At 72.2% G+C, this 103,215-nt stretch carries 76 protein-coding genes; 30 read left to right on the top strand and 46 right to left on the bottom strand.

Features of this window, described 5'->3' with window-relative positions; genetic code table 11:
- Positions 1-544: 544 nt before the first annotated feature.
- The 8 genes from ABTW95_RS26145 to glf form a co-directional block, all read right to left on the bottom strand.
- Entirely contained in the window at positions 545-904 is a 360-nt protein-coding gene (locus ABTW95_RS26145) for a hypothetical protein (protein WP_396446002.1), read from the bottom strand.
- Positions 905-936: 32 nt separating this feature from the next.
- Positions 937-7,305 carry an RHS repeat domain-containing protein gene (locus ABTW95_RS26140; protein WP_500227662.1) on the bottom strand — a complete coding sequence of 2,123 codons (6,369 nt, stop codon included), beginning with the start codon at positions 7,303-7,305 and terminating at the stop codon, positions 937-939.
- 112 nt (positions 7,306-7,417) lie between these two features.
- Positions 7,418-11,554: a LamG domain-containing protein gene (locus ABTW95_RS26135; RefSeq protein WP_500227660.1), complete on the bottom strand. Its 4,137-nt coding sequence runs from the start codon at positions 11,552-11,554 to the stop codon at positions 7,418-7,420.
- 422 nt (positions 11,555-11,976) lie between these two features.
- Positions 11,977-14,007: a hypothetical protein gene (locus ABTW95_RS26130; protein ID WP_396445999.1), complete on the bottom strand. Its 2,031-nt coding sequence runs from the start codon at positions 14,005-14,007 to the stop codon at positions 11,977-11,979.
- A 264-nt stretch (positions 14,008-14,271) separates the two neighbouring features.
- Positions 14,272-15,072: an ABC transporter ATP-binding protein gene (locus ABTW95_RS26125; protein ID WP_500227659.1), complete on the bottom strand. Its 801-nt coding sequence runs from the start codon at positions 15,070-15,072 to the stop codon at positions 14,272-14,274.
- 4 nt (positions 15,073-15,076) lie between these two features.
- Positions 15,077-15,952 (bottom strand): ABC transporter permease, encoded by an 876-nt coding sequence (locus ABTW95_RS26120; RefSeq protein ID WP_500227658.1) that lies wholly within the window; start codon positions 15,950-15,952, stop codon positions 15,077-15,079.
- Positions 15,949-17,940 carry a glycosyltransferase gene (locus ABTW95_RS26115; protein WP_500227657.1) on the bottom strand — a complete coding sequence of 664 codons (1,992 nt, stop codon included), beginning with the start codon at positions 17,938-17,940 and terminating at the stop codon, positions 15,949-15,951. The genes ABTW95_RS26120 and ABTW95_RS26115 overlap by 4 nt, the downstream gene beginning before the upstream one ends.
- Positions 17,937-19,115 (bottom strand): UDP-galactopyranose mutase, encoded by a 1,179-nt coding sequence (glf, locus tag ABTW95_RS26110; protein ID WP_500227656.1) that lies wholly within the window; start codon positions 19,113-19,115, stop codon positions 17,937-17,939. The genes ABTW95_RS26115 and glf overlap by 4 nt, the downstream gene beginning before the upstream one ends.
- Before the next feature lie 138 nt (positions 19,116-19,253).
- Between glf and ABTW95_RS26105 the strand changes: the two genes are divergently transcribed.
- From ABTW95_RS26105 to ABTW95_RS26095, 3 genes are read left to right on the top strand one after another with little or no spacing between them, the layout of a single operon-like run.
- Complete coding sequence (locus ABTW95_RS26105) at positions 19,254-20,603, top strand: hypothetical protein (RefSeq protein WP_500227655.1); 1,350 nt, start codon at positions 19,254-19,256, stop codon at positions 20,601-20,603.
- Positions 20,600-21,802 carry a hypothetical protein gene (locus ABTW95_RS26100; protein ID WP_500227654.1) on the top strand — a complete coding sequence of 401 codons (1,203 nt, stop codon included), beginning with the start codon at positions 20,600-20,602 and terminating at the stop codon, positions 21,800-21,802. Before ABTW95_RS26105 ends, ABTW95_RS26100 begins: the two co-directional genes overlap by 4 nt.
- The gene (locus tag ABTW95_RS26095; RefSeq protein ID WP_500227653.1) at positions 21,799-22,740 is read left to right on the top strand and encodes a glycosyltransferase; all 942 of its coding nucleotides are present in this window, start codon (positions 21,799-21,801) and stop codon (positions 22,738-22,740) included. The genes ABTW95_RS26100 and ABTW95_RS26095 overlap by 4 nt, the downstream gene beginning before the upstream one ends.
- Here ABTW95_RS26095 and ABTW95_RS26090 read toward each other — a convergent pair.
- The gene (locus ABTW95_RS26090; protein ID WP_500227652.1) at positions 22,722-24,170 is read right to left on the bottom strand and encodes a family 43 glycosylhydrolase; all 1,449 of its coding nucleotides are present in this window, start codon (positions 24,168-24,170) and stop codon (positions 22,722-22,724) included. The genes ABTW95_RS26095 and ABTW95_RS26090 overlap by 19 nt on opposite strands.
- Positions 24,171-24,299: 129 nt before the next feature.
- On the opposite strand from ABTW95_RS26090, the gene ABTW95_RS26085 reads away from it, so the two are divergent.
- From ABTW95_RS26085 to ABTW95_RS26075, 3 genes are all read left to right on the top strand, one after another.
- Positions 24,300-25,799, top strand: coding sequence for a sulfatase family protein (locus ABTW95_RS26085; protein WP_500227651.1), 1,500 nt, complete (start codon positions 24,300-24,302; stop codon positions 25,797-25,799).
- A 15-nt stretch (positions 25,800-25,814) separates the two neighbouring features.
- On the top strand, positions 25,815-26,939 hold the full coding sequence (locus ABTW95_RS26080; RefSeq protein WP_396445988.1) for an alpha/beta hydrolase: 1,125 nt from the start codon (positions 25,815-25,817) through the stop codon (positions 26,937-26,939).
- A 118-nt stretch (positions 26,940-27,057) separates the two neighbouring features.
- Positions 27,058-30,150 carry a WD40/YVTN/BNR-like repeat-containing protein gene (locus ABTW95_RS26075; protein ID WP_500227650.1) on the top strand — a complete coding sequence of 1,031 codons (3,093 nt, stop codon included), beginning with the start codon at positions 27,058-27,060 and terminating at the stop codon, positions 30,148-30,150.
- A gap of 45 nt (positions 30,151-30,195) precedes the next feature.
- Here the strand turns inward: ABTW95_RS26075 and ABTW95_RS26070 are convergent, their stop codons facing one another.
- On the bottom strand, positions 30,196-31,167 hold the full coding sequence (locus ABTW95_RS26070) for a glycosyltransferase (protein ID WP_500227649.1): 972 nt from the start codon (positions 31,165-31,167) through the stop codon (positions 30,196-30,198).
- A 161-nt stretch (positions 31,168-31,328) separates the two neighbouring features.
- Positions 31,329-32,768 (bottom strand): LCP family protein, encoded by a 1,440-nt coding sequence (locus tag ABTW95_RS26065; RefSeq protein WP_500227648.1) that lies wholly within the window; start codon positions 32,766-32,768, stop codon positions 31,329-31,331.
- Between the two features lie 115 nt (positions 32,769-32,883).
- Here ABTW95_RS26065 and ABTW95_RS26060 point away from each other — a divergent pair, with 115 nt between their 5' ends.
- The gene (locus ABTW95_RS26060) at positions 32,884-33,822 is read left to right on the top strand and encodes a DUF6177 family protein (RefSeq protein ID WP_396445984.1); all 939 of its coding nucleotides are present in this window, start codon (positions 32,884-32,886) and stop codon (positions 33,820-33,822) included.
- A 128-nt stretch (positions 33,823-33,950) separates the two neighbouring features.
- A complete protein-coding gene (locus tag ABTW95_RS26055; protein ID WP_396445983.1) occupies positions 33,951-35,378 on the top strand; it encodes a DUF1266 domain-containing protein in 1,428 nt (475 codons plus the stop codon).
- Between the two features lie 4 nt (positions 35,379-35,382).
- On the opposite strand, the gene ABTW95_RS26050 is transcribed toward ABTW95_RS26055, so the two are convergent.
- Positions 35,383-35,877, bottom strand: a complete 495-nt coding sequence (locus ABTW95_RS26050; protein WP_396445982.1) for a hypothetical protein — start codon at positions 35,875-35,877, stop codon at positions 35,383-35,385.
- Complete coding sequence (locus ABTW95_RS26045) at positions 35,874-37,562, bottom strand: CpaE/TadZ family protein (protein ID WP_500227647.1); 1,689 nt, start codon at positions 37,560-37,562, stop codon at positions 35,874-35,876. Before ABTW95_RS26045 ends, ABTW95_RS26050 begins: the two co-directional genes overlap by 4 nt.
- 219 nt (positions 37,563-37,781) lie before the next feature.
- Here ABTW95_RS26045 and ABTW95_RS26040 point away from each other — a divergent pair, with 219 nt between their 5' ends.
- Positions 37,782-38,597 carry a flagellar basal body-associated FliL family protein gene (locus tag ABTW95_RS26040; protein WP_396454087.1) on the top strand — a complete coding sequence of 272 codons (816 nt, stop codon included), beginning with the start codon at positions 37,782-37,784 and terminating at the stop codon, positions 38,595-38,597.
- Positions 38,598-38,660: 63 nt separating this feature from the next.
- Here ABTW95_RS26040 and ABTW95_RS26035 read toward each other — a convergent pair whose 3' ends face one another.
- Positions 38,661-38,957 carry a hypothetical protein gene (locus ABTW95_RS26035; protein ID WP_396445980.1) on the bottom strand — a complete coding sequence of 99 codons (297 nt, stop codon included), beginning with the start codon at positions 38,955-38,957 and terminating at the stop codon, positions 38,661-38,663.
- Positions 38,958-39,186: 229 nt separating this feature from the next.
- Here ABTW95_RS26035 and ABTW95_RS26030 point away from each other — a divergent pair, with 229 nt between their 5' ends.
- The 14 genes from ABTW95_RS26030 to ABTW95_RS25965 all read left to right on the top strand — a co-directional run bounded on the left by ABTW95_RS26030 (position 39,187) and on the right by ABTW95_RS25965 (position 61,203).
- Positions 39,187-39,591 carry a YbaB/EbfC family nucleoid-associated protein gene (locus ABTW95_RS26030; protein WP_396445979.1) on the top strand — a complete coding sequence of 135 codons (405 nt, stop codon included), beginning with the start codon at positions 39,187-39,189 and terminating at the stop codon, positions 39,589-39,591.
- Complete coding sequence (locus tag ABTW95_RS26025) at positions 39,588-39,890, top strand: WXG100 family type VII secretion target (protein ID WP_396445978.1); 303 nt, start codon at positions 39,588-39,590, stop codon at positions 39,888-39,890. Before ABTW95_RS26030 ends, ABTW95_RS26025 begins: the two co-directional genes overlap by 4 nt.
- 8 nt (positions 39,891-39,898) lie before the next feature.
- The gene (locus ABTW95_RS26020) at positions 39,899-51,742 is read left to right on the top strand and encodes a DUF8616 domain-containing protein (RefSeq protein ID WP_500227646.1); all 11,844 of its coding nucleotides are present in this window, start codon (positions 39,899-39,901) and stop codon (positions 51,740-51,742) included.
- Positions 51,743-51,775: 33 nt separating this feature from the next.
- Positions 51,776-52,630, top strand: coding sequence for a hypothetical protein (locus ABTW95_RS26015; RefSeq protein ID WP_396445975.1), 855 nt, complete (start codon positions 51,776-51,778; stop codon positions 52,628-52,630).
- 9 nt (positions 52,631-52,639) lie between these two features.
- Complete coding sequence (locus tag ABTW95_RS26010) at positions 52,640-53,056, top strand: hypothetical protein (protein WP_396445974.1); 417 nt, start codon at positions 52,640-52,642, stop codon at positions 53,054-53,056.
- The gene (locus tag ABTW95_RS26005; protein ID WP_396445973.1) at positions 53,057-54,037 is read left to right on the top strand and encodes a hypothetical protein; all 981 of its coding nucleotides are present in this window, start codon (positions 53,057-53,059) and stop codon (positions 54,035-54,037) included.
- A gap of 36 nt (positions 54,038-54,073) precedes the next feature.
- Positions 54,074-55,525: a glycohydrolase toxin TNT-related protein gene (locus ABTW95_RS26000; protein WP_500227663.1), complete on the top strand. Its 1,452-nt coding sequence runs from the start codon at positions 54,074-54,076 to the stop codon at positions 55,523-55,525.
- Positions 55,526-55,527: 2 nt separating this feature from the next.
- Positions 55,528-56,031: a hypothetical protein gene (locus ABTW95_RS25995; protein ID WP_396445971.1), complete on the top strand. Its 504-nt coding sequence runs from the start codon at positions 55,528-55,530 to the stop codon at positions 56,029-56,031.
- A gap of 32 nt (positions 56,032-56,063) precedes the next feature.
- Positions 56,064-56,552 (top strand): hypothetical protein, encoded by a 489-nt coding sequence (locus ABTW95_RS25990; protein ID WP_396445970.1) that lies wholly within the window; start codon positions 56,064-56,066, stop codon positions 56,550-56,552.
- 40 nt (positions 56,553-56,592) lie between these two features.
- Complete coding sequence (locus tag ABTW95_RS25985; RefSeq protein ID WP_500227645.1) at positions 56,593-57,405, top strand: hypothetical protein; 813 nt, start codon at positions 56,593-56,595, stop codon at positions 57,403-57,405.
- Positions 57,402-58,604, top strand: a complete 1,203-nt coding sequence (locus ABTW95_RS25980; protein WP_500227644.1) for a hypothetical protein — start codon at positions 57,402-57,404, stop codon at positions 58,602-58,604. Before ABTW95_RS25985 ends, ABTW95_RS25980 begins: the two co-directional genes overlap by 4 nt.
- A gap of 242 nt (positions 58,605-58,846) precedes the next feature.
- The gene (locus tag ABTW95_RS25975) at positions 58,847-59,383 is read left to right on the top strand and encodes a hypothetical protein (protein ID WP_500227643.1); all 537 of its coding nucleotides are present in this window, start codon (positions 58,847-58,849) and stop codon (positions 59,381-59,383) included.
- Between the two features lie 483 nt (positions 59,384-59,866).
- Positions 59,867-60,307 carry a hypothetical protein gene (locus ABTW95_RS25970; protein ID WP_500227642.1) on the top strand — a complete coding sequence of 147 codons (441 nt, stop codon included), beginning with the start codon at positions 59,867-59,869 and terminating at the stop codon, positions 60,305-60,307.
- A gap of 92 nt (positions 60,308-60,399) precedes the next feature.
- The gene (locus ABTW95_RS25965; protein ID WP_500227641.1) at positions 60,400-61,203 is read left to right on the top strand and encodes a hypothetical protein; all 804 of its coding nucleotides are present in this window, start codon (positions 60,400-60,402) and stop codon (positions 61,201-61,203) included.
- Here ABTW95_RS25965 and ABTW95_RS25960 read toward each other — a convergent pair.
- The 8 genes from ABTW95_RS25960 to eccD form a co-directional block, all read right to left on the bottom strand.
- Positions 61,200-61,922: a sulfotransferase family protein gene (locus tag ABTW95_RS25960; protein WP_500227640.1), complete on the bottom strand. Its 723-nt coding sequence runs from the start codon at positions 61,920-61,922 to the stop codon at positions 61,200-61,202. The two genes, ABTW95_RS25965 and ABTW95_RS25960, sit on opposite strands and share 4 nt — an antisense overlap.
- A gap of 7 nt (positions 61,923-61,929) precedes the next feature.
- Positions 61,930-63,252: a type VII secretion-associated serine protease mycosin gene (mycP, locus tag ABTW95_RS25955; RefSeq protein WP_500227639.1), complete on the bottom strand. Its 1,323-nt coding sequence runs from the start codon at positions 63,250-63,252 to the stop codon at positions 61,930-61,932.
- A 78-nt stretch (positions 63,253-63,330) separates the two neighbouring features.
- The gene (locus ABTW95_RS25950) at positions 63,331-64,521 is read right to left on the bottom strand and encodes a magnesium and cobalt transport protein CorA (protein ID WP_500227638.1); all 1,191 of its coding nucleotides are present in this window, start codon (positions 64,519-64,521) and stop codon (positions 63,331-63,333) included.
- 24 nt (positions 64,522-64,545) lie between these two features.
- The gene (locus tag ABTW95_RS25945) at positions 64,546-65,148 is read right to left on the bottom strand and encodes a hypothetical protein (protein ID WP_396449939.1); all 603 of its coding nucleotides are present in this window, start codon (positions 65,146-65,148) and stop codon (positions 64,546-64,548) included.
- Between the two features lie 104 nt (positions 65,149-65,252).
- Positions 65,253-65,549, bottom strand: a complete 297-nt coding sequence (locus tag ABTW95_RS25940) for a WXG100 family type VII secretion target (RefSeq protein ID WP_396449940.1) — start codon at positions 65,547-65,549, stop codon at positions 65,253-65,255.
- A gap of 44 nt (positions 65,550-65,593) precedes the next feature.
- On the bottom strand, positions 65,594-65,881 hold the full coding sequence (locus ABTW95_RS25935) for a WXG100 family type VII secretion target (RefSeq protein ID WP_396449941.1): 288 nt from the start codon (positions 65,879-65,881) through the stop codon (positions 65,594-65,596).
- A 211-nt stretch (positions 65,882-66,092) separates the two neighbouring features.
- On the bottom strand, positions 66,093-67,538 hold the full coding sequence (gene eccB / locus ABTW95_RS25930) for a type VII secretion protein EccB (RefSeq protein ID WP_500227637.1): 1,446 nt from the start codon (positions 67,536-67,538) through the stop codon (positions 66,093-66,095).
- A 7-nt stretch (positions 67,539-67,545) separates the two neighbouring features.
- A complete protein-coding gene (gene eccD / locus ABTW95_RS25925) occupies positions 67,546-68,946 on the bottom strand; it encodes a type VII secretion integral membrane protein EccD (protein WP_396449943.1) in 1,401 nt (466 codons plus the stop codon).
- A 173-nt stretch (positions 68,947-69,119) separates the two neighbouring features.
- Here eccD and eccCa point away from each other — a divergent pair, with 173 nt between their 5' ends.
- Positions 69,120-73,100: a type VII secretion protein EccCa gene (gene eccCa / locus ABTW95_RS25920; RefSeq protein WP_396449944.1), complete on the top strand. Its 3,981-nt coding sequence runs from the start codon at positions 69,120-69,122 to the stop codon at positions 73,098-73,100.
- A gap of 117 nt (positions 73,101-73,217) precedes the next feature.
- Here the strand turns inward: eccCa and ABTW95_RS25915 are convergent, their stop codons facing one another.
- Positions 73,218-74,480 carry a S8 family serine peptidase gene (locus tag ABTW95_RS25915; RefSeq protein ID WP_396449945.1) on the bottom strand — a complete coding sequence of 421 codons (1,263 nt, stop codon included), beginning with the start codon at positions 74,478-74,480 and terminating at the stop codon, positions 73,218-73,220.
- 113 nt (positions 74,481-74,593) lie between these two features.
- On the opposite strand from ABTW95_RS25915, the gene ABTW95_RS25910 reads away from it, so the two are divergent.
- From ABTW95_RS25910 to ABTW95_RS25900, 3 genes are read left to right on the top strand one after another with little or no spacing between them, the layout of a single operon-like run.
- Entirely contained in the window at positions 74,594-75,217 is a 624-nt protein-coding gene (locus ABTW95_RS25910; RefSeq protein WP_500227636.1) for a DUF4352 domain-containing protein, read from the top strand.
- Entirely contained in the window at positions 75,214-75,813 is a 600-nt protein-coding gene (locus ABTW95_RS25905) for a hypothetical protein (RefSeq protein WP_500227635.1), read from the top strand. Before ABTW95_RS25910 ends, ABTW95_RS25905 begins: the two co-directional genes overlap by 4 nt.
- Positions 75,810-76,376, top strand: a complete 567-nt coding sequence (locus ABTW95_RS25900) for a hypothetical protein (RefSeq protein WP_500227634.1) — start codon at positions 75,810-75,812, stop codon at positions 76,374-76,376. Before ABTW95_RS25905 ends, ABTW95_RS25900 begins: the two co-directional genes overlap by 4 nt.
- On the opposite strand, the gene ABTW95_RS25895 is transcribed toward ABTW95_RS25900, so the two are convergent.
- The 10 genes from ABTW95_RS25895 to ABTW95_RS25850 all read right to left on the bottom strand — a co-directional run bounded on the left by ABTW95_RS25895 (position 76,264) and on the right by ABTW95_RS25850 (position 82,498).
- A complete protein-coding gene (locus ABTW95_RS25895; protein ID WP_500227633.1) occupies positions 76,264-77,565 on the bottom strand; it encodes a hypothetical protein in 1,302 nt (433 codons plus the stop codon). The two genes, ABTW95_RS25900 and ABTW95_RS25895, sit on opposite strands and share 113 nt — an antisense overlap.
- A gap of 154 nt (positions 77,566-77,719) precedes the next feature.
- Positions 77,720-78,028 carry a DUF1416 domain-containing protein gene (locus ABTW95_RS25890; protein WP_396449950.1) on the bottom strand — a complete coding sequence of 103 codons (309 nt, stop codon included), beginning with the start codon at positions 78,026-78,028 and terminating at the stop codon, positions 77,720-77,722.
- Between the two features lie 30 nt (positions 78,029-78,058).
- Positions 78,059-78,898 (bottom strand): sulfurtransferase, encoded by an 840-nt coding sequence (locus tag ABTW95_RS25885; RefSeq protein WP_396449951.1) that lies wholly within the window; start codon positions 78,896-78,898, stop codon positions 78,059-78,061.
- Positions 78,895-79,332: a DUF4395 domain-containing protein gene (locus ABTW95_RS25880; RefSeq protein ID WP_396449952.1), complete on the bottom strand. Its 438-nt coding sequence runs from the start codon at positions 79,330-79,332 to the stop codon at positions 78,895-78,897. Before ABTW95_RS25880 ends, ABTW95_RS25885 begins: the two co-directional genes overlap by 4 nt.
- Before the next feature lie 81 nt (positions 79,333-79,413).
- Complete coding sequence (locus tag ABTW95_RS25875) at positions 79,414-79,479, bottom strand: putative leader peptide (protein WP_353819285.1); 66 nt, start codon at positions 79,477-79,479, stop codon at positions 79,414-79,416.
- A gap of 116 nt (positions 79,480-79,595) precedes the next feature.
- Positions 79,596-80,021, bottom strand: coding sequence for a TlpA family protein disulfide reductase (locus ABTW95_RS25870; protein WP_500227632.1), 426 nt, complete (start codon positions 80,019-80,021; stop codon positions 79,596-79,598).
- A gap of 148 nt (positions 80,022-80,169) precedes the next feature.
- Entirely contained in the window at positions 80,170-80,889 is a 720-nt protein-coding gene (locus ABTW95_RS25865) for an anti-sigma factor family protein (protein WP_500227631.1), read from the bottom strand.
- A complete protein-coding gene (locus tag ABTW95_RS25860) occupies positions 80,886-81,401 on the bottom strand; it encodes a sigma-70 family RNA polymerase sigma factor (protein ID WP_396449955.1) in 516 nt (171 codons plus the stop codon). Before ABTW95_RS25860 ends, ABTW95_RS25865 begins: the two co-directional genes overlap by 4 nt.
- A 47-nt stretch (positions 81,402-81,448) precedes the next feature.
- Positions 81,449-82,156, bottom strand: coding sequence for an LmeA family phospholipid-binding protein (locus ABTW95_RS25855; RefSeq protein ID WP_396449956.1), 708 nt, complete (start codon positions 82,154-82,156; stop codon positions 81,449-81,451).
- A gap of 87 nt (positions 82,157-82,243) precedes the next feature.
- Complete coding sequence (locus ABTW95_RS25850) at positions 82,244-82,498, bottom strand: MoaD/ThiS family protein (RefSeq protein WP_396449957.1); 255 nt, start codon at positions 82,496-82,498, stop codon at positions 82,244-82,246.
- A gap of 191 nt (positions 82,499-82,689) precedes the next feature.
- Here ABTW95_RS25850 and ABTW95_RS25845 point away from each other — a divergent pair, with 191 nt between their 5' ends.
- Positions 82,690-83,403 carry a winged helix-turn-helix transcriptional regulator gene (locus ABTW95_RS25845; RefSeq protein ID WP_396449958.1) on the top strand — a complete coding sequence of 238 codons (714 nt, stop codon included), beginning with the start codon at positions 82,690-82,692 and terminating at the stop codon, positions 83,401-83,403.
- A gap of 30 nt (positions 83,404-83,433) precedes the next feature.
- Here the strand turns inward: ABTW95_RS25845 and ABTW95_RS25840 are convergent, their stop codons facing one another.
- The 8 genes from ABTW95_RS25840 to mshD form a co-directional block, all read right to left on the bottom strand.
- Positions 83,434-85,047, bottom strand: a complete 1,614-nt coding sequence (locus ABTW95_RS25840; RefSeq protein WP_500227630.1) for a phospholipase C — start codon at positions 85,045-85,047, stop codon at positions 83,434-83,436.
- A 10-nt stretch (positions 85,048-85,057) separates the two neighbouring features.
- Positions 85,058-86,287: an iron uptake transporter deferrochelatase/peroxidase subunit gene (efeB, locus tag ABTW95_RS25835; protein ID WP_500227629.1), complete on the bottom strand. Its 1,230-nt coding sequence runs from the start codon at positions 86,285-86,287 to the stop codon at positions 85,058-85,060.
- On the bottom strand, positions 86,284-87,393 hold the full coding sequence (locus tag ABTW95_RS25830; protein WP_500227628.1) for an EfeM/EfeO family lipoprotein: 1,110 nt from the start codon (positions 87,391-87,393) through the stop codon (positions 86,284-86,286). Before ABTW95_RS25830 ends, efeB begins: the two co-directional genes overlap by 4 nt.
- 128 nt (positions 87,394-87,521) lie before the next feature.
- Positions 87,522-88,298 (bottom strand): phosphate ABC transporter ATP-binding protein PstB, encoded by a 777-nt coding sequence (gene pstB / locus ABTW95_RS25825; protein WP_500227627.1) that lies wholly within the window; start codon positions 88,296-88,298, stop codon positions 87,522-87,524.
- A gap of 12 nt (positions 88,299-88,310) precedes the next feature.
- A complete protein-coding gene (gene pstA, locus ABTW95_RS25820; protein WP_500227626.1) occupies positions 88,311-89,177 on the bottom strand; it encodes a phosphate ABC transporter permease PstA in 867 nt (288 codons plus the stop codon).
- Positions 89,174-90,151: a phosphate ABC transporter permease subunit PstC gene (gene pstC, locus ABTW95_RS25815; RefSeq protein WP_500227625.1), complete on the bottom strand. Its 978-nt coding sequence runs from the start codon at positions 90,149-90,151 to the stop codon at positions 89,174-89,176. Before pstC ends, pstA begins: the two co-directional genes overlap by 4 nt.
- A 43-nt stretch (positions 90,152-90,194) precedes the next feature.
- A complete protein-coding gene (gene pstS, locus ABTW95_RS25810) occupies positions 90,195-91,298 on the bottom strand; it encodes a phosphate ABC transporter substrate-binding protein PstS (protein WP_500227624.1) in 1,104 nt (367 codons plus the stop codon).
- 214 nt (positions 91,299-91,512) lie between these two features.
- Entirely contained in the window at positions 91,513-92,373 is an 861-nt protein-coding gene (gene mshD / locus ABTW95_RS25805) for a mycothiol synthase (protein ID WP_500227623.1), read from the bottom strand.
- A 119-nt stretch (positions 92,374-92,492) separates the two neighbouring features.
- On the opposite strand from mshD, the gene ABTW95_RS25800 reads away from it, so the two are divergent.
- Positions 92,493-94,178: a bifunctional metallophosphatase/5'-nucleotidase gene (locus tag ABTW95_RS25800; protein ID WP_396449967.1), complete on the top strand. Its 1,686-nt coding sequence runs from the start codon at positions 92,493-92,495 to the stop codon at positions 94,176-94,178.
- Between the two features lie 472 nt (positions 94,179-94,650).
- Here the strand turns inward: ABTW95_RS25800 and ABTW95_RS25795 are convergent, their stop codons facing one another.
- From ABTW95_RS25795 to ABTW95_RS25775, 5 genes are all read right to left on the bottom strand, one after another.
- Positions 94,651-95,817, bottom strand: a complete 1,167-nt coding sequence (locus ABTW95_RS25795) for an inorganic phosphate transporter (protein WP_500227622.1) — start codon at positions 95,815-95,817, stop codon at positions 94,651-94,653.
- Positions 95,814-96,431, bottom strand: coding sequence for a DUF47 domain-containing protein (locus ABTW95_RS25790; protein ID WP_396452768.1), 618 nt, complete (start codon positions 96,429-96,431; stop codon positions 95,814-95,816). Before ABTW95_RS25790 ends, ABTW95_RS25795 begins: the two co-directional genes overlap by 4 nt.
- Before the next feature lie 352 nt (positions 96,432-96,783).
- Positions 96,784-96,975, bottom strand: a complete 192-nt coding sequence (locus tag ABTW95_RS25785) for a hypothetical protein (RefSeq protein WP_021597037.1) — start codon at positions 96,973-96,975, stop codon at positions 96,784-96,786.
- A 158-nt stretch (positions 96,976-97,133) separates the two neighbouring features.
- On the bottom strand, positions 97,134-101,093 hold the full coding sequence (locus tag ABTW95_RS25780) for an EccA family type VII secretion system protein (protein WP_500227621.1): 3,960 nt from the start codon (positions 101,091-101,093) through the stop codon (positions 97,134-97,136).
- 189 nt (positions 101,094-101,282) lie between these two features.
- The gene (locus ABTW95_RS25775; protein ID WP_396452765.1) at positions 101,283-101,816 is read right to left on the bottom strand and encodes a gamma carbonic anhydrase family protein; all 534 of its coding nucleotides are present in this window, start codon (positions 101,814-101,816) and stop codon (positions 101,283-101,285) included.
- A 345-nt stretch (positions 101,817-102,161) separates the two neighbouring features.
- Here ABTW95_RS25775 and ABTW95_RS25770 point away from each other — a divergent pair.
- The coding region (locus ABTW95_RS25770) for a hypothetical protein (protein WP_500227620.1) at positions 102,162-103,215 on the top strand (1,054 nt) is incomplete at its 3' end.

Below are 103,215 nucleotides of genomic sequence, written 5' to 3'. Positions count from 1 at the left end.
ATGGCTGGCGTAGGAACCTCCATCCTCGGGAGACCTCGACCTCTATCCCCGGACCGACGCGCCAGCCCCCACCACACCCTCGATTGCGAAGAGCCTGGTTACCCCGCATTCCACTCGCGGGCATTCGCGGTGCGCATGAGCGGAACCACTTGGTCCGACTCGGGTGGAGAGGGGCGATGATGGCCACTGGCGCCTGATTCGCGTCCGATAGCGGGGTCCTGTCGTGTGCGCCGAAGGAGTCTCGACTTGAGTAGGGATGCGTTCGCCGGTGTAGTGCAGGCATTCGCTGATGAGGTCGTCGGGGCGTTTCGCACAGCCCTTGGCCCTTGAATACTTCAACTCGCGCTGATACCCGATCCGACACTATACAGTGGGGCATCCGGGTCGGTAAGGAGGCGAAATTGCCCCCAACCTCACCCAGATCATCCAGCCCCGACACACAAAGATCACATCATGGCGAACAACAATGATTAAAGTGACGAACCGTCGCTAACACCGACCCGCCGCCACGCCCTGCGCCAGAGCTGAATGCCTACTCTCACATCTACGCAAAGGCGTCGACAGCTACGAATACGATGATGCCAATTATCAGGACGGCCTGCCCGATGAAGGATCTCAGGAGTACATTCTGCGGCACATCAGGCTCATCCATGAAGAGCGTTGAGAGCAAGATGCCGGGCCTTCCCGTGCCACATACGATCACCCACATGAGCAGTGCCGCAGTGGACCAGAGAGTCTTCTCGGCCGACCAGCCGTACCACTTGAGCTTGATCAGCAATGCCATCGGGGCCGCCACCCACATCATGACGGCGGCAGCCGTGCCGCCGTGGCCGAGCAGCTTGCGATCCCTCAGCGTGAGCGCGATGACGAGCGCGAGGGCCGAGATCGCCGCGATCAGTGCCATGCCGCCTCCAGTCCCGCGGGATCATACACCTTTCATGAAGTCGCCGCCATTCCCAATGCGGTGCCGGACCACTGGATTTTGGCTCCCCAGTATATTTGGAACGCCTTGCCTCGCCCGGCCCCTCGCGCGGCCTTCTGGAAACTGCCGACCGCACCTCCGTGATTCAGCATGGTCCGGCCGTATCCGTACGCGCGGCGGATCTTTGACGGCGACGACATGTACTTGTGCATCCTTCCGAACTTCCCGAAAGTTCGTATCATGCCAAGGCCCGTGCCGCCGGCGACCAATCCGATCGCGGTCGATCCTAGCTGTTTCGCGGCCATTCCCCAGTCACCGGTCACTGCGTACAACCCCGCCGAGGCGAGCCCGAGCCCGACCGAGACCGCCTGGCACGCCGTGCACAATGGAATGGCTCCGGCTATCGTGCTGACGACGCCGAGGACGCCGGCGGCCTTTTGGAATCCGCATTTCCAGCCATGACAGGAGTTTTGTTGTGCGCGCAGTGCGGCGGCCCTTGCCGCAAGCCGCTTGTGGATTTCCTTTTGCCAGGCGATTCGCTCAGCCATGCGTTGGGCGGAGAGCTGTTGGGCGAGTCTCGGGTGGCGTTTGAGGTAGTTCTGAGCTCGGTTATAATTCCGCCGGTCGTACCGGCCGTTCTGCCCGCTGTAAGGGTTGTTATCGGGGTCGGCCCACGCCGGTCCGTTGTAAGGTTCGCCCCTCTGGTGGCAGTTATGTGTTTCGCAGAAATTGGGCCCGTGGACGTTCTGCCAGGGGGTGGGGCAGGCGCCCACGTCGCATCTGGTCAGTCCATCGGGATCGCTGAAGGTGACCGGTGATCCCCCGGCGTAGCCGTATCCGTTCCACGATTGCGGGTCGGCGAAGTCGAAGACGGGATCGACGGTGAGGAACCGGCCGGTGTCGGGGTCGTATTCACGGGCGCCGAGGTGGGTGAGGCCCGTGGTGTCCTGGGTGCCGCCGACGAAGCCCTTGTCGTTCGGCCAGGTCGCGTTTTCGTCGAAGCCGCGGATCGCGCCGAACGGGGTGAAGCGGCGGGTCGTGCTCGCCATGGTGGCGGAGTTCACGGCGACTTGACCGGTGCCCTGGTGGTCGCTGGTCAGGTACGTGACGGGGCCGTTCGAGGCGCGCATTGCGACGGTCTTGCCGGCGAAGCTGTAGTAGCGGGTGCCGGTGGTGGTGGAGGCGCCGTTGAGGGCGCGCAGTTCGGTACCGTCCGGCAGATAGAGGGTGGCACCGGCGGGGTCCTTGCGGATCAGGCGGTTGCCGTCGGCGTCGTAGATGTAGGTTTCGTCGCTGCCGTTCTCGGTGACCTTGGTCAGTTCCCCTTCGGTGTCCCACTCGAAGGTCTGCGTCGAGGTGGTGGGGCTGCCGTCGGCGGTCTGGACGGCGGTGGTGTTGCCGATTGCGTCGTAGGCGTAGCTGTCGGTGCGCTGCCCGGCGGGTCCCGTCTGGCTGGTCTGCTGGAGGCGGTTGCCCTGCCCGGCGGGGGCGTAGGTGTAGGTGCGGGTGGTGTCGGCGGCGCCGTCGAGGCCATGGCGGGTTTCGCCGGTGCGGTTGCCGGCCTTGTCGTAGGTGAAGCTCTGCCAGTACGGCGCCGGGCCGCCGATCAGCGTGTCGGTGGGTTCGGCCGCGCAGGCGCTGGTGGTGCCCTGCGTCCATGCTTGGGTGAGGCGCTGCAGGTGGTCGTAGGTGAAGCACTGGTTGTCGACGCCGTCACGGGAATCATCAGTGATGGAGGTGATGGTGCCGGAATCGGTGTAATGGTAGGTGGCGTACCGATCGTTCCCGTTGATGCCTTCCCGCAGGGTTTTCGCGGTGGCCAGGCGCTGGGTGCCGTACTGGTAGGCGAAGGTCTCCCAGACGCGTCTGGGTTCGTCACCGAGTTCGAGGATGAGTGGCTTGCCGGTGGCGGTGTAGACGGTGTCGTTGACGTAGGTGCCCTTGGTGCTGGCCATGCGGATGGGCCGCTGCCAGGTGTCGTAGGTGTGAGCGACGGTCTCGTAGGGCAGTCCTCCGGCGACGACGGGAGTCTCGCTCTGGACGGTGCCGTCCAGGTTGTAGGCCTTCGTGTACAGGTAGGTGCCCGCCAGCACGCCCTGCTGCGCGGGGATGGTGACGCTGGCCGCCTCGACACGTCCGAGCTCGTCGTAGCCGCGCACCTGGTTGATGTACTGCGCGCCGTCGTGGTGGCGGATCGACTTGGCCAGCTCGCCCTTGCCGCCGACCGCGGTGTCGTAGGTGAACGACGTCAGCAGCGGTCCGTCGGCCGTCCCTTCGTGGGTGGCGGTCTCGCGGCCCAGCCCGTCGTAGTCGGTGAAGACCTTCTTGCCGCGGGCGTCGGTGGTGGAGGTGACCTGGTCCAGGTCGTTGTAGGTGAAGGTGGTGGTGCCCTTGTCGGGGTCGGTGGTCCTGGTCTTGCGTCCGCGGAGGTCGTAGGTGGTGGTGAAGGTGTTGCCGGACGGGTCGGTGACCGAGGCGATCTCCCCGGCCGGGGTGTAGGTGTAGGTCGCGGCGTCATAGTCGCCGGTGGGGGTGGCAGCCTTGTACTGGCGGCGTTCGATCACCTGCCCCCGGGCGTTGGTGATCTCGGCGGTGGGGGTGCCGCCGTCGGGCGGGGTGACCGAGACGCGGTTACCGCCGCCATAGGAATAGGTGGTACGCCACAGCTCCTGCTCGGGCTGCGACCCATTGCCCTTGGTGAGCTTCTCGACGGTCTTGCGGCCCAGCCCGTCGTACTCGGTGCGGGTCTGGGTCTCGACATTGCCGGGGGTGCCGACCCCGAACAGGGTGGTCTCCGGATCACCGGCCGCGGAGTAGGGGGCATAGGACTTGACGACCTGGCCGCGCTCGTCGTAGAAGGTGTCGCTGATCAGTCGGCCGTCCGGGCCCGGCGCCTGGGTCTGCCGTGGCCGCAGCCACCCGTCCAGCAGTTCGATCTTGGCGATCCGCTGCCCGCCGGTCGCGGTGACGGTCTTGGTGGTGACCGCGGCGATCTGGCCCCCGGCCACCTGGTACTCGAGCTCGTAGTTGGGGTGCGGGTTGCTGCCCTTGGATCGGTTGGGCAGCCACACCTGGGTCAGCCGGCCCAGCCCGTCATAGACCAGGTCGGTGTGCCGCCCGTTGGCGTCGGTGATGCGGGTCGGCACCCCCCAGGCCGGGTCCAGTACCTGGACGGTGGTCAGTGCCGTGGACGCGTCGCCCGGTGTGGCCGGCGGCGTGGTCGTCTGCGTGCCGGTGGTCAGGCCGCGGGTGTCGGTGTAGGCGGTCGTGGTGGCCTGCCCCAGCGCGTCCTCCACCCGCGTCTCTCGTCCGACAGAGTCGTAGGTGGTCTTGGACTTCGTCACGTACGTCGGGGTGCCGCCGTCGTACCCGGCCGCCTCTTCGAGCTTGGTGGCGCGGCCCATGGACGGGGCGTCCCCGAAGCCGCCGTTGTCGTAATAGGTGCGCAGGTCGGAGACGACCTGGGCGGGACGGTCGGGCGTCGCGGTGCAGGCGACCGAGACGGTCTCCACCCGGGACGGGAAGGCCACCATCCACTTGCCGGTGTTGTCGGCATAGGTGGTGCGGGTGCACTTGTCATCGGCCGCCGTGGCGACATCGCCCAGGTCGTTGACGGAAGTGACCCGCCCGACGCCCGCACCGGAACCGGCGTAGTCGGTGTCGGTCTTGGTCTCCGTCAAGCCGCCACCGTCCTTGGCCGTCCAGGTGCGGGACGTGTCGGTCCGGACGACGTTGGCAGTGGTGGTCCCCCACGAGCGGGTGCGTGAGGCGGTCTGCACCCGCCACGGGGTGTTGACGGTCTTGCTGTGGACGCTACCGCCGGGCGCGGTGTACTGGACGGTTTTGAGTGTGAACCCGGCCAGGGCGTCATGGTCGGTGTAGGTGCCGCCCTCGCCGTCGGAGACGGTGACGCTCTTCTCTCCACCGGACGTGGTCTTCCGGTCCCCGTCCATGCCCCGCATGTAGTAGGTGTCGGTCTGGGTGGCCGGATTATCGAAGTCGCCGGTGCGGGTGCGGACGTGGCCATAACCGCGCCACTGCGACCAGGTCTTCTCCTTCTCCTTGGTCAACCCGTCATCGTCGTCGAAATGCCAGGCCGCGCCGCCCAGGTACTCGTACCTGGTGGCCATGTCCGGCGCCAGCCCGGTGCGGTCGGTCTGGATCACGCTGGTGACCACGTACTTGTGGAACCAGTCGGTGATCGGGTCCTCGCGTCCAGGCGGCGTCCAGATCACCGGCATGCACCGGGTCGTGTTCGTCTCGGGCGTCGGCAGATCGCTCAGCGAGCAGTCGGGGTCGGAGTAGGAGATGTCGATCTGGCCGCCGGACTCGTCGTAGATGGCGCCGAGCCGGTAGCGGACGTAGGACAGGATGTCGTCGCCGGTCTTGTCCAGCCGGTTCGGCAACTGGATGTGGTTGAACGTGACCTTCGGCAGCGTCACCGGGTCGCTTCCGTCGGTCGAAGCCTGACCGGTGTGGGAGATCTCCTTCAGGACCAGGTCACGCTCGACGTCGGCCAGCTTCCACTCGTGGTCCAGCGACCACGAATCCACCGGACGGTAGCCCGAGCCATCGGGCTTGAGGATCTGCGTAGTGACGTTGGTCAGGCGCTTGCGGGACCAGAAGGTCGGCGACAGGGTGCCGTGGGTGTCCTTGCACTCCTGGCCGGAGTCGCAGTGCAGGTCCCACGGGACGTCCCACCACTTGTCGGGGTTGTCGCCGATCTTGGCCGGGTCGCAGTCGAAGGTCGCGTCCGGGATGCAGCGCTCGGAGGTGGTGAAGGTGACCTGGGCGGGCGGCTTGGCGAACAGCGCGTCCTTACGGAGCCCGTAGGAGATGGTCTTCAGATACCCGCCGCGCACGTAGGGGGTCTCGTCCTCGGCCTTGAGGTTGCGGCCGTAGTGGTTGATCTCCTGGCCGTAGGTGTAGTTGATCGCGTTGCCGGACGGGTCGACGACATAGTCCAGGTTCCAGCGGTACGCCTGCTGGCACCAGGAGGCGGCGAAGGTCGACTTGTGGCAGGGCTCCCCGGAGTCGTCGCCGAACACCGGGGACGTCCAGGTCGAGCCGGTTTCCGGTTTGCCGCTGGTCCAGCCTGGAAGGCGGTTCAATCCGAAGTAGTACTGGGTGCCGTCGCTGGTGGTGGCCCGCCAGTACTCGCCGTTGTCGTCACCGTTGCCATTGGACGAGTCGGTGAGCCTCTCGAACTTGGTGCCGTCGTCGTTCTTCGTCCGCCAAGAGCCGTCGGCGGTCTTGATCAGCTCTCCGCCCTTGCCGCCCCAGGTGACGGTGGCGTTGTCGTAGCCCCAGCACTGATCTGCCGGCGAGTTCCCCCACTCGTCCTCGGGTGCCCCGTCGTCCTCACACGCCTTGTAGCGCCGCTCGATATAGCCGGGCCACAGGGAGAACCCCTCACCGACCCACGACGGCTGACCATTGGTGTTGGCGGTCTTGCCGTCCACACTCGCCGAGGAGTAGGAGATCGCTACCTTCGGCGTCAACTCGCCGGGAACGGGCGGAACGCGCATCGGATACGACCAGGTGAAATCACCAGAGTCACCACCGGTCTTCCAGGTGGCCGACGCCTTCAGGGAGGTGGCCTTGTAGTCGCCCTGGGAACTGTCGGATTCGGCGGAGGCGACCAGCAATGTCGCATTTTGCCCGGCCGCCGCCGTCCGCGCACTGGCGGTGGCGGCCGGGGCTGCCTCCACCTCGGCGGTCAGAGTCTTGGCGGCCGCGTTGTTGTCGGTGGTCACCGGCTCGCCGGTACGGCATTCCGGCTTGTCCGGTGTGATCAGGGCGCATTGCGGCAACTGCGTGAGGCGTAGCCGCGCGCCGTAGGCGCCGCCGAACGCCTGCGCGAACTTGGAATAGTCGAGCCGTACCTTCGCCCGGCCCGGTGTGGTGGCGTCGGTGCGTGCCACCGTGAAGGCCAGGCCGTCCACCCCGAGTCGCTGGGTAGTCTGCCGGTCAAGGAGCTGCACCCGCACCCGGCCCGCTGCGGGCACCGCTCGCGCCGCGCGCAGTGGCTTGCCGGGCGGCAGCACCTGAATCGGCAGCTTGCCCGCGTGTGTCCCGTCGTTCTTGCCGCCGGAGGGGACGTCGACCTCGGCGGCGCCCGGGCTCGGCCATGCCGCTTTGGCCGCAGGCGCCGGTTGTGCCGGATCCTTCTTGCGAGGCCGGACCTTCAGGTCATGGCCCGGCACCGGCTTCTCATGGGAGGCGACCTTGGGACGGTCGGAGTTGGGCGGGTCGGCGAGCGCCGGCGACGCCGACAGCAGCCCGGCCGTCAGCACCACCGCCGTCGCGGCGGCGACCGTGGTCACCGTCCGGTGCGATCCCAGCACCAGCCTCTTGCGGCCTGCGTTCACGACGTCCTCCATCGCCACCGCCCCCGCCGGGACGGGAAGCGCACGATCAGCAGAAGAGAAATCGGCAAAGGGGTCGGTTTGGTCCGCTGCCCCACGCGCGTGGGGCAGCGGACCTGAGCGATTGCTAGGGGCCGTCCTCGGTGGGCAGTTCGATACCGCCGGCCAGCATCTGCACCTGTTCGGTGGTCAGCGCACCCTGGTAGGCCCACAGATCATCGACCGCATCGGACCAGTACTCGGTGCCGTTGCCGTCGGTCGCGCCGAACTTGGTGCGGCCCACCTGGAGACCGCCGTGGTCCTTCGCTTCGAAGGCCACGACTCCCTTTTCCTGCGACACGCCGTCGGCGGTCTGCTCCAGCTGCCCGTCGACGTACAGGCTGACCCGGTCGCGCAGCGCGTCGTAGACCACCGCCACATGCGACCAGTCCTGCGGGGTGAACCCGGAATGCGACGCCGTGAACGCCGGAGCGCCGGCGTCGTCGGAGTTGTGCATCACGACCTGCCAGCCGCCCTGCTCCTCCGGATCCTCGCCCGGCACGTAACGCAGCGCGAAGGCGTTCGTGGCGGCGCCCGGCTGGGAGAACACGGTGGCCGGCTGCGGCGGCCGCCCGGCGTTGCGGACCCAACCGGCGATCGTGAAGCTCTCGTCCGTCTCCACCACCGGGTCGGTGGTTTCGGCGAACGCCTTCTGCGCCGGATCCAGCTTCAACCCGGCGACCGACCCCCATTCCTTGAATCCCGCCGTGGGGTCGATGAACGCGCCGTTGTGCAGCACGAGCGCGGGCGCCGCACCGTTCTTGGTCTCACCTGAACCGTCCGTGTTCAAGAGCCACCGAGCCTTGAGGACGGGATGCTGGGTGACCATCGCCTCGGATTCCTGGTCACTCACGATCCGGTCGTAGACCCTGACGTCGTCGATCTGGCCCGCCCAGTGGTCGACCGGATTGCCGCCCCACTGACCACGTCCGATCTCCAGTCCGCCAGTGGCGAGCCAGCGTGAGGACACCTCTGCGCTGTCGGTGCCCCGCTCACCGTTGACGTAGATCCGCAGCCGTTTGGAGATGTCGTCGTACACGCCGACCAGGTGCGTCCACTCATCGGTTTGCGCGGGATCCTTGGAGGTGGCCTGGTACCAGCCCGGGTCATCGCTGTCCTCTGCCGTCCGGGCGAACACCCATCGGCCGGTCGCCTCGACGTACTTGAGGTAGAAGCCGCTCTTGGACGCACCGCGCACGGACACGGCGGTGAAGTTCCTCGTGGGGGACGTCGCCGTCCCGTCCGCTCTCACCCACGCGGACACCGCGAAACTGCGCAGGGTGTTGATCACAGGCCGTTCGGTCGCCGCATATTGCTGGGAGGTGTTGTCCAGCTGCAGTGCCGTATTCACCTGCCCCGGCGCTCCGAGGGCGGCTCCATTGTGGAGGGTCGCCTTCCATGGCGCGACCGGGCTGAACACCCCGGGGTTGCCCGCGGGTTCGTCCATGTTCCAGTCCGCCACCAGGCCCGCTCCCGTGGGGATTGTTCCCCCCGCAAGCTGCTGGGCCTGCGCGTCCGACAGGGCCTGGCTGAAGACCCGCACGTCATCGATCGAGCCAGGCCAGTGGTTCACGACGAAGCCGTTGTAGAGGCTCCGGCCGATCTGCAGCGTGCCGTGGGCCTCCAGCGGCGTGACCCCGTTCCTGGTCGCCCGGAGCTCGCCGTTCACGTAGAGCCGCGTCTGACCGGCGCTCTTGTCGTACACACCGATCAGGTGGCTCCACTGCCCGAGGGGCAGCGGCGCGTCGTCCGTCGCCGTCTGCCAGACGCCGCCGCCGTCGTTCGTATCGGTGGTCGGCCACTTGAGCACGGCGTGCCCGTCGGGCTCCATGCCCAGGTAGAAGCCGGCCTGGTAGGTGCCGAGCTGCGCCAGCAGGTCACCGATCTTCGTCTGGTCCGGCTTCGCCCACGCCGAGACCGTGAAGCTCTGCGTGGTGTCCACGATCGGAAGCGTGCTCTCGGCGTACCCGGCGGCGCCGTCCAGTGTCAGCGCGGTGCCGCTCTTGCCCTCTCCGCCCAGCGTCGCGCCCCCGTGCAGCCAGGCCGGCCGTCCCGGGCCGGTCGAGGTCGCCTCGGCCGACCCGGCGCCTTCGTCCATCGTGAACGCGGCCACGGGGTCGCTGCCGCCGTTGGCGAGGAACTCGTAGGAGACCGTGGAGCCGTTCTGGTTGGACGGGGCGAACGCCTGCACGGTCAGGACGTTGGGGCCCGAACGGGTCGGGGCGACCAGCACCTCCCGCGGCGCACCGTTCGTGGTGGTCACCGTCCGGGGCGGCTCGTCGTTCATCGTGATGACGTACCTGTCGGCGACGCCCTCGGAGTCGGAGATGGTGAAGGCGCCCGGCCGTCCGACGCCGCCGTGCCAGGCGTCATCGGCCGGATAGTCGGTCGACGTGATGGTCGCGTCCGCCGGGACCGCGGGGTTGTAGTAGAAGTAGCAGCCGGTCTGGGCACCGTCGTAGCTCCACGGGCCCCACTGCTCGCCGTCCCAGGCGCGCACACCCCAACCGATCTTGGTGTTCTGCGGGATGGTCGAGGGCAGCTTGATGGAGAATTTGCTGCCTGTGGTCTTGGCCGGGGTCAGCGAGGAGGTCCATTTGGGGCCCCAGTCCGACCCGTCGGCCTTGTTGGCCCAGTGCAGGGTGAACTGGCCCTGCACCTTGTTCTTGTCCTCGGCGTCGGGGTCCTTGAGGTAGGCGTAAACGGTGGAGATGTCGTTGACCGTCTTGGCCTGCCCCGACGGCAGGCACTTGGTGCCCGGGTCCGCGTACATGGTGTCGGTGTCGGGCTGCAGCGGCGGGTTGTTGTACTGCACCCGCAGATAGGCGTCATCGGCGAACCGCTTCCACCAGTCCATCGTGGACTCGCTGTAGGCCCTGAGCCCGAAGGTGATCGTGCTGTAGCCCTTGTTCACCGCGTCCTGCACATGCGACCGCAGCTTGGACCCGCCGAACTCCACCGGCGTCTTGGAGCAGTACGCCACATCGCGGGAGGTCAACTGATCCAGCCACACCGACGAGGAGTTGGTGTTGTTCCACGTCGCGTAGGACTGCAGCGCCGTGGTGCGCCACAACTGCACCGAGGTCGGGTTGTGGCAGTCATAGGCGCTGGTCTCGTACGCGGTGAACTCCACGTTCTGGATGTAGCGGCCCTTGATCGACGGCAGCGGCATCCTGAAGAACAGCCGCTTGGTCTGGTTCTTCACACAGTTGGGGTCCTTGGCCACCTCGCAGCGGCCCACTCCCTCGGTCGACTTGCCGTCGAACTTGTAGTACGACTCGCTCGGCCAGCCCGAGGACACCATTCCCCAACTGGTCGCCTTGCTGGTCGTCCATACCGGATCGATGTACACCGGGTACGTGGTGTCCGGCGCGGTCAGCAGTTCCTGGTCCGGGGTGAGCGTGAGGCTCCCCTTCTCGACCGCCACACCCAGCCGGGCCGTCTTGGCGCCCTCGGCCGGGCCACCGGCCGGATCGGTTTCCGGGGCCGCGGCACGCGCCTGGGTCTTGGTCGGCCGGGCCTGGGAGGAGTCCCACATGCGCGGGGCCGGCGCCTCGAAGACCCCCGCACCCGACCCCGCGTCAGACGCCGTCAGCACCCCGCCCTGCCCCTGCCGGACGGTGAGATCGGTGGTCGACAGCGCCAGCGCCAGCTTGGCCACCCGCGGGTCACGGGCGGCTTCGGCGGTCTTGACCACCAGGACGTGCGCGAACCCGTCCGCTCGCGCCCGCAACCGCAGATCCACATCCGGGCCGGCCACTCCCGCATACACGGCGGTGTCGCCGTCCAAGGTCGGCTCGGGTAGCGGCCGCGGCCAGGACAGCGCCAGCTTGTGACCGGCCCGGGTCATCTGCACCATCGGGCCGTCCCCGCCGGCGGAGAACCGCAGTCCCACCGTGGTGGCGGCCGGCACGATCGCGCCGCCGGAACGATGCAATGAGGTGTCGATATCGACCCACTTGCCGTCCTGGCGGGTGCGGATCGGCTGGATGTGCTGCTCGACCTCGATCCGGCCGTTGGGCAGCGCCCGCACCGTGCGGGTCTCCCCCCGCCGCGAGGTGATCTCCACCGGATCCCCGGACTCGCGCGCCGCGGCGACCGCCCGCCGCTCGGTCGCCGCCGCCTTCACGGCGGGCTTGGGCTCATCGGCGCGGGCGGTCGTTTGTGGTAAGGCCGCTACCGCCGGCACCTGCACCAATCCCGCGACCATTGCCAGCGCCGCCACCCGGGCCGTCCGCATCGGACGCCGACACGGCAGCCGACCGACGGCGGATGCACCACGACTTGCCGCACGACGCCCCATATGGACCCCAAAGGGATAAAGGGTTGTTAAAACGGCCTCAAGGTAACCCGCTGATCAACTTTGTTGAAGAGGGCAAGATCAAGCTTTTGGAGTGATCTAGATCACATCGAATCCGGTAAACCATTGCCGCCGATCCGGACGTCATCCTCTAATCACCGAACCCGCAAAGATCACCCTGGGCGACGCGGTGCCTCCCCAGCGACTTCTTCGAGCCGAATCGCCGCATCCTCTAATCGATCTGATCGGGCTTTTCAAGAGCCATTGGCGGCCGCAATTGCCCGTGTCTCCACGGCCAGATAAGTCGCCCTTGACCCGACGCGAAATCAGGTGTACGGGGGTGCTGGTCAGGGTGCGGAGGGCGGGTCGGCCTTGTGGCGGCCGTTGGGCTTCAGCGGCGGGACCAGGCGGACGGGGCGCGACGCGCCGCGCGGCAGCGCGTGGCGGGCGCGGCGCGGCGCCGGGACCTCCGGCGGGTCCGGCTCGGCGGGGGCCTCAGGGGCGTCCTCTTCCGGCTGGGCGTGCGGCTCCGGCTGTTCGCGAAGATGCTCCTCGAACTCCACCGAATGCGCGGTCGGCAGCGTGATGATGCCGGGGTTGGCGTCCACGAGCAGGGTGCGGCGGCCGGTGGCGCCGGAGTGGGTGAAGACCATCGCGGTCGGCGGGAGCTCCTGCAGCTGCGGCGGCTCGATGAGCAGTTCGCGGAACCGCTGCTTGTCGGTGCGGCGGTCGGCGACCGTCCGGCCCCACGCGGTCGCGGAGCTGATGCCCTCGACGAGGACGGAGTCGTCCGCGGCGGGGGCGGGCAGCGGCGACCAGACGGGGTCGGTGAGGCCGTCGCCGCGGGGGCGCGCGAACGCGACCGTGCTGGCGTAGGTCTCCCCGGCGACGTCGAACAGGGCCTCCCCCGCCGCGTCGGTGATCTCGGCGACGAGCAGCGGCTGCCCCGCGCCGATGTGCTCGGCGGCGACGCGGGCGTCCTCGGGGTTGCCGAGCCGCATGAACCCGACCGCGGCGTGGCCGCGGCGCCCGAGCCGCTCGCGCACGTGGTCGGGGATCGACCGGTACATCAGGACCAGGCCGGTTCCGGTCGCCTCGCAGGCGTCGATGAGGCGGTCGAGGACGTCCCCGCGCAGCTTCTCCGCGCCGCAGAGGAAGAGCGTGTGGTCCCAGCGCCCGCCGGGCGGGGCCTCGCGGATGCGGTGGGTCAGCGCCGTCGTCACGTAGGTGCCGAGGATGCGGTTGGTGAGGACGCCGGCGCGGCGGTCCATCGACACGACGTGCAGCCTGGACGGCGGCAGGCTGACCGGCTCCGTCGCGAGCTTCTCCAGCTTGCGGAGCTGCGCCTCCAGGGCCCAGGCGCGGCGGACGACGATCCGGTCGGTGGCGTCCCGTCCGAAGAGCGTGGCGATGCGTTCGAGCTGCGCGTCGTCGAGCAGGCCCTTGCGGAGGTCGTCGCGCGGGTCGCCGACCTGGGCGAGGACGCGCAGCGCCGCCGTGATCCGCGGGATCGTCGCCTCCGGCCCGAGCACCTCGATGAGCCGCTCCAGGATCGAGTTGTCGAACGACAGGTCCCGGGTGCCGCCCTCCTCCTCGCCCGCGCTGACGACGAGGGAGAGCACGTCCGCGAGAGCCTCGGGGTTCAGGCCGCGCGTGACGTCCAGCCGGGGCAGGTCGGCCGGGAGCACCCACACGAGCGGGTCGTCGCCCCGGTCGGCGGCCAGCCGCAGCAGGTCGTGCGCGACCGCGCCCTCGGACAGGTCGATGACGGTGAGCCGGGCGCCCACCGCGAGCCGGGCCGCCCCCATGGTGGTGACGGCCGCGGACCATCCCGCCAGCGTGCCGCCCACGACGTCCACCCGGTCGACTCCGGGCGGGACGGCGACCGGGTACCACTCGCGCTGGCTCTCGTACGCGGCCCGCCGGCGCTCCCAGTCGGCCCGCGCGTCGGCGTAGGCCCGTTCGGCGGCCTTGCGCTCCCGCTCGTGCGCGGCCCGGCGGCGCTCCGCCGCGTCGCGCTCCTGCGCGATCCTCGCCCGGACGCTCCGCTCGTCCCGCCACAGCCCGCCGCCCGTGATGCCGAGGATGAGCAGGAACGCGAGCAGCGCCACCCCGACGAACGCCCACGGGATGATCCCCAGCAGGCCGCAGAGCAGGAACAGGACGATGAACACGACGGTGCCGCCGACCACGATCCGCAGCGGCCGGCCGGCCATGTGCTCGGCGGGCCGCCGCGCCGGGGGCGGCAGCGGAGCCCGCTCGGGCTGCTCGGGCGGGGCCGGGGGCGGCCCCGGATCGGGGTGCACCTGCGCGTAGCGCCAGCCCACATGGACGCGGTCGGCCTGTGTGAGCCGCGCCATCGCGGACCCGCTCGCCATCTCCGTCACGTCGAGAGACCCCTGGGAGTCGCGGAATGTATGGAACGCCTCGGGGTTGCCGGGTTCTGTTTCCTACAATCGGTTACCTGCACGATCCAGGGTAAAGACCTTCTCGCCTCCCCGCGCCTCGTTCAACAGAACAGTCCCCCCAAAGACCGGCTACCGCCGACATTTCGGACACCGCGCCCACCTGCGACAAGATCAGGCGCCCGAGTCCCGCGCTCTGACCACACCCGGCCATGGCGATGGCGGCGGGCGGAGAGGTCAGCCCTTGCCGCCCGCCTGCACGGCGGCGCGGCGGCGGGCCTGGCGGTCCTGGCGCCATAGCCTGCCGGCCTCCGCAGGATCCCCGTCGAACACCACCCTGCCCTGGCGCAGGGTCACACCGCGGTCGCACAGCCGGGTGAGCATCTCGATGTCGTGCGCCACGATCACCATCGTGCGGCCTTCGCCGCGCAGTTCCCGGATGCGCTTGAGGCACTTCTCCCGGAACGGCGGGTCGCCCACCGCCAGCGCCTCGTCGACGAGGAACACGTCCGGCTCCGTGTGCGCCGCGATCGAGAACGCCAGGCGCATGAACATGCCGGAGGAGTAGAACCGCACCTGGTTGTCCAGGAACCGCTCGACACCGGAGAACTCCACGATCGCGTCGAACTTCCGCTTGATCTCCGCTTCGGACATGCCGAGGATCGCCGCGTTCAGATAGACGTTCTCGCGCCCGGTCAGGTCGGGATGCAGCCCGGCGCCGACATCGATCAGCCCGGCGATCCGGCCGCGCACGGCGACCGTGCCCTCGTCCGGGCGCATCACCCCGGAGATCAGTTTGAGCAGAGTGCTCTTGCCCGACCCGTTCAGGCCCATCAGCGCGACCGTCTCGCCCTGGTAGATCGTCAGGTTCACGTCGTCCAGCGCGTTGAACGTCTCCGACAGGGACTGCCGCCGGACAGCGCGGATCGTCATCTCACGGATCGACCTGGCGTGCCGGAGGGTGAACCGCTTGCTGACCGAGTCGATGACGATCGACTCGGGCGCCGCGGGAGGCTCGGGCGACGGGGGAATGGCCATGCCGCTACAACTCCTGGGCGAATCGCCGCTGGACGCGCGCGAACACGAGGCTGCCCGCGAGGAACACGAGCCCGGCGACCGCGAGGGCGATCGCGGCGCGGCCGTACAGGTCCGAGGGGAAGGTGAAGTCGCCGTGCGTCCCAGGGAACCAGAACGCCCGCTGGAACAGGCTCACCGCCGACACGAGCGGATTCGCCAGGTACAGGTCCAGCACCCAGGACGGCGCCTCATCGCGAACGTGCCACCACGGGTAGATCATCGGCACCGACCAGGTGATGACGATCATCATGATGTCCACGACCTGCTCCAGGTCGCGGAAGAAGACGTTGATCCCGGCGAACAGCAGCCCGATCCCGAGCCCGAGGACAACGATGATCGCGAACCCGAGCAGCGCCGCGGCCAGTCCCCCCGGCGACGGACGCCACCCGTACGTCAGCGCACCCGCCAGCATGATCCCGAAGCCGGGCAGGAAGTGCACCAGCGAGACCAGCAGCGACGCGACCGGGAACAGCTCGCGCGGCAGGAACACCTTCTTGATCAGCGGGCCGTTGCCGGTGACCGAGCGGGTGCACGAGTGGATGGTCTCGGTGAACAGGTTCACCAGCACCATGCCGGTGAACAGGTAGATCGGGAAGTGCTCGACGTGGCGGTCCATCCCGAGGAAGACGCCGACCACGAAGAAGTAGACGGAGAAGTGCACGGCCGGGCGCACATAGGACCAGCCGAGGCCGAGCAGGGAGCCCTTGTAGCGGGCCTTCAGCTCCCGCCGGACGAGCAGCCGCAGCAGGTAGCGGTCCTTGAGCACGCGCCGCAGCCCGCCGTCGGCGCCCGGTGGGACGAGCGGCGGCAACTCGCGGACCGGGACCGTGCGTTCGCTCATTCGCCCGCCGACCCCGCGGCGTCGAACGTCTTCCGCCATGCCTCCGGCGACGCCAGTTCGTCCGCCGCCGCCCGGTAGCGGACGGCGAGCGCGTCCCACTCGCGGGTGAGCCTGGCGTGCAGCAGGCCGCTGCGCTTGAGGATGGACCGGAAGCGCTTCGGGTCCCGCTGGTACCAGGTCACCTTCGTGCCGTCCGCGGACGAGACGAGTGCGCTGTCGAACTTCGACAGCATCCCCCAGTGCTGGTCGAGGTGCGGAATGGCCGCCTGCGGGTTGCGCAGGGCCTCTTCGCTGACGGGGCCGAGGTGCCGGACGGCACTGCTCAGCGCGGTCTTGATGATCTTCGACCGGCCGTTGGGGACCCCGGGGTTGCGACCGCGCTTCGGCGGCCGGGCGCGCCGCACCTCCGGGAACTCCTCGATGCGCTCGGCGGCTCGCGCATCCGCGAATTCCGCCCGAATCCGGCGGACCTCCTTCACCTTGGTGACCATGCCCGCATGCAGGTGCTCCGGTCCCGACAGCACGTCCCGCACCGCCATGATCATGAGTTCCGCGGTGGAGTACTGCATCGCGAGCGCGTGCTTCACCGAGATGATGAAGCTCTCCTTGAGCAGGTTGCCGCCGCGCTCGTACGGCGAGTGCAGCAGCGCCGTCACCAGCCGGTTGCGCCAGTGGAAGTACGCCTGCCAGTCGATGCCGTCGTCCTTGTCCTGCCACGGGACGTGCCAGGCCGCCACGCCCGGCAGCGAGACGGTGGGGAAGCCGGCGGCCCGCGCGCGGATCCCGTACTCCGCGTCGTCCCACTTGATGAACATCGGCATGGACAGCCCGATCTTGCCGATGGTCTCCACCGGGATCAGACACATCCACCAGCCGTTGTAGTCGGAGTCGACGCGCCGGTGCAGCCAGGGCGTGTCACGCAGCGCATTGCCCTTCTCCGCGAAGTCGTGCTCCGGCCAGGTGTGCGCGGCCGGGCCCCACCACCAGCGGTACCGCTCGATCGTCTCGGCGAACGCGTGCAGCTGGGACCGGGCGAACAGGTTGAACATGTGCCCGCCGACGATCGTCGGCGTCTTGGCGTGATCGGCGAACGCGACCGCGCGCAGGATGCCCTCGCTCTCGGTCACCACGTCGTCGTCGAGCAGCAGCACGTAGTCGCTGCGCCCGGCCCGGACCGTCTCGTCCATGGCCCGGGCGAAGCCGCCCGAGCCGCCGAGGTTCCCCTGGTCGATGACCCGGAGCCGGCCGCCCAGCGCGGCCTCGGCCGCCGCGAAGTCCGGATGGTCCTCGATCCGGTCGGTGCCCTGGTCGACCACGAAGACCTCGTCGATGACGTCGAGCACCTCGGGCGCCCGACCGAGCGCGACGAGCTGGTCCACGCAGAAGACGGGACGGTTGAAGGTCGTGATGCCGATGCTCGCGGTGCCCTGCCGCGGCGCCTGCTCGGCGGCGGCGCACCACTCCGCCCGCTCCAGCACCGCGCTGCGCTCCCCCGCCAGGACGTCGAACCAGTACCAGCCGCCGTCGAGGAAGGGCTTCAGCGACAGGTCGAAGCAGCGGTCCTCCCCCGTGTCGGAGTCCACCGTCAGGGACGCGACTCGGTGCACGTGCCCCTTGGCGCTGGAGCGGTAGACGACGACGGTCGCATGGCCACGGAGCCGGACCCGCAGGACGGCCTCCTCCACGTGGGTCCAGCGCCGCCAATACCCGGCGGGGAAGGCGTTGAAGTACGTCGCGAACGACACACGGCCGCCGACCGGGACCACGACGGTGCGCCGGCCTGCCTCATCGACCCGGCCGCCCGCCTCGGGGAACCCGGGTGCGGCCCGCACCGCGGTCTCCGCCGCGAGGGCCTCCGCGCCGCGGACCATGCGGCCGTCGATGTACAGCGGCAGTACGTCCAGGTCCCGGCTGACCGGCAGCACGACCCGCTGCAGGGTGCGCAGCGGGACGTCCGCCCGCGGACCGGAGGGGTTGGTCCTCGTCACTCGTCCACTCCTCCGCTGACCAGGCGGGCGCCGCCGGTGAAATGCGGCCGCAACCGGTTGTCGACCATGCTGAGCGCGGAACCGATCGCCATGTGCATGTCGAGGTACTTGTAGGTGCCGAGCCTGCCGCCGAACAGGACACCGCTCTCGCGCCGGGCGAGGCTCCGGTAGCGCAGCAGCATGGCACGATCGTCCGGCGTGCCGACGGGGTAGTACGGCTCGTCGCCGCGCGCGGCCGTCCGGGAGTACTCCCGCATGATCACGGTCTTGTCGCGGGGGTACCAGTCCCGTTCCGGGTGGAAGTGCCGGAACTCGTGGATCCTGGTGTACGGGACGTCCTCGTCGGCGTAGTTCATGACGGGCGTGCCTTGGAAGTCGCCGGTCGGCCGGACCTCCATCTCGAAGTCGAGGGTCCGCCAGCCGAGTTCACCTTCGCGGTAGCCGAAGTAGCGGTCGAGCGGGCCGGTGTAGACGACGGGGACCCGCCCGACGAGGTCGTCCCGCCGGTCGAAGAAGTCGGTGCCGAGCCGTACCTCGATGTTCGGATGGTCGGCCATGCGTTCCAGCCACGCCGTGTAGCCGTCGACAGGAAGGCCTTCGTACGTGTCGTTGAAGTACCGGTTGTCGAAGGTGTACCGCACCGGCAGCCGGGTGATGATCTCCGGGGGGAGGTCCTTCGGGTCGGTCTGCCATTGCTTCGCGGTGTATCCCCGTACGAACGCCTCGTACAGCGGGCGCCCGATGAGCGAGATCGCCTTCTCCTCCAGGTTGCGCGGGCCGCCGTCCGCCGATCCCTCCTCCGCCTGCCGGGCGATGAGGGCTCGGGCCTCGTCCGGGGACATCGCGCGGCCGAAGTATTCGCAGATCGTGCCGAGGTTGATGGGCATCGGGTAGACCCGGCCCTTGAACGTCGAGAAGACCCGGTGCTGGTAGGGCGTGAAGGCCGTGAACCTGTTGGCGTACTCCCACACCCGCTCGTTGGAGGTGTGGAACAGGTGCGCACCGTAGCGGTGGACTTCGATCCCGGTCTCCGGCTCCGGCTCGCTGTAGGCGTTGCCTCCGATGTGGTCGCGGCGTTCGAGCACGAGCACCCGCAGACCCAGTTCGGCCGCGCACCGTTCGGCGACGGTGAGGCCGAAGAACCCGGCACCCACGACGACAAGATCGATCTTCACTGGACGGCGTCCATCTCCATGCGGGGTGACCGGGAGCCACGGAGCCCTGGGCCCCGTATCGATATGCGCCTTTCGGGCGGATACCCGGCTAAGATACCGGCTGATCGATCGGCAGCGCCCAGGATCCCGAGGAACACAGTGGCGGCACCACCTACCGGCACGCCCGGGCCCGGCGGACGTCCGGTCGTATACCTGCACATCGGCGCGGCCAAGAGCGGCACGACGTTTCTACAGAATGTGCTGTGGCACAACCGCGACCGGTTGCGGGAGCATGGGGTGCTGTATCCCGGTCGCGACGACGCTGCGCACGTCAGGGCCGCGTTCGACCTCCGCGAGACGTTCTTCCGCGGCGCGTCGGACCCGCTCGTCCCCGGCGCCTGGCCGGATCTGGTCGCGCAGGCTCGTGCCTGGCCCGGCACGACGCTCATCTCGCAGGAGCTGTTCGCCCCCGCGCTGCGCCGGCATGTGGCGCGCGCACTCGACGACCTCGGCTTCGCCGATGTCCATCTGATCTTCACTGTCCGCGATCTCGCCCGGCAGATCCCCGCGCACTGGCAGGAGGACGTCAAGAACCGGTTCACGACCTCGTTCTCCGACTTCACCGCGGCACTGCGCCGCAAGGACCGCAACTCCGTCAAGGTCGCGCGGCTTTTCTGGGGGCTCCAGGACCCCATCGACGTCCTCGGACGTTGGGGCGAGCATCTGCCGGCGGAGAACGTCCACCTCGTGACGCTGCCTCGGCCTGGCGCCCCGCGCGACCTGCTGTGGAAACGGTTCTGCCATGTGGTCGGCGTGCCCCCGGAGAGCTTCGACCTGGGGGCGCCGTTCGCGAACCCGTCGCTGGGGCTGCCGGAGGCACAGCTCCTGCGCCGGCTCAACGCCTCGCTCGACCAGGCGACCTCCGACTGGCACTTCTACAACGACGAGGTCAAGCATCATCTGGCCCAGGACGTCCTCGGCGGCCGGACAGACTCCCCCCGCATCCGGCTGCCGGCCGAGGACCGCGTGTGGGCCGCCGAGCAGGCGGCGGAGACGATCCGCGCGCTCCGCGAAGCCGGCTACGACGTCACCGGCGACCTGGAGGAGCTGCGCCCGTCGCCCAGCGCGGACGGCGGGCGGCATCCCGACGACCCCGACTGGGCGGGCATCGCCGACGCCGGCGGCGACGTGGTCGAGGCGCTGCTGCGGCGGATCGCCGACTCAGAAGCGGAACTGGCTCGCCTGCCCGCGGGCGTCGGGACGCGGAAGGCGGACCAGATCGAGCTCCTCCGCGCGGACATCACGCACCTGCAGAACCGGATCGACCGGTTGCACGCGGGTACCGCCCCGCTCGTCAGACGGGCCGCCCGGGCGCTGAGCGAGCGTCATCCCGCAGCCGCCCGCCTGCGGGAGGCGTACTGGCGGCTCCAATCCGCCTCTCCGCGGGACGGCGCGCCCGGACCGCGGGACACCGCGCCGACCGCCGCTGAAGAGACGAAGACGAGGTGACCGACCGGATGGACGAGACCCGGCCCGCGAAGGCCGTGTACCTGCACGTCGGCGCGCCGACCGCGGGCGGCGCCTTCCTGCAGAAGGCGCTGTGGGCGAACCGGCGGCGCCTCGCCGGACAGGGGGTTTGCTACCCCGTCACCGGGCCGCTGGAGCAATTCGGCGCGGTGATGGACCTGCGCGAGATGACGTGGGGCGGCCATCGGGATCCCGCTTGGGAGGGCGCCTACGACCGGGTGGCGGCGCGGGTCCGTGACTGGCACGGGTCCACCGCCGTGCTGTCTCAGGAGCTTCTCGGCGGAGCCGACGAGCAGCAGATCGAACGGGCCGTCACCGCGTTCGGGGGCGCCGAGGTGCACGTGGTGTTCGCAACCCGCGACCTCGGTACACAGCTGGTCCTGGACTGGCAGGAACAGATCCGGCACACCCACACCGTCCCCTTCGAGCAGTTCGTCGCCGACCTCGTCGAACACGGCATCGACGCCGCCGAGCCGTTCGGGCAGATGTTCTGGGGCCTGCACGACCCGGTCCGGGTACTGAGCGCGTGGGAGACCGCCGTGCCCCGCGATCGCATCCACGTGATCACGCTTCCGCGGTCCGGGGACGCCCCCGAACTGCTGTGGCGCCGCTTCTGCGACCTGACCGGCATCGACACCGGGCGGTGCGCCACGGCGGGGATCCCCGACGACCGGCCGCTGTCGGTGGTCGAGGCCGAGTTGCTGCGGCGGCTGAACGACCGGCTCGGCCCGGCGCTCGGCGGCGCCTACGAGGACATCGTCCGCGGCCATCTCGTCGGGCGGGCGCTCGGCGCGGGCGCCGAACTCGTCGGCCGGACGGCCATGGCCCTGCCGCACGAGCACGCCGCCTGGGCGTCCCGGCGCGCGGCCGAGGTCGCGGACGGCATTCGGGCGGCGGGCTACCAGGTGCACGGCGACCTGGCCGAACTGGCCCCCGCGCCGCCTGACGAGCAGGCGGTCATGCCCGGGAGGCTGCCCGAGCGGGACGTGGCCACGGCGCTGGTCGCCGTCATCGCCGACCTGCTGACCCAGCTCGCCGACGTGCGCGAACGGGTGGGCCTCGCGCAGCTGCACGCCGACCTCGCCGGCGTGCAGGACGGCCTCGACCGGCTCATGGAGGCCGCGGCCGCGCCGAACCAGGCGCTGCGGCGCGCCGCCAGGCGCGCCGGCATGGGCCGGTGAGCCCGGTCGTCGCCGCGGTCGTCGTCACGTTCCGGCGGCGGGCGCTGCTGACCGAGGCGCTGCAGGCGCTGCGAGCACAGAGCCGAGGCCCGGACCGGGTCGTCGTCGTGGACAACGCCTCCGGCGACGGCACGCCGGAGCTGGTCCGCGCCCGGTTCCCCGAGGCCGAACTGCTGGAGCTCCCCGCCAACACGGGCGGCGCCGGCGGGTTCGCGGCGGGCATCGCGCACGCGCTCGACGGCAGCGCCGACCTGCTCTGGCTGCTGGACGACGACACCGTCCCCGAGCCGGGCGCCCTGGCGGCGCTGCTCACCGCCATGGAGCCGGGCGGGGGCACTGAGGCACCGGTTCTGGCCGCCAGCCGCGTCGTCTGGACGGACGGCCGCGACCATCCGATGAACACCCCGCGCCGCAAACCGCGGGCGTCCTCCGCCGAGCTGGCCCGCGCGGAGGCGGTGAACGGCTACCCGATCCGGTCCGCCTCCTTCGTGTCGGTGCTCGTGGACGCGGACCGGGTGCGGGCGCGAGGGCTGCCCATCGCGGATTACTTCCTGTGGAATGACGACTTCGAGTTCACCATGCGGATCCTGCGCGGCCGGTTCGGGCTGCTGTGCCGTGACAGCCTCGTCGTCCACAAGACCGCGACGTTCGGTTCGACGGACGCCGACCCCGGCCCGCGCTTCTACTACGAGGTGCGCAACAAGGTGTGGCTCTTCACCCGGAGTCGCGCCCTGTCCCCCGCCGAACGCCTCCTCTACGGCGGTTCCACTCTGCGGCGCTGGGTCCGCACCTTCACCGGGTCCCAGGACCGCGGGACGTTGCTCCGCTGCCTGGCACGCGGGCTCGGTGACGGCCTGCGCAAGCGGCCCCGTCCCACGGGCGAGGTGCTCCGCAGTCTCGGCGACCGGCACGGGCGGGGTCAGACGACCTCGATGTAGTCAAGTCGGCCCGCTCCCGCGACCTGGCGGACAGCGAAGCTGTTGCGGCCCGCGACAAGGTCCACCTCCACCTCGGCCGTCGCCCACTCATCCGGCCCGGTCGCATGCAGCTCCACCGGCACGGCGGCGCGCCCGTTCACCGTCAGCCGCTGCGCGGCCGCCCGCCCGGACCGGTTCGCGTACCGGATCCGCACGGTGTACCGGCCGGTCTCGGGCGCGACGACGTCCAGGGCGACCTGGCAGCCGTCCTGCCCGAGCGGCGTGAGGGCCCTCCCCCCGGAGGCGCCCGGGATGCCTACAGCGCCGGCGCAGCCGCCGAGGCGCGCGTTCTCGGCCTCATAGCGGACGGGGACACCGCGCAGGACGGGACGGGAGCCTTCCCAGCCGAGGCTCGCGACGTACATTCCCCGGGTCACCTTCGAGCCGCCATGGAACTCGAGGATCCCGTGGAAGACCAGATGGTCGCCGGCGGCATCCGTGACGACGCTCGCACCGCCCGGCCCTTTTACCTTCCCGCCGTAGGCGCCGGTGGACTGCACCGGCGCCGGCGCCTTCACGTACGGGCCGTTCAGCGACGACGCCACCGCGTACCTGGTCTGGTAGTTGGTCTGGAAGTACCACCCGGCGGAGTACATCAGGACGTACTTGCCGCCCCGGTACAGCAGGGCGGGCGACTCCACCAGGACTGGGTCGTCCGCGCCCCTGCCGATGAGCTTGCGGGGCGGCCCGGCCAGGTACAAGCCGTCCGGGCTCAGCCTCACCAGGTAGATCGCCGCCTTGCTGCGAGCGTCGGTCTTGTAGAGCAGGTAGCGGGCACCGTCGCGATCGATGAAGGACGACGCGTCGATGGCACCGCCGAGTTCCGCCGGGCACACCAGCGGGCCGCCCTCCAGGGGGACGAAGGGTCCGGCCGGTGACGTCGACGTCGCGACGCCGATGCACTGGAGCTCTCGATTCTTCACCCGCGCGGAGAAGTACAGCAGGTAGCGGCCGTTGCCGGACCGGGGAGGCACCACCTCGGGCGCCCATGTCCGACCGGCGGCGGCCCACGCCGGCAGTTGCGCGAACCCGTCACCGGGCAGCCGCTCCCAGGGACCGGTGACCGTGGGCGCGATCTCGACCGGCATGTTGACACCGGCGTTGGTGCCGTAGGCGTAGTAGGAGTCCCCGGCCTTGATGACGGCGGGGTCGGCGAAGGAGCGGCGGATCACCGGCTCGACCGGGGAGTAGCCCGGCGCGGTCACCGGGGTCGCCGCTCCCGCCGGAGTCGGCGTCACCGGGCCGCCGGACTGGCCCGCACCGCCGGCCGAACCCGCCGCCCGCAGCCCGGGGACCAGGCTGACGGCGAGCATGATCAGTAGCGCGATGCAGCCCGTGATCGCCGCACCCGCGGCCAGCGGAACCACCGGACCGGTCGGTCGAAAGCTCACGGTCCTCCTCCCGGGACATCCCGCATGATGCCAATAGTCGGCAGCCGCCGCGAACCACCAGGGTCGCGGCAAGCCGGGCGTACACCTCGGTACGCTGCAACCCGGCGTATCTGATCAAGGAGAGGCGGAGTGGTCCGAAACCGGCGGCATCGACCGCCCTTCCCCCTTCTCCTCGCCGCTCTCGCCGCGGTGCTGCTCGGCGCCTGTTCCGGGGGTACGGGCAAAGACCGCGGCGACGGGACGCCCGCGAAGAAGAAGCCGAACATCGTGTTCGTGCTCACCGACGACCTGTCGTGGGACCTGATCCCCTACATGCCACAGGTGCGGCGCATGCAGGCGGAGGGGGTGACCTTCCAGAACTTCCTCATGGCCGACTCCCTCTGCTGCACGTCCCGGGCGACGATCTTCACGGGCATGTATCCGCACAACACCAAGGTGCGCACCAACTTCCCGCCGGACGGCGGCTACGAGGTCTTCCGGCGCAACGGCGGCGAGCAGGCGACGTTCGCGCTCGCCCTGCGGAACGCCGGCTACCGCACCGCCATGCTCGGCAAGTACATGAACGGGTACAAGCCCCGGGACGGGAACGGCCGCACGCGCAACACGCCGCCGGGCTGGAGCGAGTGGTACGTCGCCGGGAACGGCTACCCGGAGTTCGGCTACGAGTTGAACGAGAACGGTCGCCCCGTCCGGTACGGGCACCGACCGCGGGACTACATGACCGACGTCCTCGCCGACAAGGGCACCGACTTCATCCAGCGCGCCGGCGGCTCCGGGCAGCCGTTCCTCCTGGAGATCGCGACCTTCGCGCCGCACGGGCCGTTCGTCCCCGCACCCCGGCACGCCAAGGTCTTCCCGGACGTGAAGGCGCCCCGGCCGGCGTCGTTCAATGAGGCCGACGTCAGCGACAAGCCGTCCTGGCTCCGGACGCATCGCAAACTGGGGCGCTACTGGCTCGACCGCATCGACGACTCCTTCCGCGACCGGGTCCGGATGGTGCAGTCGGTGGACGAGATGATCGGCCGGATCCGGTCCGCGCTGAAGACTCTCGGCCTGGACAGGGACACCTACGTGGTGTTCGGCTCCGACAACGGCTTCCACCTGGGCGAGCACCGGCTCGCCGGCGGCAAGATGACCCCGTACACCAGCGACATCCGCGTCCCGTTCGTCTTCACCGGGCCCGGGATCCGCGCGGGCGGGCGCGTGGACGCCATCACGCAGAACACCGACCTGGCCCCCACCTTCCTCGACCTGGCCCGGCTCCGGGTCCCCGGCACCGCCGACGGTCGGTCACTCGTCCCGTTCCTGCGCGGCACCGCTCCGCGGGACTGGCGTGAGATGGCGCTGATCGAGCACGTCAAGCCGCCGTTCTCCGCCGCGGACCCCGACCGCCAGGACTCCCTGCCGGGCTCGCCGGCGACGTACAACGCGCTGCGCACCGCCGACGTGTTGTACGTCGAGTACGCCGACGGCGAGCTGGAGTACTACGACCTCACGCGAGACCCGGACCATCTCGACAACCTGGCCGCGACGATGCCGGCCGAGCTGCGGCGGCGACTGTCCGCACTGCTGTACTCCCTGACCCACTGCTCGGGCGTGAGCTGCGCGTCCGCGGGCCGGAGCCGGTAGCGGGAGGGACGGCACATGCAGCTCACCAGCCCGGCGTTCGTCGGTCTCGTCTGCCTCTTGGCGGCCGCGGCCCTGGCGGGCACGCTGTGGGCGCTGCCCAAGGTGGGCGGCACCGGCCCGCGGCCCCTCGGCTTGCGGGCGGCGCTCCTCCTCGGCTGCCAGCTCGTCATCACGCTGGCCCTCCTCACCGGGATGAACGCCTACTTCGTCTTCTACAACAGCTGGAACGACCTCCTCGGCAGGCTCGGCAGTCCCGTCGGCGTGCGGAGCGCGCAACCGGGCAAGGGCGCGGCGGCGAATCGGGCGCTCACCACAAAGGTCTCGCCGCTTTCCGCGGGGCAGGGGCTTCGCACCCCGAGCCGCGACGGCCGACTCGACGAAACGACGATCCCGGGCCTGCGGACGGGCCTGCGAGCGCCTGCGTTCGTGTACCTGCCGCCGCAGTACTTCCAGCAGCGGTACGCGAACCGCCGCTTCCCGGTGGTGCTCGTCCTCGCCGGGTATCCGGGGGACCCCCGCGGCATCATCGAACGCCAGCAGATGGTGAAGTCGGCGGCCCGGGACATGCGCGCGGGGAAGATCCAGCCGACGATCTACGTGATCACTCGCACGATGGTCGCCCCTCCGCGCGACACCGAGTGCACCGACGTGCCCGGCGGGCCCCAGGCCGAGACGTACTTCGCGCAGGACGTCCCGGCGGCGCTGGAAGCGACCTACCGGCTGACACCCGACGAGCATGGCTGGGGCGTGATGGGACAGTCCGCCGGGGGCTACTGCGCGGTCAAGCTCGCCATGCTGCATTCCGACCGGTTCGCGGCGGGCGCCTCGCTCGGCGGCCACTTGCACGCGCTCAAGGACGCGACCACCGGGGACCTGTACGCGAACAACCGGAAGGTGCGCGAGCAGAACAACCTGCTGTGGCGGCTGCAGCACCTTCCGCCGCCGCCCACCTCGGTGCTCCTCGCGTCCAGCAAGGTGGAGCGGGGATACCAGCAGGCGCAGCGCTTCGTCCGGCTCGCGAAACCGCCGCTGCGCGTGGACACGCTGTTCCCCGACGAGGGCGGGCACAACTTCGGGACGTTCCGCCGGCTCACCCCGGAGATGATGCGCTGGATGGACGGGCAGCTCAGCGCACGCTAGCGGCTTGCGTCCTGTTTGCGCCGCTATCATCGCTGGCATCGCGTTGACGAGCGGGCGGACGGCCTGCGGCGAGCCGGGCGCACGACATGACTTCGACCCTCATGCTGGGAGAGCGGGTGTGACTGGAACCGGAAAGCCGGATGACGACCAGGCGGGTGAGCGTCCCGCCCCCGAGCGGCCGGACCAGGCACCGCCCCCGCCCCAGTGGCTGAACAGCGACGCGCGGGCATCCGGCCCCGTCCCGCTCCTCCCCGAGGACGAGCCGGAGCCGCAGGTGCCCGAGTCCGACGACGCGCACCGGACCGCGGTCATGGGCGCCACGCCCCCCGCCGACACCGAGGAGCCGAAGGCGGAGGCGGCGCGGCCCGCCCCTCCACCCGCCCAGGCCGCGCCGCCGGCGAGCACTCCACCGGCGGCCGCTCCGGTCACGTCCACCGACATCCCCGCGCCTCCGCCGTTCCCGTACGCGCAGGAGATCCCGGGTCGGCCCGCCGCTCCACCGGCCCAGAACCTGCCCGCGCCGCCGGCTCCGCCCGCACCCGCGCAGAGTCCCTCGGCGCCCGAGCCGTTCCCCTACGCCCAGGAGATCCCGGGACAGCCCGCCGCTCCACCGGCTCAGAACCCGCCTGCGCCGGCTCCACCCGCGCAAAGCTCCCCGGCGGCCGAGCCGTTCCCCTACGCGCAGGAGATCCCCTCCTCACCCGCGCTCCCCGCACCCCGTGCGCCGGAGCCGTTCCCCTACGCACAGCAGGTCCCGGACAGGCCCGCCGCCCCACCGTCCGCCGAGCCGTTCCCGCACGCGCAGCAGGTCCCAGGGCGGCCGGGGCCGGAGGCAGCCGGCCCGGCGCTGCCACCGCCGTTGATCGATGAACCCTGGCGGACGCCGCAGACCAGCGCCAACAGGCCCCGAAGAAGCGTCAAGAAGCCGCTGCTCATCGGCATCGCCGGGCTGGCCGCCGCCGCGCTCGTCGCGGCGGGCGGGTTCTTCCTGCTGACCGGCGGCGGTGACGGCGCCGCCGGCACCGCCGGCGGCGAGGTCGAGCTGGCGGGCGCGCTGTTCGGCGCGAACTCGGCCGGGACCACCGACGGCCGCGACCAGCGCCTCACCGCCGTGGCCGCGGCCGGCTCCACCGTGGTCGCGGCCGGCGGCGAGTCCGACGCCTCGGGGTCGCGCGGACAGTTCCTCGTCTCCACCGACGGTGGCCGCACCTTCTCGTCCGGCAGGGTGACCGGTCCCGGCGGCGGGGAGCCGCCGCCGAACGAGGTACCCCGGACGGTGGCCGGCTCCGCCAAGGGCTGGGTCGCGCTCGGCGGCCCCGACGGCAACGCCGTACTGTGGACGAGCCGGGACGGCCGGACCTGGGAGCGGCTCCCCGCCGGCGCCGCGCAGCCCTTCGGCAAGGGCACCCGCGTGAAAGAGGTCCATGCCGCGCCGGACGGCTTCATCGCCATCGGATCCACCTCGCGCAAGGGCGACTTCAGCGACGCCGAACCCGCGGTCTGGACCTCCGCGGACGGCCGGACCTGGCAGATCAGGTCGGGTGGCAGGCTCGACCTCCCGGTGCGGAAGGGCGAGGTGACGCTGGTCACCGCCGCCGCTTCGGGCGGCGTCCTGCTGTTGGAGGGCGTGCACCGCCCGGACCCGAAGAAGCCCGCGCGCTCCCGGAAGGTGTGGCGCTCCGAGGACGGCGGCGGTACCTGGACCGAGTCGATCATCCCGGTGCCCAAGGGCGGCAGCCGAGGCATGATGATCGGCGGCGGCGCGAACGGCTTCCTCGCGGTCCGCGAGGTCAAGGGCGGCGGCCAGTTCTTCTCCTCGACCGACGGCAAGAAGTGGACGAAGGTCGCCAAGCTAGACGTCTCCGGCTACAAACGGGTCGAGGCGGTGCTGAGCGACGACCAGGGCTTCGCGGCCATCGTCGTCCGCGGGCGGGACAGGCTCGTCTCACGGAGCGCGGACGGCCGCTCCTGGAAGGACGCGGGGACCGTCCCGCTACAGCGCGGCACGACCGTGCGCGGCGCGGCGCTCGCCGGCGGGCAGAGCATCATGGTCGGCACGCAGGACGGCGACGGCGACACCGACGCCCTGCTGGCCGTGCACGATGGCAGCGGCGGAGACGTCCCCATCGACCTGTCCAAGGTGGCCGGCGCGGTCCGGCCCGATCTGGCGGTCACCTCGCTGGCGGCGAGCGACGGCAAGGCGGTGGCGGTCGGCAGCGCGAACGGCGAGGCGGCCGCCTGGACCTCGGCGGACGGCAGGACATGGAACCGCGCCCAAGGCACTGGCGCCGCCCTGTCCCGGCCCGGCCCGCAGCGGCTGCTCAGCGTCACCAGCGGCCCCCAGGGCTGGCTCGCCGTCGGGTTCGACCAGGCCAAGCCGCGCCGGCCGCTCGTGGTGACGTCCGCCGACGGGACGAGCTGGCAGGCCGCCGACGAGTCGGAGGTGTTCAAGGCCGGCGAGCACGAGCTCGTTACCTACAGCGCGGCGTCGGGCCCCGCCGGGTACGTCATCGTGGGCGATGACGGTCTGTCCGCGGCCACCTGGTTCTCCCCGGACCTGAAGAACTGGACGCGCGGGACGGGCGTCGGCGGCAGCGGGTTGAAGGCGCTCCCGAACTCCAACCGGTGGCTGCGGTCCGTGGCGGGCGGGCAGTTCGGCTTCGCTGCGGCCGGGGGCCTGCGCGACCCCGCCGCCCCCAGGCAGTCGAGTTACCGGCCCGCCGTGTGGACCTCGTCCGACGGCGAGCAGTGGACGCTCAAGCAGCTTCCCCTGCCTCCCGGGGTCCAGGAGGGTGTGCTGACACAGATCAGCGCGAAGGGCGGCACGCTCGTGGCGACCGGCAACGCCCGGAAGGCGGCGGGCCGGATCGCGATCGGATACCTGTCGGGCGACGGCGGCCGCACCTGGAAGCCGGTCGATCTCCCGTCCCCGGAGGGCACGAAGAACCTTGAAGTGCTCAGCCTGACCGCGACCCCCGACGGGTTCGCGGCGGCCGGGACGAGCGGCTCGCCCGGGGCCGGCGACGTCGTGTCCTGGACGTCCGCGGACGGGGCGTCCTGGAAGGGTGCGCTGCTCGACGCCAAGGGGCTCTCCGGCGCGGGCGACCAGCAGATCACCGGCCTGGCCGCCTTCAAGAACACCGTGCTGGGCGTGGGGAGAACTTCCGGCCAGTCCGGCGAGCAGCCCGTCCTATGGAGCAGGCCCGGCTGATCGCGGCGCCGGGGACGCCGCATCGGCCTTTGGCGGCATCGGCCTCTAGCTGCCAGGTGACGTCGGCGGCTCGGGCTGCGGCGTGAGAGACGAGGGCGTCTGGTCGGGGCGGCGGGCGTGGCGGGGGATGTAGGAGAGGGCGCCTGCCGGGGCGGTGCCGCCGGCGCGGTCGCGGGAGCGGTTGCGGCGGGCGCCGTAGGGGGCGACGACGGCGCGGTAGAACGGTTTGCGGATCATCGTGGGGACGAGGCGGTAGCCGCCGCGGACCATGACGTTGCGCCAGTACTGCGGCTGGGAGATGAAGCCCTCGCGGAGCATCTCGCGCTGCAGGCGCAGCTCGGAGCGGAGCAGCTCGCGGCCGCCGCGGCGCTCGTAGGCGCCCTCGCCGACGCGGTAGTAGACGAGGGGCTCGGCGACGTTCACCATCCGGGCGCCGTTCGCGATCATGCGGACGAACAGCCAGTAGTCCTCCATGAGGGGCAGGTCGCCGTAGCCGCCCGCGGCGGCGACGGCGCTGCGCCGGTAGACGACCGTGGGGTGGTTGAACGGGTCGTGGAGGCGCGAGTAGCGGGCGATGTCGGCGGGGTCGCTCGGCGGGATGCGGCGGCCGACGACGTCGGTGATGTCGGTGCCGAACTCCAGCAGGCCGGCGCCGACGAGGTCGGCGCCGGCGCGGACGAGCGGGACCTGGGTCTGGAAGCGGTGCGGCATGGCGACGTCGTCGGCGTCCATGCGGGCGACGATGTCGTGCCGGGACGCGTGCAGGCCGGCGTCGAGGGCGGGGCCGAGGCCGCGGTTCCGCTCCAGGCGGACGAGCTCGACCTCGACGGGGCTGCCGGCGACGAGGTCGCGCAGGCAGTCCAGCAGCGCGGGCGGGAGGGGGCCGTCCTGGACGAGGACCACCTGGTCGGGGCGCAGGGTCTGCAACTGGACGGCGCTGCGGAACGCGTCGCGCACATGGTCCGCCTGGTCGCCGCCGTAAACGGTCATCAACAGGGTGAAGGGCTCGGGCTGCATGCGTCCGTTCCAGGGGGAGCGTAGGCGGCCTGCGGAGCCCTGCGCGGGGGGCGGCTCGTCGGGCCGAGGTCGGGGGGATACATCTAGGCCGTCCTACTGAGGACGCTTTGAGGCGGTTGACGGTTGGCGCGGGTCAAGATACCGGTGTCGTGGGGGCCGCATCAGGTCTGGGCGCAGATGTCACGGTCGGCCCGGATCTCGCCGGCCAGTTTGGGCATGGTCGGTTTCACCCTCCGCAGCCGGGCGCCGTCCGCGCCGATGACGAGGTACACGTGACCGGGCTTGGCGGACCGCCAGGGCCGCGGCGGATGCCCCGGCACCGCGACCGCCAGGCGCGCGGCCTGCCGTTCGGCGCCCGCGCCGTACAGGATCGCGGTGCGGTCGTACTTCTTCTTGCTCGTGCCGACCTTGACGACCTGGAAGCCCCGCTCGCCGAGCTGCTCGGCGGTGCGCCCGGCGAGGCCCTCCATGGTGGAGGCGTTGTAGACGCCGACCCTCACCTGTTCGGGCGGGACGGGCTTCACCTTGTTCTGCGCGGGCACGGGGGCGGGCGCCGGCTCTGGGAGCTTGTCGTCCTCCCGGACGGCCTTGAACAGCGGCTCGGCGAGGGCCCGGTCGAACTGGACGCGGTACTTGTCCTGCGGGTACGGCTGCACCGGGACGGTGACGAAGCGGACCTTGCCGGCGCTCATCCCGCGCAGGGACGCGGCGAGCTTCTGCATCACCGACAGCGTGAGCCTGTCGTCGGCCTTGATGGACTTGGTCGCGGCGGAGAGGAAGGCGTAGGTGCGTCCCGGGTCGGTGAGCATCCCCTTGTCGGTCGCCTTCTTGACGACCGAGGCCATGAACGCCTGCTGCCGCTTGATGCGCCCCAGGTCGGAGCCGTCGCCGAGGACGTACCGGGTGCGGACGTAGCCGAGCGCCTGGTCGCCGCGGACGGTCTGCCTGCCGGCGCGCAGGTGCAGCTCGGCCTTGGGGTCGTCGATGCGCTTCGGCACGCAGATCTCGACGCCGCCGAGCGCGTCCACGACCCGTTTGAAGCCGGCGAAGTCGACCTCGACGTAGTGGTCGATGTGGATCTTGGTGAGCCACTCGATGGTGTGCCAGGTGCAGGCCGGGCCGCCGTTGGAGAACGCCGCGTTGATCATCCCGAACTGGGCCGGGACGGTCGTGCCGTTCTTCCGCTTGCACGCCGGCATCTGCACCATCGAGTCGCGCGGGAAGCTGATACCGATGGCGCTCTCCCCGCCGGGGGAGATGTGCAGCAGGATCGTGGTGTCGGAGCGCTGCCCGGCCTCGGCGCCGTATCGGGCGTTCTCGCCGGCGCGGCTGTCGGACCCTATCAGCAGGATGTTCAGCGAGCTGTTGAGCTTGGGCGGGCGGTTCTGGCCGAGCCTGCCGTCGACGTCCTCGCGGTCGATCTGGCCGTCCAGCCGCCGCCAGAACCCGTAGGCGGTGAGGCAGCCCGCGACCAGCGCGACCGACAGGACGACCGACACGACACCGAGCACGCGCCACAGACGCCCCCGCACCGGCGGCTCCGGTGGCGGCGGGGCGTTGTCCGCGTAATAGACGCCGGAGGACGCACCAGTTCGCTGCATCCGTAACATTTCAGCACAGATTCGACACAGGCCACGCGGACCCCGGGAATCTCCCCGGCCCCCTCCCCGGCGCCCGGCCGCGGGGCCCTCCCCGGTGACTAGACTCCCGGACGAGATGAGCACCGTAGACGCGCTGACCGACCAAGCGATGGTCGTCCTCCAGGACCGGCCGGTCGTGCCGCTGAGCGCCTGGCTGAACAGGGCCCTCGGCGACTGCACCGACACCGGACGCACCCTGCAGCTCGTCACGCCGCTGGAGTCCCGGCTGACGCTGCCGCTGCGCACCGCCGCGGCCGGCGACTCCCTGCAGTGGATCGTGCGCAACGGCGACGGCTACTACGAGGGCCTGACCGGGCGGCCGATGAAGTGGGGCGGGCGGACGTTCGTCCCCGTCCCGGAGGCCCGCGACTACGCGCCCGGGTTCACCACCCGCCCGACCGCGCCGATCGGCTCGCAGCTCACCCTCGTCTACCGGATCAGGCACGGCGCGGACGGCGACCCCGCCGGGCCGGTCGAGCGCCTCCTGCAGCTGCTCACCGGCAAGTACCCGGCCGGGCTCGGCCCCGCCGAACCGCTGGAGCACCCGTGGCGCCGCGACCGGCTCACCGAGTACGCGCGCGGGCGGCCCACCGGGCGGCTCGTCGTCGGCGGGGACGGGCCGCGCCCCGCCCAGGCCATCTGCGACTATGCGGCGGGCGAGGGCGGCGCCGTCGCCGAGACCACCACCGTCACGGTCGGCTACGCGCCCGAGGACCCGCCGCCCCTGCAGCACCTGCCGACGCTCGTCGGCGCGTTCGCCGCCGACCAGCCGATCGCGTCGCTGTTCGTGCAGCTCACCCCCGGCCGCGCCGACCTCACCACCGAGCCGCGCTGGACCGGCGCCCCCGCCCCGGTCGCGCTGGCCGTCGCGGGCACCGTGACCGGCCCGCCGGGCGTCCCCGGCCAGCAGGTCGGGCCGCCGCGCGCCCCGCTGACGTTCTTCCCGCTCGGCGACGGCCGCTCCCCGGACGGCTGGCAGCGGCACAGCATGCTCATGCAGCACCTCCAGTCGTGACCCGGCCGGTCGTGACCCGGCGGGCGGCCCCCGGCGACCCGGCCTGATCCGGACACGCGGGACGACCCGCCGCACACGGCCACTCCGGCGGATGATCTACCCGGAACGGATGATGTACGGTCCTGCCCATGGGGACGGCCGGGCAGCTCGACGCGCTTGAGCGGGCCGTCCGGGGGACGCTCGCCGAGGGGTCGTTCGAGTTCGACGGCGACGCCGCCGTCCTGCGGATCGAGGGGTCGCTCGTCCACACCGCCGGCTGCTTCCTCGGGTTCGGTGCGGGCGGCGTGGTGCTGCTGCTCGCCGGGGCCGTGCTGTCCCTCGCCGGGCTGCCGGACGAGGCGCGGTGGGCGCTCGCGCCCGGCGCCGGCCTGCTCGCCGCGGTGGCGTGCTTCCTGCTGCTGTGGCGCTTCACCCCGCTCGCCCGGCTGTGGCCGGACCTGGAGCTGCGGTTCGCCGAGCGGGCCATCGTGCACCGCCGCACCCGGATACCGTTCGGCGACCTGCGCCCCGAGCACCTGGTGTGGCGCACCGGGCCGTTCTTCCGCCGGCTCTGCGTCCGGCACCCGTCGCTCCGCAAGCAGCTCGCCGGGTTCTCCGGCGGCGAGAAGCAGCAGGCCGAGGAGTTCCGCAGGCGGCTCTGGGAGCTGATCTCCGCGCCCGACCTGCCGGGGGTCCTCGCCCACGGCGGCGGCCTCACCCCGGTGCAGCGCTGGATCATCGGGGCGGCCGCCCCCTACGGCGCCGTCAACGGGTTCCGGGTGGACCGGCTCGGCGCCGCGCCGGGCGAGTCCGCCGCGGCCGCCGACCGCCGCACCGCGCACGACCTGCTGCGCGACCCGTGGGGAGCCTACGACCTCGAACAGCTGCTCGCCGCCGCCAACTGGCTCGTCCAGGACGGGCACCGCGCCGACTTCGCCCGCGACGCCCGACTCGCCGCCCGGCCCCCGGCCGCGCGGGAGGAGTACGGGAGGCTGCTGCGCGAGGTCGACGGCCTCATCGCCGCCGACCGGCTCGAACCGCCGTTCGTGGAGCGGCTGATCGAGCTGGTCCGGGTCCGGTACGGGGACGAGGGCGGCGCGTACGCGCGGCTCGTCCCGGCGCTGCTGCGGGACGAGCCCGGCGCGGACGCGAGCGAGGAGGGCGCCGAGCTGGCGCACTTCCTCCACCGGCTCTTCAACGACCGCGGCCACGCAGCGGCGGAGCTGCACCGGCTGAAGGTCCTCGCCGACCCGGCGCTGCGCGCCGGCGTGGGGCGCTTGCTCATCTGGGACTACGGGCGCGCGCTGATGCTCTACCGGTGGGGCCACATGGTCGGGTGGCTGACCGAGGAGTACTGCTGGGAGCGGATGCTGCCGCTGGCGATCGACATCCAGCGGCGGTACTCGTCGTGGCGGGACATGTCCGCCTGCTACCTGCAGGGGCGGCTGCTCGGGTCGGGCGGCGGCGGGAAGGCGCAGGCCGAGTACGAGCGGCTCGTCGAGGAGCTCCACCACGAGCCGCGCAGCCCGTGGAACCTCGTCCCCTGGGACCTGGACCTCACCCGCGACTGGCCCTGACGGCTCAGCCGATCACACCGCCCTGGTAGGCGGCGCCGCCCGCGTCGCCGGCCGGGCCCGGGAAGCCGCCCGATCCGCCGCCGGCCCGGCCCGCGCCCTCGCCGCCCTGGTCGTACGCCCGCCAGCTGCGGGCCGGGGCGTCGGCGGCGCCCTCCGGGTACACCATCCCGCCGAGCCAGCGGACGAGGGAGTCGGCGAACTTGCGCGCGACGCGCATCGCGTCCGGCAGGTCGGCGGACGCCCGGACGTCCACCCACCAGACCGGCTCGGCGACCCGGGCCGCGAACTCCGCGCCGAGCAGCCGGCCGATCTCGCCCTCCACCGACACCTGCACCGGGTCCTCGATGGAGACGAGCAGGCGGCCCTCGCCGTCGTGCAGCCGCGTCGGCTCGGGCTCGCCGCCGCGCAGCTCCAGCGGCTCGCCCATCGCGATCATGCCGTCGGCGATGGCGTGCACGTCGGGGCGGCGGCGCACCAGCGCGACCAGGTCGCTGCTCATCGCGCCACCCCCGCGGCCAGCGAGCGGGAGAACACCTCGTGGACGACGCGGGTCACGGCCGCCCGCGCGGCGGCGGAGATGCGGGACATGTCGAGCGAGCTGCCGGTCGCGAGCTGCCGGTCGTACGGGACGAGCACCACGGGCAGCCCCCACGCGGAGAGCATCTGGTGCGCGCGCTGCAGGTCGGCGCCCACCTGCGGCGCGTGCGACACCATCGCGATGACCGTGCGCGGCAGGAGCGTCTGCTGGTTGCTCGCCGCGAACCACTCCAGCGCCCCGCGCGCGCTCAGCGCGCCGTCGACCGTGCCGGGGGTGACCAGCACCAGGCCGTGCGAGTCGGCGATGACGCCGCGGTTGACCTCGGTGAGGATGCCCGCGCCGCAGTCGACGACCGTCGCGGCGACGTACCGGCTGACCGCGCCGAGCGCGGTCTGGAACGTCTCCAGCGTGAACTCCCCCGCGATGCGCCCGCCGCGCGTGGACGACAGCACGTACAGGCCGTCGGGGGTGCGGGTCAGGAAGCGCTCCGCCTCCTCGAACGTGTGCGGGTTCTGCGCCGCGAGGTCGAACAGCGACAGCTGCGAGTGGACGCCGAGGCGCAGCGGCAGCGACCCGAGCTCGGCGTCGGCGTCGGCGGCCAGCACCCGGTCGGCGCGGTGCCGGGCCAGCTCCGTCGCGAGCAGCGCCGCCATCGTGGTCTTGCCGGCGCCGCCGCGCACGCTCGCCACCGCGATCTGCCGCGAACTCGGCACCGGGCGCTGCATCAGCTCGGCGAACGCGGCCCGCTCCCGGGCCTCCCGCGCGCCGCCGCCCATCGCGTTGCGGACGCCGCGCCCCACGCGGCGGGCGAGGGGGTCGCCGTGCTGGTTCCGGCGGACGAGGTCGTGCGCCGGGATCTGGTGGCCGCCGGGGGTCTGCTCCTGCGGGACGGGCTGCGCGGGCGCCTGCTGCTGCGCGGCGGCGCTCGCGTCCGCTCCCTGGGCGGCGCCTTCGCCGGACGGCACGGCACCGAGGACGGGGTTGACCGCGGACTCCCAGTCGAAGTCGGAGTGGACCAGGGGCTCGGCCTGGTTGGGCTGGGCCTGGTTCGGCTGGGGCTGGGCGTCGTGCTGGGGCTGGGCGTCGTGCTGGGGCTGGGCGTCGTGCTGGGCGGGGTCCTGGGCCGCCTGCTGCTGGACCGCCGCCTGCTGCTGGGCCTCGTGCTGCGCCGCCTGCTGCTGCGCCGGCTGCTGGGCGAACACCTGCTGGGCGGCGGCCTGCTGCGCGGCCGCGTGCTCGGCGGCGGCCCGCTCCGCGGCGGCCTGCTCGGCGGCGTGCCGTGCCGCCGCGTGCCGCCCGGCGGCGTCCGGGGCCGGGTGCGGGGACGTCTCGGCCTGCGGCTGCGCGTCGGGCAGCAGCGGGGCCGGGGCGTCGGACGCGGCGGGCGCCTGCTCGGCGGGCCGGGCGAACGGCGGCGCCTCGGGGGCCGCCGGCGAGGCGGCCGCGACGGGCTGCGGGACGGGCTGCTGCGCGGGCTGCGGGGCCGGCACCGCGGACGGCTGCCGTTCCGGCGCGGACCGGGGCGGCGCCTCAGCGCCCCAGGACGCCTCGGCCTTGCCGTGCGGTGCGGCGTCGAGCCGCTCTAGCCCCCGCCGCGACACACCGATCTCGCGCAGCACCGCCTGCTGCCAGCTGGAGTCGGACACCTGCCTCCCCTCTCACCGGCCAGCCTACGAGACACTCGTCGCCGCACGCACCGGGACGGGTGCGCGACCCGTCCCCCACAGATTAGAAGTCCTACGGTCCAAGGGTTTCACCGGCACGGGGACCTGCACAGGGAAATCCACCATGAATTCCCCTGAACCGTCCGCGGGTTCCGCGGGTCTTAGTTCACACCCCGCCTGTGACACCACCCGGGAGTGACCATGAACCCCCCACCCTGGCCCGGTCAGCCGCCCGGCGGGCCCGGATTCCCGCCGCCCCCCGGCCCGCCGCCGCTGCCCGGCGGCCCCGGCTTCCCGCCGCCGAATCCCCGGCGCGGCGGTGCGCTGGTGCCGCTGCTCATCATCGGCACGGTGCTGGTCCTGGCCGTGATCGGCACGGGCGCCTTCCTCGTCCTCGGCGGCGATGACGACGACCCGGCCCGCACGGCGTCGCTGCCGTCTGCGTCGCTGCCGGCCGCGTCGCAGTCCCCGGCCGGGGGTCCCACCGACGAGCCCACGGCGGAGCCGACGCCGACCAGTTCCAGCGGCGGCGCGGTCGACCCGGCCGGCGTCCTCACCCGGACGATCCGGACCGCGAAGGGCAACACGTTCACCAGGGCGGGGACCCGCACCGAGTCGTGCGAGACCCGCGCGAACTCCGTGCTGCTGCCGGCGCTGCGGCGGCACCCGTGCGTGGGGGACATGTACTCGGCCGTCTACGCCAACCCGTCCAAGCAGATCATCACGGCGGTCTCGATCCTGAAGTTCGCGAGCCCGTCGGACGCGGCCCTCGTCAAGGGCTACACGAGCCGGGAGGGCTGGCCGAAGCTGCTGACGCCGTCGGTCGCCAGCGGGCTGCCGCAGCCGAAGGCCGACCCGGCGTACTGGACGCGGACGTGGACGCAGGGGTCCACGGTCGTGTACGCCCAGTCGTACTGGTCCAGCGGCGGCCCGACCGGCGACCGCACCGGCAGCGTCTTCGCGACGGCGGGCGAGCTCGGCGTCGAGGTCGTCAACACCCTGCTGTGGAGCGGGTGAGCGCCGGCGAGCGGCGGGCCCGCGGGGCCCGCCGCGCTTCCCGCCGCGCTCCCGGCCGGTTCGTCAGCCGTCCTCGCCCGGCTGCCGCCCGGCGTCCCGCCGGCGCGCCTCCTTGCGGGCCATCGCCGACTCGTACGCCGCCAGGGCGCGCTCCCCGCCGGGACGCAGCTCGAACCGGATACCCCGGTCGCCCTCGTACGGGTTCCGGTGGTCGAACCCGCCGCGGTAGATCTCGTCCGGTATCCGCTCGGGGAAGGCTTCGCAGTAGGGGATCCAGCGGTCGAGCGATGTCTCCGCGCCAGGGTTGGACCTCTTCTGCAACCGCACGCAGGCGTCACAGATGTTCGGTCTCCTGCGCATCGTCCGCCACCCTCCAAGGTCGAACCACCGGTCGCCGCAGTACTGCAACCCGAAGTGTTCCATACGCCCGGCCCGGCGCGGCGTCCGCCGCCCATCCCGGCCTTACCTATCGTGCGATACCGGTTGCAAAATCGGTCTTGAAAGCCGTATAAAATGATCAATCCCTGTGTGTCTGTGATCGTGCGCGGTCGCGGGCTCTTGCAAGCTCCCGACGAACAGAGGGGTGCCTGTGCGCGCTGAATGGCAGGCGCATATCGACGAACTCCTGCAGACCTACCAGGAGAAGCGCCGGCAGATCGCAGACATGCAGTCCCGGCTGGAGGCCATCGAGGCCGAGGCGGAGGCCGCCGACGGCATGGTGCGGGTGAAGGTCGACCGGCAGGGCCGGCTGACCTCGCTCGAACTCGACCCCCGCGTGCAGCGCAAGCTCGGCTCCGAGCAGCTCGCCGAGTCGATCCTTGAGGCCGCGAAGGACGCGCAGGCCCAGGTCGCCGACCAGATGCGCGCGGCGATGCAGGGCCTGGTGCCCGAGGGCGCGGACGAGGGCGGCGGCTTCGACATCACCAAGGTGCTGCCGGAGCGTCCCGACGACTTCGAGGCGATCCGCGAGCGCCTGGGGATCCCGCCGCGATGACCTACGAATACCTGGAAGTCGACACAGAAGAGCTGAAGCGCGCGGGCAAGGGCTTCCACGACGGCGCCAACCAGCTCAAGGCCATCTACGACCGCCTCAACTCGGCGCTCATGGCCGAGGGCGAGTGCTGGGGCACCGACGAGACCGGCAAGACGTTCGCCGAGGGCTACAAGGAGCCGAGCACGCAGGTCCTGGAGTCCTTCCCCAAGCTCCAGAAGGGCCTGGACGGCATCAAAAAGGGCGTCGACCAGATGGCCAAGACCTACAAGCAGGCAGAGGACGCCTCCAGGCTGAAGTGAGCTGATCCGTGGGTCTTGAAATCCCAGAACCGGTCCAGTGGCTGTCCTGGATCATCGGTGCCGACTGGCCCGAGGGCGACGAGACGGCGATGCGCCGGTGCGCCGAGGCGTGGCGCACCGCCGGCACCGAGATCAACGAGCTGATCGAGGACCTCAACCAGACGGCGTCCGACGTCCGCGCCGCACTGGACAGCGGCGCCGCCGACGAGTTCGGCAAGAGATGGGACCAGTGGGTCTCCACCGACCCCCAGATCCTGACGAAACTCGTCGAGTCGTGCGGCCAGCTCGGCGAGACACTGGACGGCGGCGCGCTCGACATCGAGTACGCGAAGTACATGTTCATCGCGCTGCTGATCGTCACGGCGATCGAGATCGCCTATCTGATCGCGGCGGCCTTCGCGACCTTCGGCGCGTCCACCGCGGCCATCCCCGCCGTGGAGGCGGGGGCCCAGGTCGCGTCCAGAACGATCTTCCAGCGGCTGCTTGAGTGGCTGAGCCGGCGGTTCCTCGGCGCCGTCCTGAAGGGCGCCCTGGTCGGCGCCCTGGAGGGCGGCGGGCTCGACCTGCTCGTCCAGGGCGTGCAGATCGCGCAGGGCAACCGGGACGGCGTCGACTGGAAGAAGACCGGCTCGGCCACCCTGGACGGCGCGATAGGCGGCGCCATCTCCGGCGGCATCGGGCACGGCATCGGCAAGATCCCCGGCGTGAGCGAGACCGCCGACACCGCGCTGGGCAACATGGCCAAGGGCATGGTGCGCGACGGCGTGTCCGAGGCCATCAGCGGCGTGGCCGGCACGGTCGCCACCGCCGCGATCCACGGCGACCCGCTGACCTGGGACGCCATCGCCAAGGGCGCCACGTCGGGCGCGTTCGGCGGCGCAGTCGGCGGCGGCAAGGACGGGCTCAACGACTTCAACTCGCACGTGCCCGGCACCAACACCCCGACCCCGGACACTCCCCCGGCTCCGACGCCCACGCCGACGCCGGACCCGAGCCCTTCACCCTCGCCTTCCCCGTCCCCCTCGCCGTCAGGCGGGGGCGGTGACGGCGGCGGAGGCGGCGGCTCCAACTACGGCGGCGGAGGCGGCAGCGGGGGCGGCGGTGGCGGCTCCCACTCCGGCGGCGGAGGCGGCGGAGGCTCCTACTCCGGCGGAGGAGAAGGCGGCGGAGGCGGCGGCTCGCATACCGGCGGAGGAGGCGGCGGAGGCGGCGGCAACCGCATCGCGACGCTGCTCGGAGACACCGGCGGCGGTGGCGGCGGAGGCGGCGGCGCCTCCCTGGCCTCCGCGACCCCCGACGGCGGATCGCCCTCGGGCGGATCGAGCGGCGGCGGCCTCGGCGGGAACCCGGCCGCGTTCGGCGGCTCGTCCCCGTCCGGCGGCGGTTCCGCGGGCGGCGGCCCCGGCGCCGGCGGCCCGGTCGGCGGCGGCCCGACGGGCGGCGCGGCCCCCGGCGGCGTAGCCCCCATGGGCGGCGGCCCGGCTCCCGGAGCCACCGCCCCCGCGGGAGGCTCCACCGCGTCCGGCGGCTCTTCCGCGTCCGGAGGCTCCTCGTCGTCCGGTGGCAGCTCCTCGTCGTCGGGCGGGTCCTCGTCCGGCAGCGGCTCGTCCTCGGCGCCCGGCCGCGGCGGAACACCGTCCTCGACCCCGTCTTCGGCCGGCGGCGGCTCTTCGTCCGGGGGCGGCTCGTCTCCGGGCGGCACCAGCGCCGGCGGCGGCTCCGGAACCCGCGGTGGTTCCAGCACGTCGGGCGACGGCTCGTCCACGCGGGGCGGCGACCGCTCCACCGCACACGACGGTCCGTCCACCGCGCACGACGGCCCCTCCACCGCGCACGACGGCCCCTCCACGACGCACACCGACCCGTCCACCACCCACGACGGCGCGTCCGACGGCGCCCCGTCAGAGCACCCCGCCTCCCCCACCCCCGGCGACAGCACGCCGGCTCCCGGGGACAGCACGCCGGCTCCCGGGGAGAGCAGGCCCGGTTCCACCTCTCCCGAGACACCGCACGGAGAGACGGCACCGCACAGCAGCACCCCGTCACCGACTCCCGGTGGCGAGACGAGCGCTTCCACCGCGCCCGGCGGCAACGGCTCCACACCAGGCGGCACCTACACGACACCTCCCGCCGGCTCAACGTCCGGCGGCACGGCGAGCGGCACCACTCTCGGCGACAGGACCGCGCCCCGCGACGGAACCGCACCCCGCCCCGAAACCGCACCCGGCGATGGAACCGCCTCGGCCACCGCCACGCCCCCGGCTGGCGGGACCACGCCCTCCAATGGGAGCACGTCACCCGACGGCGCGACGCCCGGCGACGGGACCACGCGCCCCAGCGGAGCCACGCCCGGCGACGGCGCCACCGCACCGGCCGGTGGAGGCACGCCCGGCGACGGCTCCACGTCCGGCGGGTCCACGCCTGACGGCGGGTCCGCCTCGGACGGGTCCACGCCTGGCGGGTCCACGCCCGGTGAAGGCGAGACGCCGGCTCCCGGCGCGAGGGGCACGAGCACCGCCTCCGACTCGGAGCCGCGCGGCTCCGACGGGTCCAACGAGGCTCAGGACGCCATGGCGCGGCCCGAGGACGGCTCCGGCGGGCAGCCGGCGGGCTTCATCGCGCCCATGCCGATGCCCATGGGCGCCTTCGGCGGGCCGGCGGGGACCGCCTCCCCGGGCGGTGTCTCCGGCGGCCCCTCCGGCGGAGGCCCGGAGCGGACGCCCAGTTCCCCGTCGTCGTCCCGTCCGGAACGTTCTGCGGACGGCGGCCAGAAGCTGGAGTCTCCGCGCCCCAAGCAGGAGGCGAAGCCGTACGAGCCCGCCGACCCCGGCTCGCAGCCGCAGCCGTCCCCGGTCGAGAACGTGGACGGCGACGGAGTCGTCCGCAACGAGCAGTCGCCGCCCGCCGACGCGGCGCAGCCGGACGGGGACGCGCCGCACAAGAAGGAGGCGGCCGACGGCGGCGCACCCGACGACGGCACGGCTGCCGACGACGGCACGTCCCCCGGGGACGGGTCGGCGGACGAGGCTCAGCAGCTCGCGGACGCGGAGCAGCAGGCGCGGGACATCCTCGCCCAGTTCGGCGACGACGCGCCCACCGTGGACTTCACGTCCAGCCCGATCGACCCCGCCGCGGCGCACGAGGTCAACAACGCCATCCAGCAGCTCGCGGCGGACTACCCGAGCACGATGCGGGGGCTCACCCACATCGGCTCCGAGGACTTCAACCAGTCGCTCGGGCCGGGCAACGACGACGTCCTCGCCTACGCGACCCCCGAGTCCAGCAGCCCCGGCATCTACCTCAACGACGAGGCGTTCGCCGACAACGCGCTGCGGGCCGAGGACGGCGCCGATGAAGAGGCGACCGGCTTCACCGTGCCCGGCGGCGGCTCCACCGAGGGCGTCTTCACCCACGAGTTCGGACACCACCTCGGCGAGCAGCTCCTCAACAACCCGCACATGCTCGCCGACCTCAACCGGGCGGTGTCCAACGCGCTCGGCGTCCCGTACGACGCGACCCAGCCGCACGACGCCGCCACGCAGACACGGGTGGAGAACGCCCTGTCCGGCTACGGGTCCGGCGACCCCCACGAGATGATGGCGGAGGCGTTCACCGAGTACCGCCTCGCCGAGAACCCCCGTCCGCTGGCGCAGGCCATCGGCCAGGTCATGGACCGCCACCTCGGCGCCAACGGCAACAACACCCCGGCGCCGAACACCTCGAACAACGCCGGCGGGAGCTCCACCCCGTCCTCGTCCCAGACCCCGGACGGCTCCACCTCTCCGGACGGCGGCTCCCAGGGCCAGCCCCACCCGAAGGAGAGCGGGCCGGGCTCGGACACCTCCCAGCCGAGTGACGGCCGGCCACGCACCGACGACGCCCCACCGCTCGGCGAGGACGGACGTCCCCGGACCGACAGCGACCAGCCGCGCGCAGACGACGGACGCCCGCTCACCGACAACGAAGCGCAACCCCGAACGGACGAGAGCCAACCCCGCGCCGACAACGACCAACCGCGCGCAGACGAGGGACGTCCACGCACAGACAACGAGCAACCGCTCGGCGAAGACGGACGCCCCCGCACCGACAGCGACCAGCCGCGCGCAGACGACGGACGCCCGCTCACCGACAACGAAGCGCAACCGCGAACCGACGAGGGCCAACCCCGCGCGGACGACGGACGACCCCGCAGCGACAACGACCGGCCGCTCGGCGAAGACGGACGCCCCCGGACCGACAGCGACCAGCCGCGCGCAGACGACGGTCGTCCTCGCACGGACGACGAGGGACGACCGCGTACTGACGGCGAAGACCGGCCGCGCGCGGACGACGGACGCCCGCGCGCGGACGACGACGGGCGGCCGCGGGCGCGGGACGGGCAGCCGCACGATGACTCAGGCGGGCAGCCGCGGCAGGACCCGCCGGAGGGTCTGCCGGAACGCCTGCACGACGCCTGGCACAACAGCGCCGAGACCCCGGCGGGCCGGGCCCTTTACGGGCCGGACGAGCCGCACATGCGGGGCACGGCGGGGATGGTGCCGCCCGACCCCGCGGGCAGGTTCGTCCTCGACGCGCACGGCAACCGCGACGGGGTGATCGTCGGGGACCGGCCGATGAGCGCGGCGGACCTCGCGGCGATCGTCCGCAGCGACCCCAACTGGAACGGGCGCGACGTCCTGCTGCTGGCCAACAACAGCGGCGACGGGCGGTTCGCGGCCGATCTCGCCCAGGAGCTCGGGGTCCGCGTCACGGCCCCGCGGGGGGCCGTCGACCTCAACGCCCACGGCAACCCCGAGTCGACGGGCTGGACGGTCCACGACAGGGACGGCAGCGAGGTGGCGCCCGACCCGGTGCGCCGCTTCACCAGCGACGACGAAGGCCAGTGGTACGGCGACAACCGCCTCGGGCACCAGTTCCAGAACCTGCCGCCGCACCTGCAGAACGCGCTGGTCCAGTACACCGTCCAGTCGATGCCGAACGCGTTCCTGCGGCCCGGCGCCGACCTACCGGGCTTCCTGAACCACATGCAGGGCGAGCACAACACGGCGTGGGCGCTGGCCAACATGAACGGCGGCCGGTCCATGCCGACGCTCGACACCCTGAACCAGTGGGCGGCCAACCCGAACCTGACGCCCGAGCAGCGCGCCCTGGTCGACCACGTGCTGTCGGCGGACGAGCCGGGAGACCGGCTCCGGCAGATCGGCGACAACGCGCGCTACTGGTCGTTCCTGCACGACTACTTCGGCGAGCCCCCCACCGTGGACGCCTTCAACAGGCGCATCGGCGAACTCGACCAGGCGTTGAACCAACGCCTGCCGGAGCCGGTGCAGACCGAGCGCGGCCTCCACGACGTGAGCTTCATGCGCCTCCCCGACGGCACGCCGCTCGGCAGCGGCGACGCGCAACTGCTCGTCGGGTCGATCCAGACGGAGCCGGCGTACATGTCGACGTCGCTCGGGCGCGAGCCCGCCGTGGTCGACAACCGCCCGTTCAGCTACCGGATCCACATGGACCTGCCGGAGGGGTCGCACGGCGTGTGGATGGGCGGCAACAGCGCCTATCCGGACCAGCGCGAACTCGTGCTCCCGCGCGGCACCCGCTACCAGATCACGAGCGTCGACACCAACGCCCGCGACCTCAACGGCAATCCGATCGTCGAGATCCGCGCCACCGTGATCCCTCCGGGCGCCCCGGACCCGGGCCCGCTCAACGCGGGCGGCGCGTCCGCTCCGCACCCCGGCACCGGCAATCCGGCGTACGCCGGGCCGCCGCCGAACCCCGGCCCCTCCCCGCACGCGGGCCCGCCGCCGCACTCCGGCCCGGCAGGTCCCGGCACGTCCGACCCTGGGCCCGCACCCCGCTTCCGCTCCACACCGCCCGCCGACCCGGGCTCCACCCCGTCCCCCGGGACGTCCGACGGCGGCGCCACGCCACACCGTCCCGGCAGCGACGGCCCCGCGGTACGCAGCACCGGCGAGACTGCTGAACCGCCTGCGCGCGGCACCGGCGAACCCGCCACACCCGTTCCAGGGGAACCGGCCGCACACAGCAGCGGCGCGCCCGCCGCACGCGGCACCGGCGAGCCCGGCACCCGTACCACCGGCGAACCCGCCGCACGCAGCACCAGCGAACCCGCCGCACGCAGCGCGGGGGAACCGGGCACACGCAGCACCGGCGAACCCGGCACACGCAGCACCAGCGAACCCGGCACACGCGGCGCTGGCGAACCCGGCACACGCGGCGCTGGCGAACCTGCGGCACGCAGCGCTGGGGAACCCGGCACGCACGGCCCTGGCGAGCCTGGCGCACACGGCAGCGCCGAACCCGCCGCGCGTGGCGCTGGGGAGCCCGCCGCACATCGTGCCGGCGAAGGTGGCGAGCCCGCTGGGCGCGGTGAGGACGCCGCCGCGCGCGGGGACGATGCGGCCCCGCGCTCCGACGACGGCCATCCCCGCGACGAGGACGGGGCGGCCCATGACGGAGACGCCGGGGAGACCCCGCCCGACGGGCTTCCCGATCATCTGCACGATGTCTACCGGGGCAGCCACGAGACCCCCGGAGGGCGCGCCTTCTACGGGCCCGGCGAAAGCGCCATGCGGGACCTCGCCGGGCGGGTGCCCGCCGATCCCGACCGGTTCATCGTCGACGGTCACGGCGACGCCGACGGGATGCGGGTCGGGAACCGCCGGCTCAGCGTCGACGACGTCGCCGACCTGATCCGCAACGACCCGAACTGGAACGGCCGCGAGGTCATGCTGCTGTCCTGCGAGACGGGCGACGGCCAGTTCGCCGCGCAGCTCGCGCAGCGGCTCGGCGTCCCCGTCACGGCCCCGCGCGGGCTCGCCTGGTCGGACTCCGACGGCAACGTCTACGCCTCGTCCGGGCGTCCCGGCGAGGACGGCCGGACGCGTCCCGACCTCCCGCCGAACGGCGGATGGCAGACCCACCGGCCGGACGGCTCCACCACCCCCGCCGGGCGCGACGGGTACGCCCCGGGCCATCCGGTGTCGGACGCCCAGTCGGCCGCGGTGCGCCCGGGCGACGGCGACGAGACCCGCGGCTCGCCGGCACAGCACCCGTGGAACCCGCCGCAGGTCGACAGAGCCGCCACCCAGAACCACCACCTGCGGCCAGGTGAGCACGCCGCGGACCTCGACTATCCGCCGCAGGAGGGCCGCCACCGCATCCTGGCGCTGGACGAGGACGGGCACCCCGTCCTGGACGAGAACGGGCAGCAGATCGTCCGGTCGATCGTCTACACGAACGCCGACGGCCAGGTCACCCACGTCACCAACCCGCAGGCCGAGGGCGAGCCGGCGGCACTGCGGAACCCGAACGAGAACATCGACCTGACCCAGCCGAGGCCGGGCGTCGTCCATCAGATCGACTTCGGCCGGGGCGATCCGCACGTCTTCACGGGCGAGGACGGCGGACAGTCGCCGGCCGCCGCGCCGTTCGACCCGCCGACCCGCACGGCCGACGGCGAACCGCTGAACGACGTGACCGAGCGCGGGTTCGATCCCGCGGGCGAGCCGTTCAGCGCGCGGCAGCCGCTGGAGCCGGACTCGCGGATCGCCGTCTACGACAACGACGGCAACCTGCACGGCATCTTCTGGACGGACGGCAACGGCAACATCACCCACGTCCGCACGTGGTACGGCGACCAGGACGGCGTCGCCAACTACAACGGCGAACTCGGCCTGCTCACCCACCAGGACGACGGGGTCCCCCTCCCCAACGTCAACTACATGGTCGAGCCGCGCGAGCGCTTCCAGAACCTGGACCCCGCGGACTTCGATCCGGTCGACGCCGTCCGCCGCGGCGACCTCGGTGAGCAGAGGGACCCCGGCGAGGACGGGCTTCCCGATGCCGACGACCCGAGCGGCACCCCATCGCCGGCCTACCGGGTCGAGCCCGGGACGTTCCTCTTCCACACCGACGCCAACGGCCAGGCGGACATGGCCACCGGACGCCCCGACTACGACGCGGGCGGCAGAAGCCGTTACGGAGTGCAGACACACGTCGGGCGCATGGGGAACGACGAGTATTCCGGTCCCCGGTTCAATGGCGGCCACATTTTCGGACACCAGGGGGACGGCCCGCGGGAGCGGATCAATTACTTCCCGCAGTGGAATGTCGAGAACCAGGGCAAGAACGCCCATCAGGTCACCCGTCCGGAAAGCTGGTACGGCCTTGAGGAGCAACTGGCAAAGCTCCACAAGGACGATGAGAACAACATTTTCGTCGACCGGTTCGAGTTCTTCGCGGAACCGAACCACAACGACACGGGCGGGCTCGCGTACACCCCGCAGGTGATCCACGCGCGCTGGGCGCAGACGAATTTCAATACCGTCCCGCCGACCACGACCGTCCACTACCGGACGTTCTACAACCTCCCGCCGAACCATCTCGGCACATCGGCCGCGACGCCCGTCAATCCGGACGGCTCTCCGAAGGGCCCGGCGCGCCCGTTCGGCTGGGCGGAACCGGCGTCCCGGTCGGCGGGCGAGCCTCCCGAGCCGATGGCCCGCTCGGCGGACCCGACTCCCCCGGACGGCGCCGCGTCCCGCCCGGAACCAGCGGCCGGCGAGCCCCGCCCGGACGGCGAGCCCCGCCCGGACGGCCAGGCCCGCCCGGACGGCGGTCCGCACTCGGATGACGCGCCCCCGCAGCGTGCGTCCGACGAGGTGATGCGGCAGATCCACGACGACCCGCGGGTCCGGGAGATGCTGGACCGGGCCGGAGAGCCGCTCGGCGAGCAACTGGCCGCGCAGCTGCGCGACACGCTGCCGAACCACCCCGAGCTGGCCCGGATCATGGCGGGGCGGGATCTGAACGACCTGGAGACGTCCCTCCGCGATTCGCTTCTCGCTCGGCCGAAGACGCTGAACAGCGTCCTGAGCCACCCCGAGGCCGTCGGCATCCTCGAAGGGGCCGTGCACGACGTCAACGAGCGCGGCGCGGAGGCGATCCTCGGCGGGGACGGGGTGAAGGCGCAGCCGACGCCGCTCACCCCCGAGCAGGAGCAGATCAGCCGGGACCTGGCCGACGCCGTCGTGAACGAGCGGCAGCCCGGGGAGAGCCTCGAACCGCGGGTCGCACCCGACCAGCCGGACTTCGACCTGTCCAGAGTCGACCCGGACCTGGGACGCGACGACCCGTACCTCAACGAGTACCTGGACGGCCTGTACGACGCCAAGCACGAGTCCGAGGCGCTGCTGCACGCGCTCGTCCACGACCCGGAACTCACGGAGATGGGGGCGGACCCGAAGCTGCGTCCGGGCGACAAGGACCGGGTCCGCGCCCTCGACAAGATCATTGGCGACTACGGAGGGGACGCGAGCCGCCTGAACGACCTGCTCGGCGCACGGATCCAGTTCCGTTCCGTGGAGGGGCTCTACCAGGCGCTCGGCAGCATCCACCGGATCGCCGGCGAGCACGGCGTGCAGATCACGTCGGTTAAGGACCGGATGCAGAACCCGGTGCCGAGCGGCTACCGCGACGTCCAGCTGACGATCCGGATGCCGAACGGCCACATCGGCGAGCTGCGGCTGCACCTGCGCTCGATCGACGACGTCGCCTCCTACGAGCACTCCCTGTACGAGGTGCGCCGGGACCTGCCGAACGTCGCGGAATCCCAGAACCGCGACGTCACCCGTGAAGAGGCCGCGCTCGACGAGGCCATCAAGCAACGCGTGATCGGCCGTTTCCAGGAGGCCCTGGACGAGGCGCTCGCCGGCCCCGATCAGCGCCCCGGCACCGGCGGAACGACCGGCACGCCACCGCCGGACGACTCGCCCCCGGGCTCCGGCCCCGACCCGGACGACGGTCCGCCGCCGCCCGGCAATGGCCCGGTTCCGGGCACCGGCCCCGCCCCCGGCGGCGCGCCGCTTCCCGACAGCGCTCCGCCCAGCGGCGACGGCCCGACCCCCGGCAGCAGCCCGGCTCCGGGCAGCGATCCAGGTCCGAGCAGTGGCCCGGTGCCCGGCCACGGACCCGTCCCCGGCGACGCACCGGCATCCGGCAACGGACCAGCGCCAGGAAACGGGCCGTCCTCCGGTAGCGGGTCGGCGCCGGGCGACGGTCCTGCGCCGGGGGACGGGGCGGCGGCTCGGCTGGCGGGGGCAGCTCGGCCGGATGTGGCGGCCAAGTACGGCTGGTACTCCGAGCCCTCACCGGCGACGCCCGCGCACGGGCCGGGCACGACGCCCGCGCACGGGCCGGGCACGACGCCCGCGCACGGGCCGGGCGTCGAGCACGGCGTCGGCGACGTCCAGCGGCACTCGGACGAGTCCCCGCACGACCGGGACGGCGACGGTACGGGCGACACCGAGTCCCCGGTGCCGGGCGATCTGCCGGAGCACCTGCACGACGTCTTCCGGGACAGCGAGAGCACCCCGGCCGGGCGGTCGTTCTTCGGCCCGGACGAGACCGCCATGCGCGACCTCGCCCGGCGCGTCGCGCCCGACCCCGACACGTTCGTGGTCGACGGGCACGGCGACCCGGACGGGCTGCGGGTGAACGGGAGGCGGCTGAGCGCCGACGACCTCGCCGCGCTCATCCGCAGCGACCCCGACTGGGACGGCCGCCGGGTCATGCTGCTGTCCTGCCGGACCGGCGAGGGCGACTTCGCCGCCCAGCTGGCGCAGCGGCTCGGCGTGCCGGTGGTGGCGCCGCGCGGCCTCGTCTGGTCCGACTCCGACGGCAACGTGTTCGCCTCGTCCGGCCGCACGGACGCGGACGGGCGGCAGCGCCCCACCTGGCCGCCGGACGGCGGCTGGGACGTGCACCGCCCCGACGGCACCGTCCTCGCCGGCGACGACGCCCGCCCGCCCGGCCACCCGCAGGGCGACGCGGGGCCGCGCGACCCGCACGGCGAGCCGCCGGACGCGGAGGCCCGCGGGCTGCGCGACTGGCTGCGGCCGGAGGGCCGGACGGACCCCGACGGGGTCCACCGGTTCGACACCGACCGGCAGGGCGAGCGGTACGGCGAGAACCGGCTCGGGCACGTCTTCCGCCACCTGCCCGAGCCGCTGCGGCGCGCCGCCTGGTGGTACACGCGGCAGTCGATGCCGAACCGGTTCCTGCGTCCCGGCGGCCCGGACCTCGGCGCCCACCTGAACCGGCTCGCGTGGTCGGAGTGGTCCGCCGTGCAGCTGCACCACCTGAACGGCGGGCGGATGCCGACCCGGCTGGAGGAGATCGTCCGGCTGCGGAGCCGCACCGACCTCGACCCGCACCAGCGGCAGCTTGTGGACCGGCTGCTGGCGCCGCCGCTGACGTCGGTGACGGCGCGCCTCGAACAGCTGCGCGCCGACCACCAGGAGCGGCACTGGCTGCGCCAGTACCTCGGCGAGGAGCCGACGGAGCAGGCGTTCTGGCGGCGCATCGCCGAGCTTGACCAGGCGCTGAACCAGCCGCTGCCGGAGCCCGTCCAGGCGGTGCGCGGCCTGTCCGACCTCAACTTCCTGCTCGGCCGGGACGGCCTGCCGCTGAACGGGCGCGACCCCGTCGCCAACCTGGTCGGCACGGTGCAGACCGAGGCCGCCCCGATGTCCACGTCGCTCGGACGCGACCCGGCCCAGGTGGACGGGCATTCGTTCGGCAACCGGGTCCGCCTGGTCCTGCCGCCCGGGAGCCGCGGGCTGTGGATGGGCTCCGCGAGCGCGTTCCCCGACCAGCGGGAGCTGATCCTGCCGCGCGGTACCCGCTACCAGATCACCAGCGTCGTGCACACCGGATACGAGAGGGTCGTGCTCCGCGACGGAACCTCGGTGCGCCGCCCGACCTACGATGTAGAGGCCGTGGTAATCCCGCCGGCTCCGCCTCCTCCGCCCAGGTCAGGGCCATGATGGGCGGACGTCGATGTGAAAGGTGCGCGCGAGATGAGTGACCTGCCTCCCCCGTGGGACCCGGGCGCTCCCCCTCCCGTGCCCGGGGCGCCGCCGCCGTTCCCGGACGCCGATCCGCTGCCGCCGCCGACCCCGTCGTACGCGCACTGGACGAGGGAGCCGGTGATCTACTACCGGGTGCGGCTGAACGGCCGGGTGATCGGCTGCCTGTGGGGGTCCGTCCGGCACCGGGCGGCCGGGTTCCTGCTCGCGCCCGACGTGTCGGAGACCGAGATGTTCGCCGCCGACTACTGGGAGGACCGGCTCGCCGAGGCGTACGCCGCGGACGTGCCCGCCGCCGAGGCGGTGCGGCGGCTGAAGGGCGCCGCCGAGGACCGGGTGGGCGGCGGCATCCCGGCGGACGAGGCCGAGCAGGAGGCCCCCAGCCTGCAGGCCCTCCACCAGGTGATCGCGCCCGGCTACCCGGTGCCCGCGGGGCCGTCCGTCCAGGACGGCAAGTTCGAGGACGGGACGCCGGCCGACCGGTCGCAAGGGTTCGGTCCGCTGTTCAGCGTCCTGCCGCCGACCTACCCGGAGCAGACGTCCGCGCCCGTCCGCTACCTGCCCGTCACCGTCCAGGGCGATGTGGTGGGGTATGTGTGGGCTTCGGTGGACGGCGCCGCCGCCGGCTACCTGAACCGGGAGGCGGCGGGCACGGCGGGCGAGGTCGCGGCCGGGTTGTGGAAACTGCGGTTGAGCGACGCCCACCGGGAGGGCGTGCCGTCGCTGGAGGCGCTGCGGCGGTGCGCGCTCGCGCCCGAGGACAGGCTGTCGGGCGTCATCGGCCGGGACGCGCGCGCGCAGGAACTTCCGGGCCTCGACGCGCTGCGCGAACTCGCGCGCCGGTAAGGGAGCGAAGTGGCTGAAGAGTATCCGCAGTACTACGCCTACGAGGGCAGGCCGGTCGTCTTCGAGGAGGCTCCCGACGGCGGCGTGTCCGTCTGGGCGCTCTCCTACCGGACCGGCGAGTTCGAGCGCGACAAGTCGTACCTGCGCAAGATCTGGTTCGGGACGACCGCCGACATCGAGACGCTGACCCGCGACGAGTTCGTCCAGCGGGTCGAGGAGGTCCGGGGGCGGAGGCTGCGCGGTGAGGGGCCCGCGTACGCGCTTTACGAGACCATCAACGGCATCGAGGACGCGGCCCGCGCCGTGCCCCGCCGCCTCACCCCGGAAGAGCGCGCCCTCGTCCACACGCTGCGCCTCCGCGCGCACGACCTGTTCGAGGCGGAGCTGCGCGAGCAGGGGCGCCAGGGGACGCCCGGGGAATCCTGAATGGCCCCTGAAGAGCTCCCGCCGGTCCCGCAGGACGAGCACGAACTCGTCGGGCTGCTCCATCCGGAGAGCGCCTGGACGTTCGCGTGGGCGCGCCGCGTATTGCGCGACTTCGCCGGCGAGCGGGTGTCGCGTTTCCTGGTGGGACGGCTCGAACCCGGCTGCTGGTCGGTGCTGCGCGGGGACGGGGAATGGCTGGCCGTCCGCGTCTCCGGCGAGGCGGCGGCAGAGACCGCGCCGGCGCACGTCGCGTCCTTCGAGTCGGCCCAGGACGCCGTCGCGTACGCGGCCGGCGGGCTGATCGTCGATGAGCGCGTGACGATCCACGGCGATCTGCTGCGGGAGCAGGGCGTCCTCGGCCACGTCTGGGACGAGTCGGAGGGACGGGTCGTCTGGAGGCTGCTGGACGAGGGAGAGCGCCTGGTGGCGGCCGCCCGCGATGAGGAGCGCCCCCGGTACGGGGAGTCCTGCGTCCCCCTGGACGATGTGCTCGCGCACCCCGGCGGCTACCACGTGATCGAGCGGACCCCCGGCCCGGACGGCGACCTCTTCCTCCGGGAGCACGATCTGTTCACCGCACATGTCCGGAGCCGCCTCCCCGGCGATTTCGGCGCGAGCACGGGGCAGGTGCTTCCGGAGAACACGCTTCTGGACAGTTACGCCGAGACCGACGAGCCCTACCTGTTCACGTTGGACACGCCGTTCGAGCGCCGCGGGCTCTACAGGTCGGGCAAGGACAGGGTGCGCAAATTCTTCGTCGTCCGGCGCCCCCTCACGGTGCATCCGGGTTTCCCGGTGCGGAACACCACCGTTCCCACGGGCCGCCGCCGCTCCGGAGGGCCGTCCGAGCAGGGGCAGGGCTATCTGCTCCCGCGTCCGATCGCGGAGCTGCTCGACGCCGGTGACATCGCCCGGATCACCGAGTCGGAGACCCTGCGCATCTACCGGGAACAACGCGGTCAGGGGCGCCGGGACGGCTGACGCCCATCCGGCGAGGAGGTGAGAGCAGTGCTGAGCATGGCCGAGCAGGACGCGCGCCTGGACGAGATAGCGTCGCTGCTGCTCCATCTCGCGCCCGGCGGCCTGATGTCGATGAAGTTCACCTATTGCGCGGTGGGCACGTCCTACGAGCAGGCCGTCATCCCCGCCGGATTCGAGAGAACCGAGTCGCTGATCCCGGACTCCGGGGTCCTCCCGCTGCTGCGCGACCTCCGATCGCAGATGTACGTCGAGGGCGACGGCACCTGGCTGGAGATGAACCTCACCGTTCACCTGCGGCCCGGCACGACCTCCCTCGCGGACGGCGGCGTACCCGCCTGGGAGGTCAGGTTCCACAGCGTGGACGAGATCGCGTTCATGGACCGGATCACCCCCGCCGCCGCGGCCGAAGAACTGCGGATGTTCCCGCAGGAACCGCACCGCGTCCCCGGCTGGATGGCGGACCTGGCGGCCGTCCAGGAGGCGGCGGACCGGTTCGACCCCGGCGCCTTCACGCCCCAGCGGGAGGCGGACCTGGCGGCGGCGCTGCCCGGCGGGCTCGGCGGGCTGTTCGAGAAGGCGCACGCCAGGCTGCGCGAATACCGGATCGCCGAGGCGGCCGACCAGTTCCTGATCGGCCGGCTCGCGGACGGGTGCTGGTCGATCGTCCATCTCCCGCCCGCCTGGCTGGCCGTCCGCATGGACGGCGGCGAACCCGTCGAGCGGCGGGCGTTCGCCGACCCCGCGGCCGCCGCGGCGTTCGCGGCCGGCGCCGTGCTCGCCGAGGCGGGCGCGGAGGTGAACTCGTCGGTCCTGGCAGGCGCGGGCGTCCTCAGCAGGACCAAGAGGCCGCGGGACGGAATCGACGCCTGGCGGCTCGATACCGCCGCCGGCAACGGCACCAGGCAGATCCGGCGTTCGATCGCCGCCGAACGGCCGCGCGGACCCGCCGCCCGGGGACGCCGCTACTTCGAACTGCTGCCCCTCGACAACAGGCCGGGCGGGTATTTCATCGTCCATCCGGGCCCGGCGCCCGCGAGAGGCGACTTCGTCAGCACCCACCAGATCTTCGAATGGCACGTCGGGAATTCGCTCCCCGAAGCGAGCCCGCCGCGACCGGCGCCGCAGGAGGAGACGGTGCTGCAACCCGGCATGGAACTCGACACCTACGACGGCGACAACACCGGAACCCTTTTCACCATCGGCACGCCGTTCGAACGGCGGCAACTGCACGGCTACCCCGAGGACACCCCGCTCCGCACCTACCGGGTGCTGCGGCCCCTCCGCGCGACGGTCCTCACCGGCCTGGACGCCCGCACCGTGTACCGCCCGGGCGAGCGGGGCCCGAAGAGGCTGCCCGACGAGCGCGGCCGGGCGTTCGACCTCGAACGCTCGATCAGGGACCACGTGGAGTCCGGCGACCTGACCGAGATCAGCGGCCCCGGCGGCGACCCCGTCCCGCCGCGGGACCACCGGGACGCGGGGGGCTAGCCGTGGCCAGGAGAGAACCCGTCCGGCTCGTCCCGCCGGACGTCCCGGCGCAGGAGCCGCGCCCCTACGACGAGGACCGCCACACGCGGCTCCTCGACCGGCTGAGGCAGGCCCTCGCCCGCATCGCGCCGAAGGACTGGAAACGCATCGACGTCAAGATCCTCATGCTGGCGGACGTGTGCGAAACCGATCTGGTAGTTGTGAAGAAGAACGACGCCCGGCCATTGGTGGAGCCCGTCCCCGAGATATTCGAGACGGCCGCGGAAATACGGTCCATCATGTACCGGCAGGACGAAGGGACCTGGTTCGGGATGCGGTTCATGATGGACCCTCCCGACGCATACTGGGTCGCCTACAACCGCACGTTCGACCCGCTGTGGGATCCGCCGCCGCCCGCCGGGGAATGGCGGCGCGACCTCGCCGTCTTCCCCCGCGCGGAGAACGCCGTCCCCGAATGGCTCCGGGCGCGGCTCGCGCCGCCCGCCGCGCGCCCGCCGGACCAATAGACTTGCGCGACGAGGAGAGGAGCAGCGACGCGATGACCCAGCCCCCCGCCGAGGTCCCGGTGCCGCCGCAGGAACCGCGGCCGTACGACCGGCAGCGCTACGAGGAGCTGACGCAGCGGCTCGGGCACGCCGTGCTGCAGACCGCGCCGGCGGGCTGGCGGCGCATCGACCTGCGCGTCCTCATGCTGGTCGGCGTCGCCGACGTCCGGCTCAGCGTGATCATGCCGGACGGGACGTCCCCCGCCGCCGACCCGCCCCGCGACTGCGCGCTCATCGCGGGCGAGCTGCGGTCGATGATGTACCGGCCGGACGAGGGCACCTGGTTCGGGATGCGGTTCATGATGGACCCGCCGAGCGCCTACTGGATCAGCTTCAACGCGGACTTCGACCCGATGTGGGATCCGCCCGTCCCGGCCGAGGCCTGGGCGCGGGACCTGGCCGTGTTCCCCCGCGCCGACGGGCACATCCCCGGCTGGCTGCGCGAGCGGCTCGGCCGGACCGCGGGCGCGCACGGCGGATGACCACCCGACCAGCTCCCAGGACGGACGAAAGAGGTAAGTCGTGAGCGAGAACGGGTCGCTGAACCCCGTCGAGCAGAACGACCTGCTCCAGCAGATCACCCTGCTGCTGACGCACGCCCTCCCCCCGGGGTGGGGGGAGTGCACGATCGTGCACCGCTCCCTCGGGTCGCACACCGAGACCCTCGGGCAGCTCCGCCTGGTCACCGGGCCCGGCCTGCCCAGCCCGTTCGACCCGCCCGCCGCGCTCGGCGAGCTGTTCGAGCGGCTGCGCGCCGGCATGTACGCCCCCGGCCTCGGCACCTGGTTCTCGGCCGTCTTCACGCTGACGTTCCCGTTCTCCTACGACGTCCGGTACGACCGCGAGGGCGAGCCGCGGTGGCAGACCCCTCCGCCGCCGGACGCGGCCGAGGCCGAGCGCCGCAGGTTCCCGCGCGACCCCGAGCACACCCCCGGCTGGCTCGGCGCCCCCCCGGCGGAGGGCATGCGCATCGCCAAGCCGTTCGACGGCACGGCCCCGGACGGGCGGCCCGAGATGCGGCGGCCGGACGTCCCCGACGACGAACGGGACGCGATGGTCCGCTACCTGGAGAAGGCCCCGATCGTGCTCGCGGCGCGCAGCTACGACGCCGACGCCCTCGACCCCGGTCACGCGCGGAACGTCCCCCTGACCTACCACACCGACGGCACCTGGATCTGGCCCGGCGCCGTCGGCTACTACCTGCGCACCCACGGCGTCCCGCCGGAACCGGAGCTCGCCGCGCACATCCGGCGGCGCGGGTTCCAGATACCGGACGTCGCCGACCCCGTCCGCTCCGCCGCGGTCGCGACCATCACCGGCTCGGAGGCGTCATGAGCAACGTTCCGCCGCCGCCGGGCGGCTTCAGCGGCCCGCCGGCGCCCGCGTTCGAGCCGCCGGAGGGCTACGCCACCTGGACGCGCCACCCCGTCGTCCACCTGCCGGTGCTGCTGGACGGCCGGCACGTCGGCTACCTGTGGGCCGGGACGGACGACCGGTCCGCCGGTTTCATCCGGCGCAACGAGTTCCTGCGGGAGGCGTACTCCGCGCCGGTCGTCTGGTCGGAGCGGCTGCGCGAGTCCTACGCCGCCGGCCTGCCCGCCCGCGAGGCGATCCGCCGGTGGATCGGCCGCCCCGAGGACCCGCGCGGCGGCGGCGTCCCCGCCGGCGCCCGCGAAGAGACCGCCGACGACAAGCAGGACCTGCTGCGCCTCGCCAACCCCGACGCCGAACGCTCCCCCTGGGAGTCGGTCCCCCCCGGCGAACTCCCGGACGGCACCCCGATGGACCGGTCGCAGGGCTGGGGGCCGCTGCACTTCGAGCTGCCGCCCAGCTACGACGTCACCACCGACGGCCCCGTCCGGTACCTGCCGGTCACCCAGGGCGACCTCGTCCTCGGCTACCTGTGGACGGGCGGCACCGCGGCCATGTTCCTGGCCCGCGCCGACGCGGGCGCCCCCGGCGGCGACGCCGCGGGCGCCTGGGTGCTGCGGCTTCGCGAGCTCTACGCGCAGAACGTCCCCGCAGGCGACGTCCTCGACCGCTGCCGCACCATGCCCGCCGACCCCGTCGCGGGCGCCGTGCCGGCCGACGCGACCGAGCAGGAGGCGCCGAGCCTCCAGCACCTCCGCGACCGCGCGAACGTCTACGAGCAGTCACTGCGGCTGGCGAACAACCCCGTCCCGGGCGACCCGGAGGTCATGAAGCGCGCCGCCCTGGACCCGGCCGAACGCGACGCGGTCCTGCGCTACCTGCGCGAGGCCCCGGTCGCCTACGACAGCGGCCGCCGCTTCAGGGACCTCTTCGACCCCGCGCGCCCGGAGACCGTCCCCGACACCTACCAGACGGACGGCACCTGGATCTGGCTGGGCGGAGTGGCCCACCACCTGGAGCACCACGGCATCCCCCCGGAGCCCGACCTCCTGCGCCACATCCGCGAGAACAACGCCCAGCTTCCGCCCGAAGACCCCACCGTCCGCGAACGCGCCAAGCAAACACTCCGCCTGCACCGAATCCTCGTCCCACCCCCCATGTAGGACGAAGCTCAACTCACCTTGCCCCGCGCAACCTCCTGCGCCGCCCCACCTGAACCACCACGTAGGCAGCAAACGCACAGAGCGCCGCAAGAAAGAGCACCGCCCAGCCTCCGGCAGGACGCTGAACGGTGCGCACAGAAGCAACGCCACCCCGAGCACAAAGCGCATTCCCCGTACGAACCCGCTCCTGCCCAGGAAGCTCTTCACAAGGCACCTTGACGCCGGCCGGCGAAGGAGGACCAGTGATCCGGCTGAACGTTGGCCCTCCGGGACCCATGTGGGCCCTCTGGCTGGGGTGCCTGGTCCCGGTGACCGCCCTGGTGAGCCTGGTCGTGGGGGCGCTCGGCGTAATGCTCCTCACGTCGGAGGACATGATGCTGGGCGTTGTGGTCCTGCTGCCGATCGCGCTTCTTGACGCGCTCATCGGCCTGATGCTGGTCGAGCACTACCGCAGCGCCTTCTGGCTCGACGGCCGGGTCCTCGTCCGGCGGAGCGTCCTGGGCAGGCAAAGGTACGACCTCACCGCCGCATACGTCAGCGCGGACAGCGCGCGACCGGTCTGGAGCAGCTGGCGCGGCGGCGTCCTGCCCCGCCTGACCGTGCAGGTGCCCGGACGTAAGCCGACCCGGCTCTGGCTGCGCGCCCCGGCCCGGGGCGGAGCCCTGCTCCCACCCGCCCAACTGGCGGCACTCGCGCAAGCCATCGACCCGACCGTGCGGCACCCGGTGGCCAGAAGGCTCTGGGAACTGGCCTCCACCCCCTTCGGAGGCACCCTCTGAAACACGTCGGCCGGTCAACGGCCGAAGTGGTTCGACTGCGCCTCGGCCTCACGGGCGAACTCGTCAAGGGTGCGTGTGACCGACCAGAGCTGTACGCGGACCCCTCGCCCATACCGATCCGCGGTGTGCGACCAGCCAGTCGAAGGGGTCCTTTCTCGCCTGGCGGATGGTGTTGATCAATACGAGGACGAGACCAGGCTGAGCACAAGTAAGCCCACGCCGGCCACCAGCTCAAAATGTTTCATCCACCTCTACCCTGCTAGAACAGATCCTCAATGCCGACATGGGGCTGATCGAGTCTGTCTTTCTTGAGCGGACGCGATCAGCCAATGCTTATAGTCGATCTTGTTTGATGCACGATCTGCCCTTGGTTCGGTGCGGATGGCAACAGGCGCCCCGAACAGGTGTCAGCGACTCAGCAGACGCGAAGCGAGCCGGAGTCAGCGCACGATACGGTTTCCACACGTCGGTCTGGAGGGCATCATGTCCGCGAGGGTCATCGTCGCCGCGGTCGTCTTCCTGCCACTCCTCGTCGGGATACTTCTGCTCGGCATCGCGGCATATCGGGGACGCTGGCATTCCTGGCACGGGAACGACGCCTTCTTCCACTGGCCGTACACTCCCCTCGCCGGCGCCTGGTTCGGTGCTTCCGGCCTGCTCGTCGTGCTGGCCTTCGCGGTCGCCGCGGTCGCCCCCGTAAGCGTGGTCGCGGTCCTCGCGGCGCTCGCCGTCGTCCCCCTGGTGATCTCGATCGTGGTCTACCTGCATCCGCCCAGGTGGCTGCTGCCCCGATACGTCCGGTGGCTTGAGGGGGACGAGGCGATCACTGAACGGCCCGCGTGCTTGGAGGCGCATCGGCATTCGCGGGTCGACGCGATCATGCGGGCGATCACTTTCGGCGATCGGCGGGAGCCGGGCGGGTGAATGCTAGCCTCGCGGCGAACGTCCGGTTGTGAGAGTTGGGGGCTCGCATCTTGTCCGATGGCTCGCGATCCGAAAAGGGCCGTCCGGAGTTCGTGGCGGCGGATCAGGCGCTGGACGGTTCCGACCTGCCGGCCGCCGAGCCGGCGGAGCCCGTCCCCGACGCGGCCGACGCCGGCGGGGACTTCCCGCGGCACCGATGGTGGGCCGCCGGGCGCCGGCGGTGGGCAGTGGGCGCTGGAGCGCTGGTGCTGGTCGCGGGCGGGGTCGGCTGGGCTGTCGGCGCGTCCTCCGGTGACTCGGCGCCCGCCCGGTTCACGTCGATGCCGAAGCCGTGCGAGCTGGTCCCAGGGGAGACGCTCGAACGGTACGTGCCGCGCTCCGACCCGCCCGTCCCGAACGAGGCGGCCAACTCGGCGGACGAGCGGTACGAGGCGTGCGAATGGGCGGAGCCCCCGGGCGCGAAGGGCGTGCGGGCATCGCATCGGCTGAGCGTGTCGGTGCGGCTGCACCTGGACGGCGCGGCGTCGGCGAAGGCCGAGTACGACGCGGCCTGGGACGGCGCCAACTCCATGGCGGGCACGGCGAAGGGCGCCCCCGGCTCCCTGCACGCCGAAGCGCCGAGCGTCGTCCGGATCGGCGACCAGGCGTTCACGCAGCACCTGACGCTGTCGGGGCCGCTGGGCGCGACGACCACCGCCGCGGCGACCGCCCGGCTGCGGAACGCCGTCATCACCGTGCGGTTCCGGGGCACGAGGTCGCCGCTCGACGTGGACGGCTCCCCCAAGACCCGCGAGGCGGCGCCGATGGACGAGGCGACGGCACTGGCGGGCGCCGAGGCGGCCGCAAGGGGCATCGCGGACACGCTCACCGCCTGCGAGGAGTGCCTGAGCGGCTAGGCCACCGGGTAGCCCCAGGCGGCGCAGACGTCCTTGAGGGGCGGTGGCGGGGGATCCGGGACGAGCAGGTCCGGCTGGATGCGGCCCGTGCGGATCTTCTCCGCCCAGTCGCCGAGCCCGGGTGCGAAGGAATCGGTGCCCGCCTTGCCGTAGTCGAGCATCTCCTCTTCGAAGGCGACGCCGAGGAAGTCGCAGAGCCCCCGGACGGTGCCCGCCGGGTCGGCGATCAGGTCCTCGTAGCGGACGGTCGGGCCGTCCAGCTCGCCGCGGGCCTCCTCGACGGCCTCGCAGTACCGGACGATGTCGGCGACCAGGTCCTCCGGGGAGTAGTACGGCCGGGCGTTGCGCCAGGACCGCAGGATCGCGGACGGATGGCGCAGCAGGAAGATGAACCGGGCGTCCGGCCAGCAGGCGACGATCTCGTCCCGGATGAACACGTCGTTGGGCGACTTGTTGACCAGCTGCCGTTTGCCGCTGCGCGCCAGTTCGCCGGCCAGCAGCGCGTCCCAGAGCAAGAAGCGCAACTCGCGCTCAGTGTGCCCGAGCCGCTCCATCGAGGTGGCGACCTGGCGGGACTCGAAGCGCACGGTGATGTCGCCGAGGTGCGTCTCGTGCGGGGCGTGCAGCTCCGAATGCCCGCCCAGGATGGCGCGCAGCAGCGTCGACCCCGTCCGCACCGACGACAGGATGAACGCCGGTGCGGTCAGCCTCCGCGGCATCCGGCCGTCAGCCGCCGGGCGGCGGGTTCTGCGGGCCGCCGAACGACGGCGGCCCCGCCGGCGGCCGCTGCGGCTGCGGACCGGTCTGGTACGGCGACTGCTGCGGGCCGCTCTGCGGCGCTCCGAAGGGCTGCGGCGGCCCCATCGGCCCCGGCATCGGCCCGGACGGCGAAGCGGGCTTCCTGCGACCGCGCATGAGCAGGAACGCGCCGCCGCCCAGCACGAGCAGCACCACCACGACACCGCCCACGATCAGGACGGGGAACCCGCCGGAGTCCTCCTCGCCCGCGGCGGCCGGTTTGGTGGCGCCTGCCCCGGCCTTCTTTCCGGCCATGACCTTGTCGAGCCGCTGGTACACCGGGTTCGGCGCGTTGGCGGGCACGTCCTGCTTGAGCGCCCGCGGGATGCTGATGACGCCGTACCCCACCAGGTCGTCCTTGCCGGGCGGGCCGAAGTCCTTCGCGGTCGCGGTGATGCGCTGCACGACCTGGCGCGCCGACAGGTTCGGGTAGTGGCTGCGGACGAGGGCGATGGCGCCGGAGGCCAGCGCGGTCGCCTGGCTCGTCCCCGCGCCGGACCGGTAGGCGCGCCCCTCCTTGCCGAGGTAGCCGACGTTCGCGCCCGGCGCGCCGACGGTGACGTACGGCTGCTTCTGCGTCGACTTCCACGGCTTGCCGTCCTGGCCGAGGGCCCCGACGGCGACGACCCCGGGGCACGAGGCCGGATAGTTGGGCTTGTTGCCGTTGTCGCCCGAGTTGCCGGCGGCGGCGACGATCACGACGTCCTTCTTCGCCGCGTACTCGACCGCTTCCAGCAGCTGCGGCGGGCACTGGTTCGGGTAGATGTCGGCGGACTCGCTGCTCTGGGAGATGTTGACGACCTTCGCGCCGTGGTCGACGGCGTACCGGACGGCCTTCGCCGTCGTCGGCCCGCTCACCGACGCGGCGATCGGCAGGATCTTCGCCTCCGGCGCGATGCCCACGAACCCGGTGGCGGTGCCCTGGGACGCGATGAGGCTGGCCATGCCGGTGCCGTGGCCGTGGTTGTAGGAGTCGTTGTCCTGCCGGCCGTCGCCGCCCTGGCCCGTCAGGTCGGTTCCGGGGAGCACGACGGACTTCAGGTCGGGCAGCCGCGCGTTCACGCCCGTGTCGATGACGGCGACCGTCACGCCCTTGCCCTTGGTGATGGGCCACACGTCCTTCTGGATGCCCCAGGAGTCGAACCACCACTGGTCCGCCCGGGGGCCCGGGGCGGCGTGCGCCGCGACGGCGGGCGCCGTCGCCAGCCCGATCGCCGCCGTCGCCGCCACCGTTCGAAGCAGCCACCGCATCTGTCCGCACACTCCCTAGTCCGTCGCGCCGGTCCGGGCGGGTGGACGGCCGTCCACCCGCCCGGCGTCCGACCAGGTTCAGCCGATCACCGGCGGGGCGGTGTCGTCATCGGCTCCCCAGACGTCTTCGTCTTCGGTGAGCCAGGTGTTGCGCTCGCGCTCCTCTTCCTTGCCGCCCTGAGCGCCGTGGCCCATCGGCATGCCGCCCATGGGGCCGCGCATGCCGGCGCCCGCGCGCCCCGCGCCGGCGCCCGCGCCGGCCGCGCCGGGACCGCCGCCGAAGGCGCCGCCGGGACCGCCGGCCGAGCCGGTGCCCGCGCCGCCGAAACCGCCGGGGTCGGCGCCGAAGCCGCCACCGGCGCCACCGCCGAGACCGCCGCCGAGACCGCCGCCGCCACCGCCGAGACCGGGGCCGCCGCCGGGGCCGCCGCCCGGGAAGCTCGACAGGTCGGTGCCCGACCCGGTGCCGAACGGCGAGCCGCCCGCGCCGTCACCGGTCGGGATGTTCGCTCCGCCGCCGGGCGAGGACGGGTTGAAGGGGCTCGTGCCGCCGTCCGTGAAGGGCCCGGAGCCGCCGCCGTTCGGGGAGAAGGCGCCCGCACCGTCGGACGTCGGGAAGTTCCCGCCGGCACCGGCGCCGCTGCCGCCGCCGAAGCCGCCCGCGCCGCCGCCGAACGGCCCGCCGCCGCCACCGCCGCCGAACGGCCCGCCGCCACCGCCGGGCGGAGGAGGCGGCGGGGGCGGAGGCTCCACGCCGCCCTTCTCCCCCGGCAGGTCCTTGGTGATCTTGAGGGGGTGGCCGTCGAACGCTTCCTTCATCCGCATGTTGAACTTCTGCATCAACTCGCGGGCGCGGTCGTCGTCACCGCCGGTGTGGATGTACCCGTCTTCCATCGTCTCGCCGGTCGTCTTGTACCAGTCGAGGATGTTGACCTTGTACCAGTTGTAGAGCTGCGCGTTGCGGTGGCTGTCGTCCGAGAGCTTACTGGAGGTCTCGTAGACCTGCCCCAGCTGGTCGAGGGCCTCCTGGGCGACGTCGCCCTGCCAGTGCTTGATGATCCGCTTGGCGAAGTTGTTGCGGAGTTCTTCGGTCATCTCCGCCAGGACCTCGGCCGCGTCCTTGTAGGCGGTCGAAGCGGTCCCGACGGCCTCGGGCTTGAGGTTCTTCAGCTTGGTCTTGATGTCGTCGAAGTTCTCGTCGTTGAAGCTGTAGCTCCCGAACTCCATCCCGTCCCTGATCGGGTACGACTCGGGGTTCCGCTTACCCATCGGTCCCTCCTTCCGGGATGGTCGTCACTTGAGGTTCGGGTTGCCGCTGCCGGTCGGGCTGGCGCCGTCCACCTGCTTCTTGGTGGTGTGATGGGCGTTCTCGTACTGGTCCGCCGTGGCGTTGAGCTTGCCGATCACGCCGTTGTAGGCGGTCTCGATGGCGGTGATGTACTCCTGGAAGCCGTTCTTGCTGGCGGTCGCGACCTCCACGAACTTGTCCGAGCCCTTGGTTCCGCCGAGGTCGGCCGTGGTGATCGAGGTCGCGCCGACCTTGTTGAGCTTGCGCTTCCAGATGTCGAGCTTGTACTTCATGTCCTTGGCGAGCTGCCGGAGCTCCGCCGGATCGACGTCGTAGCCCTTCTCGGCCTGCAGTTTCCAGGCGCTGCGGTCGGGCTCCTGTCCGCGCGGCAGAGCATTGGCGGGGTCGTCCCACTTCCCGGCGTGGGCACCGGCGCTGTACTGGTAGTAGAGATCGCGCTGCCGCCACTCCGGAAGATCGTCCCACTCCTGCTGGGTCAGCCCGTGGACCTCGACGGTCTGCCCGGGGCTGTACTGGTTGGCCCCGACGGTGTAGGTGTACTCGACCTTCGCGAGCTGCTCGTCTGTCAGATGATACTTGTCGCCCATCGCTCGCCCTCCTGGCGAATCACGTCTCCGCCCCCGGCACGACTACGCCGTGCAGGCCCGGCCGAGGTCCCTGCACGACGTAGACCGGAGCATGTGCCCCGGGGTCAGCCCGCCCAGATGTTCTGGTTGGCCCGCTCGGCCCCGCTGTAGTTGCTGTGCGCCTCGCCGATGACCACGCCGAGCTGGTTCAGCACCTGGCCGATGTGGGCCGCGGCGGCGTCCCACTGGCGCTTGGCGTCCCAGTAGGCGGCCTGCGCGCCGCCCTCCCACTGGGCGAGGTTCTGCTCGAGGTTCTTCTCCAGGTCGTCGAGCTCGTCGACGAGTGCGCGGTAGGCCAGCGTGAAGTCGGCCTGCGCCTGTTGCATCGTGCTGAAATTGGCCTTTGTGTAGCTGTCGCTCACGGTAGGAGTCCTTTACGGTCGGAGGAATGACGGGAAAGGGACTGTCAGGTGCCGCCGTTGAGCAGCTGGTTGATCTTGTTGACGGCGTCCTGCTGCTCCTGCTCCGTGCTTTCGTACGTGATCTTCGTGTGCACGAGCTTCTGGTGCATGCCCTCCAGCGCCGTCCTGACCTTGTTCATCTCGGTCTGGAACTCGTTGAAGACCCGGTCGAAGGACACCGCGGCGTTACCGGCCCAGCCGGACATCAGCTGCGCCTTGTGCCCCTCAAGCTGGCTCTGCAGGCCCTTGACGATGCCCGCGGAGTCCTCGATCCGCGTGGCGGCCTGCTGCATTGCCGCTCTGTCGGCTGCGGACGTGTTTCCCACAGTGTCACCTCCGATTGCGATTTTCGGTCGCGCGCCGCAGGAGAGTGGAAAGGCCCGCCTTCGCCCGGCGCGCCCGGGAGCAATCCTGTCGACACGAAATGTCAGCGATCATAAGTGTTGCACGCCACCTATGTCGACGCACGTGTTGATCTCACGGTTCATGTGACCTACGTCATATTCACGCCTTGGACGTCGAGACGGGCTTGCGTGCGAGCGCGGGGTCGAGTGCGGGGCCCTGCGGGATGAGATGGATGACGCTGGAGGGGACGGGCGCGGCCTTCTTCGCGTCGTAGCCGAGCTTCTTGGCGACGTCCGCGGACGGCAGCGCGAACCGGACGCCCTGGTCGTTCACCAGGGACAGCGACCCGGATCCGCCGCCGCCCGAACTGTCGCCGCCGGCGGGCACGAGGCTCATCAGCGCGGCGCCGCCGGGCGGCAGCACCATCTGGTCGATCGTCCCGGACGAGCCCGCGGTGCCCGCGCCGAGCGTGCCCGCGGACGGCGCCGGAAGCGACCCGCCCATCGTGAGCCGCGCCGTCGCGGAGCCGACCGGGAACACCGAGCACAGCGGCGTGGCCGGGTCCCAGGCGACGAACTTGGGCAGCGCCGGCGGCAGGTTGTTGTCCAGCAGCCGCGTCTTGGACGCCATCGCCTGCGCGGACGGGACGTCCGTCGGCAGCGGCCGGGCGTTCTCGCCGGGGTAGGCGGCGGCGGTCTTGACGTCCCGCAGCAGCAGCTGCGCCTGCGTCTCGTTGATCTGCGAGAGGCCGTCGCCCAGCATCACGTACCACAGCGCCTGCCCGCCGGCGCCGGTCTCGGCCTTGAACACCTGGCCGACGCGGGCCGACCCGCCGCCGGGGCCGGAAACGGACTTGCCGCGGTCCGGGATGTCCGGCGAGGCGAAGTTGCCCGCGGCCGGGATGGCGTTCAGCCAGGTCGCGGGGACCTCGACGGCGCCGGGCCCGCCGGTCAGCGCGGGCACCTGGTTCGCCGCGATCGTCATCTGCATGCGGTGGTCCTTCCAGACCACCCACGGGACGCCGCCGGTCTGCACGATGACGGCCTCGGTGTCGGAGAGCCGGCGGCCGCCCACCTTCCGTCCGGCGGCGAGCGCGCTGATCTGCCGCTTCACCCCGGTCGGGCCCGCCGCCTCGCGGGTGCACACCGACCAAGGCCCGCGGATCAGCTGGTCCTCGCCGGGCAGCGAGTCGGGCGCGCCGGGGATGCCGATCATCGCGCCGCGCTCGAACCCGGCCAGCGACTTGCGCGACACGGTGCGCCGCTCCGGCTCGCTGTCGGAGTCGAGCGCCAGCAGCGCGGACGCGTAGTTCGCGACCGGGAACATCTTCTTGGTGTTGGCGTCGTAGATGTACTTGGTCCCGGTCTCCTTCTCGATGATGAGCTTGCCGGGCTCGTCGAGGCCCTTGGCGCCGCCCGGGGACAGCAGCCCCCAGATGCCGAACACGGCGATGATCACCAGTCCGACCATGACGCCGGCGAAGGCGCCCACCGACAGCCGCCGCATCGGCGACTCCGCGACGTCGGGCTCGCCCTGCAGCAGGGCCAGCCCGACGCGCTGCGTCATCAGGCGGTGCGCCTGGTAGAGATCCCGCCGGTTCTGCATCCGCCCGTCACCCGGCCAGCCCGCGGACGCGGGAGTAGACGTCCAGCACCGCGAGCGCGAGCGGGATCAGCGCGATCATGACGAGCATGTCGAGGATGTCGCCCCACCGGCCCCAGACCGGGGTGGGCCGGTGGCCGGGCAGCCACAGCGTCACCGCGACCACGATCGCGGCGAGCAGCAGCAGCGGGACGAGCGCCGCGGCGAGCGCCATGAGCTGGCTGCCGTGCAGCGCCAGCCCGATCGACGTCAGCACCAGCCCGAACAGCCCGATCACGAGCATCCAGGAGCGCTGCGCGACGCCGCGGAAGATCCGGGCGCGCAGCAGCAGCGACACCGACATCGCCGCGGCCGTCGCCGGGCCGGCCCAGCCGTCCTCGCCGGCCAGGAACAGCATCGCCCCGCCCGCGACCAGCGCGATCGAGGCGATGAGCCCGGTGGAGAACCGGTCGGCGGCGGCGGTGCGGGTGAGCACCTCCCGGCCGTCCACCGTCTCGGTGTCGCGGCGCAGGTCCTCGGCGCTGCTCGGGACGGGCGGCAGCGGCATCCGGGCCAGCTTGAACGACAGGGACGGGACGGCCGCGATGAACATCATCACGACGACCGCGCAGACGGCGGCGATGCCGGCGGCGGGCAGGTCGCCGAACGCGAACCCGACGCCGGCGCCGATCGCGCCCACCACCGCGGCGAACGCGATGCCGAGGAAGACCGGCAGCCCGTCCGCGATGGCGAACGCGGCGATGATCGCGGCCAGCGCGGTCACCCCGAACGCGGCGAGCAGATGCGCGGCGCCGAGGTCGGGCAGCTCCACATTGTCGCGGGCGGGCGCGGCCAGCCCGGCCAGGAACGCGTGCGGGAGCGCGGCGTAGCCGAGGATCACGCCCGCGCCGGAGTCGCCGACCGCCCGGGACAGCACCGTCGCCATGATCAGGGTGATGAACGCCACGAGCCCCGCGGCGGCGGCCGGGATGATCCACGGCGGCCCGGACAGCGCGATCACGACCGCGGCGACGAGCAGCGCGATGCCGCCGGCGCCGAGGCCGAAGGAGCGGGTCGTGGTGGGCCGCCAGCGGTCGGTGCGCTCCCGTATCCCGGACGCGATGACGTCGGCGACGTCGTCGAACGACATCTCCGGCAGCTGCGCCATGCGGGGCCGGAAGTAGAGGATCTCCCCGTCCCGGACGCCGAGCGCCGAGGTCGTCTGCGACGGGTCGAACGGGTCGGAGTCGAGCCGCTGCAGCACCCACCCGGAATGGGCGAGCCCCGCGTCGGCGAGGTCCTCGCCCGCCGCGCGCAGCAGCGTGGGAAGCATGTGCGCGAGCGGCACGTCGGCGGGCAGGGACACGTCGATGCGCCGCTTCGGTGCGACGATGGTGACCCTGCACAGTTCGGTCGTGGCGGGCGAGTTCACGGGAGCTCCCGTCCTCCAGGTCAGTCAGGGGGGCCGATCCGAGCGGCGCGCAGCTTAGGATGTGACGTCCGCCTACGCTAAATCAAGCTCAAAGCAAGACAAGTATCCCCCAACGGGCCGGCCGTCCCCCGCACCGGCCGCCCCGGCGTTGAGGCTCCTGGAGGAACGCCGAGGTGAGCACGATCCTCGTGAGGCGCAAGGAGCGCCGCAAACCGCCCCCGGCCCCCAAGGGGGAGCTGCTGCTCGAATCCCCGCCGGAGATCCCGGAGATCCAGAGCGGCGGCCTGCAGAACGTCCTCACGTACCTGCCGATGGCCGTGATGCCGCTCATGATGGGGCTGATGTTCCTCGGCGGCGGCACCCGCAGCCCGATCATGATGATCAGCAGCGGCGGCATGGCCCTGGCGATGGGCGGCATGATGCTCGGCCAGCTCGGCCGCGGCTCGGGCGAGCGCAAGTTCAAGCTGAACGGGGCGCGCCGCGACTACTTCCGCTACCTGTCGCAGGTGCGCCGCAAGGTGCGGCGCGCCGCCGAGCAGCAGCGCGAGTCGCTGGAGTGGAACAGCCCGGCGCCCGACTCGCTGTGGTCGCTGGTGATGAGCGCCCGGATCTGGGAGCGCCGCCCGAGCGACCCCGACTTCGGCAACGTGCGGATCGGGGCCGGCCCGCAGAAGCTCGCCGTCCAGCTGATCCCGCCGGAGACGCGCCCCGTCGAGGACCTGGAGCCGATGACGGCGGGCGCGCTGCGCCGCTTCGTCCGGGCCCACTCGACGGTGCCGAACCTGCCGGTCGCGGTGTCGCTGCCGTCGTTCGCGCGGATCCTGCCGATGGGCGACCCGGACGCGGTGCGCGGCATGGTCCGGGCGATGATCGCGCAGCTCACCGCGTTCCACTCCCCCGACGACATGCGGGTCAGCGTGTGCGCGTCGCCCGAGGCGATGCCGCACTGGGACTTCGTCAAGTGGCTGCCGCACGCGATGCACCCGACGGTGACGGACGCGGCCGGGCCCGTCCGGCTGATGGCGAACAGCCTCGCCGAGCTGGAGCGGATGTTCGGCACCGAGGTGAAGGACCGCGCCCGGTTCACGCCCGGCCTCCAGCAGAGCGACCTGCCGTACCACGTGGTCATCGTGGACGGCGGCGCCGTCACCCCCGACTCGCAGATCGGCTCGGACGGCATCGAGGGCGTCTGCGTCGTCGACCTGACCGGCCACGTCGCGCCGACCGCCGACAGCACCATGCTGCGGCTGCGGGTCGCCCCCGACAAGATGGCGATGCTGCGCCGCGACCGCACCGGCAAGGACGTGCCGAGCTCCCTCGGCAGGCCCGACCAGTTCAGCTACGTGCAGGCGGACGGCCTCGCGCGGCAGCTCGCGCCGCTGCGGGCGAGCGCCGCCACCGGCCCGGAGATGGACGCGCTGTCCGCCGCGACGACGCTGACGACGCTGCTCGGCGTCCCCGACCCGGCCCGGATCGACCCGCGCCAGGCGTGGCAGCCGCGCGCGCCGCGCAACCGGCTGCGGGTGCCGATCGGCCTGGACGCCGACGGCCGCCCGATCGAGCTGGACATCAAGGAGGCCGCGCAGGGCGGGTACGGCCCGCACGGCCTGTGCATCGGCGCGACCGGTTCCGGCAAGTCCGAGCTGCTGCGCACACTGGTGCTCGGCCTCGCGATGACGCACTCGTCGGAGGTGCTGAACTTCGTCCTCGTCGACTTCAAGGGCGGCGCGACGTTCCTCGGCATGGACGGCCTCCAGCACGTCTCCGCGATCATCACGAACCTGGAGGACGAGCTGCCGCTCGTCGACCGCATGTACGACGCGCTGCACGGCGAGATGGTGCGCCGCCAGGAGTGGCTGCGCGCCGCCGGCAACTACGCCTCGCTGCGCGACTACGAGAAGGCCCGCGAGCAGGGCGCGCCGCTCAAGCCGATGCCGACGCTGTTCGTCGTGCTGGACGAGTTCTCCGAGCTGCTGTCGGCCAAGCCCGACTTCGCCGAGCTGTTCGTGATGATCGGGCGGCTGGGCCGCTCCCTCGGCGTCCACCTGCTGCTGGCGTCGCAGCGGCTGGAGGAGGGCAAGCTGCGCGGCCTCGACACCCACCTGTCGTACCGGATCGGGCTGCGCACGTTCTCCGCTGCGGAGTCGCGGGTCGTCCTCGGCGTCCCCGACGCCTACGAGCTGCCGCAGGCGCCCGGCAACGGCTACCTGAAGATCGGTACGGAGACGATGACGCGGTTCCGCGCCGCGTACGTGTCGGGCCCGTACAAGCCGGACGACGCCCAGCCGGAGGAGGCGCGGCAGGGGCCGCGGCAGCTCGCGCAGATCGTCCCGTTCACCCCGGCGTACATGCGGCCGCAGATGCAGGAGCAGCCGCAGCGCCGGGAGCAGCGGCGGCAGGAGGACGAGGGGCCGCAGATCAGCCTGTTCGACCTCGTGGTCAAGCAGCTCGCCGGGCACGGCCCGCCGCCGCACCAGATCTGGCTGCCGCCGCTGGACGAGCCGTCCACGCTCGACCAGGTCCTGCCGAACCTCCAGCAGACGCCGGAGTTCGGCTTCACCACGGCCGGCTGGGACGGCCGGGGACGGCTGCACGCGTTCGCGGGCATCGTCGACAAGCCGTTCGACCAGCGCCGCGACCCGATGTGGCTGGACCTGTCCGGCGCCGCCGGGCACATCGGCGTGGCGGGCAACCCGCAGTCCGGCAAGTCGACCCTGCTGCGGACCCTGATCACCTCGCTCGCGGTCATGCACACGCCGCAGGAGGTGCAGTTCTACTGCCTCGACTTCGGCGGCGGCGCGCTCGCCGCGCTGGCCGACCTGCCGCACGTCGGCGGCGTCGCCAGCCGCCTCGACCCCGACCGGGTCCGCCGGACGGTGGCGGAGGTGTCCGGGCTGCTGGAGTCGCGGGAGCGGTTCTTCACCGAGCGGGGCATCGACTCGATCGGCACCTACCGGCGGATGCGGGCCGAGGGGCAGATCGCCGGGGACGGCTTCGGCGACGTGTTCCTCGTCGTCGACAACTGGCTGACGGTCCGGCAGGAGTTCGAGGCGGTCGAGGCGACGGTCACCGACCTCGCCGCGCGCGGCCTCGGCTACGGGATCCACGTCGTCGCCTCGACGAACAAGTGGTCGGAGTTCCGGCTGACGATCCGCGACCTGCTCACCACGAAGCTGGAGCTGAAGCTCGGCGACCCGTACGAGTCGGAGATGGACCGCAAGCTCGCCGCGAACGTCCCCGAGGGGCGGCCGGGCCGCGGCCTCACCCGCGAGGGCCTGCACTTCCTCGGCGCGCTGCCGCGCGTCGACGGCCGCACCACCGCGGGCGACCTCGGCGACGGCGTCCGGCACCTGGTGCAGACGATCCAGGCCGGCTGGCAGGGCCGGCCGCCGGCGCCGCCGGTCCGGATGCTGCCGGACGTGCTGCCGCACACCTCGCTGCCCGCCGTGGCCGAGACCGGCAAGCGCATCCCGATCGGCATCGACGAGGACACGCTGTCCCCCGTCCTGCTGGACTTCGAGAACGACCCGCACTTCGTCGTGCTGGGCGACAACGAGTGCGGCAAGTCGAACCTGCTGCGCCTCATCGTCGAGTCGATCAAGGCGCGGTACACGATCGAAGAGGCCCGGATCATCATGCTCGACTACCGCCGGGCGCTGCTGGACTCGGCGGAGAGCGAGCACGTCATCGGGTTCGCGGCGTCCTCGACGGCCGCGGGCGGGCTGATGAAGGACGTCCACGGCGCCCTGGTCAACCGGCTGCCGCCGTCCGACCTGACGCCCGAGCAGCTGCGCAACCGGTCGTGGTGGAGCGGGTCGGAGCTGTTCCTGGTGGTGGACGACTACGACCTGGTCGCCACCCCGTCCGGCAACCCGCTCGCGCAGCTCGCCGAGCTGCTGCCGCAGGCCCGCGACATCGGCATGCACCTGGTCCTCGCCCGCACCATGGGCGGGGCGGGCCGCGCGATGTTCGACCCGGTCCTGCAGCGGCTGAAGGACATGGCCACCCCGGCGCTGATCATGTCGGGGAACAAGGACGAGGGGAACCTGTTCGACGTGCGGCCGACCCCGCTGCCCCCCGGCCGCGGCACCCACTCGGACCGCCGCACCGGCAAGCGCCTCATCCAGACGGCCAGTTACGGCCAACCTCAGTAGCGGCGGAGAAACGGACAAACGGACGCCCGGCCTCGCCGAGCCCGGGCGTCCGTTTTCTCCTTGGCCTTTTCCGTGGCCTTTTCCGTGTCCGTTCCTGGTCTCGGCTATCGGTCGCGGCTAGTCGCGCTCCTCGGCGGGGATGACGGCCCGGCCCGGGCGCCAGCCGCGCCGACGGCCGCGCGGGATGACCGCCCCGGCGAACGCGACGACGAGCGCGAGGGCGAGGGCGCCGCCCGCTACGGCCAGGCCGATGGTGCGGGTCCGGTGGTCGACCGGTTCGGGCTTCGCGATCGGGACGGCGCCGCCCAGCGGCCGCGCGTCGGCGGCGCCCGGCGTCGCGTCGGGGTCGACGAGGGCGGACACCGCCTGCAGCGGGCTGATCATGCCGTGGCCGCTGCCCTGCCCGTTGCCGCCCTCCGCGGTGATCAGGATCCGGTTGATCACCTGCTGGTAGGTCAGCTTGGGGTGGCGGGCGCGCACGAGCGCCGCGACGCCCGACGCGAAGGGGGCACCGAAGCTCGTGCCCTGCAGACCGCCGGCGTAGCCGTCGCCGAGCGTGGAGATGACGTTCTGGCCGGGCGCCGAAACGTCGATGCGGGTCTTGTGGTTGGAGAACCCGGAGATGGTGCCCGCCTCGTCCACGGCGGCGACGGACAGGACGCCCTTGTAGCTGGCGGGGTAGGCGGCGCTCTCCTTGCCGCGCTGGTCCTGCGCGACGTTGCCCGCGGCGGCGACGATCAGCGCGTCGTGGCGCTGCGCGGTCCGCACCGCCTCGCGCAGCGCGGCCGTGTCCGGCGCCGCCGAGGAGACGTTGATCACCTTGGCGCCGTGCTCGGCGGCCCAGGTGATCGCCTTCGCCAGCAGCGTGTTGTCCTGCGTGCTCTCCCCGCTGGCGAACTTGGCGTTCAGCAGCTTCACCTGCGGGGCGACGCCGACGAACGGGACGTTGCGGCCGCGCATGTCGGCGGCGGCGATGATGCCGGCGACCTCGGTGCCGTGGCCGAGGCAGTCGTCGGGCGTCGTGCCGGACGCGTCGAAGCTCGCGGCGACCTTCCCCTTGAGCTGCGGGTGGTTCGCGTTGATGCCGCTGTCGACGACGGCGACGGTCACGCCCCGGCCGCGGGTGATCCGCCATGCCTCCTCGAAGTCCAGCCGGCGCTGCGCCCACGGCTCGACGGTGATCGCCGAGGCGGGCTGCCCGATCTGCTTGTTGCACTTCGGCGCCGGTGCCCGCTGCGTCTTCTGCCTCGCGGGCTTCTTGCTGGCCGTCGGCGCGGCCCCGGGCCGGTCCGCCGGCGCCGCGGCGGCCGCCGGAGCGAACGCCAGAGCGGACGTCAGGGCCAGGCTTGCGGCGCCCGCCGCGATTCGCCCTCCGCGCATACCTCGTCTCTCCTGACGTGTGCGAACCACACGACAATAAGGGATTCCCGGACCCCGCATCACTCCCGCACGGGCGCGACCGCGGCCGGCGGGGCCGTAATACCATCTGGCGGGTGCAGTCGACGGCTCCCGTTCCCCCGGCTCCCCGGCCGCAGGCGCCCCCGCCGCGGGCGGCCGCGCGGCGGTGGGCCGTGCCGGCGGCCGTGCTCGGCGCCGTCGCGGTCCTGGTGGCGGCGGTGTGGCTCGCGGGCGGGTTCAAGGAGACGCCCAAGCAGCCGGTGAAGAAGGCCGGCGAGCCGCTCGATCTGGGGCTGTTCGAGGTGACCGTCCACGACGCGCGGATCGGGCTCGCCGACGGGAAGTTCGGCAGCGGCAAACAGCGCTACCTCATCGTCCGGATGCGGGTGCTGAACAAGGGCAAGGAGAGCAAGTCCCTGGGCATCGGCGGGCTGTCGGAGGGCGTCTCCGCACTGACCAAGGCCGGGAAGTGGGTCGAGCCCGATCGGGTCGACGGGGTCGCCGGCGGCGCGAAGACCGACACGGCGCAGCCCGGGCTGCCGGTCGAGGCGTCCGCGATGTGGGAGCTGGGCCCGGCCGACTCGCCGTCGAAGCTGACCGTGGGGCTGCGCAAGTGGAGCTACGAGCACGGTTTCACCGACAGCACCTACAACTGGATCGTCCCGCCCACGAGCGACGTGCTCGCCGGTCGCCTGACCCTGCCGGTGAGCCCGTCGTGAACGCGCGGCAGGTGCTGGTGCGGGGCGGCGCCGCCGCCGGCGGGGCCGTCCTGCTCGCCGGGGCGATGTGGCTGCACTCCCTCCAGCCCCGGGTGAGGGCCGGTGAACTGGACCCCATCCGCACCGGCGGCTCGATAGGGGAGAAGGTCGAGACCCGCGACTTCAGCGTGCGGGTCGACAAGGTCGAGGCGGCGCGGTCGCTGGAACCGAACTTCTCGCTCGGCGGCAAGCCCCCGGTCGGCACGGACGGCGTGTACCTCATCGTGGGGATCAGCGCGACGTCGCGGCGGGAGCCGCTGCAGCTCAGGTCGGCCGAGCTGGAGACGCCGGGCGGCTACAGGTTCCGGCAGGACCCGCGCACCTCCGAGGTCTCCGCGGAGCAGCCGACGCTGCAGCCGCTGATCTGGACGCCCGCGAAGCTGGTGTTCGAGCTGCCGGAGAACCGGGTCGAGGGCGCGCACCTGGTCGTGGGCACCGGCGGGCTGCTGCCGCAGCTGTCCTCGGCCGCCGACATCGACCTCGGCCTCGGCAAGGACCGGGCGGCCAGGCTCGTCCAGGGGGCGGCCGAGCGGTACAAGGTCAGGGCGACCTCATGACGGCCACCGACACCCGCCCCGACGGGATCCCGCTTCCCCGGCGCCCGGGGATGCGCCCCCGCGACCGCCGGATCGTCCAGGCGATCGCGCTCGTGTGCGCGATGGCGGCGATGCTCGTGGTGCCCTGGGCGGACGAGACCCGGAACGTCCGCAGGGCCCTGAAACCGCCGGAGAAGGTGACGACCGTCCCCGAAGGCCGGATCGGCGAGCTGGCCGGCGCGCAGTGGAAGGTCGTCGACCGGCGCACCGCCGCCCCTCTCGGGCAGCGGCAGGGCGACGTGGTCGAGCTGCGCCTCGAAGTCGCCGTCCGCCCTTCGGACGCCGCGAGCGCCAAGGCGGTCGGCTCCTACGGCCTGGCGTACCGGCTCCGCGACGACGAGGGCCGCACGTGGTTCGCCAGCGGGCTCCGGACGGCCGAGCCGACGCCGGGCGTCGCGCAGCGCGTCACCGTCAAGGGGACGGTGCCCCGGACGAAGGCCGACGCGCTGGAGCTGGTGATCCAGGCGCCGAAGGAGACGCGGAGACCGGGGGCCCCGCAGGCTTCGCTGCGTTTCGCGCGCTGACCCGCGCCATCACCAGGTTGAACGCCGCCGCGAGCAGGCACACCCGCAGGATCTCGAACACCAGGCCCGTCCCGAAGCCGATGGCCGGCAGCGCCCGCATCCACCACGTCACCTCGTGCGGGCCGATCAGCTCGTACACCGCCCGGCGGGACGCGTCCTCCCCCACGTGCAGCGCGGCGAACAGCAGCGCGAAGGTCGCGAACGGCATCATCCCGGACCGGCGGACGAGCCGCAGCCCGTACCACGCCGGCAGCCACATCTCCCGGAACCCGCGGGTGAGCAGCTCGCGGGGGCTGTTCGTCCGGCCGACCCCGCCGGCGCGCGCCAGCCGCCGCGCCGCGCGGCCGTCGCCGAGCACGACCCGCTCGTCCCCCGCGTCCAGCCCCAGGATCACCCCGGCGATCACCAGCCAGATCAGCGCGCCGAGCACCGCGTCCTTGAACGGCGGCCACAGCGCGAAGGCGGGGCCCGCGACGCCGGTCACCCAGCTCCACACCTCGCGCCCGGTGAGCCAGTCGACGCCGAGGCCGCGCAGATGGTCGATCGTGAAGATGCCGAACAGCGTGAAGTTGATCTCCAGGAAGGCGACGAGCGCCCCGACGGCGCGGGGCAGCCGCTCCTCCAGCCGCCACTCCGCCAGCACCTTCAGCAGGAACAGGCCCGCGGTGAGGCCGACCGCGAGGCCGACGTGCTTCTCCAGCGACAGCAGCATCCCGGCGCCCTCGATCTGCCCCTGGATGCCGCCCTCGGCGAACCCGCGGCTCGCCGCCGCCGACGCGAACTCGCGGGCGTCCTCGCTCTGCAGCCCCCACGCCAGGTAGAAGATGACGAAGGGGAGCGCGGCGCGGCCGATCGCGCCGATCACCGGCTCCTCGTTGCCGACCGCCCACGGCGTGAGGCCGCCGCCCGCCTCGCGGGCGGCGACCACGTCCAGGCCCTCCCGGACGCTGTGCACCATCAGCACCGTGACCGTCAGCGTGATCACCACGAGCAGGCCGATGGTGACGATCGGCGCGACGGACGCGGCCGTGCCCTTCATCGTGCCGAGCCGGTAGCCGCCGTACATGGCGCCGTAGCGGAGCAGCTCGCCCACCGTGAACCACAGGGACAGCGGCAGGACGAACCGCCCCGCGAGCTTCAGCGCGGCCCACGGGAGGATCAGCGGCGAACGCGCGGACGGCCGGGCCATGGCGCCCGATCGTAGAGGATCGGTACGGGAGTCATCGCGGCGGAGACGACGGACCCCGCCGTCCCGGGTGGGGCGGGGCGGCGGGGTCCGAAGGTCTCGGCCGGCCGCGCCGGGCGGGCCGGCGCGGCGTCCGGCGTTCAGCCGGGCGGCCCGGTCAGATCGCGACCTCCAGGGCGGCGACCGTGCCGGTCTTCGCGGTGACGGTGTTGTCGACGGTGACGCCGCCGGCCGCGAGGACGCGGACGGTCCAGTCGCCGTCGGCGGCGAAGAACCGGAACACGCCTTCGTCGCCGGTGACGACCTCGGCGGTGAACTCGCCGGACGAGTCGAGCAGCCGGGCGTAGGCGCTGGACACCGGGGCGCCGTCACGGGTGACGGTGCCCTGGATGACGGCCTCGTTGGCCAGGTCGACGGTCGCGGGCAGGTGGGCGGTCTGCTCGGGCGCTGCGCAGCCCTGGGTCATTGCTCCTCCAGTCTCCGAAGGTCGGCCGGGTTACTTGCCCGCGCCGAGCTCGATCGGCACGCCGACCAGCGAGCCGTACTCGGTCCACGAACCGTCGTAGTTCTTCACGTTCTCCAGGCCCAGCAGCTCGCGGAGCGCGAACCAGGTGTGCGAGGAGCGCTCGCCGATGCGGCAGTAGGCGATCGTGTCCTTGTTCAGGTCGACGCCGGCCTCGGTGTAGAGCTCGCGGAGCTCCTCGTCGGACTTGAAGGTGCCGTCGTCGTTGGCCGCCTTCGACCACGGGATGTTGGCCGCGGTGGGCACGTGGCCGGGCCGCTGCGACTGCTCCTGCGGCAGGTGCGCCGGGGCGAGCAGCTTGCCGCTGAACTCGTCCGGGGACCGGACGTCGATCAGGTTCTTCTTGCCGATCGCGTCCACGACCTCGTCGCGGAACGCGCGGATGGACAGGTCCTGGTCCTTGGCCTTGTACTCGGTCGCCGGACGGGACGGGACGTCGGTGACCAGCTCGCGGGAGTCCAGCTCCCACTTCTTGCGGCCGCCGTCGAGCAGCTTCACCTTCTCGTGGCCGTACAGCTTGAAGTACCAGTAGGCGTAGGCGGCGAACCAGTTGTTGTTGCCGCCGTACAGGATCACCAGGTCGTCGTTGGCGATGCCCTTGGCGGACAGCAGCTGCTCGAACCCGGTCTTGTCCACGAAGTCGCGGCGGACCGGGTCCTGCAACTCGGTCTTCCAGTCGATCTTCACGGCGCCACGGATGTGGCCCTTGTCGTACGCGGACACGTCCTCGTCGACCTCGACGAGGACCAGGCCCGGGTCGTCCAGGTGGGACTCGACCCAGTCAGTGTCCACCAGGACGTCGGAGCGGCTCATGCCGGAACCTCCCTCTCGGAGCGAACTTTCGCGGTGATACGTCGGAAGAGCGGATACATCTCGCAGCCGAGGCAGAACCCGAACGCCGCGTTCAGGAACGCCGCCGCCAGCGCGAGGGCGGTGGCACCGATGCCGAGCCAGGTGGTCCCCGTCACGTATCCGATCGTCCCGACCAGGGCGAACGCGAGGCCGACACCCTGCGCGAAGCGGGGCGCGGCGGCGTCCTCCAGTTCCCTGGGCGGAGCGAGCCGGGGACGGACGAGCACTCTGAACGCCAGTCCGTACGGGGCGTACCGGAGACCGAGGAAGGTCGCGAGCGCGAACACGACGGCCTGAGCGGCGAGCAGTGCCCAGCTTCCGGTCACCAGCACCGCGATGAGAACGACGGTCGTGACGGCCGCGCCGAAGCGCGGCCCACGCGGATCAACCTGCATCGGGGTGCTCCTGGCGGAGTGGAAGCGTGCGTACGAGCTGGGAAAGCCGGAAAGTGCTCGGGGGCGGACGGGCTCGATGCCTCAGGCCATGCGACAGAGCGAGGCGGCCACGCGGCAGAAGTCGACCGCGCGGCGCTTCGTGAGCATCTGCTCTGTCCAGTAACGCACGGCTTCGATGTTAAGCCGCAATCCACGCGCTGTCACATCCGTCTCGCGTTCCGAGACAGTGACATTCGTCTTATCGCAGGTCGTGCGGGTGGGGCTCACAGGATGACCTCGCCCAGAGCGGCGATGACGTCGGGCTTGCGGGGGGCTCCGGTGGCGCGCCGCACGACGCGTCCGGCGCCGTCCAGGACGAGGACGGTCGGGGTCCGCACGACGTTCAGCCGGCGCACGAGGTCGAGGTGGGCCTCGGCGTCGAGCTCGACGTGGGCGACGCCGTCCACCATCTCGGTGACCTCGCCGAGGACGCGGCGCGTGGCCCGGCACGGCGCGCAGAACGCGCTGGAGAACTGCAGCAGCGTCGCCTTCTCGCCCAGGTCGGCGCCCAGGTCGTCCGGCCGGACGGTCTCCGCCACCTCGTCGCCCTCCCCTCGCCGCGCGCGCAGCACGCCGTCACGGCGCCGCCGCACGAGGGCGAACACCGTGGCTGCGAAGAGGACCGCCGCGGCGATCAAAGCTCCGGTCATCGTCGATCACAACTCCGCAGGGCCGCGATTTCTTCCGCCTCCGGTCCCCCCGCCTCCGCGACGGGCCGCTCGGGCCAGGTCGGGAGGGCCAGGTCGGGGAGGCTCAGGTCGGGAGGGCCAGGTCGGGAGGCTGGGCCGGGAGCGTCCGTCAGGTCGGGATGGTGAGGAGCGGGCGCCCGTCCAGCCCGACGACCTCGAAGGAGAACAGCTGGCCGCGCGGGAACATCGTCGACCCGACGTATTCGCCGTAGCCCTTGTCGTACGGGACGTACCAGCTGCCGAGCGCGTCCCGGCGGCCGTCCCGCGCGACCACCAGGAGCCGGCAGCGCGACCCCTTCGGCACCCCCGACAGGTGCAGTTCGACCTCGGTGCCCCATTCCTTCTTGCGCAGCACCACATAGCCCTTGACGTTGCTCTTGGGGTCGGCGGCGCTGATCCGCTCCGCGGTCGCCGCCGGCGACGCGGTGGCGGACGGCGGGGGCTCCGCCACGGTGCCGTCCCGCCCGATGGGGAGGACGAAGCCGCCGAACAGGCCCCCGACGACAAGCAGGAGGCACGCGGCGGCGGCGAGCGGGGCCCACCCCGCGGCGCCCCGCCCGCCGCGCAGGCGGCCGAGCCATCCCCTCCGTCGTTCGGCCGCCCTGGTCAGCAGCCCGTCCAGGAGTTCGGGCGGCGGCCCGGCGATCCCTTCGAGCTGCTCCCGTTCGACCCGGCCGAGCATCGCGGGCAGCCCGGCCAGCCCGGCGAGCTCGTCCCGGCAGCGGGGGCAGCGCGCCAGGTGCTCCTCCACCCGGCTCCGCTCGCCGGGATCCAGCGCGCCGAGCACGTACACCCCGAGGGACGTGCGCACGTCCGTGCAGTCGTTCATGGCGCCAACCCCCGCTCCTCCAATGCGAGTTTGAGCGCCCGCAATGCGTAGAAGGTGCGGGACTTCACCGTTCCGGGCGGTATGCCGAGCGTCCGGGACGCCTCCGCCACCGACCGGCCCTTGTAGTAGGTCTCGATCAGGACCGCCCGGTGCGAGGGGCTCAGCCCGGCCAGCGCCTCCGCCACCGTCCAGGACTCCAGGGCCCGGTCGATGTCGTCGGAGCCGTCGGCGGTCATGATGACGTGCTCGTCGATGCCGGTCTCCGGCGGCCGGGCGCGCTTCGCGCGGTGCGCGTCCACGACCAGGTTCCGCGCGACCGTGAACAGCCACGGCCGCACCGGGCGCCCGGCCAGCGCCTCCGGGTGCCGCCACGCGCGCAGCAGCGTCTCCTGCACGACGTCCTCGGCCTGGGTCCGGTCCCCGCCCGTCAGCCGCAGGACGTACCCGAGGAGGGGACCCCCGTGCTCGCTGTACAGGGCGCGAAGCAAACCCTCATCCGCGGTCGGACCCACACCACGTACACGTACGGCCCGGCCTGGCGGTTCACCCCCTCGTCCGCCTATTTCGGCCTCTGCTGGAGGTCGTTGAGGTGGACGTTCTCGGCCGTCGCGGCGACGCGCAGGCCGTCCGGCGTCGGCTCGATCCGGCTGATCCGCGACCCGACGGGCAGGTCGGCGACCGGGACGACCCAGGTCAGCTGCCGCTTCACCAGCGCCAGCGGGATCTGCGCGGCCCCGTTCGACCCCACCGACACCGGGGTGACCGCGATGCCCTTGGCGGTCGGCTTCACCTCCACCACCGCGGTGCCGGAGACGGCGAAGCCGAGGATGTCGCCGGCCATCTCGACCTGGAGGCCGTCGCCCTTCGGCCCGATCGACTTGACCTCCTTCGGCGCCTCCTTCTTGATCACGGCGTAGGGGATGACCGCCGACGCGGTCGCCGTGCGCGCGGTGACGTTCGCGGCGCTGCCCTTGCTCACCTCCGACAGCGGCGCCTGCACACCGCGCATGTCGACGGTGACGCCGGTGACGGTGACGCCCTGCTCCGTCCAGTCGCCGATGGCGACCTCGATGTGCTCGTACTCGCCGCCGACCGCCTGGGTGAGGAACGGGACGCCGTGGATGGTCACGTCCGGCTGCTGCGGCAGGTCGTACTGCGCGGCCACCTGCTCGCCGATCTTGTCCTCGGCGACCCGGACGCCGAGCCGGTCCGCGGCGACCAGCGCCGCGGCGACGAAGATCAACAGCACCAGCAGTACCTTCCGCATGTCTCTCCTTCGGGCCGGCGGCATGCGATCGCCACACCTTAGTGCGCGAAAACCCCATACCGGGTCGCGCCACGGGATGACCTCGCGTCAGCCGCCGGCGAACGGCGGGAGCACCTCCACGACGCCGCCCTCGGGAAGCGCGACCGAATCGTGCGGCCGGCCGCCCACCGGGTCGCCGTCGATCAGGAACGAGCTGCGCGCGACGACCCGCGCGAACTCCTCGCCCCGCGCCGAGCCCGCCGCCTTCAGCGCCTCCGCCAGCGTCGCCGCGTCGTACGGCTCCTCGTGCGTCCCGGCCGCCGCCTTGGCCGCCGCCCAGTACCGCATCGTCCCCTTGGCCATGGCTCCAGTGTCGCCCAGGCAGGTCCATGGTCGGGCGGCTCGGTTATGCTCTGGGTGAGGGATCCGGGCGACGAGGCCATGGAGTTCATCCGAAAGGCCCTTCACGGTCACCTCGTCCTTGAGCCGCCGACCACCGCCGTCGGGCCTGGGGATGAGCCGTCTGGGTCCTACGTCTTGACGGGAGACGGCACTTGAGCAGCCTGCTCTTGCTGACCAACGCGTTGGAGCCCTCCGACGAGGTCCTGCCCGCGCTCGGACTTCTGCTGCACTCGGTGCGCGTCGCCCCCGCCGAGGCATCCGCGCTCATCGACGCGCCGCCCGCGGACGTCGTGCTGGTGGACGCGCGCCGCGACCTCGTCCAGGCCAAGAGCCTGTGCCGCCTGCTGCGCACCACCGGCCTCGACTGCCCCCTCCTCGCCGTCGTGACCGAAGGCGGCCTCGCCGCGCTGAGCCCGGAATGGGGCCTGGACGACGTGCTCCTGCAGACCGCCGGCCCCGCCGAGGTGGAGGCCCGCCTCCGCCTGGCCGTCGGGCGCGCGGCCGACACCGACGCCGACGACGTGCCGGGCGAGATCCGCAGCGGCGACCTCACCATCGACGAGGCGACCTACACCGCCCGCCTCCGCGGCCGCGTCCTCGACCTGACCTTCAAGGAGTTCGAGCTCCTCAAGTACCTGGCGCAGCACCCGGGCCGCGTGTTCACCCGCGCCCAGCTCCTCCAGGAGGTCTGGGGCTACGACTACTTCGGCGGCACCCGCACCGTCGACGTCCACGTCCGCCGCCTCCGCGCCAAGCTGGGCGCCGAGTACGAGTCGCTCATCGGGACCGTCCGCAACGTCGGCTACCGCTTCGTCCCCGACCACCGCCCCGGCGACACGGAAGGCAAAGCCCCCGCGCGCACCTGACCGTTCCTGATCCGCCGGGAGACGACTCTTTCAGGAGACGACGGCGCCTGTCGTCGGGTCGAGGACGAGACGGCCGGCCCTCGGGTGGGCGAAATCGAACATGTGGACCAGGGTGCCGGCGCGGGCGTCGAACGAGGTGCCGCCGATGCGGCCGGTGCCCCAGTTGTCCTCGATGAAGCGCAGGATCGACGCCTGTTCGACGGGATGGTGGTCTACATGGTCGACCTTCGCGTACGGGGAGATCACCAGGAGGGGGAGGCGCTGGCTGGGGCCGCAGCGGTCGTCGTGGCCGCCGGACGCCTCGACGCGGCGGCAGGCGGGCTGGTCTTGGGCGGGGTCGTCGGAGCCGTTGGTGATGTGCGGGCGGGCGTGGTCGTACCAGCCGTCGGAGTCGTCGTAGGCGAGGATGATCGCGGTCGATCTCCACTCGGGCGACTTCTGGATCTCGTTGATCATGGTCACGACGAACCGCTGCTCGTCCAGCGGGTCGGAGTAGCCCGCGTGGGCGTCCTGGTAGGCGGGGGCCTTGAGGAACGACACGGCCGGCATGTTGTGCGCTGCGAGCGCCGCGTCGAAGTCCTTCAGGTCGTACTGGTGGTGGGCCTGGTCGGTTCGGCCGATCGCGGACACCGAGGACGGCGGCAGGTGCTTCTCGTTGGCCGTCGACTCGTAGTACTGGAACGGCTCGTGGTGGGGGCTGTAGTCGACGACCCGGTTCTTGCCGATATTGGCGTGGGACGACCCGCACACTTTGTAGCCGTGCTCGGTGCCGGTCGGGCGGAATCCGCCTTGGAACCAGCCCCAGGTGATGTTCTTCGCATTGAGCAGGTCGCCTATGTTGCGCCCGGTCATCACCGCGAGGTTGTTGTCGGACGTGTGGTTGTTGTTGGAGCAGTCATCGAAGGCGGGATCGGGGTCCGTGATGACCGTGCCCACGCCCTTGGAGTTCGGGGACGCCACCACGGACGGGTCGGAGACCTTCTCGTGGGTTTTGGGGTCGACCGCGTAGGCGCCGTAAGTCTGGCCTGAGATGAGGTTGAGGGCACCGGGCGTGGACGGCCCGAACACCGAGTCCCAGGAGTTGTCGCTCATCGCGTAGTGCTGGGCGTAGTTCCACATGGCGGTGACGGTGTTGCCGTCGAAGTAGTCCATGACCAGGCCGGGCTCACCGAAGAGGATGGGCTGGCCGGTGCACTTGTCATGCTCGGTGAACTCGACGAACCGGTCCATGCGGCCGCCGTTCACGGCTTTCTGCTCGGCGGCGTAGCCGTGGTTCTGGTCGCAGGTGAGGGCCTGGGAATGGCTGAGGCGCTTCGGGTCGTACCGGTTCGGGTTCCGGGTGCGCAGCGCCTTCGTCAGGCCGTTCACCTCCGGGGTGCCGGCGGCGGCGTGGAAGGGCGTTCCGTCGGTGTTGGCGGCCTTCGGATATGTGCCGAAGTAATGGTCGAACGAGACGTTCTCCCCGTAGATCACCACGACGTGCTCTATCGGCGTCCGGGGGGAACCGCTGGAGGGAGCGGGCACGGCCCCGTTGTTCTTGGCGGTGTTGTTCTCGGCGGTGTTGTTCTCGGCGGCGGACGTGCAGGCGACCGCCAGCACCCCGGTGACCGCCACGGACACGGCCGATGCCGCGAGTTTGCGCATGTCTCCTCCCCTACTCCGCGAGTAGAGCCCTGCCGAAGTGGTCGGAGGCGTCGGCGACACCCGGAAGTGTGAAGAAATGACCGCCGCCGAACGGAGATATGTAGTCGGCGAGCGGCTCGTCGAGCAGCCGTTCCTGGACGGCCTCGAACTGCCGGCGCGGGTCCTGCTGGAAACAGGTGAAGATCAGGCCCATGTCGAGGTCTCCGGCCTCGTCCACGCCCCGGTCGTAGTTCCAGGCCCGGCGCAGGATGCGGCTGCCGTCCGTCTCGGGAACGCGCGGGTTGGCGCGCCTGATGTGGCTGGTCAGCGGGATCACGTCGCCGACCGGGTCCAGCGCGTAGCGGGGGACGTCCGACTCGCGGGTGCCGTCGAGCGGCGCGCCGGTCTCGCGGCAGCGGCCGAAGATGCGCTCCTGCTCGGCGAGGCCGACCCGGTCCCAGAACTCCACGAACATCCGGATGAGCCGGACGACCTGGTACGTTCCGCCCGCCGTCCAGGCGGGTTCGGAGCCGTCCCGCGCGGCCCAGACGAGGCGGTCCATCTCGGCTGCGCGCCCGGTGTCGGGGTTGGCGATGCCGTCCTTGAAGCCCATGAGGTTGCGGGGCGTCCCGGACGGCCGCGGCCTGCTGACGAAGCCGTTCATCCGCCACCGGATCTGCATGGCGCCGCGCGTGTGCCGGCAGACGTCCCGCAGCGCGTGCAGGACGGTGTCCTCCTCGGAGGCGGCGAACTGCAGCAGCAGGTCGCCGTGGCACCAGGCGGGGTCGAGGTCGTCGTTCGGGAACGTCCGCATCGGGCCCAGCCGCGCGGGACGCCGCGAGGCCAGCCCGAAGCGGTCGTCGAACAGCGACGCCCCCACGCCGGCGGTCACCGTGAGCCCCCCGGCGGGAACGTCCGGCCCGAGGATGCCGGAATCGGGCGGCGGCCCGGTGACGCCCACCTCCGCCGGCGCTCCGCCGCCTGTCAGCGTCCGCGCGCGAACGGTCAGCGCACGGAACAGCTCCGCCAGTTCGGCGCGCCTCTCGGTGATCACGTCGAACGCGACGACGATCGCGCGCTCCTGCGGCCCGTCCAGGACCCCGGCCTGATGGACGCCGTGGAACGCGGAGGGTGGAGACGCCGCTCCCCCGGCCGGCCCGCCCCGGACGACCGCGCCCGCGACTCCGGCGACCGCCGCCCCGCGCAGGAAGGCGCGCCGCCCGACGGAGGCTCCCGCTGCACGCGCGCCCGGGCCGGTCATGGCGTCCTCCGGACGGCGGCGATGGTCGCGACCGACGACAGCGACTCGACGAGTTCGCCGACGGCGCCGTCGATGCGTTCACGCTCCCTGATGCTCAGCCGGCTCAGCGGAGTCCACCGCCCGTGCCGGTGCTGCGCCCGCAGCAGACGCGCGGCGCGGTCGAGCCGGGCGTCGATCCCGGCCAGGTCCATCCGGCCGTTGAGCAGCGGACGCAGCGGGTCGAGCACCGCGCGGGTCGCGTCGACGTCGGCGGCGGCCGTGGCGAGCATCGTCCCGCTGCCCTGGTCGGCCTTGCCGGTCAGCTCGAACCGGAGCGTGCCCTCCAGGATCTCGTGGGCGCGGAGCCCGAGGTCGCCGGGGTCGGTCTGCTCGCGCGGGAAGCCGTCCCGCAACGCCTCGACGTCGGCCGCCAGCCGGTCGGCCGGGCCGCGCAGCGAAGCCGCCGGCTCCCCATGCCACAGCCCGTGCTCGACCCGGTGGAACCCGGTGAACCCGGCGTCGCGGACGCCCTCCGGCAGCCCCGCCGGGCTGCCGTCGATCGCGTCCGCGAGGTCGCCGAACGTCCCGTAGGCGGCGCCGAGCCGCTCGTAGGCCAGATGCGCCGGCAGCCACGCCGCGCGGGCCGCGTCCAGATCGCCCGACCGGACGGCGTCGCGCAGCTCGTCCGTGCGGTCCTTCAGCCTGTCGAGGCCGCGCGCGACATAGGCCCGGTAGGCCCGCACCGCCGGATAGAGGTCGTTGCGCGTGATCGGGCGGACGCCGCGCGCTCCCCCGCCCGCACCGGTCACCCGGATCTGCGGCCCCGTGACGGAAGCGGCGTCCTCCGGGCGGCAGATGACCGCATACGTCCCGGCCGCGAGGCTGACACGGAGCGGACGCGTCGTCCCCGGCCCGGCGTCCTCCAGCTCCGCGAAGACCGCCCCGCCCGAGACGACCGTGACGTCGACCGCCGAGGAGTCGCCGTTGTGGACGAGCAGCACCCGCGTACCGGCGGGCGAGCGGGACCACCCTTGCCCGCAGTGCGCCCGCCCTACCTGGACGGTGACGCCCTGACCCGAATCGCCCCCGCACCCCGACAGTCCGGCGGCCACCGCGATCAGGGACACGGCGGCACGGCGAGCCCGTACCCACGCCATCCCGATCACCGCCACGCCGCCTTTCGTCTCCAGCGCCAACGGCACCGTAGACCCGCGCGGCGCGCTCGGCCGCCCGGCACGCCGGAGCATGCGAGGGGTCAGCCGAAGCGGCCGGTGATGTAGTCCTCGGTGGCCTTCCGCTCGGGGTTCGCGAAGATCTTGCCGGTGTCGCCGATCTCGATGAGCCTGCCCGGCTCGCCGGTCCCGGCGATGTTGAAGAAGGCCGTGCGGTCGCTGACGCGGGCGGCCTGCTGCATGTTGTGGGTGACGATCACGATCGTGTACCGGGTCTTCAGCTTGTCGATCAGGTCCTCGATCGCGAGGGTGGAGATGGGGTCGAGGGCGGAGCACGGCTCGTCCATCAGCAGGACCTGGGGCTGGACGGCGATCGCGCGGGCGATGCAGAGCCGCTGCTGCTGGCCGCCCGACAGCCCGGCGCCGGGCTTGCCGAGGCGGTCCTTGACCTCGTTCCACAGGTTGGCGCCGCGCAGGGACTCCTCGACGATCTCGTCCAGGCGGGACTTGCGGCGGACGCCGTTCAGCTTCAGCCCGGCCGCCACGTTGTCGTAGATCGACATGGTGGGGAACGGGTTGGGCCGCTGGAACACCATGCCGACGACGCGGCGCACCGCGACGGGGTCGACGGACGGGTCGTACAGGTCCGCGTCGTCCAGCATGACCTTGCCTTCGACGCGCGCGCCCGGGATGACCTCGTGCATCCGGTTCAGCGTGCGCAGGAAAGTGGACTTGCCGCAGCCCGACGGCCCGATGAACGCCGTCACCGAGCGCGGCTCGATCGTCATCGAGATGTCCGCGATGGCGTGGACGCCGCCGTAGTAGGCGTGCAGTCCGGAGACGTCGATCCGCTTGGCCATGTACTTCCTTCCCTAGCGGCGCGCGGTGCGCCGGGCGAAGAGGCGGGCGACCAGGTTGAGCAGCATGATGATCCCGATCAGCACGAGCGCCCCCGTCCAGGCGCGGTCGATCGAGTGCCGGTGGGGGTCGGCGGCCTGCTCCCAGATGAAGGTGGGCAGGGACGCCTGCGGCCCGTCGAACGGGTCGTCGTTGATCGCCTTGGTGAAGAAGATCGTGAGCAGCAGCGGCGCGGTCTCCCCCATGACGCGGGCGACGGCGAGCATCACGCCGGTGACGATGCCGGTCATCGCGGTCGGCAGGACGACGAGGCAGATCGTCCGCCAGCGCGGCACGCCGAGCGCGTAGGACGCCTCGCGCAGGTCGTTCGGGACGAGCTTCAGCATCTCCTCCGCGGACCTGACCACGGTCGGGATCATCAGGATCGTCAGGGCCAGCGATCCGGCGAACCCGGAGAAGCCGAACCCGAACGTCAGCAGCCACAGCGCCAGCACGAACAGGCCCGCGACGATGGACGGTATGCCCGTCATCACGTCCACCGTGAAGCCGATGACCTTGCCGAGCCGCCCGCCGCCGGCGTACTCGACCAGGTAGATCGCGGTGAGGATGGAGAGCGGGACGGCGATCGCGGTGGTGATCGCGACCTGCTCCAGCGTGCCGACGATGGCGTGGTAGGCGCCGCCGCCCGGGTCGCTGCCGCTGACCGCGTTCATCGAGAACTGGAAGAACGTGAGGTCGAGCCGCTCGGCGCCGTTGACGGCGACCGTCCACAGCACCGACACCAGCGGGATGAGCGCGAGCGCGAACGCCAGATAGACCAGCCCCTGGACGAGCCGGTCCGTGAACTTCCGGGCGGGCGAGACCGGGCCCAAGGCGCTCATGCGAACCCCTTCCGGCGCGCGACGACCGCCCGGGCGGCCATGTTGACGACCAGGGTGATCACGAACAGCACGAGCCCGGAGGCGATCAGCGCGCCGCGCCCGGTGACGGACGCCTCGGCGAAGCCGTTGGCGATGTTGGCGGCGAACGTGGCGCCGCCGTCCTCCAGGACGTGCCAGTTGATGCCGGGCACGAACGTCAGCACCATCGCGACGGCGATCGTCTCGCCCATCGCGCGGCCGAGGCCGAGCATCGACGCGCCGATCATGCCGGACCGCCCGTACGGCAGCACCGCCATCCGGATCATCTCCCAGCGGGTCGCGCCGATCGCGAGGGCCGCCTCCACGTTGGCGCGCGGGACCTGCAGGAACACCTCCCGGGAGAGGGACGAGATGATCGGCAGGATCATGATCGCCAGCACCACCGAGGCGGTGAAGATCGAGTTCTTGCCGGGGCTGTCGCCGCCGAACAGCGGGATCCAGCCGAGCGCACCGTTGAGGAAGGCGCTGATCCCCTCCATGTGCCGCGACAGGAACGCGAGCCCCCACAGCCCGTACACGATGCTGGGGACGGCGGCGAGCAGGTCGACGACGTAGCCGAGCCCGGACGCCAGCCGCCGCGGCGAGTAGAAGGAGATGAACAGCGCGACCCCGATCGCGATCGGCGCCGCGATGAGCATCGCGAGCAGCGACGACACCACGGTGCCGAACGCCAGCTGCGCGATGCCGAACCTCGGCGGCGCCGCGTTCGGGTCCCAAGTCTCGCTGGTGAGGAAGTTCGCCTCGTTCTCCCGGAGGGCCGGGACGGCCTTCCACACGAGGAACGCGCCGATCGCGGCGACGATCGCCAGCACGGCGATGCCGGAGCCGCGGGCCGCGCCGGCGAAGATCAGGTCTCCGGCGCGTCCGGTGCCCATCGGGGTGGCCGCGCGGTCGAGGGGCGCGGCGCGCACCCCGACGCCGGTCTCGGTGGTCATGAGGGGGAACCTCCTCGGATCGAACCCACGCGGGCGCCGGTGATCAGGCCAGCGCCCGCACGGACGCCTGGACCTTGGTGAGGACGCTCTGCGGCAGCGGCGCGTACCCGAGGCCGCTCAGGATCTTCTGGCCGTCCGCGCTGGAGGCGTAGGTGAGGAAGGACTTGACGAACGCCGCCTGCTCGGCCGGCAGCCCCTTCTCACATGCGATCTCGTAGGTGACGAGGACGATCGGGTAGGAGCCCGGCTCCTTCGTCGTGTAGTCGATCTTCAGTGCGACGTCGTTGCCGGTGCCGGTGACCTCCGCGCCCGCGACGGCCTTGGACGCGCTCTCCGGCGACAGCTCGGTGTACTCGCCGGCGCCGTTCTTCACGTGCGCGGTCTGCAGCTTGTTGTTCTCCGCGTACGACATCTCCACGTAGGAGATCGCGCCGGCGGTGTTCTTCACCTGGCTGGTGACGCCGTCGGACTTGGCGGCGCCCTGGCCGGTGGAGTTCGGCCACTTCTTGGCCTTCTCCCACGTCCAGATGTCCGGCGCGACGGTGTGCAGGTAGTTCGTGAAGTTGTCGGTGGTGCCGGACTCGTCCGAGCGGTAGATCGGCTTGATGTCGGACGACGGGAGCTTCGCGCCCTCGTTCTCCTTCGCGATCGCCGGATCGTCCCACTTCGTGATCCTGCCGGAGAAGATCTTGGCGATGTTCTCGGGGGACAGCTTCAGCCCGTCCACGCCCTGCAGGTTGTAGACGACCGCGACGGGGCCGACGACCATCGGCAGGTTCAGCGCGTCGCTCCCCTCGCAGCGCTCCTTCGCGGCGGCGGCCTCCTCGGGCTTGAGCACCGAGTCCGAGCCGGCGAAGGAGACCTGGCCGCCGGTGAACGCCTGGATGCCGGCGCCCGACCCGCTCGGGTTGTAGTTCAGGTCGGCGCCCGCGCACCTGCTCGCGTAGAGCTTCGTCCACTCCTCGATCGCGTTCTTCTGCGCGCTGGACCCGGCCGCGTTGACGCCGGCCTTCGCGCAGTCGATGTCGCCGGACGGCGCGCTGCCCGCGGTCGCCGTCGTGTTGTCGTCGCTCCCGCAGGCGGACAGGGCGAGCGCGCCCGCGACGACCACGCCGCCCAGGGCGGCGAGCCGGGAACCGTTCTTCACCGGAGGGTCTCCTCTGAGTTCCGTGGGGCGGTTCCTCCCGCCCCAGGCCGTCGAGTGCGACGCTAGGCAGCCGAGGTGACCGGGCACCCCGCTCCAGGTGAACGGCAGATGAACGGATACGTGCAGAGTTGCGAAGAATGCTCCGATTTGCCATGGACGCCGGGTTAACGGCGCGGCTCACCCGCACAAGAACCCGGTCGAGACGGGCTCGCCGTCAGGCGTACATCACGTCGACGGCGTACTTCGTGAAGCCCAGCGACTCGTACAGCCGGACGGCCGCGACGTTCGATTCGTCCACGTAGAGCATGAACTGCTCCATGCCGATGTCGCGCAGGTGGTGCAGGCCCTTCAGCGTGAGGGTGCGCCCCAGCCCGAGCCCCTGAGCGTCGGGGTCGACGCCCACCACGTAGACCTCGCCGACCTTGCCGGGGTGGACCTTCGTCCAGTGGAAGCCGACGAGCCGCCCGTCACGCTCGGCGAGGAAGAAGCCGGCCGGGTCGAACCACTCCTCGGCTTCGCGCTCGCGGAGGTCGCCGATCGTCCAGGCGCCCTGCTCGGGGTGGTCGGCGAACGCGCGGGCGTTGACCTCCAGCCACGCCTGCTCGTCCCGCCCGGGCTCGAAGGTGCGCAGCACCACACCGTCGGCGACGCGCACCTCCGGCAGGGGGCCGGACGCCGGGCGCCGCATCTGGAACAGCGCGCGGACCCGCTCCATCCCCTCCGAGGCGGCCAGCGCGGCGGCGGCGGGCAGATCGCCGTGCGCCCACACCCGCAGCGGGGCCTCCTCACGCAGGGCGCGGAGCAGGGCACGCCCGTGCCCGCGGCGCCGGTGCTCCGGGTGGACGACCAGCTCCCCCGACGCGGGCTCGTCCTCGCTCGCCGGATCGAAATGGGCGTACGCCACGATCGTCCCGCCCTCGGAGATCGCGAACCCGGACCGTCCGCCCCGCAGCGCCAGCAGGGCGTGCTCGCTCAGCGGCCCCACCCCGTCGGCCCGCTCCGCGGCCTCGACCAGCGCCAGCACCTCCGCGACCTCGGCGTCCCCCAGCGTCCCGCGCGCCCGCAGCTCACTCACGCCCGCCACCCTATGCGTCCGGCCGGACGCAAAGATCACCGGGGATCCTGATCAATTTGTCACAAAAACGTCACCGTGCCGCCGGGATCCGTATGCCGGCCGTACCTACCGTCCACAGAATGACTCGACGACGCACCATCCTGGCCTGCGCCGCGGCGGGGCTGACGGTCGTGGCCCTGTCGGCGCAACCCGCCGCCGCGCGGCCCGCACCGACCGCGTCCGTACGCCTGCTCGCGCTGAACGACTTCCACGGCAACCTGGAGCCGCCGAGCGGCAGCTCGGGCAACGCCATCGACGAGAACGGCAACACCGTCCTCGCCGGGGGCGCCGCCTACATCGCGACCCACATCAAGCAGCTGCGCAACCGCGACACCCTCACGGTCGCGCAGGGCGACCTGGTCGGCGCCTCGCCGCTGCTGTCCGCCGCCTACCACGACGAGCCGTCCGTCCAGTTCATGGGCGACATCGGCGTGACGGCGTCGGCGGTCGGCAACCACGAGTTCGACGAGGGCTACGAGGAGCTGCTGCGCCTCCAGAACGGCGGCTGCCACCCGGTGGACGGCTGCTCCCCCGAGGGCAAGTGGCGCGGCGCGAAGTTCGACTACCTCGCCGCGAACGTGCTGAAGAAGCGCGGCCACAAGGAGCGCCCGATCCTGAAGCCGTGGACGATCCGGCGCATCAACGGCGTCCGCGTCGGCTTCATCGGCCTCGTCACCAAGACCACCCCGACCATCGTCACCGCCGAGGGCATCAAGGGCCTGCGGTTCGACGACGAGGTCGCCGCCGCGAACCGTGCCGCGCGCGAGCTGAAGCGCCGGCACGTCCGCGCGATCGTGCTGCTGGTGCACGAGGGCGATCAGGTGCAGCCCGGCACCCGCCCCGACCAGTGCGGCATCATCCCCGGCGCCGGCTCCCGCATCGCGCAGGAGGCCGACCCCGAGATCGACGTCGTCCTCTCGGGCCACACGCACCAGCAGTACATCTGCTCGGTGAAGGACCCGAAGGGGCAGCCGCGCCTGTTCTCCTCCGGCTCGTCCTTCGGCCGCGTGATCACCGAGGTCAACCTCAAGGTGAACCGGCGGACCGGTGACATCATCCGCTCCTCGGTCAAGGGCGACAACCACGTCGTGACCCGCGACGTCCCGCCGGACCCGGCGACGGAGAAGTTCGTCCAGACCTGGAAGGACCGCGTCTCCACGATCGCCGACAAGCCCATCGGCAAGATCACCGCGGACCTGACCCGCACCCCGTCCCCCGCGGGCGAGACCGCGCTCGGCGACGTCATCGCCGACGCCCAGCTCGCCGGCACCCAGGACCTCGGCGCGCAGGTCGCGCTGATGAACCCGGGCGGCGTCCGCACGGACCTCATCTACGCCGCGAGCGGCTCGGAGGGCGACGGCGTCGTCACCTACGGCGAGGCGTTCGCCGTCCAGCCGTTCAGCAACGTGATGGGCGTGACGTCCCTGACGGGCGCGCAGCTCGACGCCCTCCTCGAACAGCAGTGGACGTCCGCGGGCGAGAAGATCCTCCAGCCGTCGGCGAACCTGCACTTCACCATCGACCGCTCGAAGCCGGTCGGCGACCGCGTCTCCGACATCACGATCGACGGCGCCCCGATCGACCCGGCCGCCACCTACAAGGTCGCGGCGAACAACTTCCTCCTGGGCGGCGGCGACGGCTTCACAGTCTTCACCGAGGGCCAGGACCAGGTCTTGGGCGCCATAGACCTGGACACGTTCGTCGCGTACTTCAACGCCCAGGGCACCATCAGCCCGCCCCCGCTGAACCGGATCTCCGGCCAGTAACCCCGACCACCCGTGGCCCGGGGCGGACGCCCAACAACGTCCGCCCCGGGCCACGCGCACCACCAAGCCACCCCGCACTCACCGACCGACCCCAACCAAGCGCCTCTTTGACGAGCACAACCCAAGCCCTCCTAGACCAAACCCGAGCCACAGCACCAACCGAAGCGGCGCCCACGAGCGTTCCAGCGGGTCGCCCCCTGAACCAACACAGCCGCCTCTCGGACGAGCACGATTCAAACGCTCTTGGACCAGACCCGAGCCGGGCCGCAGACCGAACCGACCACCACGGGCAGGCACGCGAAGGGCGCTCTAGCGCCCGCAGCGGGCATGCCCGGCGACGCAGGCGACCGCAGCGACCCCGCACAAACCGCAACAGGCACAGAAACCGCAACAAAGGAGCGAGGATCGCCTGCGTCGCTAACGGGGGTTCCAGGGGGTCGCCCCCCTGGGCAAACACAGCCCCCCCACATGGTCACGCCCCGAAGAAGTGCACCACGTAGTACACGACCGCGGCCACCACGGCGGCGGCGGGCATGGTGAGGACCCAGGCCACGAGGATGTTGCCGGCGACGCCCCAGCGGACGGCGGAGAGGCGCTTGGTGGCGCCCGATCCCATGATCGCTGAGGTGATGGTGTGGGTCGTGCTGATTGGAGCGTGCCAGATGAACGCGGTGGTGTAGAGGACGACGGAGGCCGTCGCTTCGGCGGCGAAGCCCTTGGGCGGGTCGACTTCGATGACTTTGCGGCCGAGGGTGCGCATGATGCGCCAGCCGCCCGCGTAGGTGCCGGCGGACAGGGCGCCGGCGCAGACGATGACCACCCACCAGGGCACGGTGCTGCCGTCGGCGTGCCCGGTGGTGACGAGGGCGAGGACGATGATGCCCATGGTCTTCTGGGCGTCTTGGAGGCCGTGGCCGAGTGCGAGGGACGCGGCGGACATGGTCTGGGCGATGCGGAAGCGGCGGCCGACCCGGGACGGGTTGGCCCGCCGGAAGATCCACAGGATGGCCACCATGACGAGGTAGGCGAGGCAGAAGCCGACGACGGGGGACACCACCATGGGGACGGCGACCTTGTCGACGACGGTGGACCAGTTCACGGAGGACAGTGAGGCCAGCCCGGCGCCGACGACGCCGCCGATGAGGGCGTGCGAGGACGAGGACGGCAGCCCGAAGTACCAGGTGATCAGGTTCCAGGTGATGGCGCCGAGGACGCCGGCGGCGACGACGGTGAGCCCGTGCAGGCCGGACGGCGGGGTGATGACTTCGCTGACGGTCTTGGCGACGCCGACGCCGAGCAGCGCGCCGATCATGTTCATGGCGGCGGCCATGCCGAGCGCGACGCGGGGTGTCAGCGCGCGGGTGGAGACCGCGGTGGCGATCGCGTTGGCCGCGTCGTGGAAGCCGTTGGTGTAGTCGAAGACGAGCGCGACGACGACGACCATGATGAGGACGGCCATCTGCGCGTCGGACCGGAGCCCGAGCGCGCCGCCGACCATGACCAGCAGGATGCCGGCGAGGAGGAGCAGCCAGGCCCGGCCGGAGACCCGGCGCGTGGCCTGCTCGCCGAGGGAGGTGGTTTCGTCCTGCGGGGACGGTTCCCGGGTGATGGTCACGCCGGGTTCCTCGGCAGCGCTCATGATTCCTTGACCGCTATGGTCTCGACCGTGTTGGCGACGTGCTCGAAGGCGTCCGCCGCGTCTTCCAGCCGGTCGATGACCTGCTTCAGCTTCAGCACGGTCAGCGTGTCGTACTCGCCGCTGAACAGGTGCGCGAGCAGCTTGCGGTAGGTCTGGTCGCCCTGGTTCTCGAGCCGGTTGATCTCGATCCAGTACTCGTTGAGCTCCTTCATGGAGCGCAGCCGGGGCATGGCCTCGGCGGTCAGTTCGGCGGCCCGTTCCAGCACTTCGACCATGGCGACGATGCCCTTGGGGAACTCGTCGATCTTGTAGAGGACGACGAGGTCGGCCGCTTCCTCCATCTCGTCCATGACGTCGTCTATGGTCGACGCCAGCCGGTAGATGTCCTCGCGGTCGAAGGGCGTGATGAACGTTTCGTTCAACCGTCGCATGATCGCGTGGGTGCATTCGTCGCCCGCGTGTTCGCAGGCGCGCATCTTCTCCGCGATCGCCGCCCGGTCGGCGCCGTCGCTGATGAGTTCCACGAGCAGCCTGGCGCCGGTGACCAGGTTGTTCGCCGAGTCGGCGAACATGTCGTAGAAGCTGTCCTCACGCGGCGTGAGACGCAAGCGCACGTCGTTCTCCTGATGTGCCGGAACAGTCCGCAGAGGATCGTAGGCGGTACCCGCCGTAAAAAGAACCTTTGCCCCAGCTTCGACTGGTGTCCCCCATCCTCTCACCTACAAGATTGCCCTAGATCACCAGGTACATACCCGTCGCGGGCGGGCGTATCTGGAGGGACGTCCGCCGGTTCGGCCCGCGATCGGCGGCGACCTGCGGGGCCGTGTCGGGGCCCGGGTGAGATTGCTTACATCGCGCCGGGCGGGCCGCCCGGCCGGACGTGCCGGGGCGGGGCTGGGGCGGGGCTGAAATGACGAACCGGGGACGCCCCGATCGGCGTCCCCGGAACCTGCGAGCCCTGCGGAACTAGTCCTGCGGCGTCAGCTCGCGACGACCGGCTTCGTCGGACCGTACCCCGAGCACCATGTCGATCTCAGCGACGGTGAGCGGCCGCTCCGCCGCGGCCACCGCACTGAGCATCTCGGCATAGAGTTCGATCTCGTCCAGCGCAACACGGTCGTGGACGCGCAGATCGAGATTCTGGCGCACCGCGTCCACCTCCGTTCGTTCCCCCACACCCGGGTTCGAGGCTACGCGTCCGGCCCCGACGGGCGCATGACCCAAGAGGACCATTCGCGGACCACCTTGCCCACTGGTCTTCCCGGGTGATGCCCATCTGATGCCACCGTCCTGCCGGGACGGGGACGGCGGCGCGGTCAGCCTCCGGCGCGGAAGCCGCCGAGCAGCTGCTCCAGCGGCGTTTCGGGCAGGTCGCGGGCGGTCAGCCGGGCCACGGTCGCGGCGTTGACGTCGGCGCCCGCCAGCCGGGCCGCCTGCCGCGCCACCGTCTGCTCGAACAGCGCGCGGACGGTGCGGGCGTAGGCGAACCGGGGGTCCTCCCGCATCGACGCGAACCGGGACAGCAGCTCGACGCGCAGCTCCTCGTCCAGCATGTAGAGGTCGCGCTCGGCGTAGCTCTGGAACAGGTGGACCATGTCGCGGTCGCCCATCCCGGTGAACTCCAGGACCCGGGCGAACTCGGCGCGGAACGCCGGGTTGCCCGCGAGGAAGCCCTCCATCTCCGCCGCCGGGCTCGAACAGACGACGATGAAGCGGCCCTGGCCCATGCGGCGGAGCAGCTCGTCCACGACGGCGGGCGCGCGGTCGAGCCGGTACGCCTCCTGGATGAGCAGCACCCCGCCGAGGGCCTGGTCGACCATGCCGGCGACGCGGTTGCGGGTGTCGGCGGGGTCGCGTCCCGCGAGGTGGACGGGGCGGCACGCCACCACGTGCCCGGACCGCAGCAGCCCCAGCGCCGCGTAGATGCCGCCCACGAGCCCCGCGACGGTCGTCTTGCCGGTGCCCGGAGGGCCGGTGAAGATCAGGTGGCGGGCCTCCCCGCCGGGCACCCCGTACCGGGCGCGGTCGGCGGCCAGCGCCGCCTCGTCGGCCAGTTCCCGGACGGCCGCCTTGACGTCCTCCAGCCCGGTGAGCTGGTCGAGCCGGCGCAGGTAGCCGTCGATGTCGCCGGGCGGGCGCAGCGCCGGCTCGATGCCCTCGGCGACGCCGGCGAGGTCGTCGGGGGTGAGGACGAGCCGGTCGTGCGCCGACCCGGCGCGCTCCATGTTCCGCTGCGCCGCCTGGTCCAGGTACGCCTCGACGAGGCGGGCGTTGACCAGGTCGCCGGGCCCGCGGAGCCGCTCCAGGTCGGCGCGGGCGATCTCCAGCGCGGCCGCGCCGATCGTGACGCGCCGCTCGTCCGCCAGCAGGTGCAGCAGCGTCATCCGGTTGTCGAGGTCGCTGAAGTCGGGCAGCCGGTGGACGCGGAACGCCTGCACGAGCTTCGGATGGTCCCGCAGGAGGCGCTTGTACGCGCGCGGCTCGCACGTCGCGATCACCGGCGTCGTGTTCACCGGGTCGCGGCGGGCGCGGCGCACCGCCCCCACGACGGCGCCCGGGTCGGCCGCGTCGCTGATCGCGACGTCCAGCCGCTCGAACAGGATCACCGGGCCGGGCCGGGCGAGGATCTGCCCGATCCGCTCCGGCGGCGCGTCCCGGACGTCCTCGGCGTCGTGCGCGCGGATCGACCCGTCGCCGAGGCCCGCGTTCGCCAGCGTCAGCGCGATCATCCGGGACAGCCGCCGCTGCCCCGAGTGCGGGTCGCCGACCAGCAGCACGCCGGGCAGGCCCGACCTGATCGCGCTGGGCGCGCCGTCCACCCGGGTCGCCTCGATCTCGTCGCCGGCCGGGGCGTTCCACTCCTCGGCCTGCGCGCGGACGTCGGCGAGCAGCGCGGCCGCGTCGTGCTCCCCGTAGAGGAACGCGAACCCGAACCGCTCCAGGACGCGGCGGGTGCTGCGGTCGCTGGGCGGCGGGATCTCGTCGACGGGCCTTTCCGGGGACGGCGTGTCGTCCAGGAAGTCGAAGTCGCCGACCATCGTCTTCGACATGACCTTGGTCCCCGGCGGGTTCGATCCCGGGCCGCCCGCCGGCACGGGCGGCGGCCCGGCGGCGTCGTCCTCAAGGTCGCCGGGACCGAGGACGCGCGTGCCCGGCGGCGAGTCCGGGGATGCGGGCGGGCCGGGACGCCGCGGCCCCCGGCCTCCTTCGACGCGGGTCGCGGGCGAGTCGAACGCGGTCGGCATCGCCTCGCTCACGGCGGGACCGTGCTGCGCGGCCGGGCTCTGCGGCGGCGCGGCCGGCTGAGGCGACGCGGCCGGCTGGGGCTGCGCGGCCTGCTGCGGTGGTGCGGCCGGCTGCTGCGGCACGCCCTGCGGGGGCGGCGCGGCGCCGGCCGGCTGGTATCCCAGCTGCGTGTAGGGCGGCACGAAGTCCTCGTCCCGCTCCTCCTCGGGCGGAGAGAAGCCGCCGAGCCGCGGTTCGGGCTCGGGCGGCGGCGCCGGGCTCTGCATCGCCGCCGCGGGCTGCGCGGCGGCGCCGGGACGCTGGAACCCGAGCTCGGTGTACGGCGGCGTGGCGCTCGCCTCGTCGTCCTCCCCGGACGGACCGCTGATCAGCGGGTCCGGCGAGGCGAACCCGGCCTGCCGGCCGAGCCCCGGCTGCGGGCTCGCCGCGGGCGCGGCGGCCGGGCCGGGCGCGTTCTCCCGTCCCGGCTGCGCGGGCGGCTGGACGAACGGCCGGTCGGGCTCGGACGGCGCGCCCTGCGGCTGCGGCGGGGCGCCCGGCGCGAGGCCGGGCTGGCTCTGCATGAACGGCGCCGGCTGCGCGGGCGCCGGGTTCGGCGGCGGCGTCGGCGCCGCGGCGGCGGCCGTGGCGCGGGCCCGGTTGCGCCCGATGATCCCGGCGATGATCGCGGTCGGGACGGGGAAGCCGCGCGGCCGCGCGGGCATCCCGCCGAGCCGGCACCAGGCCAGGTCGACCTCGTACATCGCGGCCAGCAGCGACTCGGCGCCCGGCCCGGACCCGGCGGCCGACCGCAGCGGTTCGGGCAGGCGCATGGACTCCGGCCAGAGGCGGCGCAGCGGATGCCCCTTCTGCTCCGCCACCGCCTGCACCGTGTAGCGGATCTCGGGGTCGAGCCAAGGGACGATGGTGCCGACCATGTCCTTGCGGACGACGTTCAGGTCGGCGGCCAGCAGCGCGGCGGCCACGAGCCGAGGCTCCAGGTAGGCGGGATCGGCGGGGTCACCGGACAGTTCCGCTATCAGCTCGCTCAGCGTGTAGAAGGTGTGCCTGAAGTTGTCGCCGGGGGAACTCTCGTTCCGCAGCGAGGGGACCAGGTTGGGCGGGCACCGGGTGAGCCACTGCTGGACGATCGCCTGGTCGCCGTAGGGCAGCGCCCCGTAGTCGACGGTCGGGTTGGCGAGCGTGGTGCCGAGGATGGCGAGCAGCGCGTCCGCCCGCATCTGGAACCGGACGTCCTCGCGGAGGACGCTGGCGATGGCCCACATCGTCCGCAGGATCACGACCGCCGCGTCCACCCGGCTGGCGCGCAGCCGTTCGGCGTAGAGCGCGACGAGCGATTCGAGGGTGGGCGGGGTCAGCCAGCGCGGGCCGTCCACGTCCGGCAGGGGCTTGGCGCGGTACGGCTTCCAGAGGTCGAGCATCTGCGCGTCCAGCCGCGCGTCGAACGCGGGCGCGGCCGAGCACCACAGCATCACGCCCCACGCGGCGACGACGGTGGACGGCGTCTCCTTGGTGAACTCCTGCCACGGGTGCGGGTAGTCGGGCGCGGGCAGCGCGGCGGCGGACTCCAGGGTCGACCGGACGCGCGACGTCAGCTCCGTCGCGAACCCGTGCCCCACGAACGGCAGCCCCGACGGCGGGTCGTAGGCGAAGTCGGGTCCGGCCGGGACGACGTGCGGCGGCAGGTTCGGCACCTGCCCGGCGCCCTGCTGCGCGGGCCGCGCCGCCATCCGGACGGCGGGCGTCCGGGGCGGCGGGCACAGATACCACTGGCCGTCGGACGGGTGCAGCCGGTACCAGCGGGCCCACGCGCCGAACAGCCACCACGTCCCGTCCGGGAGCACGAGCATGCGGCCGCCGATGGCGTGGTGGCGCTGCTGCGGCGGCGCGGTCGGCCACCACGCGGCGGCCACCATCGCCCGCGTGTCGCGCTCCGCCTCCGCGAAGGGATCCGCGAACGGACCCCGCCCCCGCTGCGGGCCGGCCGGCGGAGCGCTGCCATAGCCCGGTCCCCACACCACGATGGTCATCGTAGTCAGCAGAAAACGCCCGAGGTGTCCCTGACCGGCGCAGAGGCCGCATCACCCCAGGTCAGCGCGGAGCCAAACCGGCCTTGACGCCGCTCCCGGGGCGTCATCCCCGCGAGATCACTCCCGCCGCGTCACTCCCGCGGCGTCACTCCCACGGCGTCACTCCCACCGGCGTCACTCCCACCGGCGTCACTCCCACCGGGCGGCGCGGTGCCGCCGCGCCTTCTCCATGTAGACCGCGGGCGTGTAGTCCAGCACGAGCCGGTCGTCGTCGGTCAGCTCCCGGACGACCTTGCCCGGCGTCCCGGCGACGAGCACCCCGGACGGGATCTTCTTGCCGGGCGGCACCAGCGCGCCCGCGGCGATCAGCGTCCCGGCGCCGATGCGGGCGCCGTTCAACACGATCGCGCCGATGCCGATGAGCGACCCGGTCTCGACGTGCGCGCCGTGCACCATCGCCTTGTGCCCGAGGCTGACGCGGTCCTCCAGGACCGCCGGCATCCCCGGGTCGCAGTGCAGGCAGCTGAGGTCCTGGATGTTGCACTCGTCGCCGACGACGATCTCCGCGTCCTCGGCGCGCAGCACCGAGCCGTACCAGACGCTCGACGCGCGGCCCAGCGTCACCCGCCCGACGACGACCGCGCCGGGCGCGACCCACGCCTCCGGGTCGATCTTCGGCCGGTCGTCGCCCAACGCGCCCAGGTAGCTCACGGGGTTGCTCATGGGGCCGATGCTAGGACGCCGCCGGCGCCGCCCGGCGGGCCGCCCCCACCCGGCCGGTCCCCCGGCCCGTCCCCCGACCCGTCCCCCGGCCGGTCCCCCGGCCGGTCCGGATCCGGCCCGCGACACGGCCCCGCGGGGGAAGCGGACTTTGCCGGGATTAGATAGTTTGTCGAGCCCATCCAGATGAAGAAACGGCAGCAAGAACCGCGTTCCGGTTGCGCGAATGGGGTGGACCGGACAAGAGTCGTCCTGACGTTTCCATGTGGGCCCGCTGCGGCGGGTGAGGCTGTTATCGCAACCGACCCTGACGGGGTGATGACCCCCGCCAACGACCCCCAAGGCACCATGAGCAACGAAGCCGAGATCCTGCCGAACCTCCTCCAAGACGAGTCCTTCGAGATCGTGATGCGCGGCTACAACCGCCGCCAGGTCGACGACTACATCGCCCGCGCCCAGCAGAAGCACCGCGAGCTCGAGGCGCGGCTGGCCCGCGCCCAGGACGACGGCGAGCGCCTCCGCCGCGAGATGGCCGAGCTCAGGGAGGCGCGCAAGCCCACCGGCGACGACCTGAGCGACCGGCTCCGCCAGATCATCAACCTCGCCGAGGACGAGGCCCAGGACAAGGTCGCCCAGGCCGAGGCCAAGGGCGCGGAGATCCGCGAGGACGCCGAGCAGGAGTCCAAGCGGATCATCGAGGAGGCCCGGGCGCACGCCGACAAGAACCTCGCCCAGGCGCAGGAGAAGGCCGACCACGTGCTCGCGTCCGCCAAGAAGGAGTCGGAGAGCATCCTCTCGTCGGCCAAGCAGGAGGCGGAGCAGACGGTGACGAGCGCGCGGCTGGAGGCCGAGCGCACCCTCACCGCGTCCGAGCGCCGCGCCAGCGTGATCAACGAGGGCGCCACGCAGCGGCTCACCGCGCTCACCAAGAACCACACCCAGGCGCTGCAGCGGCTCACCGAGATCAGCGACACGCTGCACCGGCTGCTCACCGCCGAGAACGAGGCGGGCCCGCTGGAGAAGATGGTCGAGGACGCCGTCCGGCAGAGCGCCCCGCGCAAGCAGGCCCCGCCGGCGCAGCCCGCGCCGCAGCAGGCCGCGTCCGCCGCCAAGCCGATGCCAGCCGCGGCCCCCAAGGCGGCCCCCGCGCCCAAGCCGGCCGCGGCCGCCGCGCCGCCGGCCGCCCCCGCGATGAAGAAGCCCGAGCCGGCCGCCGACGCCCCGGTGCCGCCCGTCCCGCCGCAGGCCAAGCCCGCCCGGCCGGGCGACGACTCCGGCCCGTCCCAGCCCCCGATCCCGCCGCAGCAGCCCCGCGGCCCGTACACCCGCTCCAGCAGGATCGGCAGGTCGGAGGCCGGGTGGACGGCGTCGTCCAGCACGGTCGGCGCGACGCTGATCGTCT

The sequence above is a fragment of the Spirillospora sp. NPDC127506 genome (assembly GCF_040302145.1).
Lineage (GTDB): Bacteria > Actinomycetota > Actinomycetes > Streptosporangiales > Streptosporangiaceae > Spirillospora.
This window is presented reverse-complemented; position numbering and strand designations above follow the sequence as displayed.

Coding starts and splice junctions, on each gene's coding strand:
- ABTW95_RS26145 (WP_396446002.1), bottom strand. CDS start 904: ATGGCACTGATCGCGGCGATCTCGGCCCTCGCGCTCGTCATCGCGCTC.
- ABTW95_RS26140 (WP_500227662.1), bottom strand. CDS start 7,305: ATGGAGGACGTCGTGAACGCAGGCCGCAAGAGGCTGGTGCTGGGATCG.
- ABTW95_RS26130 (WP_396445999.1), bottom strand. CDS start 14,007: ATGGCGAGCGGGTCCGCGATGGCGCGGCTCACACAGGCCGACCGCGTC.
- ABTW95_RS26125 (WP_500227659.1), bottom strand. CDS start 15,072: ATGGCCATTCCCCCGTCGCCCGAGCCTCCCGCGGCGCCCGAGTCGATC.
- ABTW95_RS26120 (WP_500227658.1), bottom strand. CDS start 15,952: ATGAGCGAACGCACGGTCCCGGTCCGCGAGTTGCCGCCGCTCGTCCCA.
- ABTW95_RS26080 (WP_396445988.1), top strand. CDS start 25,815: ATGCAGCTCACCAGCCCGGCGTTCGTCGGTCTCGTCTGCCTCTTGGCG.
- ABTW95_RS26070 (WP_500227649.1), bottom strand. CDS start 31,167: ATGCAGCCCGAGCCCTTCACCCTGTTGATGACCGTTTACGGCGGCGAC.
- ABTW95_RS26065 (WP_500227648.1), bottom strand. CDS start 32,768: ATGCAGCGAACTGGTGCGTCCTCCGGCGTCTATTACGCGGACAACGCC.
- ABTW95_RS26060 (WP_396445984.1), top strand. CDS start 32,884: ATGAGCACCGTAGACGCGCTGACCGACCAAGCGATGGTCGTCCTCCAG.
- ABTW95_RS26055 (WP_396445983.1), top strand. CDS start 33,951: ATGGGGACGGCCGGGCAGCTCGACGCGCTTGAGCGGGCCGTCCGGGGG.
- ABTW95_RS26050 (WP_396445982.1), bottom strand. CDS start 35,877: ATGAGCAGCGACCTGGTCGCGCTGGTGCGCCGCCGCCCCGACGTGCAC.
- ABTW95_RS26040 (WP_396454087.1), top strand. CDS start 37,782: ATGAACCCCCCACCCTGGCCCGGTCAGCCGCCCGGCGGGCCCGGATTC.
- ABTW95_RS26035 (WP_396445980.1), bottom strand. CDS start 38,957: ATGCGCAGGAGACCGAACATCTGTGACGCCTGCGTGCGGTTGCAGAAG.
- ABTW95_RS26025 (WP_396445978.1), top strand. CDS start 39,588: ATGACCTACGAATACCTGGAAGTCGACACAGAAGAGCTGAAGCGCGCG.
- ABTW95_RS26015 (WP_396445975.1), top strand. CDS start 51,776: ATGAGTGACCTGCCTCCCCCGTGGGACCCGGGCGCTCCCCCTCCCGTG.
- ABTW95_RS26005 (WP_396445973.1), top strand. CDS start 53,057: ATGGCCCCTGAAGAGCTCCCGCCGGTCCCGCAGGACGAGCACGAACTC.
- ABTW95_RS26000 (WP_500227663.1), top strand. CDS start 54,074: ATGGCCGAGCAGGACGCGCGCCTGGACGAGATAGCGTCGCTGCTGCTC.
- ABTW95_RS25990 (WP_396445970.1), top strand. CDS start 56,064: ATGACCCAGCCCCCCGCCGAGGTCCCGGTGCCGCCGCAGGAACCGCGG.
- ABTW95_RS25980 (WP_500227644.1), top strand. CDS start 57,402: ATGAGCAACGTTCCGCCGCCGCCGGGCGGCTTCAGCGGCCCGCCGGCG.
- ABTW95_RS25970 (WP_500227642.1), top strand. CDS start 59,867: ATGTCCGCGAGGGTCATCGTCGCCGCGGTCGTCTTCCTGCCACTCCTC.
- ABTW95_RS25960 (WP_500227640.1), bottom strand. CDS start 61,922: ATGCCGCGGAGGCTGACCGCACCGGCGTTCATCCTGTCGTCGGTGCGG.
- mycP (WP_500227639.1), bottom strand. CDS start 63,252: ATGCGGTGGCTGCTTCGAACGGTGGCGGCGACGGCGGCGATCGGGCTG.
- ABTW95_RS25950 (WP_500227638.1), bottom strand. CDS start 64,521: ATGGGTAAGCGGAACCCCGAGTCGTACCCGATCAGGGACGGGATGGAG.
- ABTW95_RS25945 (WP_396449939.1), bottom strand. CDS start 65,148: ATGGGCGACAAGTATCATCTGACAGACGAGCAGCTCGCGAAGGTCGAG.
- ABTW95_RS25935 (WP_396449941.1), bottom strand. CDS start 65,881: ATGCAGCAGGCCGCCACGCGGATCGAGGACTCCGCGGGCATCGTCAAG.
- eccB (WP_500227637.1), bottom strand. CDS start 67,538: ATGCAGAACCGGCGGGATCTCTACCAGGCGCACCGCCTGATGACGCAG.
- ABTW95_RS25915 (WP_396449945.1), bottom strand. CDS start 74,480: ATGCGCGGAGGGCGAATCGCGGCGGGCGCCGCAAGCCTGGCCCTGACG.
- ABTW95_RS25900 (WP_500227634.1), top strand. CDS start 75,810: ATGACGGCCACCGACACCCGCCCCGACGGGATCCCGCTTCCCCGGCGC.
- ABTW95_RS25895 (WP_500227633.1), bottom strand. CDS start 77,565: ATGGCCCGGCCGTCCGCGCGTTCGCCGCTGATCCTCCCGTGGGCCGCG.
- ABTW95_RS25890 (WP_396449950.1), bottom strand. CDS start 78,028: ATGACCCAGGGCTGCGCAGCGCCCGAGCAGACCGCCCACCTGCCCGCG.
- ABTW95_RS25885 (WP_396449951.1), bottom strand. CDS start 78,898: ATGAGCCGCTCCGACGTCCTGGTGGACACTGACTGGGTCGAGTCCCAC.
- ABTW95_RS25880 (WP_396449952.1), bottom strand. CDS start 79,332: ATGCAGGTTGATCCGCGTGGGCCGCGCTTCGGCGCGGCCGTCACGACC.
- ABTW95_RS25870 (WP_500227632.1), bottom strand. CDS start 80,021: ATGACCGGAGCTTTGATCGCCGCGGCGGTCCTCTTCGCAGCCACGGTG.
- ABTW95_RS25865 (WP_500227631.1), bottom strand. CDS start 80,889: ATGAACGACTGCACGGACGTGCGCACGTCCCTCGGGGTGTACGTGCTC.
- ABTW95_RS25855 (WP_396449956.1), bottom strand. CDS start 82,156: ATGCGGAAGGTACTGCTGGTGCTGTTGATCTTCGTCGCCGCGGCGCTG.
- ABTW95_RS25850 (WP_396449957.1), bottom strand. CDS start 82,498: ATGGCCAAGGGGACGATGCGGTACTGGGCGGCGGCCAAGGCGGCGGCC.
- ABTW95_RS25840 (WP_500227630.1), bottom strand. CDS start 85,047: ATGCGCAAACTCGCGGCATCGGCCGTGTCCGTGGCGGTCACCGGGGTG.
- efeB (WP_500227629.1), bottom strand. CDS start 86,287: ATGACCGGCCCGGGCGCGCGTGCAGCGGGAGCCTCCGTCGGGCGGCGC.
- pstB (WP_500227627.1), bottom strand. CDS start 88,298: ATGGCCAAGCGGATCGACGTCTCCGGACTGCACGCCTACTACGGCGGC.
- pstA (WP_500227626.1), bottom strand. CDS start 89,177: ATGAGCGCCTTGGGCCCGGTCTCGCCCGCCCGGAAGTTCACGGACCGG.
- pstC (WP_500227625.1), bottom strand. CDS start 90,151: ATGACCACCGAGACCGGCGTCGGGGTGCGCGCCGCGCCCCTCGACCGC.
- ABTW95_RS25800 (WP_396449967.1), top strand. CDS start 92,493: ATGACTCGACGACGCACCATCCTGGCCTGCGCCGCGGCGGGGCTGACG.
- ABTW95_RS25795 (WP_500227622.1), bottom strand. CDS start 95,817: ATGAGCGCTGCCGAGGAACCCGGCGTGACCATCACCCGGGAACCGTCC.
- ABTW95_RS25780 (WP_500227621.1), bottom strand. CDS start 101,093: ATGACCATCGTGGTGTGGGGACCGGGCTATGGCAGCGCTCCGCCGGCC.
- ABTW95_RS25775 (WP_396452765.1), bottom strand. CDS start 101,816: ATGAGCAACCCCGTGAGCTACCTGGGCGCGTTGGGCGACGACCGGCCG.